The sequence below is a fragment of the Lacisediminihabitans sp. genome (assembly GCF_043726815.1).
GTDB lineage: Bacteria > Actinomycetota > Actinomycetes > Actinomycetales > Microbacteriaceae > Lacisediminihabitans.
The window spans coordinates 1-115343 of sequence record NZ_JAYSJZ010000074.1 but is presented as its reverse complement, the minus strand read 5'-3'; the positions used below and the strand labels follow the sequence as shown (position 1 = coordinate 115343).

Genomic DNA, 115343 nt, shown 5'->3' with positions numbered 1-115343 from the left:
GGAGTGGCCGTCAACAAGGGCGACAAGCTCGGCAAGGCGCTGCAGAAGGCGTTCCAGTCGATAGTCGACGACGGCACGTACAAGAAGATCCTCGATAAGTGGGGTGTCGCCGATGGCGGCATCGACACGATCACGATCAATGCGGCCGCAAACGGCTGACCTCGCACACGGCTGACGACATGAGCACAGACACCCGAAGTGGGTCTGTGGCGGGGTCCGCCCCGCCACCGACCGACAACGACGGCACCGCGATCAAGGCGGTGAAGCTGCGGCATCCGATCCGCAACATCTTCGCCGTCATCATCCTGTTGTTCGCCGCGGCCTTCGTCTACGACGCGGCGCTGCGGCCGGCCTACAACTGGCCGGCCGTGGCCAAGTACATCTTCGACCGGCGCATCTCGGAGGCGGCGGTCATCACCCTCGAGCTGACCGTGTATTCGATGCTCATCGGTGTGGCACTCGGCGTCGTGCTCGCCGTGATGCGGCTCTCGCCGAATCCCGTGTTCAAGAGCCTGTCCTGGTTCTACCTCTGGGTGTTCCGCGGAACCCCGGTGTACGTGCAGCTCACCTTCTGGGGGCTGCTGTCGGTCATCTACCCCACGATCGACATCGGGCTCCCGTTCCTCGATCCGCTCATCAGCCTGCCGACGGGCGATGTGCTCAACGTGTTCCAGCTCGCCGTGATCGGACTCGCCCTCAACGAGGCGGCCTACATCGCCGAGATCGTGCGGGCCGGCATCCTCTCGGTGGACCACGGCCAGGAGGAGGCGGCGACGGCGCTCGGCATGAGCTGGTTCCAGACCATGTCGCGGGTGATCATCCCGCAGTCGATGCGCGTGATCATCCCGCCGGTGGGCAACGAGGTGATCTCGATGCTCAAGACGACCTCGCTCGTGACCGCCGTGCCGTTCAGCTTCGAGCTCTTCACGCGCTCGCGGGACATCTCCGCCGAGACCTTCACCCCCATCCCGCTCTTCCTCGTGGCGTCGATCTGGTATCTCGCGTTCACCTCGATCCTCATGATCGGGCAGTACTTCCTCGAGAAGCGCTTCGCCCGGGGAATCGGCGTCGCGCAACCGGAGAAGAAGATCACGGTGGCCACCGGGGCCGTGCCGGTGGTCGGCGATGAGGGCGACGACAAGAAGTCCGGCGGCAGTCGGCCCGGGGGCACGACATGAACGACACGCTGATGGTGGAGGCGGACCGCGTCTCGAAGAGCTTCGGCTCCAACAAGGTGCTCAAGAGCATCTCCCTCACGGTGAAGCGGGGCGAGGTGATGTGCCTCGTGGGCCCGAGCGGCTCCGGCAAGTCGACGTTCCTGCGCTGCATCAACCACCTGGAGAGCGTGGATGCCGGTCGCCTCCGGGTGGACGGCGAACTCGTCGGCTATCGCGAGAAGGGCCACATCCTGCACGAGCTGAAGCCGCGCGAGGCGGCGCTCCAGCGACGTGACATCGGCATGGTGTTCCAGCGGTTCAACCTCTTCCCGCACATGACGGCGCTCGAGAACATCATCGAGGCGCCGCTGCGGGTGAAGCGCATGCCGAAGGCGAAGGCCATCGAGCGCGGCATGGACCTGCTCGCCCAGGTCGGCCTCGCCGACAAGGCGGATTCGTACCCCGCGCACCTCAGTGGCGGCCAGCAGCAGCGGGTGGCGATCGCGCGGGCGCTCGCCATGGACCCCAAGCTCATGCTCTTCGACGAGCCGACGTCAGCCCTCGACCCCGAGCTCGTGGGGGAGGTGCTCGACGTGATGAAGCAGCTCGCCAAGGAGGGTATGACCATGATCGTGGTGACGCACGAGATGGGCTTCGCGCGCGAGGTTGCCGACTCTCTCGTCTTCATGGATGGCGGGGTCGTCGTGGAGTCCGGTGACCCGCGCGAGGTGCTCGCCAACCCGAAGCACGAGCGCACGAAGTCGTTCCTCTCGAAGGTGCTGTAGCGGCCGAGGATTGTGCCGCCGCACAAGCGGGCGGAGAGTTGGTGGGGCGGGCGACTGCGGGTTTGCTGTGTCGGCGCCGGGCGGGTTGACCCCTGCTGGGCCGTGGCGTAGCGTCTCGAATATCATCGCCGTTGGGCGATCAACCAGTCAATGGTGACAGGAGAATCATGACCCACCCGAGCTACTCCACCATCTCCGTCGCGGCGATCCTCAAGGAGTCCGCCGAGCGGCACCCGGACAACGTCGCGGTGGTCGTCGGCGGCACGGAATACACCTACGCCCAGCTCTGGCGGGAGACCCGTGGTTATGCCGGCGCCCTCAAGGCGCTCGGCGTGGGCGTCGGCGACCCGGTGGCCATCCTCATCCCGAACGTCGCCGACTTTCCGCGGGCCTACTACGGCATCCTGAGCCTCGGCGGCATCGTCGTGCCGATCCACGCCCTGCTCAAGGCCGACGAGATCGAGTACGTGCTGCGGGACTCCGGCGCCACCCTGCTCGTCTGCGCGGCCCCGCTGCTCGGCGAGGGGGCCAAGGGCGCGTCGCAGGCCGGCATCCCGGTGATCTCGGTGCTCGCGCCGGAGCCGGTGGGCGACATCCCGCAGCTCGAGGGGCTCGCCGCCGAGGCCGAGCCCATCGACACCTACGTGCCTCGCGAGCCGTCCGACATCGCCACGATCCTCTACACCAGCGGCACCACCGGCAAGCCGAAGGGTGCGGAGGGCAGCCACTTCGCGATCGTCGAACAGGCAAACACCCTGCTGCTCAGCACCTTCGACATGCGGCCGGACGACACCGTGATGGGCTGTCTTCCCCTCTTCCACACCTTCGGGCAGACCTGCACCCTCAACACCGGGTTCCGCATCGGCGCGAAGATCGTGCTGCTGCCGCGCTTCGACGGGGACACCGCGCTGCGCACCCTCATCGACAGCGAGTGCACCATCATGATGGGCGTGCCCACGATGTACATCGCGCTGCTCGAGGCCGCCAAGAAGACGCCGGACCGGCCGAAGCTGCGCTACGCGGTCTCCGGCGGCTCCTCGTTGCCGCTCGCCGTGATCGAACGGTTCAAGGCCGAATTCGGGGTGGAGATCTACGAGGGCTACGGCCTCACCGAGACCTCGCCCGTCGCGAGCTTCAACCACGTTGGCCGGCCGCCGCGCGCCGGAAGCATCGGTCAGGCGATCTGGGGCGTGGACGTGGAGATCGCCCGGGCCGACGTCGACGACTCGATCGAGCTCCTGCCCGTGGACGAGCTCGGCGAGATCGTGATCCGCGGACACAACCTCATGAGCGGCTACCTCAACCTGCCCGAGGAGTCGGCGAAGGCCGTGGTCGACGGCTGGTTCCGCACGGGAGACCTGGGCACGAAGGACGAGTCCGGCTACCTCTGGATCGTCGACCGCAAGAAGGACATGATCCTGCGCAACGGCTACAACGTCTACCCGCGGGAGGTGGAGGAGGTGCTGACAGCGCATCCGGCGGTCTCCACCGCCGCCGTGTTCGGTGTCGCCCACGAGACGCACGGGCAGGAGATCATGGCCGTGGTCGTGCTCACCCCCGGCGAGGAGGTGGACGCCGAGACCCTCGCGGCCCACGCCAAGGAGAAGCTCGCGTCGTACAAGTACCCGCGTCGGGTGGAGATCGTCAAGGCCCTACCGCTCGGTCCGAGCGGAAAGGTGCTCAAGCGCGAGCTCGTGGCCCACTACGAGGCGGAGGAGGCCGAGGCGGTCGCGGTGCGGGCCAAGGGCGTCACGGCGCCGTAGCGGCCGTCACACGAGGCAACACTGCCCCGAACCCGCTGTCGCTCGATTAGCGTCGAGCAGGTGACCAAGCTAAACGTCGTTGCCGTGACCGGCAGCCTGCACGCGCCGTCGAAGACCATCGCCCTCGTCGAGGCGATCCTCGCCGAACTCGGCGCGCAACTGCCGATCGACGCCCACCTGATCAAGCTCAACGAGCTCGGGCCGTCGTTCGCCGGCGTGCTCACCAGGCCGGAGCTGCCGGAGAACGTGGAGCGGGAGCTGCAGCGGATCGAGACCGCGGACCTGCTCGTGGTCGCGTCGCCGGTCTACCGGGCGTCGTTCACCGGGCTGTTCAAGCACCTCTTCGACTTCGTGGACCAGTACGCCCTGGTCGACACCCCGATCCTGCTCGCGGCGACCGGGGGATCGGAGCGGCACGCCCTCATCATCGAGCACCAGTTCCGGCCGCTGTTCTCGTTCTTCCAGGCGCTCACGCTGCCGCTGGGGATCTACGCGCACGACTCGGACTTCACCGACTACACCGTGAGCAGCACGTTCCTTAAGGACCGCATCCGCAAGGTCGTCGAACGCTCGCTGCCGCTGATCAACTCGAACTTCGCCGAGAAGCAGGACATCGCCAAGGTGCTCGACGGCCGGGTGGTGCGCGAACCGGAGGCGGCCCCCGCCCACGTGCCGATCCGCCTGCTCAGCTGAGGCCCTGGGGCCTCAACCGGGCGGTCAGATCCGCTCGATGATCGTCGCGTTCGCCATGCCGGCGCCCTCGCACATCGTCTGCAGGCCGAACCGGCCGCCGGTCTGCTCGAGAGTGTTCACCAGGGTGGTGAGCAGGCGCGTTCCCGAGGCGCCGAGCGGATGCCCGAGCGCGATCGCCCCGCCGCGCTGGTTCACCCGCGCCGGGTCGGCCCCGGTCTCGTACCGCCAGGCGAGCGGCACGCAGGCGAACGCCTCGTTCACCTCGAAGCTGTCGAAGTCGTCGATGGCCATGCCGCTGCGCTCGAGGATGCGCCGGGTCACCGGCATCACCCCGGTGAGCATCTCGATCGGGTCGGAGCCGGTCACGGCGAAGTGACGGAACCGGGCCCTCGGGGTGAGGCCGAGAGACGCGGCCCGCTCCTCGCTCATGATGAGCGCCGCCGAGGCGCCGTCGGTGAGGGGGGAGGAGTTGCCGGGAGTCACCCGCCACTGGATCTCCGGGAAGCGCGCAGCGGTCGCCTCGTCGAAGAAGGCGGGCTTCAGTCCGCCGAGCCCCTCCGCGGTCGTGGATGGTCGGACGGTCTCGTCCACGAGCGGGGTGTCGCCCACCGGCACGATCTCGCGGGAGAAGTCGGCGGCGGCGGCGAGCCGGTGCGAGCGGGCGGAGAACTCGTCGAGCTGCTCGCGCGACAGGTCCCAACGCGCGGCGATGAGCTCGGCGGAGATGCCCTGGCCGACGAGGCCGTCCGGGTACCTGGCGTGCACCATCGGCCCCCACGGGTCCTCGCCGAGGGTGGCGAAGTTGATCGGGTTGCGGCTCATCTGCTCGACTCCGCAGGCGATCACGATGTCGTAGGCGCCCGCGATCACGCCCTGGGCGGCGAAGGCGGCGGCCTGCTGGCTGGAGCCGCACTGCCGGTCCACGGTGGTGCCGGGCACCGATTCGGGGAATCCGGCCGCCAGCACGGCGTTGCGGGTGATGTTCACCGACTGCTGGCCGACCTGGCTGAGGCAGCCGCCGATCACGTCGTCGACCATCCCCGGGTCGAGGTCGTTGCGCTTCACGAGGCTGTACAGCACAGTGGCGAGCAGGTCCACCGGGTGCAGGCCGGAAAGCTGCCCCCCGGGCTTGCCCCGGCCGGAGGCGGAGCGGACAACGTCGACGATGACTGCCTGTGACATGAATCGAGCCTAACCCCGCGGCGCCGGGATGGCGCCTTGGGCGGCTCCGCGGATCGGCCGGCTCTACGGTTCGGCCGGCTATTCGGCGAGAAGCTTGGTGATGCGCTGCAACGACACCGGTTCCGCCGTGGCGATGTGCTGGGCGAAGAGGCTCAGCCGCAGCTCCTCGAGCAGCCAGCGGGCCCGTGTGAGACGCTCGCCGGCCCCGGGCGTGAGCGGGAGGGTGCCGCCGGCCGCGGTGTAGCGCGCGGTCGCGGACTGCACCTCCGACATCCACACCCGGTCCCTGCCGAGGTTCTCGGCCAGCTTGCCGATGCGGTGCACGATCGCCGTGAGGTACACCGGCAGCCGGCGCAGCTGGGCGAGGCCGGTCGCGGACACGAAGCCGGGATAGACGAGCGCCGAGAGCTGCTCGCGGGCGTCGGCGAGCGGGCTCAGCAGGGCGACGCTCGTGGCGGCCTTGATGGCCTTCTCCACCTCGCGTCCCCGGGCGATGATGGTGGAGACGAGCGACACGGTCTGGAACAGGGAGTCCATGATCGTGGCGGACACGGCATCCCTCGCCGCCTCGAACTCGGCCCTGGTCCAGACCTCGCGGCCGCCGAGCACCGCGTCGATGCAGGCCGCCATGCAGTCGGCGAAGAGCTCCCCGGTGGTGCGGTACGGGCTCTGCGCGAGGGTGAGCTTCTCGGCGTGGGTGAGGTGCTCCTGCACGTACGAGACGGGGGAGGGGATGGTCAGCAGCAGCATCCGGCGCACCCCGGCCCGCATGGCGCTCGCCTGGTCCTGCGGGGTGCTCATCAGCCGGATCGCCACCGTCGCGCCCTCATCGACGAGGGCCGGGTAGGCGCGGATTGTGTTGGTGCCCTGCCTGGTGTCGAGGATGCGCGGCAGCTCGTCGAAGTCCCAGCCGGTGAGGCCCGTGCGCTCGATCGCGTTGGTGGGGATGGCGACGGAGGCGCGAGCGACGCTCTCCCGCACCGAGGTGGCCAGTCGCCTCTGCAGCTCGGCCAGGTCCTTGCCGCTCGCGACCGGGCGCGATCGCTCGTCGAGCACCGCGAAGGTCACCCGCAGGTGGGGCGGGACGCGGGCCTCGTCGAAGTCGCCGGCGGTGACCGGAACGTAGGTGAGGCGGGTGATCGCGGCCGCGAGGGTCGCCTTGAGCGATAGTTCGCCCGGTTCGCCCGGGAGCTCGGCGAGGAGCCGGCGGGCCCAGTCGGTCGCGGGAACGACGTTGCGGCGGATCGACTTCGGCAGCGACTTGATCAGCGCGGTCACGAGATCCTCGCGAAGCCCGGGCACCTGCCAGTCGAAGCCGTGCGGGCTCAACCGGGCGAGCAGCGCGATCGGCACCTGCACGGTCACCCCGTCGTCCTCGGCGCCCGGCTCGAACCGATAGGTGAGGGTGAGCCGCTGGTCGCCCTGCTGCCAGAGGCTCGGGTACGCGTCCTCCACCGGCTCGACCTCGGTCGTCTCCGGCTCGTCGACGAGGTTCTCCGCGGTCATGGTGAGCAGCTCGGGGGTCTCGGCCCGAGCCTTCCGCCACCAGGTCTCGAAGGAGCGCTGGGAGGTGATGTCCGCCGGGATGCGGCGCTGGTAGAACTCGAAGACGGCCTCGTCGTCGTAGAGGATGTCTCGTCGCCTGGTGCGCTCCTCGAGCTCGGCGAGCTCCCGGCGCAGGGCGCGGTTGGCACGGTCGAAGGCGCTCATCCGGGCATCGAGCCTGGCCAGGTCCCACTCGCCGTCGACGAGCGCGTGCCTGATGAACAGCTCGCGCGCGTAGCCGGGATCGACCCGGCTGAACTGAACCCGGCGCCGTGCCACGATCGGCACTCCGTAGAGGGTGACCCGCTCGTAGGCGACCGCGGCCCCCTGCTTCTTCTCCCAGTGCGGCTCGCCATAGCTGCGCTTGACCAGGTCCCCGGCGATCGGCTCGGCCCAGGCCAGATCGATCGCCGCATTCGTGCGGGCGAAGAGCCGGCTCGTCTCCACCAGTTCGGCCGACATGATCTCGGCCGGCTGCTTCTTCGCCAGGGCCGAGCCGGGGAAGATGCTGAAGCGCACCTGGCGGGCGCCCACGTAGTCCTTCTTGGCGACATCCCGGATGCCGATCTGGCTCAGCAGGCCGGCGAGAAGCGAGCGGTGGATGCCGTTCGGGTTGACGCTCGCGCCCGTGATCACGAGGCCGAGGGGCTTGGCCTGGCGCTCCAGCTGCCGATAGACGTCCTTCCACTCCCGCACACGCAGGTAGTTGAGGTACTCGCTGCGGCACATCCGACGGAACTGGTTGCCGCTGAGTTCCTTCTCCTGCTGCTCGAGGTAGTTCCAGAGGTTGACCAGGGTGAGGAAGTCGCTCGTCGGGTCGACGAAGCGGGCGTGCGACTGGTCGGCCTGCGGGCGGCGCTCGAGGGGACGCTCGCGGGGGTCCTGGATGCTGAGGCCGGCCACGATCGCCATCACCTCGCGCGTGACCCCGTGTTGCTTCGACTCCACCACCATGCGGGCGAGGCGCGGATCGATCGGCAGCTGGGCGAGCTGCTTGCCCACCCGGGTGATGGTGGGCTCGGCCGTGGTGCCGGCCACGGCGCCGAGCTCGCGGAGCAGGTCGAGGCCGTCCTTGATGCCCCGCGAGTCCGGCGGCTGCAGGAACGGGAAGCTCGCGATGTCGCCCAGTCCCAGCGAGATCATCTGCAGGATCACGGCGGCGAGGTTGGTGCGCAGGATCTCCGGCTCGGTATATTCCGGTCGCGACATGTAGTCGGCCTCGGAGTAGAGCCGGATCGCGATGCCGTCGCTCGTGCGGCCGCTGCGGCCGGAACGCTGGTTGGCGCTCGCCTGGCTGATCGCCTCGATCGGCAGGCGCTGAACCTTCGACCGCACGCTGTAGCGGGAGATGCGGGCCGTGCCGGCGTCGATCACGTACTTGATGCCCGGCACCGTGAGGCTGGTCTCCGCCACGTTGGTGGCGAGCACAACCCGGCGCCGCACGCCCGGCGTGCGGGAGGTGTCGAACACGCGGTGCTGGTCCGCTGCGCTCAACCGCCCGTAGAGGGGCAGAACCTCGGTGAACGGCAGGTTCCGTCCGCGGATGGACTCCTCGGCATCCCGGATCTCGTTCTCGCCGCTGAGGAACACGAGCACGTCGCCGGTGCCCTCGCGGGCGAGTTCGTCGAGGGCGGCGTTGATGCCCTCCATCGGGTCGAGGTCGGCGGCGGTCTCGGCGGCATCCTCGTCGTCGTCGATCGGCACCTCGGCCACGAGCGGGCGGTAGCGCACCTCCACCGGGAAGGTGCGGCCGCTCACCTCGATGATCGGGGCGTCGCCGAAGTGCTTCGAGAAGCTCTGCGGGTCGATCGTCGCGGAGGTGATGACCACCTTGAGGTCGGGGCGCCTGGGCAGCAGCTGCCGCAGGTAGCCGAGCAGGAAGTCGATGGTGAGGCTGCGTTCGTGCGCCTCGTCGATGATGATGGCGTCGTACTTGGTGAGCAGCCGGTCCCGGTGGATCTCGTTGAGCAGGATGCCGTCGGTCATGAGCTTGATGCGGGTGTCTTTGCCGACCCGGTCGGTGAAGCGCACCTGGTAGCCGACGAGAGAGCCGAGCTGGGTGCCGAGCTCGTCGGAGATGCGCTCCGCGATGGTGCGGGCGGCGATGCGGCGCGGCTGGGTGTGCCCGATGCTCTGCTTGCCGAGCTCGAGCAGGATCTTCGGCAGCTGCGTCGTCTTGCCCGAGCCGGTCTCCCCGGCGACGATCACGACCTGGTTGTCGCGGATGGCGGCGGCGATGTCCTCGCGCCGCTGGCTGACCGGGAGGTCTTCCGGGTAGGTGATCACGGGGCCACCCGGCGCCGGTTTCGTGGGGTCCGCGCTCGTCACGACCGCGCTCGCCACGGCTGGCTCGGGGTGGGGGCTGGTATCTGGCATCGGCACTCCATCGTACGGCCGCCGGCTTTCCCCTCCCTCACCGCCCGCCCGCCTCGGGGGCGGCCGCCGGCGCCGAGGTGCCCACTTCTGCCGTGACGAAGGGGCGGGTAGCGGCAGAAGTGGGCACCTCGACGGACCTGTTCTCGGCTGATGTGGACAAGGCGCGCGGAGCTGAGCGGCATCCGCCATTCTCGAGACATGCCCACTCGCCCCAGCCCGCTTCCGCCGGAGATCGCCAGTGGGGCATTCTCCGTGGAGGAGGGGCGTGAGGCCGGGCTGAGCGCCCGACGACTTCGGGCGGGTGACCTTGACCGCAGCTATTGGGGAGTGAGATCCGCCGGACCGGCGGCCGGCGTTCGCGAACGCTGTCTGCTGCTGCAGCGGCGAATGCCGGACCACGCGTTCTTCAGCCATACGACCGCGGCCCTGCTCGTGGGTATCCCCGTGCCACTCGCCTGGGAGGCGGATTCCGTTCTGCACGTGGCCGTCAAGGATCCGGTGCGTGCGCCCCACGCTCGCGGGCTCGTCGGCCATCGGCTTCGCATCGAACACGGCGAGATATCTCGGCGAGGTGGAATCCGTCTCACGACGGCGGCTCGAACCTGGTGCGATCTCGCCGACATGCTCACACTGCCGGACCTGGTGGCCGCCGGGGACCACATCATCCACTGGCGGCAGCCGCTTGCCACCCGGGAGCAGCTCGAACTCGCCGTCACGTCGCGTATCGGGCGCCGCGGGCTGAAGGTGCTTCGGCGAGCTCTTCAGATGCTCAGTGATCGCGCGGAGTCGCCGCCGGAATCGCACCTCCGGGTGATACTGCTGCTTGCGGGGTTTCCCGAGCCTCGGGTCAATCACACTGTTACTGATCGCTTCGGCGAGTTCGTGGGTCGCACGGACCTGATCCTCGACGCCGAGAAGATCATTCTGGAATACCAGGGCGACTATCACCGCCCCGGGAAGCGACAGTGGCGGGCCGACATGACGCGCCGGTCGCGTCTTGAGGCGCTGGGCTGGCGTGTGATGGAGCTGAACGCCGACGATCTGAAGGATCCGGTCGAGCTTGTGGCCCGCATCCGTGCCGTTGCCGCCCTGCCTCGTGCCATCTGAAGAATAGGGGCGAAGGCGCGATGACGCGCGAAGTTGCGTGCATCCGTCGGCGTGCGGCGCCGTGTGTCGCGGCGTTGGCGGTGAGGTGCCCAGTTTTGCCGCCACGCCGGCTGTGACGCGACAATTCCGGGCACCTCAGAGGCGAGCGCGGGGTACGGGCGGACACGGGCGGGCGCGTGGAGCGGGCGGGTGCGGACACGGACGAGGAGCGCGGCGCGAGGCGGTCGTGCCGAGCGCGCGCGGCTTCCGCGGTCGGGGCAGCGACCCCGACGACCCCTGGCGGGGACGGTGAGACTCAGCCGCGAGCCACCGAATCCACGATCACCTGGATCGCCTGGGTGTCCTCGATGGTGGGCGGGATCACGTAGTCCTCGCCATCCACGATCTGCCGCATGGTCTTGCGCAGGATCTTGCCGGACCGCGTCTTCGGCAGCGCGCTCACCACCACCACGTCGCGGAAGGCGGCGACGGCACCGATCTGGTCGCGCACCATCGCGACGAGCTCCGCCTCAAGCTCGCTCTCGACCGGGGTCGAGCCGCTCTTGAGCACGACGTAGCCGACGGGTTTCTGCCCCTTCAGCGGGTCGGCCACGCCGATCACCGCGCACTCGGCGACGGCCGGATGCTGGGCGAGGACCTGCTCCATCGAGCCGGTCGAGAGGCGGTGCCCGGCCACGTTGATGATGTCGTCGGTGCGCCCCATCACATAGAGGTAGCCCTCGCGGTCGAAGTAGCCGCTGTCGCCGGTGAGGTAGAAGCCGGGGAAGGCGGAGAGGTAGGAGTGGATGTAGCGGTCGTCGCCCTTCCACAGGGTGCTGAGGGTGCCGGGCGGGAGCGGGAGCCTGATCACGATGTTGCCCTCGGCGAGCGGATGCTGTTCGTGGCCGTGCTCGTCCACGATCTCCACCTGGAACCCCGGGACCGGAAAGGATGGGGAACCCGCCCGCAGCGGCAGGTCCTCGATGCCGCGCGGGCTCGCGCAGATCGCCCAGCCGGTCTCGGTCTGCCACCAGTGGTCCACGACGGGCTTCTCGAGCAGCGCGGTGGCCCACGTCCAGGTCTCCGGGTCGAGACGCTCACCGGCGAGGAAGAGGGCGTCGAGCGAGCCGAGGTCGTACTGGTCGGCGAGGGCGGCGTGCGGGTCGACCTTGCGGATGGCGCGCAGCGCGGTGGGGGCCGTGAAGAGCACCTTGACCCTGTAGTCGCTCACGACGCGCCAGAAGGCCCCGGCATCCGGCGTGCCGACCGGCTTGCCCTCGTAGAGCACCGTCGTCGCGCCCGCGATGAGCGGCCCGTAGACGATGTAGGAGTGGCCGACGACCCAGCCGACGTCGCTCGCGGTCCACATGACGTCGCCCGGATGCACGTCGTAGATGTTGCGCATCGACCACGCCATTGCCACGGCGTGGCCGCCGTTGTCGCGAACGACCCCCTTCGGTGCGCCCGTCGTGCCGGAGGTGTAGAGGATGTAGAGCGGGTCGGTGGCCCTGACGGGCACGGGATCGTGGGGCGTCGCGACGCCGGCCGCCTCGTCCCAGTCCCACCACTCCACGCCTGCCGCGCCCTCGAGCTCCCGGGCGGAGCCGGGAACCTCCGGCCGGTCCTTGACGATCACGGTGCGCACCGTGCCACGGCTCAACTCGAGCGCGGTGACGATCGTCGGCAGGTATTCGACGACCCGGCTCGGCTCGATGCCGCCCGACGCGGTCACGATCACCGTCGGTTCGGCGTCGTCGAGGCGGGCGGCGAGTTCCTTCGCCGCGAAGCCGCCGAAGACCACGGAGTGCACGGCTCCGAGCCGCGCGCAGGCGAGCATGGCCACGACGGCCTGCGGCATCATCGGCATGTAGATCACCACGCGATCGCCGGCCGACACTCCGGCCTCGGCGAGCACCCCGGCGAACCGGGCGACCTTCTCGAGCAGCGCCGAGTAGGTGTAGCTCTTCTTCGCGCCCACCACGGGGGAGTCGTAGATGAGGGCGGTGGCCTCGCCGCGGCCGGCGAGCACGTGCCGGTCGAGCGCGTTGTAGCAGGTGTTGAGCATGCCGTCGGCGAACCAGCGGTAGAGGGGCGCGTGCGAGTCGTCGATGGCCGCGGTCGGTGCCACGTGCCAGTCGATCGCCTCGGCCGCCTCGAGCCAGAATCCCTCTGGGTCGCGGATGCTGCGCTCGGTCGTGGAGCGATAGTCCATGAAAACCTCCCCATTGACGTTTGTCTGTATACACAAAGATGCTCTAGTATGGCATATCGACCCCGAATCGGGTCACTATTGTCTATTTTGTATACACAGCCTAGACTGCACGACACGTCCGCCGACGAGGGAGATGGGGCCATGGCCGTTGCACTGCGCGCGAGCGATCGGGCCTATCTCGTGCTTCGCGAGGAGATCATCGACTGGGAGCTTCCGCCGGGCAGCGTGCTCGGCGAGGTCGACCAGGCCGCAAGGCTCGGAGTCTCCCGCACGCCGCTGCGCGAGGCCCTCGCCCGCCTCACCGCCGACGGCCTCGTGCTCGCCCAGGCCGGCCGCGGACTCGTCGTGAGCGACATCTCGGTGGAGAACATCCGCGAGATCTTCGAAGTGCGTCAGTCCCTGGAGGCGCAGGCCGCCCGTCTCGCGGCGATCAGGCACGAGGGCGACGTGTTCCATGATCTGAGCCGGGAGTTCCGGGCCGTGCCGCAACTTCTCGAACACGACGATCCGGCCAGGCACGCCTACTACGGCCTCGTCGAGCGATTCGACCAGGCCGTGGACGACGCGGCGAGAAACCCCTACCTCGTCGCCGCGCTCAACAGCCTGCGCACCCATCTCGTGCGCGTGCGCCGCCTTGCGAAGGACAACCCGGTGCGCCTCTCCGCCGCCGCGGGGGAACACCTGCTGATCGTGCAGGCGATCGCCGCCCGCGACGCGGACCTCGCCGCCCACGCCACGCACGTACACCTGCACAATGCGCTGCAAAGCGCCCTCGAATCCACTCGACACGCCCCGACCACGTAAGGAAGCACCGTGAAACTCCACTCCGTTCGCACCCACCCGAGCTCCGAGAACCTGCCGCGCGAGCACCAGCTCGCCTGGAAGATCGCCGAGGTCGCCACCGACCAGGTGGCGGTGACGGATGAGGTGGCCGAGATGATCGTCAACCGCGTGATCGACAACGCGGCGGTCGCCACCGCGTCGCTCACCCGGGCTCCCGTCGTGGCCGCGCGGGCCCAGGCGCAGGATCACCCGTACACGCCAGGCTCCACGGTGTTCGGCGTCGGCGGCCGGTACAGCCCGGAGTGGGCGGCCTGGGCGAACGGGGTCGCCGTGCGCGAGCTCGACTACCACGACACCTTCCTCGCCGCCGAGTACTCGCACCCGGGGGACAACATCCCGCCGATCCTCGCCGTGGCCCAGCACGCCGGCAAGTCGGGCGCCGACCTCATCCGCGGGATCGCCACCGGCTACGAGATCCAGGTCGACCTGGTGAAGGCGATCAGCCTGCACGCGCACAAGATCGACCACGTCGCGCACCTCGGCCCGTCCGCGGCCGCCGGCATCGGCACCCTGCTCGGGCTCGACACCGCCACGATCTTCCAGGCAATCGGGCAGGCGCTGCACACCACCACGGCCACCCGGCAGTCCCGCAAGGGCGAGATCTCCACCTGGAAGGCGTACGCCCCGGCCTTCGCCGGCAAGATGGCGGTCGAGGCCGTGGACCGGGCGATGCGCGGCCAGACCAGCCCCACCCCGATCTACGAGGGCGAGGACGGCGTGATCGCCTGGCTGCTCGACGGACCGGATGCAAACTACGAGGTGCCGCTGCCCGAGGCCGGCGAGGCCAAGCGCGGCATCCTCGACACGTACACGAAGGAGCACTCGGCGGAGTACCAGGCGCAGGCCTGGATCGACCTGGCCAGGAAGCTGCATCGCGAGTATCCCGCCCTCGGCGACGCCGGCACCATCGAGCGGGTCATCATCCGCACCTCCCACCACACGCACTTCGTGATCGGATCGGGTGCCAACGACCCGCAGAAGTACGACCCGAAGGCGAGTCGCGAGACCCTCGACCACTCGATCCCGTACATCTTCACCGTGGCCCTGCAGGACGGCGAGTGGAACCACGAGCGCTCGTACGCCCCGGAGCGGGCCGCCCGCCCGGACACCGTGGCGCTCTGGAACCGCGTGGTCACCGAGGAAGACCCGGAGTGGACGCGCCGCTACCACTCCACCGACCCGGCAGAGAAGGCCTTCGGCGGGAGCGTCGCGATCACCCTCACCGACGGCTCGACGATCGTCGACGAGATCGCCGTGGCCGACGCTCATCCCCTCGGGGCGAGGCCGTTCGCCCGGGAGCAGTACGTGGCCAAGTTCCGCACCCTCGCGGACGGCGTGCTCGAACCGACGGAGATCGAGCGCTTCCTCGACCTCGCCCAGCGGCTGCCCTCCCTCGGCGCCGACGACCTGTCCGGCCTCACCGTCACCGCCCGGCCGGGCCTCCTGGCCGGCTTCCCCGGCCCGAAAGGACTCTTCTGATGCTGTACGCCCCCACCACCCCCGCCGAGAAGCGCGCCAACCTGCGGGCCGCGCTCGCCACCGGTGAGCTGCTGCGCCTGCCTGGCGCCTTCAACCCGCTGAGCGCCAGGCTCATCCAGGACAAGGGCTTCGACGGCGTCTACATCTCCGGCGCCGTGATCTCCGCCGACCTCGGGCTGCCGGACATCGGGATGACGACCCTCACCGAGGTCGCGGGCCGCGCCCAGCAGATCAGCCGGATGACGGACCTGCCGTCGCTCGTCGACGCGGACACCGGATTCGGCGAGCCGATGAACGTGGCCCGCACGGTGCAGACCCTCGAGGATGCCGGGGTCGCCGGCCTGCACATCGAGGACCAGGTCAACCCCAAGCGCTGCGGCCACCTCGACGGCAAGGCGGTGGTCGACTCGGACACGGCGATCAAGCGCATCCGCGCGGCCGTCTCGGCCCGTCGCGACCCGAACCTGCTCATCATGGCGCGCACCGACATCCGGGCCCTGGACGGCATCGGCGCGGCGATCGACCGGGCCAAGCAGCTCGTGGATGCCGGCGCCGACGCGATCTTCCCCGAGGCGATGGCCGACCTCTCCGAATTCGAGGCGGTGCGCCGGGCCATCGACGTGCCGGTGCTCGCCAACATGACCGAGTTCGGCAAGAGCGAGCTGTTCACCACCCGGCAGCTCGCCGACGTCGGAATCAACATCGTCATCTACCCGGTGAGCCTTCTTCGGCTGGCGATGGGGGCCGCGGAGCGCGGCCTCGATACCATCAATGCGGAGGGTTCGCTCGCTTCTCGCGTTCCCGACATGCAAACCCGGGCGAGACTGTATGAGCTGCTCGACTACGAGTCGTACAACGCGTTCGATAGTTCGGTATTCAACTTCACCGTCTGACGGCGGCCGGGCCACGGAAAAATCACAAGGAGCACCATGACCGATCCAGCCATCCACAAGGGCCTCGCCGGTGTCGTCGTCGACTTCACGGCGGTCTCGAAGGTGAACCCAGACACCAATTCCCTGCTCTACCGCGGCTACCCGGTGCAGGAACTCGCCGCGAAGTGCTACTTCGAGGAGGTCGCCTACCTGCTCTGGCACGGCGAGCTGCCCGACGAGCGCCAGCTCGCCGAATTCGAGACCCTCGAGCGTTCGCTGCGGGCCCTGGACGACAACGTCAAGCGCGTGATCGACGACCTTCCGCTGACCGCCCACCCGATGGATGTCGTGCGCACCGCGGTGAGCGTCATCGGCGCCAACGATCCGGATGCCGCGGACTCGAGCCCCGAATCCAACCTGGCCAAGTCGGTGTCGCTGCTGGCCAAGCTTCCCGCGATCGTCGCCTACGACCAGCGCCGCCGTCGCGACCAGCACCTGGTGGAGCCGCGCGACGACCTGGGCTACAGCGCCAACTTCCTGCACATGACGTTCGGCGACGTGCCGGACCTCGTCGTGGTCAACGCCTTCGACGTGTCGATGATCCTCTACGCCGAGCACTCGTTCAACGCGTCGACGTTCACCGCGCGGGTGATCACCTCGACCCTCGCCGACCTGTACAGCGCCGTCGTCGGGGGGATCGGCGCCCTCAAGGGCGCGCTGCACGGCGGGGCCAACGAGGCCGTGATGCACACCTTCGACGAGATCGGCAGCGCGGACAAGGCCGCGGCCTGGCTCGATGCCGCGCTCGCCGAGAAGCGCAAGATCATGGGATTCGGCCACCGGGTCTACAAGAACGGCGACTCCCGGGTGCCCACCATGAAGGCGGCGCTCGACACCCTCATCGCCGAGTACGACGCGCAGGATCTCGGCGACCTCTACGACGCCCTCGAGACCGCCATGGCCGAGCGCAAGAACATCAAGCCGAACCTCGACTATCCGTCGGGTCCCGCCTACCGCCTTATCGGCTTCGACACCGAGATGTTCACGCCGCTGTTCGTCGCCAGCCGGATCACCGGCTGGACCGCGCACATCATGGAGCAACTCGGCTCGAACGCGCTCATCCGACCCCTGAGCCTGTACAACGGTCCGGACGAGCGACACATCGACTGACCAGCAGCACGACAACCGGCACCGAAGGGCGGCGCCCCAGGCTCCGCCCTCCAGTGGTCCGGATGTATCGTGCGCGGGCTAGACGGGCTGGGCGGCCTCGACTACCTCTGCGAGGTCGAGGATGTCGAGACCGGTCTGCACGAGCCGCGCGAGCAGCGCATCCGACGCGGGCTCGCGCATCACGAACTCGGAGAGGAACAGCGGACCCACGATCTGCAGGTACTGGTCCAGAGTGACCGGGCCCACGGTGTCGGTGAAGGCATCGATGGGCCAGGCCCCGAGCGCGGCGAGCGGCTCCGAGGCCGCGCCGTCCTGGGCGGCCTGATGGATCAGGGTCGCCAGGGCGACATTGGTCACCGGGTCGTGCAGGCGTTCACGGATCGTGGCCAGGTAGATCTCGAGGCGCTCGCGCGGCGAGAGTCCTTCCGGGCTGAGCCCGTCGCTGTTCTCACGGAGCGTCACGGCGTCGCTGATGACGCGATCGATCGTGCCCCAGTGGGTGTACAGCGTGCGCCGCGAGACTTGCGCTCTCGTGGCGAGGCTGGTTAGCGTCAACGGCTCTCCAGAGCGCTCGCCGAGCATCTGGCGGGCGGTATTGAGCACGTGGAGCCGGGTTCTCTGCACTCTAGGATCAGACATCTGCTCATGTTAGGCCCGGGGCGCGGACATACCTAGGACTTTCGACCCCCTCTGTTCCGAGTCATACGCCCCAGTTTATTTCCACCCGTTCGCCCCGCGGCGTGGCGACCAGGAGGCCGGTATCACCGAACGCCTCCTCGAGGTTCGCGCGGGTCTCGGAGAAGTGCGCCCAGTCCTCGGTGTGCACGCCGACCACCCGTTTCGCGCCCAGCAGGCGGGCCGCGGCCACGGCATCCGAGGAGGTCAGTGTGAGCGGAGCGTCGACGGCCGGCACCCGCGCGGCGCCCGCGTTGAGCACGGCGATGTCGATGGGAGCGAAGCGGTCCGCGATCTGCCCGACGAGGGGAAGGGAGGCGTTGTCACCGCTCACGTAGACGGTCGGCTCGCCCGGCGCCTGAAGCACGAATCCGATCACCGGACCCGACCGGCGTTCGGATCCTGGCGGACCGTGCAGGGCGGGCACGGCCGTGATCGTGACCGCGCCGATGTCGAAGGTCTCCCAGCCGTCGAGGCCGATCACGCTTCCGCCGAAGAGATCGTTCGCCGCCATCACGGTGCTGAGCGTGGGAACGCCCTGCGCGATCAGTTCGAGACCCTCGTAGTCGAGGTTGTCCTTGTGGCCGTGGTGCGACAGCAGCACGAGATCGACGGGCCCGAGCTCGCCTCGCGGGATGCCGGGGCCGTGTGTCTTCACGAGGGTGGTCGACCCCGGTTCGGCATAGGTCTGAGGCGCATCGAACGTGGGATCAGTCACGATGCGGAGGTTCGCGTAGTCGAGAAGGACCGTTGGTCCACCGATGTAGGTGATGGCTGTCGTAGACACCCTCTGAGCCTACGCTGGAGAGATGCCGAACCACCTGATGGATGCTGTGAGCCCCTATCTGCGGTCCCACGCCGACAACCCGGTCGACTGGTTTCCGTGGGGCGAGGCCGCCTTCGCGGAGGCGGAGCGCCGGGATGTGCCCCTGCTCGTCTCGATCGGCTATTCAACCTGCCACTGGTGCCACGTCATGGCGAGGGAGAGTTTCAGCGATCCGGACACCGCCGCGGTGATCAACGCCGGTTTCGTCGCCGTGAAGGTGGACCGGGAGGAGCATCCCGACGTCGACGCGAGCTACCTCGCGGCGGCGGGCGCGTTCACCGAGAACCTCGGCTGGCCGCTCAACGTGTTCGTGACCCCGCGGGGTCGCACCTTCTACGCCGGAACCTACTGGCCCCCGACGCCGATGGGCGGGCATCCGGCCTTTCGGCAGGTTCTCGAATCGGTGCTCGAGGCGTGGCGGGACCGGCGCGCCGAGGTGGAGGAGAGTGCCGCGGTCGTCGCGGAGGCGATCGCCGACCAGGGCGTGCCGGCGGCCGGAGCCCTGCCCGGTGACGCGGAGCTCGCGCTGGCGGTGCGGCACGTGCTCGAGGGCGAGGACACCGAGTTCGGCGGATTCGGTCGGGCGCCCAAGTTTCCGGTCGCTCCCGTGCTGCTCTTCCTGCTCGAACGGGGCGCCTCGGGGGATGCCGAGGCCGGCGCGCTGGCGACGCGCACCCTGCGCACGATGGCCGGCTCCGGGTTGCGCGACCCCATCGAGGGCGGCTTCTTCCGCTACGCGACGGCGCGCGACTGGACGGAACCGCACTACGAACGGATGCTCTACGACAACGCCCTGCTTCTGCAGGCCTACGCGCGACTCGAGCAGCTCGAGCCGGGCGCCGGCCGGGCCACCGCCGAGGGAGTCGTCTCCTTCCTCGATGCCGTGCTCTCCCAGCCGGGCGGCGGCTTCGCCTCGGCCCAGGACAGCGAGAGCACGGTCGACGGTGTGCGGGTGGAGGGCGGCTACTACGCTCTCGATGCCGCGGGCCGGGCGGCGCAACGACCCCCGGCGGTGGACGCCAAGGTGCTCACCGGCTGGAATGGTCTGGCGATCGAGGCCCTCGCCACGGCCGGATTTGCGCTCTCCCGTCCCGATTGGGTGGCGGCCGCGGGCGCGACGGCCGACGACATCCTGGCCCGGCATCTCGCGGCGGACGGCACCCTGCTTCGCGCGTCGATCGGCGAGCGAGTGTCGAGCGCCAGGGCCACCCTCGAGGACTACGGCATGCTCGCCGCCGGCCTCGTCACGCTCGCCGCGGCGAGCGGGGAGGTGCGGTACGCGATCGCCGCGCGCCGCCTCGTGGATGCCTCACTGGCGGCCGCCGCCGCGACCCCGTTCGGAGTGCCGGGCGGGGCGGATCCCGCGCTCGCCGTCCGCGGTCTGGCCCTCGAGGTCGACCCGTCCGAGGGCGCGTACCCGTCCGGGCTGAGCGCGATGGCCGCCGCCTCGCTGCGGCTTTACCTGCTCACCGGCCATGCCCCGTATCGGCAGGCGAGCGAACAAGCCATGGAGCTGCTCGCGCCCCTCGCGGTGCCGCGGCCGGTGTCGTTCGGCGGCGCGCTCGCCGTGATGTCCGCGCTCGCGGCCCCGGTCGCCCAGCTCGTGGTCGTGAGCGACGACCCCGACTCGGCCCTGGCCGCCGTCGCGCGCGGCTGGTTTCGAAGCGGGGCGGTCAGCACGGTGGTCACCCGCGCGCAGGCCGAGGCGTTCGCGGCCGCCGGGTTCGAGCTCTTCGAGGGCCGGGACCGGGAGGCCGCCTACCTCTGCGAGTCGTTCGTCTGCAGGCTGCCGCTCACCGATGCGGCCGAGCTCGAGCGCGCCCTGCTGTCCTGAGGCCGTTGCGGCCCTGTCGCGCAGCCGCCTCGTCTTCCCGTTTCCCCGGGACTCTGGTTGTGCAGGACGCTTGGCGCTCCCGGTCTCGTGGCCATGCTCTGGAGACTCTGGTTCTGCAGGACGCCCGGCGCCGGCAAACATCGGGTGTGACAGACTCGGTGTCCTGCACAACGGGAGTCTGCCAGGGAGAGTCTGCCCGTGGGTGCCGGGCGGAGGGGCGGGTGTCCTGCACAACGGGAGTCTCCAAGGAGCCACGGGGAGCCCGGCGGAGGGCGCAACGGGAGTGGCCAGAGGGCCTCAGCAAGCGACGGGCTAGGCGTCCTGCACAACGGGAGTGCTACCCGGAGCGCGGGTCGCGGAGCGAGCGGCGAGGAGCAACGCCACCCAGCCGACGGCAAGGAAGAGCTGCCCGAGCACGCCCACCGGAAAGTAGATGTGGTCTCGCAGGAACAGCACGGAGCCCACGACGACGAGCAACGCGCCCGGGATGGCCGGCCGGCCGGTCGAGGCGATCGCGACGACTCCGGCGATCGTCGCGGCGAGCACGAGGGCGACGCTGCCGACGAGTCCGAGGTCGCGGCCCAGGCCGAAAACCGTTCCGGTGGCCCGCCCCATGTCGTCGAGCCGCAGGCCGCCGGCCCCGATACCGGCGAGCACGTCGAGCGCCGTGTAGAAGGCGGCGTAGAGGAATCCGAGAGTGCCGACCAGCCAGCTCAACACGGCGCCGCGTCCGCGCAGGATCAGCCACGGCGCGAAGCCGAGGAGCGGGAACACCGCGAGGATGCCGATGTGCAGGTTCCGCCAGTATTCGGCGGTCGACGCGGTGAGGTGCATCGGGTGCGTGACCCCGACCGCCGCGAGGACGAGCGGCGGCAGGCCGACGGTGAGGTACGGAACGGCCGCGCGAGGTCTCATCGCGTCAGGCTCCAAGGCGCACGGGTGCTCAGCGGACAGTCTTGCGGGAGGTGATCACTCCCGTGTCGAATCCGAGCAGGTGCAGGCCGCCGTGGAATCGGGCGTGCTCGATCTTGATGCACCGGTCCATCACCACCGTGAGCCCCTTGCTCTCGCCGTAGATCGCGGCCTCCTGGTTCCAGATGCCGAGCTGCACCCAGACCACGGGGGACCCGATCGCGACGACATCGTCGATCACGGAGGGGATGTCGCTCGCCTTGCGGAACACATCCACGATGTCCGGCACCTCGGGCAGCGACGCGAGATCCGGGTACGCCTTCTGCCCGAGGATGGTGTCGGCATTCGGGTTGACGAAGTACACCCGGTAGTCGCTCGACTGCAGGAGGTAGGTGCCGACGAAGTAGCTCGACCGGGCCGCATTCGGCGACGCCCCGACGATCGCGATGGACTTCGCCTTGCGCAGGATCGCGAGCCGCTCCTTGGCGCTCGGACCCACCCAGGTGCGCTGCGACTTGAGCAGCTTGGCCAGCGGAGAGTCCGCCGGAAGCGCACAACTCAGGCCGTTCGGCAGGACCGTCACATCGGTCGGTGCTGTGCTCATCGGTTGCCCTTCGTCGCGGCCGTCAAAGCCTGGTCGAGGTCGTAAACAATGTCGTCCGGGTCTTCTATTCCTACACTGATGCGCACCAGTCCGGGAAGCACGCCGGCATCGGCGAGCTGCTGCTCGTTCAACTGCGCGTGCGTGGTCGACGCGGGATGAATGACGAGCGTCTTCGCGTCGCCGATATTCGCCAGATGGCTGGCCAGGTTCACCGACTCGATGAACGTCCGCCCCACCTCCCGGCCGCCCCGCACACCGAAGCTGAACACGGCTCCCGGCCCCTTGGGCAGGTATTTCTTCGCGCGGTCGAAGTGCGGGTGGCCGGGCAGCCCGGCCCAGTTCACGAACTCGATGCGCGGGTCGGCCTCGAGCCACTCGGCCACGATGCGCGCGTTGTCCACGTGCGCCTGGAGTCGGAACGGGAGGGTCTCGACGCCCTGGGCGAGCAGCCAGGCCGAGTGCGGGGACAGCGCGGGCCCGATGTCGCGCAGGTGCTCGGCGCGCAGCCGGGTGAGGAATGCGTACTCGCCGAAGTTGCCGTGCCAGTTGAGCCCGCCGTACGACGGCACCGGCTGGTCGAAGAGCGGGAAGTGCTCGTTGGCCCAGTGGAACCGGCCGGACTCCACCACCACGCCGCCGAGGGTCGTGCCGTGTCCGCCGAGGAACTTCGTGGCGGAGTGCACCACGACATCCGCCCCCCACTCGATCGGCCGGGTGAGGTAGGGGGTGGCGATCGTCGAGTCGATGATGAGCGGGATGTGGTGGGCATGGGCGACATCGGCGAGCCCCTCGAGGTCGGCGATCTCGCCGGAAGGGTTCGCCACGATCTCCGCGAAGATGAGCTTGGTCTTGTCGGTGATCGCCGCGGCGTAGTCCTCGGGGTTGGAGCCCTGCACGAACGTCGTGTCCACGCCGAACCGGCGCAGGGTCACGTCGAGCTGCGTGATCGACCCTCCGTACAGGCTCGCCGAGGCGACGATGTGGTCGCCGGCACCCGCGAGCGACGCGAAGGTGATGAACTGCGCGCTCAGCCCGCTCGCCGTCGCGACGGCGCCGAGCCCGCCCTCGAGCGAGGCGACGCGCTCCTCGAAGGAGGCGACGGTGGGGTTGGCCAGGCGGCTGTAGATGTTGCCGTACTTCTGCAGGGCGAAGCGGGCCGCGGCATCCGCGGTGTCGTCGAAGACGAAGGCGGTGGTCTGGTAGATCGGCAGGGCCCGCGCCCCGGTGACGGCATCGGGGATGTTCCCGGCGTGGATTGCGCGGGTGCGGAAGCCCCACTCTCGGTCTGTGTTGTCGCGTTCGGCCATGCGAGAACGCTACCCCAGCGTGGTCGGCCGGGCCGCGCGTGCACGCCACGAGGCGTAACACGCCCCGGCTAGCGCCAGCCGGGAAGCCAGTAGTGGGCCTGGGAGAACCAGGTGGGGATCTGCAGGCCGATCCAGACCGGGTAGAAGAAGGCGCTCACGAACACGGCGAGCACCAGGAACACCGCCACGATCCGGATGCCGCGCAACCGTCGCCAGGGCGGATCCGTGCGCGACCCGAGGATCAGGCCGATCACGAAGACAAGGCCGAGGAACATGTACGGCTCGAAGACGATCGCGTAGAACTGGAACACGGTGCGCTGGGTGTAGAGCAGCCAGGGCAGGTAGCCGGCGACCATGCCCATGAGGATCAGTCCCACCCGCCACTCGTGGTAGCGGATGAGGCGGTAGACGAGGTAGAAGATGGCCGCGGTGGCCGCGTACCAGATGAGCGGATTCGCGATCGAGGTGATGTACTGCGCGCATCCACCGGCGAACGTGCAGCCGCCCTGGCCCTGCGCCTGTCCCTCGTAGAAGAAGGCCGTCGGCCGCTGAAGGAAGAGCCAGCCGAGCGGGTTCGCCGCGTACGAGTGCACCGAGTGCTCGTTCACGTTGAAGTCGTAGACGCTCTGCTGATAGTGCCAGAAGCTCTGGATCGAGTGCGGTACCCACGAGAACACGCCGGTCGCCGCGTTGTCGGGGGCGTCCGCGAAGCCGCGGTAGTAGCCGCCGTAGGTGCGGAACCAGCCGAACCAGCTCGCGAGATAGGCCGCCACGGCGATGGGGACGGTGAGCAGGAAGGTGACCGGCGCCTGGCGGAACACGACGCCGCTCGCCCAGAACACGATCCCGGCCCGGCGACGCGCGACGGCGTCCACCACGAGGGAGTAGATCGCGAACGCGGCAAGAAAGTACAGGCCGCTCCACTTCGTGGCGCTCGCGAGTCCGAAGGCGAGTCCGGCGGCGACGAGCCAGGGACGGAACCATAGGGCCGGCCCCCAGTCCGTGCTTCGGCCGGCATCCGTCCTGGCCGCCATCCACGCGGAGAGCCTCGACGCGCTCTGGGAGCGGTCGAGCAGAATGGCCCAGAAGCCCGCGAGGGTGAGGATCATCACGAAGTTGTCGAGCAGCGACGTGCGGGACATCACGATGGCGTGGCCGTCGATCGCCATCAGGCCGCCGGCGATCGTCGCGAGAACCGTCGACTTGAGGAGGGCGCGGGCGATCATCGCGAGCATGAACACCGCGAGGATGCCGACAACGGCGGTGCTGATGCGCCAGCCGACGCTGCTCTCCGCACCGAGCGCCCGCAGCCCGAGCGAGATGAGCCACTTTCCGAGCGGCGGATGTGCAACGTACGACCCGGCGGACGTGTAGATGTTCACGTTGCCGGCGTTGAAGCTCTTGTCGGCCTCGGCCGGCCACGACCCCTCGTAGCCGAGGTTCATGAGCGTGTATGCATCCTTCACGTAGAAGGTCTCGTCGAAGACGAGGGAGTGCGGGTCGCCGAGCCGCCAGAGCCGCAGCACGGCGGCGAGCAGGGTGACGGCGATCGGGCCGCCCCAGTACCAGAGGCGCTGCCGCAGCGGGGTGCCGAGCATCCGCCCCCACCAGGCGTCGATTCGGGTCAGCGGATGTTCCCCGCCGGTCGCGTCGTCTCTCCCCTGCTCGGGCGCGCTCCCGGCCGCGGGGGCGACGAGCGCGTCGAAGCCGGCGTCTGGTCTGGTCACAGGAGCAATGGTAGGGGAGCGGACCGGGGAGAACCGGATGGGAGGATGGGGCCATGATCATCCTCGCCGCGACTCCGATCGGCAATCTCGGTGACGCCTCCCGGCGCCTCGTGGAGGCCCTCGGCAATGCCGAGGTCATCGCCTCGGAGGACACCAGGGTCACCATCCACCTCATGCGCGCCCTGGGCATCGAGAACCGGCCCCGGCTGATCGCCCTGCACGAGCATAACGAGGTGGCCAAGGCGGCCGAGATCGTGGAGCTCGCCCGGGGCATCGACGTGCTCGTGCTCACCGACGCCGGAATGCCGGCCATCAGCGACCCCGGCTTCTCGATCGTGACGGCGGCGGCGGCGGCCGGGGTGACGGTCACCGCCCTGCCCGGCCCCTCCGCGGTCATCACCGCGCTCGCCGTGTCCGGCCTGCCGACCGACAGGTTCACGTTCGAGGGGTTCCTGCCCCGCAAGGGCCGTCTCGCCTTTCTGCGCACGCTCGCGCGGGAACCGCGAACCATGGTCTTCTTCGAGTCGCCCAATCGGCTGGCCGGGGCCCTCGGCGACATCGCCACGGCCCTCGGCGACGATCGTCGCGTCGCCGTCTGCCGGGAGCTCACGAAACTCTACGAGGAGGTGCGCCGAGGAACCGCCGCCGAGCTCGTCGAGTGGGCCACCGCCGGGGTGAAGGGCGAGATCTGCATCGTCGTGGAGGGCGGGGCGGCCCAGCAGGTGGACCTCGCGACCGGCATCGGTCAGGTCCTGGCGCTGGTGGAGTCCGGTTCCCGGCTCAAGGAGGCCGCGGCCGAGGTGGCCGAGGCCACCGGTCTGGGCAAGCGCGACCTCTACGAGGGGGCGCTCAGCTCGCGCGGGGTCAGCTCGCGCTGAGCCTCTCGATGTCGCTCGTGCGCAGCACGAGATCGGCGGCCAAGGCGGAGTCGGCGATGCTCTCCGGGCGGCTCGCGCCGGGGATCGGGATTACGCAATGGCCGAGCGCGAGCTCCCAGGCGAGGGTGACCCGCTGCGGGCTCACCCCGAGCTCCTCCGCGATCTCGGCGAACGCCGGATGGTCGGCGAAGACCTCGCCGCCCCGCCTCGCGCCGCCGAGGGGGCTCCAGGGCAGGAAGGCGATCTCCCGCTCGACGCAGTAGTCGAGCTCACCCTCGCTCGAGCGGTAGGCCGGCGAGAACTGGTTCTGCACCGACACGAGCCGGCCGCCGAGCACATGGTCGGCGAGGGCGATCTGCCTGACGTTGGCGTTGGAGATGCCGGCCATCCGGATCACGCCCTCGTCCATGAGCTCGCGGATGGCGCCCATCGACGTCTCGTAAGAGACTCCCGGGTCCGGGCGATGAAACTGGTAGAGGCCGATCGTGTCCACGCCCAGTCGGCGTCGCGACTCCCTGGCCGCCTGCTTGAGGTGGGCGGGGGAGCCGTCCCTGTCCCACGGTCCGCCGTCGCGGTGCACGAGCCCGCCCTTGGTCGCGACGAGCACTCCCGAGGTGTCGCCGGGCCAGGAGGCGAGGGCCTCGGCGACGAGGGTCTCGTTGTGGCCCTGCCCGTCGGCGTCCGTCGTGTAGGCGTCGGCCGTGTCGATGAGAGTGATGCCGGCGTCGAGGGCGGCATGGATGGTGCGGATCGCCTGGGGGCGCTCTGGCCGACCCTCGATCGACAGGGGCATCGCGCCGAGCCCGATCGCGCTCACCTTCGTGTCGCCGATCCTGCGATATCTCATGCCGCAAGCCTAGGGCGGCCCCGACCGGTGCGCGGCTGATGTCGACTCGTGACAGGTAGACCGATTTTTCTGCCCCCTCTTGTGGTTACTTTTGCTCACGATTAGGGTCGCGTTTGTGCGGTTTCGCGCGTCATGCCTTGTGCTCAGGAAGGATTATGAATGACCATTTTCGCGCGCCCGGGGGCGTCCTCACGAAGGATCGTCGCCATAGTGGCCACGGCGGCGGCCGTCGTCGCCCTGTCGTTCACGGGAGTCTCGGCGGCCACCGCCGCGGATCGAGTCCCGTTCTCCGGCTCCGTGCCGTCGTGGGCGAAGACCGCCAACGACGCCGGGGCACCGGCCGCCGACACCACGGTGGAGGGTGAGATCTACCTGCCCCTGCGCAATGCGGCGGCGGCCGAGACCCTCGCGGTCGCGGTGTCCACTCCCGGTGCGCGCGGCTACCGCCAGGCGCTCACCCCCCAGCAGTGGATCCAGCGCTTCTCCCCGACCCAGGCCGACCTGGACGAGGTGGTGAACTACCTCACGTCGCAGGGCCTCACGATCAGTGCGGTGCCGGCCAGCCGGCAGTTCGTCGTGTTCCGGGGCACGGCCGCCCAGCTCAACGCGGGCTTCGCCACCGACCTCCACAAATACTCCTACGCCGGCCAGACCCTCGTCGCGCCGGCTGCAGCCCCCTCCGTGCCCGCCGCTCTCGGCGCCAAGGTCTCGGGTGTCAGCCTCGACCAGGCCCGCTTCCTCACCAGGCCGGACTCGATCAAACAGGGCGATCTCGGCGGGGCAGACGACGTGAAGGCGTTCGGTCGCCAGGCGGCCGTCACCCCCACGATTCCGGCCCCCTGCTCGACCTACATCGGCCAGAACACGGTCACGGTGCCGCCGGCCTACGGCAAGACCCAGTTCAGCACCAACATCTGCGGGTACACCCCGGCCCAGCTGCGCTCGGCCTACGGGCTCGACTCGCTCGCCAAGTCGGGCGTCAACGGAGCCGGCCAGACCGTGGCGATCATCGACGCCTACGCCTCTCCGTCGATCGTGAGCGACGTCAACACCTACTCGACTGCTCTCGGTGAGCCGGGCCTCACCTCGGCGACGTACCGGCAGATCGTGCCAGCGCCGAGCGAGTTCAAGGACCAGGAGGCCTGCGGATTCCCCAGTGGCTGGCAGGGTGAGCAGACCCTCGACGTCGAGTCGGTGCACGGGATCGCCCCCGGGGCCACCATCCTCTACGTCGGCGGCTTCAACTGCGGCGGCGGGCTCGATGTCGCACTGGCGAACGTGCTCGACAACAAGCTCGCCACCATCGTGAGCAACAGCTATGGCAACGTCGGGGAGGCCATCCCCTTCGACGCCCTCAAGGGCGCGGAGAACCTGCACATCCAGGCCGCGGGCACGGGAATCGGGCTCTACTTCTCGAGCGGTGACAACGGTGACGAGGTCGCCAACCTCGGCTTCGTGTCTCCCGACTTCCCGGCATCCTCGCCATACGTCACGGCGGTCGGCGGCACGAGCCTCGGCATCGACAAGGGCGGCAAGATCGCCCTCGAGACCGGATGGGGCGACACCGCCGACGTGATCACGTCGACCGCCGGAGTTCTGGCATACACCGAGACGCCTCCCGGAACCCTGTTCCTCGGCGGAGCGGGCGGCGGCACAAGCGGCGTCTTCAAGGCGCCCGCCTACCAGCGCGGAGTCGTGCCGGCGTCGCAGGCGAAGGGCTTCAGGGTGTCCCCGGACATCGCGGCGCTCGCCGACCCGTACACCGGCTTCTCGATCGGCATCAGCCCGATCGTGGATGACACGACCCTCGAGACCGGCGCCTTCGAGCGGGACACCTACGGTGGTACGTCGCTCGCGTCGCCGATCGTGGCCGCGCAGATCGCGATCGTTCAGCAGGCGACCCGCACCTCGATCGGGTTTGCGAACCCGACCCTGTACGGGCTCGACCGCATCCTGCCGTCGTCGTTCCGTGACGTGGTGCCGCAGGATCCGCGTCAGGCTCTCGTCTACACCAGCGCCAGGAGCGGGCGCAGCTTCCTGATCAGCCTCGACACCGACACCTCGCTCACCACGGCGAAGCGGTACGACAACGTGACGGGCATCGGCGGGGTGACCTTCGGGTTGCTGTCGCTGCTCGCCCAGGGCAGGCACTAACCGCGACACCGTGATCCGGCGGTCGAGCGGGCGCACCAGCTGCGACGCTCGATCGCCGGATCTCGCCACGGGCGAACGCCGACGCACATAACACTCCCCGGTCGGCGAATAGACTGGACCCCATGGCCGCCGGTGATTCCTTCTATATTGCGACGCCCATCTTCTATGTGAACGATGTGCCGCACATCGGTCACGCGTACACCGAGGTGGCGGCCGACGTTCTGGCGCGCTGGCACCGCCAGGGCGGCGACGACACCTGGCTGCTCACCGGCACCGACGAACACGGCCAGAAGATCCTGCGTACGGCCGTCGCCAACGACACCACGCCCAAGGCCTGGGCCGACAAGCTCGTCGCGGATGCCTGGCTGCCGCTGCTCAAGACGATCAACATCGCCAACGACGACTTCATCCGCACCACCGACGCGCGCCACGAGAGCGCCGTCACGATCTTCCTGCAGAAGCTCTACGACGACGGGTTCATCTACTCGGGTGAGTACGAGGGCTACTATTGCGTGGGCTGCGAAGAGTACAAGCAGATCGATGACCTGATGGAGCTGCCGAGCGGCGACTACGCCGGCAAGCTGCTCTGCAAGATCCACTCGATCCCCGTCGAGGTGCTCAAGGAGAAGAACTACTTCTTCCGCATGAGCGACTTCGAGCAGAAGCTGCTCGACCTGTACGAGTCGCAGCCGGACTTCATCCAGCCGGAGAGCGTGCGCAACGAGATCATCCAGTTCGTGAAGTCGGGGCTCGACGACCTCTCCATCTCGAGGTCCAGTTTCGACTGGGGCATCAAAATCCCGTGGGACCACAGCCACGTGCTCTACGTCTGGTTCGACGCGCTGCTCAACTACATCACCGCGATCGGCTACGGCACGGACGAGCAGAACTTCGACCGCCGCTGGCCGGCAGTGCAGCTCGTCGGCAAGGACATCGCCCGGTTTCACGCCGTGATCTGGCCCGCCATGCTCATGGCCGCCGGGCTGCCGACGCCGAAGCGGGTGTTCGGGCACGGCTGGCTCCTCGTCGGCGGCGAGAAGATGTCCAAGTCCAAGCTCACCGGAATCGCGCCGTCGCAGATCACCGACACCTTCGGCGTCGACGCCTTCCGCTACTACTTCATGCGCGCCATCAGCTTCGGCCAGGACGGCTCGTTCAGCTGGGAAGACCTCTCCGCGCGCTACCAGGCCGAGCTCGCCAACGGCTTCGGCAACCTCTCCTCCCGCGTGATCGCCATGCTGACCCGCTACCGGGCGGGCGAGATCCCAAGCGACGTCACCCTGTCCGAGGCGGACGAGGCGATCTTCGCCGCGTCGACGCGAGTGACGGCCGAGGCGGATGCCGCGATCGAGCGACTGGCGATCCACGAGGCGCTCGCCGCCATCTGGACCCTCGTCGACGACCTCAACGGCTACATCACGATTCAGGAGCCGTGGGCCCTCGCCAAGGACCCCGCGAACGCCGACCGGCTCGACGCGGTGCTCTTCACCGCGCTGCGCGGGCTCGGCACGCTGGCCGTTCTGCTGTCGCCGTTCGTTCCGGACGCGGCCGAGAAGCTCTGGTCGGCGATCGGCGGCGTCGGCGCCGTTCAGCGTCAGGATGTTCGCGCCGCCTTCGACTGGGCCGGCGGCCCGATGGTCACGCCGCTGGAAAGCTCGCTCTTCCCGCGCATCGAATCGCCGGAGCCCGCGCCCGCCTCCTAGCGCCCAAGTTGACGAGGGCTCGATCCCGTCGCAGACTGGCACTCGGTGGCAGCGCAGCCGCCGGTGAGCAGTGAGGATGCCCGATGCCCCAGGCCGTCAGATTCTCGAAGTACGGCGGCACCGAGGTGCTCGAACTCGTCGAGATGGATGCCCGCCCGCCCGGCCGCCGCGAGGTGCAGGTCTCCGTGGTGAGCGCCGCCATCAACCCGGGGGAGATCGCGATCCGCGACGGTCGCGCCCGGGAGGTCTTTCCCGCCCATTTCCCGGAGGGCCAGGGCAGCGACTTCGCCGGGATCGTCACCGCTGTCGGCGAGGGAGTGGACTTTCCGCACGTCGGCGAGGAGGTCATCGGCTTCTCGGACGGCAGGAACGCCCAGGCGGGGTACGTGACGATCGATGCCTCCCGCGTCATCCCGAAACCACACGGGGTCGGCTGGAACGAGGCGGCGAGCCTGTTCGTCGCCGGCACCACCGCCCGCGCCTGCATCGCGGCTGTCGACGTGCGCCCCGGGGACACCGTGGTGGTCGCCGGCGCCGCCGGAGGGGTGGGGGTGATCGCCACCCAGCTCGCGGTGCTGGCCGGTGCCGCCGTGGTGGCGACGGCGAGCGAGGAGAACCACGCCTTCCTGCGCAGCGTGGGCGCCATCCCGGTGGCCTACGGCAAGGGCCTGGCCGACCGGATCCGCAAGATGGTGCCGGACGGCGTCGACGCCTTCATCGACGCCCACGGCGAGGGAAACGTGCAGGTGGCGGTGGAGCTCGGCGTGCCGCGGGACCGCATCAACACCATTGCCGACTTCGCGGCGAAGAAGAAGTACGGGGTGAAGGCGGCCGGGATGTCGACCGTGCAGCCCCGGGAGGCGCTCACTGAACTGGTCAGGCTGGTGGCGAACGGCGAGCTGAAGATCCCGGTCTATGCGACCTATCCGCTCGATCGGGTGCGTGCCGCGTACGAGCGCCTCGCGGCCGGACATGGCCTCGGCAAGATCGTGCTCGAGGTGCGGCCCGCCGACTCCGTGTGACCGGGCGGCGGAGGCGCGCCGGGTAAGATTCGGGGATGCCCGCGCTGGAGAACTCCCAAGGCCCGATCCGCCGGCGTGACACCTCGTCGGAGCAGGCCAAGACCCGCGACCTGAGCTACCCGCCCCTGCCGGAGGCCCTCGTGGTCGCGGTCTACGACAACCACACGCACCTCGAAATCGCCGACGGCGAAGACCCGCTCGACTACCGCGAACAGCTCGACCGCGCGTCCAGCGTCGGCGTGCGCGGGGTGGTGCAGGTGGGCGGCGACCTCGAGACGTCCCGCTGGTCGGCCGAGATGGCGGCCAAGGAACCGCGGATGCTCGCGGCAGTGGCCATCCATCCGAACGAGGCTCCGCGGTACGAGGAGGCGGGCACCCTCGACGCCGCCATCGCGGAGATCGACGAGCTCGCCGGGCGACCACGCGTTCGCGCCGTGGGCGAGACCGGGCTCGACTTCTTCCGCACCGGGGAAGACGGCCGCGCGGCCCAGTACCGGTCGTTCGAGGCGCACATCGCCATCGCCAAGAAGCACGACATTGCGATGCAGATCCACGATCGCGATGCCCACTCCGAGGTGATCGCCACCCTGCGTCGGGTGGGCGCCCCGGAACGCACGGTGTTCCACTGTTTCTCCGGCGACGCGGACATGGCGAGGCTCTGCGCGGACAACGGCTGGTACCTGTCCTTCGCCGGCACGGTCACCTTCAAGAACGCGGCGAACCTCAGGGAGGCTCTCGAGGTGATCCCGCGCAGCCAGATCCTGGTGGAGACGGATGCGCCGTTCCTCACCCCGGCGCCGTACCGCGGGCGTCCGAACGCTCCATACCTGATCCCGCACACCCTGCGATTCATGGCCGACCATCTCGGCACGGACGTGTCGATGCTCGCCGCGCAGATCTCGTCCAACACCGAACTCGTCTACGGCAGCTGGGATGCCGAACCGGTAACCCACGAACAGGGTTCGCCATACGACGAGGCCGTCGACTCGTCCGAGCTCGCGTGAACGGGCACCCGATGCCGGAGCCGTCGAAGCTGCTGGGCCCCGCGGAGATCCGCGACCTCGCCGAGTTGCTGGACATCCAGCCCACCAAGAAGCTCGGCCAGAACTTCGTCATCGACGCCAATACGGTGCGGCGCATCGTGAAGGCCGCGGGGGTGAGCGCCGGCGAGACCGTCGTGGAGGTGGGGCCGGGGCTCGGCTCCCTCACCCTCGGCCTGCTCGAGGTCGGGGCGTCGGTGGTGGCCGTGGAGATCGACAGGCGGCTCGCCGCCCAGCTGCCGGTGACGGTCGAGCTGTTCCGGCCGGACGCGCCGCTCACCGTGATCACGGCGGACGCCATGACGATCACCGAGCTGCCGGGGGAGCCGACGTCCCTCGTCGCGAACCTGCCGTACAACATCTCGGTGCCCGTGCTGCTGCACTTTCTCGAGTACTTCCCACGGCTCGCGTCCGGCCTCGTCATGGTGCAGTCCGAGGTGGGTCAGCGGATCGCGGCCACGCCGGGATCCAAGATCTATGGGAGCCCGAGCGTGAAGGCCGCCTGGTATGGCGTCTGGCGCACGGCCGGGCAGGTGAGCCGGCAGGTGTTCTGGCCGGTGCCCAATGTCGACTCGATTCTCGTGCGTTTCGAACGGCGAGAACAGCCGGGAACCGAGTCCGAGCGTCTCGCGACCTTCGCCCTCATCGACGCGGCCTTCCAGCAGCGGCGCAAGATGCTCCGGCAGTCGCTCTCGGTTGTTCTCGGGTCGAGCGCCGAGGCATCCGCCCGTCTGGAGGCGGCCGGGGTCGCCCCGACGGCCCGCGGCGAGGAGCTCACGGTGCTCGATTTTCTGTCCATTGCGCGGTCCGGTGCGTCCGAGGCGGTCGAGCGCGTCGGCTAGGTTGGAGTAATGACCACCGCGGCCGCTCCGAAGGTGGTTCACGCGCGCGCGCCCGGTAAAATCAATGTTTTCCTCAAGGTTGGCGCCCTGCTCCAGGACGGCTACCACGACGTCGCGACCGCCTATCAGGCCGTCTCTCTCAGCGAAGACGTGCGGGCGTCGGCCGCCGACGACTTCTCGGTGACCTTCAGCGGGCCGATCGACTCGTCGAAACTCGCCACCGGCGGAACGAACCTGGCCATCAAGGCGGCGAGGCTGCTCGCCCGCAAGGCCGGCTACCGCGGGGGTGTGCACCTCGAGATCGAGAAGCACGTGCCGATCGCCGGGGGAATGGGCGGCGGATCCGCGGATGCCGCGGCGACTCTCCTCGCCTGCGATGCGCTCTGGGGCACCGAGCTCTCGCGCGAGGACCTCCTCGATCTCGCCAAGCAGCTCGGGTCGGACGTTCCGTTCGCGTTCACCGGAGGCACCGCCATCGGCACCGGTCGCGGCGACCAGCTGAGCCCGGCGCTCGCGAAGGGCCAGTTCCAGTGGGTGCTCGCCTTCGCCGACTTCGGTCTGAGCACGCCCCTCGTCTACAGCGAACTCGACCGGCATCGCGACCGGCATTCCCAGGACATCTTTCCGGCGGCCGTGCAGCCGCAGGTGGACGCCAATGTGCTTCAGGCGCTGCGCGCCGGCGACCCCCACATGCTCGCCGAGGTTCTGCACAACGACCTGCAGGCCCCGGCGCTGCACCTTGAGCCCGAACTCGCCAGGGTGATCGAACTCGGCGAGGAGAACGGCGCGCTCGCCGGCATGATCTCGGGCTCCGGCCCCACCGTCGCCTTCCTCGCGGCGAACCTGGACGGCGCCCTCGAGCTGCAGATCGCCCTGAGCGCGGCCCGGCTCACGGTCGTGCGCGCGACGGGCCCGGTGCACGGCGCCCGCATCCTCAGCGCCTGAGCCGTCCGCCCCGAGTCGGGGCGCGCCGCGCACCTCTCGCGTTTGGTCGGGTCCGCTCGGTTCGTTTCTCCTCTTTTCACCACTGCATCCCGCACATCAGCTCCGCCACAGCGCGGCGAGCGGGCGCGCGGGGCGCGCCGCGCGTGGGGGATCGCCTCAGCGTCGGTGACGGATCACGTTGACGCCCGTGAACGCCCACTCGGAGTCGACCCGGTAGCCGAGCCGCTCCAGCTTGACCGTCACGCTCGACCGCCAGTCCTGATTGGTGCTGGTACCAGCCAGACGACGGCGGTGTCGTCGAGTCGCGCGGTGACCGCGTCGAGCGGATACCTGGTCTCCCAGAGACGGCCGGTCTCGGCGGCCGGTGTCTTGAGCTTCACGTCGATGAGTCCGTCGAAGGCGTCGGGGTATGAGACCGCGATCACGCGCGTCGTGGCGGAGGCGTGCCGACGCACCGGGCCGTAGATGACAGCCTGCGGAGTGCTCATCGGTTCGTTCGCTCGCTCGGCCGAGACGAGCGCGGCGACATCGCTCCACGACGACTCCTGTTTGGCCTCCGGTGCCCGCTGCGCCAGGTAGTGCGGCAGGGCGAGGGCAAGGCATGCCGCGATGACGACCGCGATGAGCCGGCGGCGGCGAAGCGCGGCCACGGCCACCGCCATGAGCGCCGCGGCGGCGGGCGTGACGAAGGTGAGGTAGCGCGGCGAGTACAGGGGCGAGACGAGCATCGACGCGACGAGGAGACCCATCGTGGGCACGACGATCCAGGGCAGCGTGATCGCCAGCAACGATGGGCCGGGCGACCACCGCTCCGGCGGGGTCGTCCGTGCGCGCGACCGTCGCGTCGACCGCAGCGCGAGCAGCACAGCGCCGAGGGCGACGAGCAGCCAGCCCACGGCCGCGAAGAGCGGGTTCTTGTAGAACAGCTGGGTGACGAAAATGCCGCGCAGCGTGGTCGGGCCGATCGGATCGATCCAGCTCACCTGCCCGGATTGGGCGACGACGACCGCGGCGAAGGGGAGCAGGAGAACGGCGGCGGACGCGGACGCGATGGCCCAGCGGCCGAGGGAGCGCGAGGAATGCCCGGGGCGCGTCGCGTTGCCGCGTCTTTCGGCCAGCCAGGTGAGGGCGGCGGTGACCCCGTGCGCCGCCACGATGAGCGCGAGGTAGGCGAAGAAGACCGTGCCGAGCGCCGCAAAGAGACCGTAGGACACCCACCAGCGGGTTCGGCCCGACCGCCAGGCGGAGACGAAGACGGTGGTCAGCGCGACGGCGAACAGGGCGGTCGCTGCGTAGGAGCGGCCCTCGGCGCCGGCCCAGGTGATCCTGGGCAGCAGCACGAGCAGCAGGCCGGCCAGCACGGCGACGCGGCCGCTCGAGAGTCGGCGAACGAGCAGCACGGTGGCGGCGGCGGCCGCCCCGGTCGCGAGGGCGCTCGGCAGGCGGAGGGTGAACGGCGTGTAGCCGACGAGGTCGAACCAGAGGTGCATGACGCCGTAGTAGAGGCCGTGCACGGCGTCCACGGTGCCGAGCATGCTCCAGAGCTGGGGCCAGCTGCGGGTCGTTGCCGAGATGGTGGCCGCCTCGTCGTACCAGATCGAGGGCTGCCAGGAGAGAAGCGCGGTGATCACCACGCCGAGGGCGCCGATGGCGAGCGGGCCGAGCCAGCGCCGGGGCCGAGCGGTGGGGCTCGCGGTGGCGGAGGGAGCCTGGCGTTCGAGAACGCTCATCCGGTCACCGCCTCTCGAGTTCGGTAGTGCTGCTAAAGGGTGCCACAACCACGAAACGAGGGGTCCGAAGCGCTGGGCGCTACGGACCCCTCGGGGTCTCGATCTGACTACTTGGCGATCACGGTGATCTTGGCGATACCGACGAGCAGCTGCGACTTGACGGCATCCGTCTTGAAGGTCTTGTCGAGCAGGTCGGCCGCGTCAGCGGAGATGTGCACCGTCGTGCCCTCGAGGATGGCGTTGTTGCCGTCCATCTGGAGCGGCTTGAGCGTTCCACCGTAGAGGTTGAACAGGTCGACCTGGGTCGCCGCGGAGGTGCCGTTGACCGAGACATCACCGTAGAGGAGCGACTTGCCCGGGTCGATGGTGAAGTTGGTCAGTTCGACCTTGGTCGCACCGGCGGTGAGCGAGAAGCCCGATCCCTCGTGCTTGATGGTGCCCTGGACGTACGGGCGGAGCTTCTTGGCCGGGTCGTAGTAGTCCACGTTTCCACCGGTGATCGGGAAGTGCAGGCTGCCGTCGACGAGCGTCGCTGTTCCGACGGTTCCGGCGGTCAGGCCGAGGCTCTTGAGGGCGGCGGCGAAGTTGGCGTCGAGCAGCACGGCGGTGTCGACACCGGTGAGGCTCGGGATGGACGCCAGCGGCTTCTGCGCGGCGGGAGCCGCGGAGGCCTTGGTGCCGGTTGAGGTGTCGGTGCTCGCGGTGCTGGAGCAAGCCGCGAGGCCCGCAACGAGGAGGCCGGCGGTGATGATCCCGATTGTTGCCTTGTGGAAGTTGCGCATGATGTGATCCTTTGTCTGTGGCTCGCCTTGGTGACAAGCGGTTCTGGTAGTGAGTTCGGCCCCCTGCGCGAATCGGTTTGGAATTGTCCCCGGCTGTTATCGTTCCGTTACCTTCGCGTCGCGCTCGCGGCATCCGCCCCCGGCTCTGACAACGCAGGAGAATCGCGGTAATCCGCCGCGATCCCGGGGTCTTTGCGGTGATTGGACGCGGATCTCCTGCGTCTTCAGACACGCGGGCAGACACGCGCGCAGACACGCCGGTGGATGCGGGGGCGTCTACCGGGGCGCGGCGCGGAGGCGGGATGCCGCCCGCGTCACCGGGCCCCACAGGCGGGCCCGACCATCCGGACCGGTGCGCCAGAGGGCCATCGCCACGATCACCACGATCGCGACCGAGATCGCGACCTGCGAAACCGCGTGAGACGGGATGAGCAGCCGCACGGTGAGCGCGAGGGGCACGGCCGACCACTCCCAGCGTCCGCTCAGCGCGATGAACGGCACGAGCAGCAGCGCGTACCAGGGGTAGCGCGGGCTCACGATGAGCAGCGTCGTGCCGATCATCACCACCTGGCCGAGCCACGGGCGTTCCGGGTCGGTCTTCCACCACACGAGCACCGCCGTGACGGCGAGCAGCACCGCCGCGACGGCGAGGGCGGCGGCCTTCGGCACGAACAGGGTCAGCAGGGTGAAGCGGCTCCCGCTGTTGTAGCCCTCCTCGGAGAGGTAGCCGGGCAGGTAGCCGAGCACCGCGATTCCGGTGGTCGCCACGTAGGGCACGTACAGCAGCGCGAAGGTGACGATCGCCGCGGTCGCGACCTTCCACGGCTGCCGCCGTAGCAGCGCGGGCGCCGCGATCACCGGGATGAGCTTGGCCGCGATGGCCGCGCCGAGCGCGATGCCGCCGCGAAAGCGCAGTCCGCGGGCCACGGCAAGGGTGGCCACGACCACGAGCAGGGTCCCCAGCACGTCGATGTGCGAGTTCGTCACCGCCTCGGTGGCCACGAGCGGGCTCCACGCCCAGAGCGCGGCCCAGCGCGGGTCGATCCCGCGGCGCCGCATCGCCGCGATCAGCAGCAGCGTGATGCCGACGCTCATCAACAGGCCCGTGAGTTGCAGCGGCCAGTATTCGGCCCCCGGACCCGTGACGAAGCGCACGGCGGCGAAGAACAGCTCGCTCGTCGGCGGATAGATGGTCGGCACCGTCGACCGGTTGAGGGCGGTGCAGAACACCTCGTGCGACGGCCGCGACGACGTGAGGTGGGTGCGTGGCTGGGTGCAGCGCTGGGTGCCGTCGGCGTTCTCGACTGCGGCGGGGAACAGCCAGTCCGGCCGCAGGTCGGCGAGCGCGTCGTCGACGGGCACATAGCGGTAAGGCGAGATCCCGGCGTTCTGCACGATGCCATCCCAGGCGTAGCGGGCGGAGTCCGTGCTCGTGTTGGGCGGGCCGGCCATCGCCGCTCCGCCGAGCAGCACCGAGCCGGCCACGATCAGCGCCACGGCCGCCCGGGCCGGAACCCGCCGCAGCAGAACGACGGCCGCGGCGAAGAGCACCCAGAGGGCGGCGGTCGCGGCGAGGAGGGCGAGCGGCCTGTCGCTGTCGAAGTAGCCGAGCGCCGAGACCGAGACGGCGGTGATCGCCGCCATCGCGGCGAGCAGCACGGAAACGATCGCGACTCTCACCCGCTTATCCTGTCGCACCGGTGGCGGCGTCGACCGGCGGCGGGACGGTGCCGTTCCCGAACCGTAAGATTTGGCACGCCGTGTAGCGGTACTCGGGATGCTCAAATGGGAACATGCGCCGCCTCCTGCTCGATGCCCGACGGATCCTCCGCGCGCCGTCGCGCAATCCGCGTTCGGCGGTGGTGCTCGGCCGCCTGCTCGCCATCGCCTTTCTCGTCTGCTTCGGCACCGGGTTGTACAGCCACTTCCTGCAGCAGCCGCTGCCGTGGATGGTGTTCGCCACCCGGCCGGCCTGGCTCTACCAGCTCAGCCAGGGCATTCACATCACCGCGGGCATCGCCTGCTTCCCGCTCATCCTCGGCAAGCTCTACGCCGTGTTCCCCGAGCTGTTCCAGAGCCCACCGATCCGCGGCTTCGCGCACTTCCTCGAGCGGGCCTCGATCGCGATCTTCGTCGCGGCGTCGCTCGTGCAGATCTCCACAGGGCTGCTCAACACCTACCAGTGGTACCCGTTCCCCTTCCCGTTCAAGCAGGTGCACTTCGCTCTCTCGTTCGTGATCATCGGGTCGCTCGCCATCCACATCGCCGTGAAGCTCCCGGTGATCGCCCGCTACTGGACCCGCAAGAACAGCTTCGACGCGGAGGGCAACCTCGTGCTCGACGCGGAAGAGACTGCCGCACCCGAGACTGCCGCGCCCGAGACTGCCGCGCCCGAGACTGCCGCACCCGAGACTGCCGCACCCGAGACTGCCGCACCCGAGACTGCCGCACCCGAGACTGCCGCGCCGGAGAGGGCCGCGACGGGACTCACCGGCAGGCTGGTGAACTGGATCGACACGGCGCCCCCGCGGGAACCCCGCGTCTCGAGGCGCGGCTTCGTCACCACCATCGGAGTCGCGACCGCGGCGGTGGTGGCCCTCACCGCCGGCCAGTCCTTCCGCGTGCTCGACGGCATCAACGTCTTCGCCCCGCGCAAGCAGGGCACCGGGCCGAACGCGCTGCCGGTGAACCGCACGGCGCGCGCCGCCCAGGTGACGAGCGACGACGTGGCGGGGGGCTGGGCGCTCACGGTCTCCCGGGGCTCCACCGCGAAGAGCTTCAGCCTCGCCGACCTCGCCGCGCTGCCGCAGCACCGGGTTGACCTGCCGATCTCCTGCGTGGAGGGCTGGAGCCAGCTCGCCTCCTGGCGTGGCGTTCGGTTGCGCGACCTGATGGACAGCGTCGGGGCCCACCCCGACGAGGACCTCCGGCTCACCAGCCTGGAGAAGCGGGGCGGCTACCGCGTCACCGAGATGGGGGCGGAGTTCGTGCAGGATGACCTCACCCTCGTCGCCCTCGAACTCAACGGCGAGCCGCTCGACCTCGACCACGGCTACCCCGCCCGCATGATCGCGCCCGGCCGGCCCGGCGTGCTGCAGACCAAGTGGCTGTCGAAACTGGAGGTGATCTGATGAAGGCCTGGCGTTCCGCCCTCGTCATTCTCGGCGTGCTGCTCACCCTGTTCGGGGCATACGTGATGCTCGACACGGTGAAGCCCGTGAAGATCGCCGGCGTGGCGCTGTGGTTTCTCGCCGCGCTCATCCTGCATGACGGCATCATCGCGCCGATCGTGTTCGGCGTCGGATTCGCGCTGCGCAAGGTCGGCCGATCGATTCCGGTCGCCGTGCTGGCGATACTCCAGGCCGGGCTCGTCGTCGCGTCGGTGTTCGCCATCATCGTGCTGCCGGCCGTCTACAAGAAGACCCTGGGCACGAAGAACCCCACCGTGCTGCCGTTCGACTACGGCACTCGCCTCGTGATCGTCTGGGTGGCGGTGGCGGTGCTCACCGCCGCGGCGATCGCGGTCTACCTCGCGATCGCGAAGCGGCAGAACGCTCGGCCGTCGATCTCCCAGGCCTGATCGAGCACCAGGCCGACCCTCGAGGCGCGTGCCACGAGGGCGTCCCGTCCGATCTCGGCCCACGGGAACTCTGCGCTCTGGTGGCCGTGGATGTCGATGATCGTGCCATCGTAGCTGTGGTCGCGGAGCGGGTCACGGTGAACCTCCACGATGACGATGCCCTCGGGGTCGAGGAGCTCGACACAGCGCGCGAGCAGGGCTGACGGGTCGCCGCCGATGCCGATGTTGCCGTCCACGAGGAGCGCAAGCCGCCAGGCGCCCTCCCGCGGCAGGCGCTCGAAGACCGAGCGCTTGAGCACGGTGAGGCCGGACTCGCGGGCGATCTCCACCGCGGTCGGCGAGACGTCGACCCCGAGGGCGGTGAGCCCGAGCATCATGGCGGCGCGCACCATGCGGCCGGGACCGCAGCCGATGTCGAGCACGGCGCCCGTCGCGCCGGCGAGCAGGCTCATGTCGGTGATGTTCGCGTGGTCGTTCCAGCGCGAGATGTCCATGGACGAGGAGGGGGCGAGGGAGTCGGAACTCGCGTCGCGCAGGTAGAGCACCTCGTCGTCACGCCGCAGCGCGCGGGCGTATGGTTCGGCGCCACCGGAGCCGAAGGTGCCGAACGCCGGGGCGCTCATCGCGTGCCCGCCGCGCTGCCTGTACCCGCGCTGCCGAAGCCGGCGAGGGTGGAGGCGAAGCTGCCGTTCGGGGCGATCTCCGCCACGGCGTGGGCGTCAGCGATGGTGTCGACGTCCACGAGTTCGGGGAGCAGGCGCACCCGCAGGCCGGCGTCCGAGAGTCGGGCGAGCTGGAGGGCGCCGGTGTCGTCGCGCGACATGGGAACCCCGCGGATGAGGTCGCCGCGGGGGTCGGCGAGGGCGAGGGTCCAGTACCCGCCATCGTTAGCGAAGCCGAGCCAGGCATCCACGTCGTCCGGCCAGTCTTCGAAGACCGGCTGGAGCATCCGCTGCTCAAGCTGGGGTGTGTCCATGCCGATCAGCACCGTCGGTCCAGAACATTGGTCGAAAATTGCTCCCAGTCGCACGTCCAGCTCCCCGCTCACTTGGTGAATCACTTCGTATGATTCGGAGCCGAGCGGCAAATGGTTGCCCTCGAAGGCCAGAATTCGCCGGGTGGCCGGGAGGCCGGCCACGGCAGCGAGGGTGTCGGCGAGGCTCGCGGCGGCCAGGGTCGCCGCCTGCTCGAGCGTGAGCGGAGGGTGCAGGCGGGTCTTGACCTTGCCCGGGAGGCACTCCTTGGCGATGAGGATGAGGGTGGTCACGCCCCCTCGCCCCTCAGCAGGCGGGACATGTCCTGCACCGCGATGACGGTGCCGCGGATGGTGCCGGTCACCTTCGACCGGCCGACCCGGGGCGCGTACGGGGTGTCGATCTCGGCCACGGTCCAGCCGGCCGAGGCCGCCCGGAGCACCATCTCGAGCGGATAGCCGCTTCGGCGGTCGGCGAGTCCCAGGGAGAGCAGGGCCTCCCGGTCGGCGGCGCGCATCGGCCCGAGATCGTGCAGGCGAATGCCGGTGGCGGTGCGCATCATCCTGGCGAGCGCGAGGTTGGCGATTCTCGCGTGCAGCGGCCACGCGCGGGCGGTGGTGGGACGTCGCCGGCCGAGGGCCAGGTCGGCCGCCCCGCTCGTCACCAGGTCGACGAGCCCGACGAGGTCGGCGGGATCCATCGACGCGTCGGCGTCGCAGAAGGCGACGATCGGCGCGGTCGCGGCGAGCAGTCCGGCGTGCGCGGCCGACCCGAAGCCGCGCCGGGCCTCGTGCACGACGAGCGCGCCGCCCTCCGCCGCGACCTCGGCCGAGCGGTCGGTGGATCCGTTGTCGACGACGATTGCGCGGTAACCCTCCGGCAGTCGTGAGAGCACCCACGGCAGGGCGCGTTCCTCGTTGAGGCACGGGAGCACGACGTCGACCAAAGGGGGCACCCCTCGAGCGTAGGAGAAAGTACGGTACGAACCGTGTTGAAACTATTACGAACCGAGGACCGATTGGCCGGCGGACCCCGGCTCGAGGCATTTCGGTCGGGAGGCGACCTATCCTGATGGAGTGTCCACCTCATCGACGGTCAGCCCCGCGCGGCCGGACCCGCTCAAGGAGCGGCGCATCCTGGTGGTGGATGACGACCCCACCGTCTCCGAGGTCGTCTGCAGCTACCTGAGATCGGCCGGTTTTCTCGTGGACGAGACCGCGGACGGGCTCAGCGCCGTGGAGATCGCCAGGCGCACCCGCCCCGACCTCATCGTGCTCGACCGCATGCTCCCCGGCATCGACGGTCTCGAGGTGTGCCGCCGCATCCGCGCCGACCGGGCGGTTCCGGTGATCATGCTCACCGCCCTGCGCGAGGAGGACGACCGCATCGGCGGCCTCGAGGCCGGGGCCGACGACTATCTGGCCAAGCCGTTCTCGCCCCGCGAACTCGTGCTGCGCGTGCAATCGATCCTGCGTCGCACCCTGGCGGAGTTCACCCCGGAGTCGGCCGTTGACGTGGGCGGATTCCATCTCGACGTGTCGTCGAGGCAGGTGTTCCGCGACGGGGCAGAGCTCACCCTCACGGTGCGCGAGTTCGACCTGCTCGCGTTCCTGATCCGGCACCCGCGCCAGGTGTTCAGCCGCGAGGACCTGTTGCGGGCCGTCTGGGGTTGGGAGTTCGGCGACCTCTCCACCGTCACCGTGCACGTACGCCGGCTGCGCGAGAAGATCGAGCCAGACCCGGCGCATCCGACCATTCTCGCCACCGTCTGGGGCGTGGGCTACCGGTTCGACGCGGGGGAGGCGACGCCGTGATGAGTCTCGCCGACCTCGCGGTCGTCTCGGCGATGGCCCTCGGCTGTGCCGTCGTGGTGGGGCTCGTCTCCCTCGTCGTGCTGCGGTTCATGTCCCGCGCGTCCCTCGTGCTCCAACTCTGCGTGATCGCGCTCGCGGCCGTGCTCTCCATCGCCGGCGGCATGTGGCTTGCCGCGACGGCGATGTTCGTGACGCCGGGGGACCTCACCGTGCTGCTCTCGGTGGCCGTGATCGCCGGAGTGGTGTCGCTCGCGCTGGCCGCGGTGCTCGGGCGTGCGCTCGTGCGCAACAGCCGCCAGCTCATCGCCGACGCCAGGCGGATCGGCACGGCCGAGGAACTCGAGGGCGGCGCCCGGCACAGCAACAACGAGTTCGCGGCCCTCGCCGACGAGCTGTCGGCCACGAGCCGGAGGCTCGCGGAGTCCCGGTCGCGGGAGGAGCGGGTGGAGAACTCCCGGCGCGAGCTCGTCGCCTGGATTTCGCACGATCTGCGCACCCCGCTCGCCGGCATCCGGGCGATGGCCGAGTCGCTCGAGGACGGGATGGCGAGCGAGCCTGCCCGCTACTACGCGCAGATGCGCACCCAGGTCGACCGGATGAGCGGCATGGTCGACGACCTCAACGAGCTCTCCCGCATCCACTCCGGCAGCCTGCGGCTCTCCCTGCAGAGCGTGTCACTCTACGACCTGATCAGCGATGTCGTGGCCGAGCTCGGCCCGTTCGCCCAGTCCCGGTCAATCGGCCTCGTGGGCGATGGCGCGCGCGAGCTGACCATCCTCGCCGACCCGCGCGAGCTCTCCCGGGTGGTGGGCAACCTGGTGATGAACTCCATCCAGCACTCTCCGGCCGGAAGCCCGATCACCGTGTCCGCGCGGGAGACCGACGACGGCAACGCCATGATCTCGGTGATCGATGCCGCCGGCGGTATTCCCGAGAAGGACCTCGGCCGCGTGTTCGAGGCCGGCTGGCGGGCCTCGAACTCCCGAACCCCCGAGACCGCGACGAGCCGCTCCGGCGGCGCCGGCCTCGGCCTCGCCATCGTGCAGGGCATCGTCCACGCCCACAGCGGCCGCGTTGTCGTGCAGAACGTGCCGGGTGGCTGCCGCTTCGACGTGTTCCTGCCGAAGATTCCAGTGACGGCATGACTTCCTCCGGCACGGATGCCCGAAGCGGCATGAGCTCGCGGGCGGCGCAGTGGCTGGCCGCCCTCACCGGCGTCGTCGCTGCGCTCGTCGTGCTCGGCGTCGCGGAGGTCGTCGCGCTGCTCGTCGGACCGGCCGGGAGCCCCCTCTTCGCCGTCGGTTCGCTCGTGATCGACCTCGTGCCGCCCGGGGTGAAGGAACTGGTGATCTCGCTCTTCGGCACCGGGGACAAGGCCGTGCTGCTCACCGTGCTCGGCGCGCTCGTGGTGGTGCTCGCGGGCCTGGCCGGGGCGCTCGAGGCCCGCCGACCGCCCTGGGGCGTCGTGATCTTCGGAGCCGCCGGGCTGCTCGCCGTGATCGCGGTGCTCACCCGCGCCGGGGCCAGCGGTCTCGACGGCGCCCCCACCATCGTGGGCGCCGTCGCCGGAATCGTGGTGCTGCGCATCGGCATCCGGCGTCTCGCACGCTGGCGTCTGGCGGCGCGCCCCCGAAGCGACGCGGCCGGCCCCCAGGTGGAGCGCCGCAGCTTCCTCACCCTCACCATCGTGGCCGGGGCGGCCTCCCTCCTCGTGGGTGCCGGGGCCCGGGCGATGAACGCCGGCGCCACGGCCGTGACCCAGGTGCGCAACCGGCTCGTGCTGCCGAAGGCGGCCACGGCCGCGCCGCCGGTCGCGCCGGGAGCGGAGCTCGACATCCCGGGCCTCACCCCGATCGTCACGCCCAACGCCGACTTCTACCGCATCGACACGGCGCTGCAGGTGCCGTCGATCGACTCGAGCACCTGGAGGCTCAAGGTCACCGGCCTGGTCGAGAACCCGATCGAGATCGACTTCGCCGAGCTGCTGGCCAAGCCGCTCATCGAGCACATGGCCACCCTCACCTGCGTCTCCAACGACGTCGGAGGCAACCTCATCGGCAACGCGCTCTGGCTCGGCTACCCGATCAGGGAGCTCCTCAAGCTCGCCGTGCCCAAGGCGGGCGCCGACATGGTGCTGTCCACGAGCGTCGACGGGTTCACCGCCGGCACGCCCCTCGACGTTCTGCAGGACGACGGCACCGAGGCCCTGCTCGCCGTGGGGATGAACGGCAAGCCGCTGCCGCTCGAACACGGCTTCCCCGTGCGCATGGTCGTTCCCGGCCTCTACGGCTACGTCTCGGCCACCAAGTGGCTGGTGGAGCTGGAGGTCACGAGGTTCGCGGATGCTCAGGGCTACTGGACCCCGCGCGGCTGGTCGGCTCGCGGCCCGATCAAGCTCTCGTCGCGCATCGACACCCCGGCGGAGGGCGCGCGGGTGGACGCCGGACAGGTCGCGATCGCGGGCGTCGCCTGGGCCCAGCACACCGGGGTGCAGCGCGTGGAGGTGCAGATCGACGGCGGGCAGTGGGCGGAGGCGACGCTCGCCGACTCGATCTCCGCCGACACCTGGCGCCAGTGGGTGTACCGCTGGGACGCCACGAGGGGTAGCCACACCGTTCGGGTGCGGGCGACGGACGCGAACGGCGTCACCCAGGGCAAGACCTACGTGCCGCCAGCCCCCGACGGCTCGGAGGGCTGGCACGAGATCTCGTTCTCGGTCTAGCTCCGCACCGCGCGGCGCAACGGCGAGGCCGCGAACTCGCGCATGCCGTCCTCGAACGAGACGGACGGACGCCAGCCGAGCTCCGTCCGGAGCCTCTCGGACGACGCGGTGATGTGCCGCACGTCGCCTAGCCGGTACTCGCCGGTGACGACCGGCGGCAGGCCGCCCGTGTGACGGCTCAGCTGCTCGGCGAGTTCGCCGATGGTGTGGACCTCGCCGCTGCCGACGTTGAAGGCCCGGAACGTGCCGACGCTGCCCGCACCGGTCGCCTCGATCGCGGCCAGGTTCGCACTCGCCACATCGAGGGAATGCACGAAGTCGCGGCGCTGCCGGCCGTCCTCGAAGACGCGCGGTGCCTCGCCGCGGGCGATCGCCGAGCGAAACAGCGAGGCGACGCCGGCGTACGGGGTGTTCTGCGGCATCCCCGGGCCGTACACGTTGTGGTAGCGCAGCGCGATCGCCGTGCCTCCGGTGGCGCGGACCCACGCGCTGGCGAGGTACTCCTGGGTGAGCTTGCTCACCGCGTACACGTTGCGCGGGTCGAGCGGGGCGTCCTCGCGGATGAGCACCGGCTCGAGCAGTTCGCCCTGCTCGTCCACCGGGTCGAAACGGCCGGCGTCGAGATCCTCGACGCGACGCGGTTCTGGCCTCGCCGCGCGCCCGGCCGCGTCGCGGTAGTTGCCCTCGCCGTAGACCACCATGGAGGACGCGACGACCAGCCGGCGAACTCCGGCCTCGGCCATCCCGGCGAGAAGCACGGCCGTTCCGTGGTCGTTGCTGCCGACGTAGTCCGGGGCATCGGAGAAGTCCACGCCAAGGCCGACCTTCGCTGCCTGGTGGCTCACGACATCCACGCCGAACAGGGCGACGGCGAGCGCGTTGGGGTCGCGCACGTCCGCGTGCACGAATTCGACCCGCGGGTCTGGCACGTATCCCGCGCCGTGCACGTCTGGCCGAAGCGAGTCGAGCACGCGCACCCGCCAGCCTCGGGCGAGGGCGGTCTCGACGATCGCGGATCCGATGAAACCGGCGCCGCCGGTGACGAGAAGTCGGGTCATGGTGTGCTCCTGGAGAGGACGGCGGCGACCGCGTCCGGCGCGATGAGTTCGCGCGGCGCGAAGTCGCCGGGGAGGGCTCGGATGATGGTCTCGATGGCGGCGACGATGCGCGGCTGCGCCTCGGCGAGCCTTGCGAGCACGAGTTGGTGGCTCACGGCATCCGGATCCTCCGGGCCGGCGGCCGGCGCGAGACCGGCGTCGCTGTCGGTGACGAAAGAGAGGTTGACCGTGTCGATGTTCAGCTCGGCGGCCAGCGGAACCTCCGGGTACATGGTCATGTTGACGGTGTGCGCGCCGGCCGCCCGGAACCAGAGCGACTCGGCCCTGGTGGAAAAGCGGGGGCCCTGGATGACGACGACGGTGCCGCTGTCCATCAGCTTCTCGTGGGCGAGGGCTCGCTTCGCGATGTCGTGCAGCTCGGGGCTGAACGGGTCGGCGGCGGCGAGGTGCTGCACGGAACCCTCGTCGTAGAAGGTGTCCGCGCGGCCGCTGGTGCGGTCGATGAACTGGTCGGTGAGCACGAGCGTGCCCGGCGGGTACTCGGGGCTGACGCCGCCCACTGCCGAACTGGAGAGGATCACCTTCACGCCGAGGGAGGCCAGCGCCCAGATGTTCGCGCGGTAGTTGATGAGGTGGGGCGGCACGGAATGGTCGCTGCCGTGGCGGGTGATGAACGCCGCCGTGCGTCCGCCGAGTTCGCCGATCGTCACCTCGACGGGGCCGTACGGGGTGGAGACGCGCCTGGACTCCGACAACTCGGGGTCGAACAGGCGGTAGAGGCCGGAGCCCCCGATGATCGCGACGGTTGCTACAGAGCTCATCCCCCCAGTCTCCCAGACGAGTCTGCGCGCCCGCCGCTCGCCCGCCGCGCCGCAGCCGTCGTGGCGGGGGATATCTCGTGCGGCGGGGGATACGTCGTGGCGGCGGGGGCGTGCCTCCCTCCGCGACCACCTTTCCCCGCCGGAGGGCGTTCCTTCCCCCGCCGCCACTGGAATGGGGCCGGGGCGGCGGTCGACATGGCAGAGGAGCGCCGCGATGTCTCCCTCCGCGGGGTCGGGTCTCCCTCCGCGGGAGAGGTCGGTCGCGGAGAACCCCCGCGGGACGAAAGCGCCACCGGCGGGGAGCCCGCGCGGCAGCGAGTAAACTCGCTGGGTGGCACATCTTCTGGGAGCCGAGTCCCTTCATCTCGAATATCCCACCCGCGTCATCTTCGACAAGATCACGATCGGGCTCAATGAGGGCGACCGCATCGGCGTCGTCGGACGCAACGGCGACGGAAAGTCGACCCTCCTCAGCCTGCTCGCCGGCCGCATCGAGCCGGACTCCGGCCGGGTCACCCGCCGCAACGGCGTCACCCTCGGCATGCTCGACCAGGGCGACGAACTCGACGACAGCATCGTCGTGCGCGACGCCATCGTCGGCGACAAGGACGAGCACGAGTGGGCCGGGGATGCCCGCGTGCGCGACGTTATCGACGGACTGCTGCGCGACCTCCCGTGGGAGGCCACCCTCGGCGAACTCTCGGGAGGGCAGCGCCGGCGGGTCGGACTCGCCAAGCTCCTCGTGGGCGACTGGGACGTCATCTTCCTCGACGAGCCCACCAACCACCTCGACATCGAGGGCATCGCCTGGCTCGCCGGGCACCTCAAGAAGCGCTGGTCGCCGAACGCCGGCGGCCTCATCGTCGTGACTCACGATCGGTGGTTCCTCGACGAGGTGTCCACGGACACCTGGGAGGTGCACGACCAGATCATCGAGCCCTTCGAGGGCGGATACGCGGCCTACATCCTGCAGCGGGTCGAGCGCGACACGATGGCGGCGACGATGGAGTCGAAGCGCCAGAACCTGGCCCGCAAGGAGCTCGCCTGGCTGCGCCGCGGTGCCCCGGCGCGCAGCACCAAGCCCAAGTTCCGCATGGATGCCGCCTACGACCTGATCGCAAACGAGCCGCCGCCGCGTGACACCGTCGCCCTCAGCCAGCTCGCCACGGCGCGCCTCGGCAAGGACGTCGTCGACCTCCTCGACGTGGGGGTCACCTACGGCGGCACGAAGGACGCGGACGGGCACGTCACCGGCGGCAAGCAGGTGCTGCGAGACATCGAGTGGAGGGTCGCGCCGGGAGAGCGCACCGGAATTCTCGGCGTCAACGGCGCCGGCAAGTCCACCCTGCTGAGCCTCATCGCGGGCACCCTGCAGCCCACCGTCGGCCGGGTGAAGCGGGGCAAGACCATCCGCGTCGCCATCCTGAGCCAGCAGCTCGGCGAGCTCGCCGACATCCTCGACGACCGGGTGATGGATGTCATCGCCCGCCAGAAGAGCTCGTACGTCACCGGCGGCAAGGAGCTCACCCCCGGGCAGCTGCTCGAGCGGATGGGCTTCATGACCGCCCAGCTCACCACCCAGGTGAAGGACCTCAGCGGTGGCCAGCGCCGCCGGCTGCAGCTGCTGCTGATCCTGCTGGGCGAGCCGAACGTGCTCATCCTCGACGAGCCCACGAACGACCTGGACACCGACATCCTCGCCGCCATCGAGGACCTGCTCGACTCCTGGCCGGGCACCCTGCTCGTGGTGAGCCACGACCGGTACCTGCTCGAGCGCGTCACCGACAACCAGTACGGCATCCTCGACGGCACGATGCGGCACCTGCCGGGCGGCGTCGAGCAGTACCTCAAGCTGCGCGCGGCTCAGGGTCCGGCCGGCGCGACAGTGTCCGAGTCGCACCGCTCGGACGGCAAGGCCACGGTCACCAGCATCAACTCCAAGGGGCACACGAAGCTCCTCGGCGCCGAGCTGCGAAACGCGCAGAAGGAACTCGGATCGGTGAGCCGGCGGCTGGAGAAGGTCACCACCCAGATCTCCGTCGTTCACGATCGCTTCGCCGCGCACGACCAGTCCGACTACCCGGGGCTCGCGAGCCTGCAGGCCGAGCTCAAGAAGCTCGAGGATTCGATGGCCGAGCTCGAGCTGCGCTGGCTCGAGCTCAGCGAGGTGCTCGAGGCCTGATCCCGCCGGCCCGGTCCGCCGTCAGAGGTGGATGCCGACCGCCTCGCCGAACGACTCGACGGTGCGGGCGACCACCTCGGCCGCCGGGGAGTTCCAGATCTCTTGGTTGAAGATCTCCACCTCCACGTCGCCCGTGTAGCCGGCGGCGGTGACCGCCGCGGTGATCGGACCGAAGTCGATGACCCCGTCGCCCGGGTAGTGCCGAGCGAGCAGCACGTCCTCGGGCAGCGGTGTCGCCCAGTCGCAGACCTGGTAGCTCGCAATGCGGCGGCCGGCGCCGGCGCGAAGGATCTGCGGCAGCAGCTCCGGATCCCACCAGAGATGGAAGGTGTCCACCACCACTCCCACGGTGCTCGCCGGGAACTGTTCGGCGATGTCGATGGCCTGGGCGAGGGTCGAGATCACCGCGCGGTCTGAGGCGTACATCGGGTGCAGGGGCTCTATCGCGAGGGTGACCCCCGCGGCGCTCGCGTGGTCGACCAGCTCGCCGACCGCATCCCGCACCCGTTCGCGGGCACCGGCCAGGTCGCGGGAGTGCGCCGGGAGGCCTCCGGCGACGAGCACGAGAGCCGGTGCGCCGATCGCCGCCGCCTCGTCGATCGCGCGCGCATTGGCGTCGATCGCCGCCCGGCGCTCCTCGCCCTCGGCGGCGGTGAAGAACCCGCCCCGGCAGAGGCTCGAGACCCGCAGCCCGGAGTCGTCGAGCAGCCGCCTCGTGAGGGCGAGGCCCGTCTCGGCGATCGGCTCGCGCCAGAGCCCCACGCTCGCGATGCCGGCGTCGACGGCGAGCCTCAGGGCGGTCTCGAGGGACTCGTACTTGATGGTGGCCTGGTTGAGGGAGAGCCGCGGATGTGCAGGGGCCGCCCCGTTCACGCGACGATTCCGTTCACCGCGAGCAGGTCGTTCCAGCGCGACGCCGCGAGCTCCGGCCGCTCGAGCGCGCCGCAGGCGTTGGCGAGGCGCACGATCTCGGAGAGGTGCGGGAGGCTGCGCGCGGCGTGCAGTCCGCCGACCATCGTGAACGAGGACTGGTGCCCGCCGAGCCAGGAGAGGAACGCGACTCCGGTCTTGTAATAGAAGGTGGGGGCCGAGAAGATCTGCCGGGACAGTTCCTCGGTGGGGCCGAGGATGCGCCGGTAGCCGGCCCGATCGCCCTCATCGAGGGCCTGGATGGCCGCCGATGCGTTCGGGGCGACGGCCGCGAACGCACCGAGCAGGGCATCCGAGTGCCGGGGCGTGGGGGAGGTCGGCTCGTCCCCGGCGATGAGTCCGACGTAGTTGAAGTCGTCCCCGGTGAACATGGTGACGGTCTCGGGAAGTCGAGACCGCACGGCGATCTCGGCCGATGCGTCGAGCAGGCTCATCTTGATGCCGGCGACGGCGCCGAGGTTCTCCTCGATGATCTGCAGCACGGTCGCGGAGGCCGCCGCCACGTCGCTCGAGCCGAAGTACCCCTCGAGGGTCGGGTCGAAGGCCGGACCGAGCCAGTGCAGCACGACCGGCGCCCCGGCGGCGGCGAGCACCTCCCGATAGACCCGACGGTAGTCCTCGGTCGAGCGGGCGGCCCGGGCCAGATGACGGCTAGCCATGAGCACGACGCCGACTCCGGCGTCCTCCGCGAAGTGCAGCTGCTCCGTGTAGGCGTCGATCACGGCCTCGAGCGGGATGAACTCGTCGTCGACGTGGTCGGTGTTGACCCCGACGACCAGCCGGCCGCCGACCGAGCGCGCCTCGGCGGCGCTGCGGGTGATCAGTTCGCGGGTGGCCGGCGGGTCGAGTCCCATGTTGCGCTGGGCGGTGTCCATGGCGTCCGCGACCCCGAGTCCCCACGACCAGACGTGGTGGCGGAAGGCGAGGGTGGCCTCCCAGTCGATCTCCGCGGGGGAACCCGGCGTGTTCCGCGCCCAGGCCCGCGGGATCACGTGGGCCGCCGCGTAGGCCACCCGCGAGGCGAGCGGCGCGGCCGGCCTCGTGAACGGGGGAGCGGGGTTGAGCGGTTCGGCGCTCGTGCTGCCGTCGGTCGAGAGCAGCCGCAGGTGCGTCATTGCTGAGCGGCGGGAAGAGACGGAACGGCCAGCGCGGGCAGGCTCACGACGGACAGGTCGATGCGGCGGCCGGTGAGCGAGCTGAGCAGCCCCTGTTCGGCGAGCTGCACGCCCCGCGCCCCCGCGAGGAAGTCGAAACGGTTGGGACCGTCATCCACCACATGGCGGATGAACTCCTCCCACTGGGTCTTGAAGCCGTTCTCGAACACGTCGTTTGTAGGCACCTCGAGCCAGTCGTGCGAGTAGTCGTGACTCTCGGCCAGATCCGGGTTCCAGACCGGCCGGGGCGTGGCGGTGCGCGGCTGGATCTTGCAGCCGAAGAGCCCGACGACGGCGCTGCCCAGGGTGCCGTCGACCTGGAACTCCATGAGCTCCTCGCGGTTCACCCGCACGGTCCAGCTCGAATTCAGTTGCGCGACGATGCCGCCCTCGAGCTCGAAGATGGCGTAGGCCGCGTCATCCGCCGTCGCCTCGAAGGCCACGTCGTTCTCGTCGACGCGCACCGGGATGTGGGTGACGGCCCTCGCGTAGACGGATTCGACTCGGCCGAACAGGTTCTCCAGCACGTAGTTCCAGTGCGGGAACATGTCAACGACGATGCCTCCGCCGTCCTGGCCGCGATAGTTCCAGCTCGGTCGCTGGGACCGCTGCCAGTCTCCCTCGAAGACCCAGTAGCCGAATTCACCGCGCACCGAGAGGATGCGTCCGAAGAAGCCGGAGGCGATGAGACGCTCGAGCTTCTGCAACCCCGGCAGGTACAGCTTGTCGTGAACCACCCCGTTCTTGACCCCGGCGGCCTCGGCCAGCACGGCGAGTTCGAGGGCCTCCTCGAAGCTCTCCGCCGTGGGCTTCTCGGTGTAGATGGCCTTGCCGGCCGCGATGGCCTTGCGGATCGCGGGCACCCGCGCCTTCGTCACGAGAAAGTCGGCGTAGATCTGCCAGCGGTCGTCGGCGAGGGCCGCGTCGAGGTCGGTCGTGTAGTGCTCGATGCCGTGCCGTTGGGCGAGCTCCCGCAGGGTGGCCTCGGTGCGCCCGACGAGGATCGGCTCCACCTGCACGCGGCCGCCGTCGGCCAGAAGCACCCCGCCCTGGTCCCGGATCGCGAGGATCGACCGCACGAGATGCTGGCGGTAGCCCATGCGCCCGGTCGCGCCGTTCATGATGATTCCGATTGTCGACTGTGACACGGGCGCGCTTTCTACGAACGGGACGGTGGGAGCGCCTCGTGCGGGAAAGCGCTTACCAAGGAGTGTATGGCGACGGGCCGGATCGCGCAAGTGACGATGGGGCATCGGTCGCGGCCGCGGCCGGTCGTCGTCGCGGCAGGGGGCGTGGTTGCCTACCCCACAGACTCCAGTTATGCAGGACAGCGTGTGCAGGACGCCTTATTCAGGACAGTTGTGCAGGACGCGACAGGGGTGTCGCGACCCGAACGGTCCCGATCTGCAGGACGCTCCCGTCGGTTCTGCATCTCTCGTCCTCGCTATCCGCCCGAGCCGTCCTACCCACGCTCGCCTGAACCCGTCCTGCAGAACCCGTCCTGCAGAACTGGAGTCTGCGGGGCGGGCACCCGGGACGCCGGAGCCGTCCTGCAGAAACCGACCTGCAGAACTGGAGTCTGCGGGGCAGGCACCCGTCCCATCAGCCGGTTAACCTACGTCCCTGGGCAGTGCAGCTAATCGCGCGCGGGGGTGCTCTCGCGGATCACCACGGTGGTCTCGACGGGAATCTCGGTTCCGCCCACCGTGCGCGGCGCGAGAGCGAGGTCGACCGCGTGGCGTCCGACCGCCATCAGCGGGATCTGCACGGTGGTCAGCGCCGGCGTGATGTCGCGCACGGTGGGGATGTCGTCGAAGCCGGCGACCGCGATCGACTCGCCCGGGATCCGGCCGGCCTCGCGCAGCGCGGACATCGCGCCGACCGCCATCACGTCGTTCACTGCGAAGACGAGGTCCACGTCGTCGATCCCGTGCTCCAGGAGTTCCCGGGCGCCGGCGTATCCGCCGTCGCGGGTGAATTCGGTGTGCACGATGCGGTCGGCCGGCACCGTGAGGTCGTGCTCGGCGAGCCCGTCGAGGAATCCCGCGACGCGGTCGTGGGAGGTGAGCAGGGACGGGACGCCGGCGATCACGCCGAACCGACGATAGCCGAGGCCCACGAGTTGGGCGGCGAGCCGGCGGGCGCCGCCGTAGTTGTCAAGCAGCACCGTGTCGAACGGCAACTCGTGCTGGCTGATGAAGACCACCCGGCCGCCGGTGGATTCGAACGCGGTCAGCTCGTCCACCAGGGCCTGCTGGGATGGCTCGTCCGACGTGCGGGACCCGGCCAGGATGAGCACCCGCGGTCGTTGGCCGCGCAGCGCCCGCACGAGGGCGAGCTCGCGCTCGGTGTCCCTCGCGGTCACGGCCATGGTCACGATGAAGCCGGATTCCTCGGCCGCGCCGATCACGCCGGCGGCGATCGAGGAGAAGTAGGGGTCTGAGATGTCGCCCACGACCAACGCCACCGTCATGGTGGTGCCCTTCGCCACCGCCTGGGCGGACAGGTTGGGCGTGTAGCCCAGCCGCGCGGCGGCGGCCTGCACGCGCTCGCGGTAGGCATCGTTGACCTTGCGCGCACTGCCGTTGAGCGAACGGGAGGCGGTGGCGAGCGAGACGCCGGCCTCGCGGGCCACATCATGCAGGGTGGGCGATCTCACTCCGGAGTTCATTCGGGTCGACATCCCTCGCTGGCCGAGCGGGCGGGCTCTCCGCGCTCTGGATGCCCATTGTTGCACGAGCAAAGCGTGGGCGCCGGGTCATCCGGAACACGCTTACCGCGCGCTCGATCCCGATAGGGGCGACATCGGAAGGCGCTACAGGATACTCACCCCGGTCGTCTATCGCGGGGAGCCGCGGGACCGCGCGCGCCGCTGAGGCCTAGTCGAAGTCGAGGCTGAGCTTGCGCAGCAGCCCGGCCAGGCGCTCCTGGTCGGCGGGGGAGAGCGCGTCGAGCAGCTCGCCCTCCGAATCGAGCAGGCGACTGATGGCCGCATCCACCCGCGTGCGGCCCTGGGGCGTCATGGTCACGAGGATGCCGCGGCCGTCGTTCGGGTCGGTGCGGCGCTCGACGAGCGTGCGCTCCACGAGCCGGTCGATGCGGTTGGTCATGGTGCCGCTCGAGACCAGCGTCTGCTGCAGGAGGGATTTGGGGCTCAACTGGTACGGCTTGCCCGCGCGGCGCAGCGCCGAGAGCACGTCGAACTCCCACGACTCGAGGTCCGAGGCGGTGAAGGCCGCCCGCCGGGCTCGGTCGAGGTGTTTCGCGAGCCGGCCGACGCGCGAGAGCACCTGCAGTGGCGCGAAGTCCAGGTCGGGACGTTCGCGCACCCAGGCATCCACAATGCGGTCGACTTCGTCGTGTGCGGGCATCCGTCCATTATCGCGGTCGGTTCCCGCGCCCGGCCTCCCGATCCGTTGCCCGGCCGCCGCAACTCGCGTTTCTCCGGAGCTTCGGCGCGGAAGGTCGCGCTGCGCGGCGTGTCGGGCCGAATTTCGGATGCCGTGCTCGGAACCTCCGGAGAAACGCGCGCTCGGCGCCGGGCGGGGAGAGCATCTGGCAGAATTGTCGCGGTCGTCCGTTTTCGCGGCGCGGCCGGAATTCCGCCTTAGTGTAACGGCAGCACGACAGCCTTTGGAGCTGTTCGGTCCAGGTTCGAATCCTGGAGGCGGAGCAGAAGAATCGACAACGATTTGTCGATTCTTGTGCTCCGCTGTGCGGAGCACGGCCGGCCGCAGGTCGGCCCCACTCGAGCCGCGCAACGCCCCACTCGAGCCGCGCACACCGGCACCCCGCCCTCACCTGCGAGAGAATGCCTCTATGACCAATCCAGATCTCGCCGTCATCATCCTCGCCGCCGGGCAGGGCACCCGCATGAAGTCGTCGCGCCCGAAGATCCTGCACCAGCTGGCCGGCATCCCGCTCGTCTCGCATGTGCTCGCCACGGCCGACGCGCTCTCCGCCAGCCACATCGTGGCGGTCGTTCGGCACGAGCGCGACGCGGTCGCCGAGGTGATCGTGGAACAGCTGCCCGAGGCGATCATCGTGGACCAGGATGAGGCTCCGGGCACCGGCCGCGCCGTCGAGCTGGGCCTCGCGGCCCTGCCCGGCGAGTTCGCCGGCCACGTGGTCGTGCTCAGCGCCGACGTTCCGCTGCTCGACGCGGCGACGATCCGCGGACTCGTCTCCAGCCACGAGCTCGGCGGCAACAAGCTCACCCTGCTGAGCGCCCACTTCGCCGACCCGACCGGCGCCGGTCGCATCCTGCGCTCCTCCGACGGCTCATTCGAGGCGATCGTGGAGCAGAAGGATGCCACCCCAGACCAGCTGCTCATCACCGAGATCAACTCGGGCGTCTACGTCTTCGACGCTACCGCCCTGCGCGACGCCCTTCTGGCGATCGGCACCGACAACGCACAGAACGAGAAGTACCTCACGGATGCCGCGGCCGGCATCCGAGCGTCCGGCGGCCGCATCGAGGCGGTCTCTGTGTCCGACCCGTGGCTCGTCGCCGGCATCAACGACCGCGCCCAGCTGAGCGCGGCCGGGGTGGAGCTCAACTCGAGGATCGTGCGCGGCTGGCAGCTCGCCGGGGTGACGGTGCACGACCCGGCGACCACCTGGATCGACCTCGCCGTGACGCTCGCCGAGGACGTGGAGATTCTGCCCGGCACCCAGCTGAAGGGAGCGACGGTCGTCGACCGCGGCGCCATCGTCGGCCCCGACAGCACGCTCACCGACTGCGAGGTGGGCGAGAACGCGGTGGTCAAGCGCACTGACGCAACCCTCGCCGTGATCGGCGCGAACGCGACTGTCGGCCCGTTCTCCTACCTCCGCGCGGGCACCTACCTGGGTGAGGGCGGCAAGATCGGCACCTTCGTGGAGACGAAGAACGCCAGGATCGGCCGCGGCAGCAAGGTGCCGCACCTCAGCTACATCGGCGACACCACCATCGGCGAGCACACCAATCTCGGTGCCGGGGCGATCACCGCCAACTACGACGACATCACCAAGCACCACACCGAGATCGGGTCGCACGTGCACTCTGGGTCTCACAACGTGTTCGTCGCGCCGGTTAGGATTGGGGACGGAGCCAAGACGGGAGCGGGAACGGTGGTCCGCAAGGACGTGCCGGCCGGCGCTCTCGCAATCAGCGTGGCTCCGCAGCGGAACATTGTGGGCTGGGTCGAGGAGAAGCGCGCGGGCACGGCGTCGGCGAAAGCCGCCGCAGCGGCCGAGACGCCCGACGCCGAGTAGCCTTTCGGCGGCCACCCCACAGTGCAGTGCAGCGCCGAAGTTGAACAGTGCGTCGGGTGACCGGCAGAGAGCAGGGCACGTGGCCGAGATCACCGCCACCGGACAAAAGCGACTCGTTATCGTGACGGGTCGGGCCCACCCTCAGCTGGCGATCGATGTGGCCTCCGAACTCGGTGCGGATCTCGTGCACACCGACGCGCGCACCTTCGCGAACGGCGAGATCTACGCGCGCTACGACGAGAGCGTGCGGGGCTGCGACGCCTTCGTCATCCAGTCGCACACCTATCCCATCAACGAGTGGCTCATGGAGCAGCTCATCATGGTGGACGCGCTCAAGCGCGCCTCCGCCAAGCGGATCACCGTGGTCGCGCCGTTCTATCCCTACGCGCGTCAGGACAAGAAGGGCCGCGGCCGCGAGCCGATCTCCGCACGCCTCGTCGCCGACCTGTTCAAGGCCGCGGGCGCGGACCGGATCATGAGCGTCGACCTGCACGCCGCCCAGATCCAGGGCTTCTTCGATGGCCCGGTCGACCACCTCTTCGCGATGCCGGTGCTGCTCAAGTACTTCAAGGAACGCCTCGACCCGTCCACCCTCACCGTCGTCTCGCCCGACATGGGCCGGGTGCGGGTCGCCGACATCTGGAGCGACAAGCTCGGGGCTCCGCTCGCGATCATCCACAAACGACGCGACCCGAGGGTGCACAACCAGGTCTCGGTTCACGAGATCGTGGGCGAGGTGCGCGGCCGCACCTGCCTCATCGTCGACGACATGATCGACACGGGCCGCACCATCGTCAAGGCCGCCGAGGCGCTCAAGGCGGCCGGAGCGACGAACGTGGTCGTGGCCGCGACCCACGCCGTCTTCTCCGAGCCGGCATCCACGATTCTGCAGAGCGAGTTCATCGACTCCGTGGTGGTCACCGACACCCTGCCGATCTCGGCGGACAAGCGGTTCCCCACCCTCACGGTGCTGCCGATCGCCCCGCTGCTGGCCAGCGCCATCCACGAGGTGTTCAGCGATGGCTCCGTGACGTCGATGTTCGACGGCGCGGCCTGACCCCCGTCCCTGTCGATTCGACCCTTGCCAGAGGGGTCCGATCGCGCTAACGTACAACCAAATGGTTGTAGAAAGCGCGCTTCTGAGCGACGAACAGGTCGATCGCCTCTTCCACGCCCTGGCGGATGCGACGAGGCGTGACATCGTGACGCGCCTGCTCGAGCGTGAGCAGTCCGTCTCGGCGCTCGCCGCGCACTATTCGATGAGCTTCGCGGCGGTGCAAAAGCACGTCGCGGTGCTCGAACGCGCGTCGCTCGTGGGCAAGATCAGGCGGGGAAGGGAGCAGATCGTGCACGCGGATCCCGCCACGCTGCGTCGGGCGACCCGACTGCTCACCGCGTGGGAAGACGTCTGGGCAGAGCGGATAGCCCGCATGGACGACATCCTCGCCGAGCCCGAGCCCGAGCCCGACTGAACCACTCACCACCAATCACCCCTGGAGAAAGGTCACCACAATGCCGGTCATCAGCAGCGAGAAGAACCCGGAACAGCTGTCCCTCACCCTCGTCACGGAGTTCCCGGTGGAGGTGGGCCGAGTGTGGCGCCTGTGGTCGGACCCGCGCCAGCTCGAACGCTGGTGGGGACCGCCCACCTGGCCGGCCAGCTTCGAGCGCCACGACTTCGTGGTCGGAGGCACCGCCAGTTATCGGATGACCGGACCGGACGGTGACACGGCGCCCGGCTGGTGGCGATTCACCGCGATCGACGAGCCCCGCGGCCTGGAGTTCGAGGACGGCTTCGCCGACCAGTCCGGCGAGCCGGACCCCGCCATGCCGGTGACCAGGGTGGTGGTGACGATCGAGTCCGTGGACGGCGGCACCCGCATGACCACCGTGTCGCACTTCGCGAGCCTCGAACAGCTCGAAGAGCTCGTGGCGATGGGCATGGAAGAGGGGATGCGCGAGGCGGCCGGACAGATCGACGCGCTGCTGGCGGCCTGAGGCAGTTCGTCCCCTTCGCCGGCGCGCGCTCTGGTTAGAGTTAGCGCCATGACGATCACCACGCCACGGCCCTGGCTCGCAAGCTACGCCGAAGGGGTGCCTCACGACATCGAGGTGCCCGAGGGGTCCCTCTACGACCTGGTGGAGGGGTCGGTGGCCGAATTCGGCCAGAACGTGGCCCTCGAGTTCTTCGGGCGCGAGACCACGTACGCCGAACTGGGGGACCAGATCCTCCGCGCCGCCGAGGGTCTCCGCGTGCTCGGGGTGCAGAAGGGCGACACGGTGGCGCTCGTGCTGCCGAACTGCCCGCAGCACGTCGTCGCCTTCTACGCCGTGCTGCGCCTCGGGGCGATCGTGGTCGAGCACAACCCGCTCTACACGCCGCGCGAGCTGCGCCACCAGTTCGAGGACCACGGAGCGAAGTTCGCCATCGTCTGGAACAACGTGGTGGCGACGGTTCAGGCCCTGCCCGAGGATGTCGCGGTCGACACCGTCGTGTCGGTGGACGTCACGAGGGCCATGCCCTTCACCACCCGCGCGCTGCTCCGGCTGCCGATCGAGCGGGCGCGGGCCTCGCGCTCGGCGCTCACGACCGCGGTGCACGGCACCGTCACCTGGGAGAAGCTCCTCGAGAACTCGCCGGTCGACGGGCACATCGTGCGGCCGGGGGCCGAGGACGTCGCCGTGATCCAGTACACCAGCGGCACGACCGGCCTGCCCAAGGGTGCGACGCTCTCCCATCGCAACCTCTCGATGAACGCCGCCCAGTCCCGCGCCTGGGTGCCCACGGTGCGACGCGGAACCTCCGTCGTCTACGCCGTGCTGCCGATGTTCCACGCCTACGGCCTCACGCTCTGCCTCACCTTCGCCATGAGCATGGGCTCGCGGCTCGTGCTCTTCCCCAAGTTCGACCCGGAGCTGGTGCTCGCCGTGGTGAAGAAGCGCCCGGCCACCTTCCTGCCCGCCGTGCCGCCGATCTACGCGCGGCTCATGACGGCCGCGAAGGAGTCCGGGGTCTCCCTCGCCGGAATCGAGATCGCGATCTCCGGGGCCATGCCGCTCGCGGCATCCGTCGTCGAGCCCTGGGAGGCCCAGACGGGAGGCTACCTCGTGGAGGGCTATGGCCTCTCCGAGACGAGCCCGGTGCTCATGGCCAACCCAGCCGGCCCGTCGCGCCGGGCCGGGACCGTCGGGTTGCCGCTGCCGAACACCGAGGTGCGGGTGGTCGACCCGGAAAATCCGGCGGTCGATCGGGCGCCGGGCGAGCCGGGCGAACTCATCGTGCGTGGACCGCAGGTGTTCTCCGGCTACTGGAAAAAGCCGGATGCGTCGGCCGCGGTCTTCGTGCCGGCCGCCGCCGGCGACGACGCCGGTCCGTGGTTCCGCACCGGGGACATCGTGCGGATCGACGCCGACGGCTTCGTGACGATCGTGGATCGCATCAAGGAACTCATCATCGTCGGCGGTTTCAACGTCTCGCCGAGCGAGGTAGAGGACGCGCTGAGGGCGCATCCGGATGTCGCCGAGGTCGCCGTCGTCGGCCTGCCGAGCGCGCACAGCGGCGAGGACGTCGTGGCCGCGGTCGTGCTTGAGCCCGGCCGGGAGCTCGACGAGAAGGGCCTGCGCGACTACGCGCGGGACTGCCTCGCGGCGTACAAGGTGCCGAGGCGCATCGTGGCCTTCGACGAGCTGCCGAAGTCCCTCATCGGCAAGGTGCTGCGTCGCGAGGTGCGCGAGAGGCTTCTCGCCGAGTGACCTAGGAGTTCGTTCCGGGCACCGGCACGGGCGAGAGCCGGGGCGAGACCGGGATGAGGCCGAGCGACGCCACATGCCGGTCGCCGCCGAACGCGCCGACGGTGTAGCACTCCCAGCCGACGCCGCCGGGGCCGAAGACCTCGAAGCGGGCCGAGGCGGCGCGCGCCTCCGGAGCCTCGTAGGCCACCCACGCGACGCAGGCGGTCTGCGCGGTGGAGGCCGCGACCGAGACCGTCGTGAAGACCCCGGGCAGCACGAGGCAGGCGATGCCCACGATCACGACGACGCGCATCACGAGAACGAGGCGCGGGCTGCGCAGCGGGCGGCCGTCGCCGGGCTCGTAGCCGGCCAGCTCGGGGTGCTCGTGGTCTTCGGACATCACTCACCAGTGTGCCACCCGGGGCGTGATCGCGCCCGGCACGAACGGGTCACGATCCGCCGGGCCGAACGGAGGCGTGCGCCCCGCGGACGAGGGCGAGCCACGATTCAGCCGATCATTATGCCTAGATCGTCACTCCAGATGGCGTGATTCGACTCTGGCGTGTCAATAGATCTGATCTATAGACTGGTGGCATCCCTCGAGAGGAATTCCTGACCGTGAGCTACACCCTGCTGCGCACCGGCGCGCGGCCCACCGAGTCCGACCCGGCGACATGACCACCATCACCGGCGTGGAGACGCACGACGTGCGATTTCCCACCTCGCTCAGCATGGATGGCTCGGATGCCATGAACAAGGACGGCGACTACTCGGCCGCCTACGTCGTGATCCGCACCGACGACCCCGAGCTGAGCGGCTTCGGCTTCACCTTCACCATCGGCCGCGGCAACGACCTGTGCGTGGCGGCGGCGGCGCAGCGCGCGCTTCCGCTGGTCGGCCGCAACGTGGAGGAGATCGTGGGCGACCTGGGCGCGATCTACCGCGAGTTGCAGAGCGACTCGCAGCTGCGCTGGCTCGGCCCGGACAAGGGCGTGATCCACCTCGCCCTTGCCGCGGTGATGAACGCCGTCTGGGATCTGGCGGCACGCAAGGCGGGCAAGCCGCTCTGGCGCCTGCTCACCGACATGACTCCGACCGAGCTCGTGGATGCGGCCGACCTGCGCTACCTGTCCGACGCCCTGACCCGGGACGAGGCGATCGCGCTGCTCACCGACCTCGCGCCGACCAGGCGGCAGAGGATCGCCGAGCTCGCCGACACCGGCTACCCCTGCTACACGACGAGCGCGGGCTGGCTCGGCTACTCGGACGAGAAGCTCCGGCGACTCTGCCAGGAGGCCGTCGACGCCGGCTACCAGTACATCAAGCTGAAGGTCGGGGCGAACCGCGAGGATGACTACCGCCGGCTCTCCATCGCCCGGGAGGTGATCGGCTGGGACGTCAACCTCATGATCGACGCCAACCAGGTCTGGGACGTTCCGGAGGCGATCGACTGGGTGCTCTCCCTCGCCGAGTTCAAGCCGCTCTGGATCGAGGAACCGACGAGCCCGGACGACATCCTCGGCCACGCGACGGTGCGCCGCGCCGTCGCCCCGATCGGGGTGGCGACCGGCGAGCACGGCATGAACCGGGTGCTGTTCAAGCAGTTGTTCCAGGCCGAGGCCATCGACTTCTGCCAGCTCGACTCGGCCCGGCTCGGCAGCGTGAACGAGATTCTCGCGGTGTACTTCATGGCGAAGAAGTTCGGCGTGCCGGTGTGTCCGCACGCCGGCGGTGTCGGCCTCTGCGAACTCGTGCAGCACCTGTCGATCTTCGACTACGTCGCGGTGTCCGGATCGCTCGAGGGCCGGGTCACCGAGTTCGTCGATCACCTGCACGAGCACTTCGTGGAGCCCTGCGTCGTCGAGGATGGCGCGTACGTGCTGCCCACCCAGCCCGGTTACAGCGCCGAGATGTTCGCCGACTCGATCGACGAATTCGCCTTTCCGGCCGGCCGGTACTGGAGCAGCGTGGCGGCACAGCGCTAGACGCCCGCACCCAGCAACCACGAGAAGCAACCACGAGAAGAAGGAGACCACCGTGTCGATTCCCCATGCCCCCTGGTTCACCGAGTCGCGATTCGGGATGTTCATCCACTGGGGGCTCTACTCCCTCCCAGCCCGCCACGAGTGGGTGATGACAAACGAGCGCCGACAGACGAGCGACTACGAGCGGTACGCCGAGTTCTTCGACCCCGACCTGTACGACCCGGTGGCCTGGGCGCGGGCGGCGAAGGCGGCCGGCATGAAGTACGTCGTGCTCACCACGAAGCACCACGACGGCTTCTGCCTGTGGGACTCGAAGCTCACCGACTACACGGCCGTGAACACCCCCTACGGTCGTGACCTCGTGCGGCCGTACGTCGACGCCCTGCGCGCCGAGGGGCTCAAGGTGGGCTTCTACCACTCCCTGCTCGACTGGCACCATCCGGACTTCCCGATCGACGGGCATCACCCCCGCCGCGACGATGCGGATGCCGTGGAGCAGAATTCGACCAGGGACATGGCCGTCTACCGCGAGTACCTCCACGGCCAGGTGCGCGAGCTGCTCACCGGCTACGGCAAGATCGACTACCTGTTCTACGACTTCTCCTACGCGAACGACACGCAGCATCCGGTCTGGGGGGCCAAGGGCCGGGACGACTGGGGGTCGGAGGAGCTGCTCGCCCTCACCCGCGAGTTGCAGCCCGGAATCATCGTGAACGACCGGCTCGACATCCCGGGGGACTTCGTCACGCCGGAGCAGTACCAGCCGTCCGGGCCGATGGAGGTGGATGGCGTGCCCGTCACCTGGGAGGCCTGCCAGACGCTCAACGGCAGCTGGGGCTACTTCCGCGACAACCTCACCATCAAGTCCACCGACCTGCTCATCCGCATGCTCGTCGACGGCGTCTCCAAGGACGGCAACCTGCTGCTCAACGTCGGGCCCACGGCTCGGGGCACCCTGGACGGGGCGGCCACAACCGCGCTCGAGGGCATCGGCGAGTGGATGCGGCTGCACGACCGCAGCATCTACGGTGCCGGGGCATCCGAATTCGTTCCGCCGGCCGACGCGCGATACACCCAGCGCGGTTCGAGGCTGTACCTGCACCTGTTCGCCTGGCCGTTCGAGCACGTGCACCTGCCGGGACTCGCCGGCAAGGTGGCGTATGCGCAGCTGCTCAATGACGCATCGGAGGTGCCGATGGCGGAGATCGCGCCGGACACGGTCGCCCTCACCACCGGCGCCGGCGGCCAGCCGGCCGGCACGCTCACGCTGACGCTCCCGGTGCTCAAGCCGGACGTGGCGGTGCCGGTAATCGAGTTGTTCCTGGTCTAGACGGGCCGGGTCACTCGGGCGAGGGCGCGTCGTCTCGACGGGTCGGGCGCGTGCTGGCCTGGGTGCTCGCCGCCGGGTGGCTCGCGATGAAGTCCTCGACCTCGATCAGGTGCACGGACATCGCGAGCCTCGCCCGGTCAGGGTCCCCGGAGGCGACGGCGCGCAGGATGTCGTGGTGTTCCCGATGGGTGTGCTGGATCGCGTCCTGCTCGGTCATCGCGCGCCACATCCGCGTGCGGATGGTGCGGCTCGCGAGGGCCTCGATCAGCGCCTCGAGGGCCGGATTGCCGGAGGCGCGGGCGATCACCCGGTGGAATTCGATGTCCACGTTCATGATCGCGTCGAGGTCGTGGGCCGAGGCGTCTTCGATGACGTCGTCGATCGTGCCGAGGAGCCGGCCGGCCTCGGCGATCTGCTCCTCGGTGATGAGCAGCGAGGCCTTGGCCGCGGCCTCGACCTCGAGCACTCGGCGCACCGAGGAGATGTGCTGGCTGTCGGCCGACGACTGCAGGTCGACGAGGAACCCCATCGGGGCGAGCAGCAGGGACGCGTCGAGCGACGTGACGTAGGTGCCGTCGCCCTGGCGCGTCTCGAGCACCCCCATGATCGCGAGCGCGCGCACCCCCTCGCGCAGGGAGCTGCGCGACACTCCGAGGGAGGCGGCGAGGTCCTTCTCCACGGGCAGGCGCGCCCCGGCCACCAGGGTGCCCCGGATGATCATGTCCTTGATGTCGTGCACCACGACGTCGGTCTGCGAGCGCAGCGGTGCGGTCCGGCCCTCGGACGCCTCGGTCATGGCCTCGGGATCGGCCTCGGGTTCGGGCGGGGGAGTGTCCATTCGGCAACTGTAGCGTTTCGCCTCACGAAGCCGGGCCCATTCATCCGATGTATAGGGTACGCGGCGGGCGCCGGGTTCCCGGCGGTCCGCCGCCCGCCGGGATGCCGGCCGCGGCTAGTGGCTGCTGCCGGCGGACTCGATCTCGGTGCGGTCGCCGCTCCAGAGCGTGTGGAAGGTGCCCTCGGCATCCACTCGCTTGTAGGTGTGCGCACCGAAGAAGTCGCGCTGTCCCTGCACGAGGGCGGCGGGCAGGCGCTTCGAGGCGAGCGAGTCGTAGTAGCTGAGCGCCGAACCGAAGCCGGGAACCGGGATGCCGGAGAGCGCCGCCGTAGAGACGACGCGGCGCCAGGCTGCCTCGCCCTCCTTCACCGCGTTCGCGAAGTACGGATCGACGAGCAGGGTCGGCAGGGTCGGGTCGTTCGCGTAGGCCTCGACGATGCGGTTGAGGAACTGCGCGCGGATGATGCAGCCGCCGCGCCAGATCGTGGCGATCGCGCCCTTGTCGATGTTCCAGTCGTATTTCACGGCTCCGGCGATGATGGCGTCGAAGCCCTGCGCGTATGCGACGACCTTGGAGGCGTAGAGGGCGGCGCGAACGTCGTCCTCGAAGGCGGTCCCCTCGCCGATCACGGCGATCTCCGGGCGGGCGTCGATGCTCTTCTGCACCGCGGCGCGCTGGTCGGGGTGGCTCGACACGGCGCGGGCGAACACGGCCTCGGCGATGCCGCCGACCGGCACTCCGAGGTCGAGCGCGTTCTGGACCGTCCAGACCCCGGTGCCCTTCGACCCGGCCTGGTCGAGAACGATGTCGACGAACGGCTTGCCGGTCTTGGCGTCGACCTGCTTGAGCACCTCCGCGGTGATCTCGATGAGGTAGGACTCGAGGTCGCCGGAGTTCCACTCGGTGAACACCTCGGCGATCGCGGCCGGCGAGTGACCGGACACGTTGCGCAGCAGGTCGTAGGCCTCGGCGATGAGCTGCATGTCGGCGTACTCGATGCCGTTGTGGATCATCTTGACGAAGTGGCCGGCGCCGTCGGTGCCGACATGGGTGACGCAGGGCACGCCGTCGACGACGGCGGCGATGGATTCGAGGATGGGGCCGAGGGTCTCGTACGCCTCGACGGATCCGCCGGGCATGATGCTCGGTCCCTTGAGGGCGCCCTCTTCGCCGCCGGAGATGCCGGCGCCGACGAAGTTGAGGTTCTTCTCGCGGAGCGCCTTCTCGCGGCGGATCGTGTCGGTGAACAGCGCATTGCCGCCGTCGACGATGATGTCTCCCGGCTCGAACACGGCGGCGAGCTGGTCGATCACGGCATCCGTGCCCTTGCCGGCCTGAACCATGATGATGGCCGTGCGGGGCTTGCTGAGCGACGCCGCGAACTCCTCGATCGTGGTCGAGGACACGAAATTGGCCTCCGGATGCTCGGACACGAGCAGGTCGGTGCGCTCGTGCGAGCGGTTGTAGATCGCCACGGTGTTGCCCTCGCGGCTCGCCAGGTTGCGCGCGAGGTTCGATCCCATCACCGCGAGTCCGACGACGCCGATGTTTGCCTGTGCCACGATGAATCTCCTTGGATCGAGTGCGGGGGAACGCCCCATCTAGGCTACCGGCTCGACCGGTTGTGTTACCGGGCCGGGTTCGCCCGGTCGATCAGCCCAGCCGGAAGGTGTCGACCGGGATGTCGGCCACGAGTCGGCGCGCGACCCCGGCCGCGTCATCCTCGGTGAGCTGGTGGGTCGCGACCAGGGAGGCAAGGAACGCCGCATCGCTGCGGCGGGACATGTCGTGGCGCGCCGGGATCGAGCAGAAGGCGCGGGTGTCGTCGATGAAGCCCGAGGTCTTCACGAAGCCGGCGCTGTCGGTGACGGCGGCGCGATAGCGGGCGATGCCGGCCGGGGTGTCGAGGAACCACCACGGGGCGCCCGCGTAGATCGAGGGGTAGAACCCGGCGAGCGGCGCGATCTCCCGCGAGAACGTGGTCTCGTCCACGGTGAAGAGCACCATCCGGAACGAGGGGTTGGTGCCGAAGTCGCGCAGGATCGGCGCGAGCGGCCGGGTGAAGTGGGTGGCGTCCGGCAGGTCGTGCCCGGTGTCCGGGCCGAAGGTGTCGAGGGTCGGCCGGTGGTGGTTGCGCAGCACTCCGGGGTGCAGCTGCATGACGAGGCCGTCCTCGCTCGCCATCGCGGCGAGCTGGTACAGCATGTTGCGCCGGTAGGCGACGGCCTCCGCCTCGGTGATGCTGCCGTCGAGGCCCGCGCGATGGAGGCGCTCGGCGTCCGCGGGCTCGAGCGGCTCGGAGCCCGCGTCGATCACGCCGGTGTCGGTGGAGGTGCCGCCGGCCGCGGCGAAGGCGGCCCGGCGTGAGCGCAGGGCGGCGAGGAGGCCGGCGTAGCTGCCGCAGTCGATTCCGGAGGTCGCCGAGAGGGCGTCGAGTCGTGACCGCCACGTAGATTCCGTCGGAAGCATATAGCGGTCGGCGCGGAAGGTCGGCAGCACCCGGCCGGTGAAGGTCGGATCGTCGGCGAGGGTGCGATGGGCGGCGAGGTCGTCGGCCGGGTCGTCGGTCGTGGCGAGCACGGCGATACGAAAACGCTCGAACAGCGCGCGGGGCCGGAAGGCGTCGCTGGCGAGCTTCTCCACGAGTTCGTCGTAGAGCTCGTCGGCGTTCGCGGCGGACGGATGCTCGGTGAGGCCGAAGACCTCGCTGAGCTCCGACTCGAACCAGTACCGCACCGGCGTGCCGAGGAAGACGTCCCAGTGGGCAGAGAGTTGGCGCCAGATCGACCGGCCGGAGGCAGTGGGTTCCGCTCCGTCGCGGCGAAGACCCAGCTCGTCGAGCGGCACCCCCACCGCGTGCAGGAGTCGCGTCACGTAGTGGTCAGGCGTGATGAGCAGCGACGCCGGGTCGGCGAATGGCTCGTTCGCCACGAGCATCGAGGCCTCGACGTGCCCGTGCGGCGAGTAGATCGGCGCGGTGGCGACCTCCGCGTAGAGCCGCCGCGCGATCTCCCGCACCGCCGGGTCGGCGGGCAACAGTCGGTCGGGATGCGGCGTGAGGCGTGTCATCGGTCTCTCTCTGACTGGGCGGGCCCCGTCGATGCGCGAATGGTGAGGTGGGTCGGCAGCGTCGCCGTCTGGCGGGCGGCGCCGGCGGTCTGGGCATCGAGGCGGGCCAGGAGCATGGACACGGCCACCCGGCCGGCCTGTTCGATCGGCGCGGTGAGCGTGGTGAGCGGCGGGTTGCAGAAGTCCGAGCCGAAGATGTCGTCGCAGCCGACGATGCTGAGGTCGTCCGGCACGCTCACGCCGCGTTCGCGCAGGCGCATGAGCATGCCGATGGCGAGCAGGTCGTTGAAGGCGATGCAGGCGGTGACCCCGCTGTTGAGCACGACATCGGCGGCCGCGGCCCCTGCATCCTTCTTGGGCGAGAACGGTCCGACCCGGCGCACCGCGACCCCGTAGTGCTCGGCGGCTCGGAGGAGCGCCCGCCAGCGCCCCTCGTTCGGCCAGGAGGTGACCGGACCGGAGACGTAGGCGATGTCGCGATGGCCGAGGGAGACCAGGTGGCCGAGCGCCTGCTCGATGCCGCTCGGGGTGTCGATGAAGACGCTCGCCACGCCCCGGGTCTGGCGGTTGATCGCCACGAGCGGCATCTCGGAGGCCAGCGTCGCCAGCCGCCGGTCGGTGAGCCGGGAGGCGGCGAGGATGGCGCCGTCGAACGAGCCGCGGAGCTTGTGCAGCATGCCGTCCTCGAGCTCGTCAGACTCCTCGGTGTCGACGAGCAGCTGCGTATAGCCGGAGGCCTTGAGCTGCTGCTGGGTGCCGCGGATGATGTCGAAGTAGAACGGGTTGGTCACGTCGGAGACGAGCACCGCGATGGTGCGGGTCTTGCCGGAGGTGAGGGCCCTCGCGTGCGAGTTGGCGTGGTAGTTGAGCGCGGCGGCCGCGCGCTCCACCTTCTCCCGCGTGAGGACGTTCACCCGGGTGGGGTTCGAGAGCGCGCGCGACGCGGTGGAGGTGGCGACTCCGCTGGCCGCGGCCACGTCGGCAAGGGTCGCCTGCCGATCCTGCCTCGCATCGCCGAGAGGTTCCATGCGGCTAGCAAAGCACACGATGGCAATTTTTGGCAAACGGTTGCAGTTGCCTTGCGGCCCTGCCTAAAGTTCCAACCACCCGCGGTGCGAAGTGAACGTGGCGAGTCCGGCCCCCTCTCGCATCCCGTCATCACTCAAAGGAGAGTCATCATGAAAGCTCGACACGCGCTCGGCGCGATCGCCGGGATTGCCATCCTCGGCCTGGCCCTTCAGGGCTGTGCGGGGTCGACCACGCCGGCGCCCGCCTCGTCATCGGCCAAGATCGACGGCACGGGCAAGACGCTCGACGTGATGATCGGCGCCAATGCCCTCTACCCGGCAGAGCAGAAGCAGTGGTTCCAGGATGTCTCGGACCGGTTCGAGAAGCAGACCGGCGCCAAGGTCAACTTCGAGACCTTCGCCTCCGCCAACGACGAGCTCACCAAGATCCAGACCTCGGTGCTCTCCGGGCAGGGACCGGACCTCTACAACCTCGGCTCCACCTTCACGCCCACCGCGTACTCCACCGGCGCGTTCGTGCAGCTCACCGACGCGGACTGGAAGAAGATCGGCGGCCGGGACAAGTTCATCCCCGGCACACTCGGCATCTCCGGTCCCGACGCCAAGCACGAGGTGGGCATCCCGTTCGCGAGCCGCCCGTTCGTGATGGCCTACAACAAGGACCTGCTCGCCGCGGCGGGCATCGACAAGCCGGCCACCACCTGGGACGGCCTCACCGCGCAGGCCAAGAAGCTCACGACGGGCGACACCTACGGGATGGCCCTCGCCTACGCCGACAGCTACGACCCGTGGAAGTTCGTCTGGGCGATGTCGCTGCAGGCCGGTAACCCCATCCTCGACGGCAAGAAGGCCCGCTTCGACGACCCGACGACGCTCAAGGCCTACCAGACCTACTTCTCCTGGCTCACCGACGACAAGATCGTCGACCCGAGCTCCATCGGGTGGAAGAATGCCCAGGCCGTGGCCGCCTTCGCCTCGGGCAAGGCCGCGTTCCTGCCGATGACGACGTCGACCTCGATGGTGACGCTCGACAAGTCGGCGGTGGCCGGTAAGTACGCCTACGCGCTCATGCCCACAGTGCCACCGGGTGCCAAGACCACCGCCAAGAACGGCAAGCCCGCGACGAGCATCATCTCGGGCGACAACATGGTCGTGGCCAAGTACTCGAAGAACCAGGATCTCGCGTTCGAACTCGTCAACATGCTCACGAGCGCCTCGAGCCAGACGAGCTACCAGAAGATCTTCGGCGACCTGCCGACCAATGCGGCGGCGGCGAAGAAGCTGGAGGACGGCAACGCCGCACTCGCCCCGGTGATCGACTCGGCGTCCAAGTCGGTCGGCACCCCGTTCAGCGGGGCGTGGGGCGACACCCAGCTGGCCCTGGTGAACGTGGTCGTGCAGTCGATCCCGTCGCTCTCCAACGGCTCCCTCAAGGTCTCCGACCTCAAGGCGAAGCTCGCCACCGCCCAGACCGCGGTGCAGGCCGCGCTCGACAAGGCGAAGTAGGCGCGAGCGACATGTCCACCTCCACTCCGGTCACGGCGCCCGCCGTGACCAGGGCGAGCGGCTCGCCGACGGGAACCCCCGTCGGCGGCCGCCCGGCCCGGCGACCGGGTCGCTCACCGAGCGAACGCAACCGCCCGTTCTGGATGCTCGCCCCCGGCGGCATCCTCATGGCGATCATCATCATCGTGCCGCTCGCGATCGCCTTCGTCATCTCGCTGCTCGACCTCGACCAGTACACGCTGCGCAGCTGGCTGCAGGCCCCGTTCATCGGGCTGCAGAACTACGTGGAGGCGGTGACCAAGTCGAGCCTGCTCCGTTCGATCTGGATCAGCGTCTCCTACGCCGCAATCGCCTCCGCGGTCACCCTCCCGATCGGCGTCGCGGCGGCCCTCGCCACCCAGAACGCCTTCCGCGGTCGCGGGCTGGTGCGCTCCATCTTCCTCATCCCCTACGTGCTCCCGGCCTTCGTCGTCGGCACGGTGTGGCGCACGATGCTGCAGCCCGGAGGAGTCGTCGATGCGGGCCTCACCGGACTGGGCATCCACGCCGGACTGTGGCTCAACGGCCCGCAGAGCTACTGGGCCCTCATCGCGGTGCAGATCTGGAGCTCCTGGCCGTTCTTCTACCTGCTCGTGCTCGCCGGCCTCCAGTCGGTGGACCAGGAGGTGCACGAGGCGGCGGCGATCGACGGCGCGGGCTGGTGGACCAAGCTGCGCTACGTCATCTTCCCGTACCTCAAGGGTCCGGTGTCGCTCGCGCTCATCATCTCGTTCCTGCACAACATCAACGGATTCACCCTGCCGTTCGTGCTCTTCGGGGTTCCGGCCCCCGAGGACGTCAACGTGCTTCCCGTGCTCACCTACATCACGAGCTTCCAGAGCTTCCGATTCGGACTGAGCGCCGCGATGGCCGTCGCCTCGCTCGTGCTCATCGCCATTCCGCTGTTCATCTACCTGAAGGCCGTACGGCTCGACACCGGCGAGGAGGGCAAGCGCCCATGACCGAGATTCTCGTGCGACCGCCCCTGCTGGGCCGCAAGACCACCGGCCGGCTGAACGCCGACGTCACCCGGCTGCTGCCGAAGCCACTGCTCGTGGCCATCGTGGTGATCCTGCTGCTCGCGGTGCTGGTGCCCCTGCTCTACATCGTGCTCGCCTCGGTCAACTCCGACGTGTCCGTGGCGAGCGGCGCCTTCTTCCCCACCGAACTTCACCTCGACAACTACCTCAAGGTGTGGACGACGGTCGACCTGCGCAACGGTCTCATCAACAGCGTGATCGTGAGCGGCTCGGTCGCCATCATCTGTGCCGCGCTCGCCGTCTCGTCGGCCTACGTGCTGGTTCGCTTCGCCTTCCGGGGGCGGCTCACCGTGCTGCGCACCCTCGTCGGCCTGCAGTCAATCCCCGGCACGCTCATGCTGCTGCCCGTCTTCGTGCTCTTCGCGAGCTTCGCGAGCGCGCTCGGCATCCAGATCATCGGCACCCGCTGGGCGCTCTTCATCACCTACATCACCTTCGCCCTGCCGTTCTCGACCTGGGTGATGGTGACCTACCTGCGCGGCCTGCCGCGCGAGCTCGAGGAGGCGGCCCGCATCGACGGGGCGTCGTCGTGGCGCATCCTCACCAGGATCATCGTGCCGCTGAGCTGGCCGGGGATCGTCGTCTCGGCGATCTTCGCCTTCCTGCTCGGCTGGAACGACGTGCTCTTCGCCTCGGTGATGACCGACCGCACGTCGCGCACCGCCGCGGTGGCGCTGCAGGTCTTCGGTGCCACCCAGGAGGGCGGAGCGATCCCGCTCTACGGGCAGATGATGGCGGCCTCGCTCATCTGCGCGCTCCCGGTCGTCGTTCTGTATCTCGTTTTCCAGCGCTACCTCGTCGGTGGCCTGACAGCAGGAGGAGTCAAATGAGTACCACCACCACGAGCTGGGCCCTGAGCGGGTTCGGCGACGAGATCGACGCAGACCCGGTCGTGCAGGTCGCCGTGTTGCAATCGCTCGGGGCGAACCACATCGAGGTGAGGAGCGCCTGGGGCACGAACATCGTCGAGCTCTCCCCGGAGCAACTCGACGCGCTCGCCGCGGTGTTCGCCGAGCGGGAGATGGAGGTCTCGGCCATCGCCTCGCCGATCGGCAAGGTCGACGCCGGCCTGCCCGTCGAGCATGAGGTCGAACGGCTCGGAGCCGCGATCGCCGCGGCGCATCGACTCGACAGCCGCTACATCCGCCTGTTCTCCTTCTATCGCGCGGAGGGCACCGAGCCGGCGAGCATCCGCGACGCGGTGCTCACCAGGCTGCGCGCCCTCGCCGACCTCGCCGAGCGCGAGGGAGTGATCCTGCTGCACGAGAACGAGAAGGACATCTACGGCGACACCCCGGAGCGCGTGCTCGACATCATCGAGTCGGTCGGTTCGGACGCCCTGCGGGTGGCCTGGGACAGCGCCAACTTCGTGCAGGTGGGCGTGCGGCCGTTCACCGAGGGCTACGCGATGCTGCGCCCACACCTCGAATACCTGCAGGTGAAGGATGCCGTGGCCGCCACGGGCGGCGTCGTTCCGGCCGGGGAGGGCGACGGCCAGCTGCTCGAGACCCTCACCGCCCTGCGCGACGACGGCTACGCGGGCTTCGCGTCGCTCGAGCCCCACCTCGCCGACGTCACCTCGATGGGCGCCTTCTCCGGCCCGTTCGCCTTCGGCCGCGCCGCCCGCGGCTTCGCCAGCCTCACCAACCAGTTGGGAATCAGCACCAGATGAGCTCCGCCGTATCACCCACCCGTCCGCTCGCCGTCGCCCTCGTCGGCTGCGGCATCATCGGCGTCAACCACTCGCGAGTGATCGTGCGCCATCCCGACCTGCGGATCGTCGCGCTCGTCGACTCGGTGCCCGAGGCGTCCCACCGCCTCGCCGACCTCATCGCCGACGAGCTCGGCGCGGAGCGACCGGCCGAGTTCTCGTCGCTCGGCGACGCGCTCGCGGCCTCCGAGGTCGACCTCGTCGTGATCTGCACCCCGAGCGGCCTGCACGTGCAGCTCGCCGAGGAGGCCCTGGCCGCCGGCACCCACGTCGTGATCGAGAAGCCGCTCGACGTGACCCTGCCGCGAGCCCGCCGCATCGCCGCCCTCGCGGCGGAGGCCGAGAGCCGCGGAAGCGTCGTCTCGGTGATCAGCCAGCACCGGTTCGACCCGGCATCCGTCGCCGTCGCGCGCGCCGCCCACGACGGCGCGTTCGGCCGCATCACGAGCGGGGTCGCCTCCGTGGCCTGGTGGCGCAGCCAGGAGTACTACGACTCCGGACAGTGGCGAGGCACCTGGGCCCTCGACGGCGGCGGCGCGGTCATGAACCAGGGCGTGCACACCGTCGACCTGCTGGTCTGGTTTCTCGGCCGGCCCGTGGAGATCTTCGCGCACACCGCCCTCCTCGCCCACGAGCGGGTTGAGGTGGAGGATGTCGCGGTCGCGACCGTGAGGTTCGAGTCCGGTGCCCTCGCCGTGCTGCACGCGACGACCGCGGCCTACCCTGGGCTGTCGGTGCGCCTGCAGGTGCACGGGTCGGAGGGCTCGGCCGTGATCGACGACGACCAGCTCGAGTACTTCTACGCCGCGGGCAACGGCGAGCCGCGGAACCAGGCCGCCGAGCAGGTGGGGGCGTCCGACCTCCGCGGTGGGGACAAGGGACCGGACGGCTTCATCGTCGGGCATCTCCGCCAGTACGAGGACATCGTCGACGCCATCCGCACCGGGAGGCGGCCGGGAGTGCGCGTGGAGGATGCCCTCGTCTCGCTCGCGGTCGTGCGCGCCGTGTACCTCTCGGCGACCCTCGGCACGCCGGTCTCGTTCGAGGCCGTGCTCGCCGGTGACCTCGACGACGTCGACGTGACCGCCGGCGCGTTCGCCGACGTTCTCGCGGGAGGCACCAAGTGAAGCTCTCCGTGTTCACCGCCTCCACCCCGGACTGGGAGCCCGAGCAGGCCGCCGGCATCCTCGCCGGCCAGGGCTGGGACGGCGTCGAGTGGCGCATCGTCGACCAGGCCGACGCCACCCCGCCCGGGTTCTGGGCCGGAAACCGGTCGACCTGGCCGCTTACCGGCCTCGAGGACCGACTCGACGACATCGCCCGCATCACCCGCGACGCCGGCCTCGAGTTCTCGGGACTGGGCGGCTACGCGAACTGCCGCGACCACGACAACGTGGAGCGCATGCTCGCCGCGACCGCGAGGCTCGGTGCGCGCCAGGTGCGCGTGACCATGCCGGGAGTGCGCGCCGGCGACTACCGCGAGACCTTCGCCACCACCCGCTCCGACCTCGAATGGATCGAGGGCCGGGCGGCCGAACACGGCGTTCGCGCGCTCGTCGAGCTGCACCACGGCACGATCACCTCGTCCGCCTCCGCCGCCATCCGGCTCGTCGACGGGCTCGACCCCGAGCGGGTCGGCGTGATCCACGACCTCGGCAACCTGCTGATCGAGGGGCACGAGGACTTCCTCGCCACCTTCCAGATGCTCGGGCCGTACCTCGCCCACGTGCACGTGAAGAACGCCCTCTGGCGTGCCACCGACGAGCCGGGCTTCGACGGCTCGGTCATCTGGCGCAACGAATGGGCGCCGCTGCGGTCGGGGCAGGCCGACGTGGAGGCCTACTTCGAGGCCCTGCACGAACACGGCTACGACGGCTGGGTCACCGTGGAGGACTTCTCCACCGAGCTGCCCCTCGAGGAGCGCACGGCCGACAATCTGGCCTACCTGCGGGCGATCCACGAGCGGGTGACCACGCGCCATGAACGCTGAGTTCGCCGGCCGACGCTCGGTGCGCCACCCCGTGCGCATCGTGCATCTCGGCCTGGGCGCCTTCCATCGGGCACACCAGGCCTGGTACACCGAGCGCGCCAACGCCGAAGCCGCCGCCGGAGACGGCTGGGGCATCCACGCCTTCACCGGCCGGAGCGCCGCCGCCGCCGAGGTGCTCAGCGCCCAGGACGACCTCTACGTGCTCATCGAGCGCGGCGATGTGGACACCGAGTCGATCATCCAGAGCATCAGCGCCGCCACCGACGGCGCGGACGCCCCGGCCTGGCGCGCGGCGGTCGCCGACCCGGCGGTCGCGATCGTGACGGTGACGGTGACCGAACGCGGCTACCGCCTCTCGACCGAGGGAACCCTCGACCTGCTGGATGCGGATGTCCGGGCCGACATCGCCCTGCTGCGAGGCGGGCGGGCGGCCACCGGCGTCGTCACGGCCGGCGCCGTCACAGCCCCCGGGCGACTCGTCGACGGGCTCCGCGCGCGGATGCTCGCCGGCGGACCCGGCATCGCCGTGGTGAGCTGCGACAACCTGGCCGACAACGGCCGAGCCACGCGTGAGTCCGTGCTCGCCCTCGCCTCCGCGGTCGACCAGTCGCTCGCCGACTGGATCGGGCGCACCGTGTCGTTCGTGTCCACGATGGTCGACCGCATCACCCCGGCCGCCACCGACGCCGACCGCGCCATCGCGCTCGCCGCGACCGGGCTGCCGGATCAGGCCCCCGTCGTGACCGAGCCCTTCAGCGAGTGGGTGCTGAGCGGCGACTTCCCCTCCGGTCGCCCGGCGTGGGAGGTGGCCGGGGCGAGGTTCGTCGACGACATCGCGCCGTACGAGCGCCGCAAGCTTTGGCTGCTCAACGCCGCGCACTCCCTGCTCGCCTACCGTGGGCTCGCCGCCGGTCACGGCAAGATCGCCGACGCCATGCTCGACGACGATTGCCGTGACGCCGTCGAGAGGCTGTGGGACGAGGCGGCGGAGGTGCTGCCGTTCGACGCCCCAGAGATGACCGCGGCCGAGATCGACTCGGCGCTGTCCGCGCTCCGCTCGCGGTTCGCCAACGCCCGCATCGAGCACCGCCTGTCGCAGATCGCCACCGACGGCTCGCACAAGCTCGGTCCGCGCATCATCGACCCGATGCGCCGTCGCCGCGAGGCCGGTCTCGCCGTCGGCATCGCCGAGGCCGGGGTGCTCGCCGCCTGGGCGACCCACCTGGCCGACGACCACTTCGCCGATCCGAGCGCCGAGGCGCTCGCCGGCGAGCTCCGCGGGCTCGACGCCGCGGATCGGGCCGGCGCCGTCATCCGTTTCCTCGCCCCGGACCTCGCCGACGACGCCTCCGTCGTCTCCGCCGTGGCCGCCCAGATCGATTCCCAACGCACGACCCTAGGAGCACGCCGACCATGAAGATCGCCTCAGCCGAAGTACTCGTCTCGAGCCCGGGACGCAACTTCGTCACCCTGCGCATCACCACCGACGACGGGTTCGTCGGACTCGGCGACGCGACCCTCAACGGCCGCGAGCTCGCGGTGGCGAGCTACCTGCGCGACCACATCGCCGCCCTGCTGATCGGGCGGGACGCGCACCAGATCGAGGACACCTGGCAGTACCTGTACCGCGGGGCCTACTGGCGTCGCGGCCCGGTGACGATGGCGTCGATCGCCGCCGTCGACACGGCCCTCTGGGACATCAAGGCCAAGGTCGCCGGCCTACCGCTCTACCAGCTTCTCGGCGGCAAGAGCCGGGTCGGCTGCCTCACCTACGGTCACGCCAGCGGGGTCGACCTGCCGGAGCTGTTCGACTCGATCCGCGAGCACCTCGACCAGGGCTACCGGGCGATCCGCGTGCAGACCGGCATCCCGGGGCTGGACTCCGTCTACGGCGTCGCCTCGAGCAAGAACGCCGGGGCGGGGGATTCCGGGGTGAGCGCGCGCTACGACCACGAGCCGGCCCGGCGCAGCGCCGTTCCGGTGGAGGAGAGCTGGGACACCCGCGCCTACCTCCGGCACGCGCCGACCGTGTTCGAGGCCGTGCGCAACGAGTTCGGGCCGGAGCTGCCGCTGCTGCACGACTCGCACCACCGACTCACCCCGATCCAGGCGGCGAAGCTCGGCAAGTCGCTCGAGCCGTACGACCTGTTTTGGCTCGAGGATGTGACGCCGGCCGAGAACCAGGCCGCGCTGCGCCGGGTGCGCGAGCACACCACGACTCCCCTCGCCATCGGCGAGGTCTTCAACACCATCTGGGACTACCGCGAGCTGTTCGAGGAGCAACTCATCGACTACGTGCGCTCCCCGGTGACGCACGCGGGCGGCATCACCGCGCTCCGCCGCATCTTCGACTACGCGGCGGTCTACCAGATCAAGTCGGGCGTTCACGGCCCCACCGACATCTCGCCGGTCGGCCTCGCCGCCGCCCTGCACCTGGGCATCGCCATCCCGAACTTCGGCATCCAGGAGTACATGAAGCACAGCGCGGCGACGGATGAGCTCTTCCGCCCCACCTATTTCTTCGATGGCGGCTACCTCGTGCCCGGGGACGGCCCGGGGCTCGGCGTGGACTACGACGACCTCGTGGCCGACGCGCATCCCTACGAGGGCGCCTACCTGCCGGTGAACCGCCTGCTGGACGGCTCGATGCACGACTGGTGATGCGCGGCGCCGCGCCCGCTCCCGTCCGAGACGCGTTTCTCCGGAGGTTCCGGCCGTCGAGCCGGTTTAAGGGCCGAAAACGGCCGGATGCGGGCCCGCCCGCGCGAAACCTCCGGAGAAACGTGAGTTGGCCGCGATCGGCGGTGGGGTTGCGCGCGGGACGCGGGTGCCCGAGTGTGGTGGGAACGGGAGGGCCGGATGGAGACCGAGATGGGCATCGAGTCGTTGCTGGCGCCCGGGGCCACCCTGCGGCGACTCGCGACCGGGGCGGTCTGGGCGGAGGGTCCCGTGTGGATCCCTGCCCTCGGCGTGGTGCGCTGGAGCGACATCCCCGGCAACCGCATCCTCCAGGTGCACGTCGCGAGTGGCGAGACCTCGGTCTACCGGGATGACGTGGAGTTCACCAACGGACGCACCCTCGACGCCGCGGGGGCGGTGATCCAGTGCTCGCACGGTCGTCGGGCGGTCGAGCGGGACGTCGACGGCGTGGTGACGACCCTCGTGGACCGCTGGAATGGCGTGCGATTCAACTCGCCGAACGATGTCGTGGTGAAGAGCGACGGAACGATCTGGTTCACCGACCCGCCCTACGGCATCACCTTCGCCCGGGAGGGGCATCTCGGGGAGACGGAGTACGGCGCGAACTACGCGTTCCGGTTCGACCCGGCGAGCGGATCGGTCGCCCCGGTGATCACCGACATGGAGGAGCCGAACGGCCTGGCCTTCTCCCCGGACGAGTCGATCCTCCACGTCTCGGACACCTCGGTCGCGTTGCGCCCAGGTGGCAACCACCACATTCGCGCCTACACCGTGATCGACGGGGCCTCCTGCGCCGACGGCCGGGTCTTCGCGGTCGTCGAGCCGGGGGTGTCCGACGGGTTCCGGGTCGACGAGCACGGCAACCTCTGGACCTCGAGCGGGGACTCCGTGCAGGTGTTCTCGCCGGCCGGCGCACGGCTCGGCGCGATCGCCGTGCCGGAGGTCGTGGCCAACGTGTGCTTCGGCGGCGAGGGCGGCGGCACCCTCTTCATCGCCGCCTCGACGAGCCTGTACGCGATCGAGACTCGCACGCGGGATACGGTGCGTCCGCGCCTCGGTAGCGTTGACCCCATGCCTGTGACCGCCCGGAAGCCGCTCGTCGTCGTCATGGGAGTCTCCGGCTCCGGCAAGTCCACGGTGGGGAGCGCGCTCGCCGACGAGCTCGGGGTGCCGTTCGTGGATGCCGACGACCTGCACCCGGCGGCCAACGTCGCGAAGATGGCGGCCGGGCATCCGCTCACCGACGACGACCGCTGGCCCTGGCTCGCCCGCGTCGCGTCGACGCTGTCCGCCGCGGAGGCCGGCGGCATGGTGATCGCCTGCTCGGCCCTCAAGCGTGTCTACCGCGAGGCGATCCTGGCCGCGGAACCGGCCACCCGGTTCGTCTTCCTGAGCGGGTCGCGCGAGCTCCTGGCCGAGCGGATGTCGCACCGGCCCGGCCACTTCATGCCGGCCTCCCTGCTCGACTCGCAGCTCGCCACCCTCGAGCCGCTCGCCGCAGACGAGCCGGGCGTCACGGTGTCCCTCGACTCCGGCGCGGCGCCGGTGGAGCTCGCGCACCTCGCCGCCGCCTCCCTCGCCCGCTAGCCGCCCGCTCGCGTAACCCGCAGCGTCCCGACCGAACACGCGTTTCTCCGGAGGTATCGCTCGCGGCGGGTCGTATTTGCCCGTAACGGCCCGATTTCGGCCCGTCGAGCGGCAAACCTCCGGAGAAGCGCGAGTCGACGCGCGAGTCGAAGCGCGAGTCGAAGCGCGAGTCGACGCGCGAGTCGAAGCGCCAGTCGAAGCGCCAGTCGAGCTGCTCGGAGCGCCCGGGCCGCATCCCGTGTAAACTCTCCCACTGGGTCTTGCCCGACCGGTTCTCCGGCGGCGGGACTGCGAACTTCGGCGAGGGATCGTCGGCCGCACCAACCGGTGCGGTGGACATCCGTGATCGACGCGGTGGAGCGGGGCACACGGGCTGCAGAGCCCAGGTCTTTTTCCTCACGCTGATGCGTTCGAGTTGAAACCAATGACACGCGGGCCCCGGCTCGCAGAGGAGTAAAACCATGGCGGAGAAGAAGGCTCACAAGGAGCTCACCAACAAGATCACGGCCGAGCCGCGCAACACGTTCGGCAAGGGCGTCGCCCGCAAGCTTCGTGCAGCGGGCAAGGTCCCGGCCGTCGTCTACGGCCACGGCACCGAGCCGCGTCACCTGAGCCTCCCGGCCCACGACGTGTCGCTCCTGCTGCGCAAGGCGAACGCCATCCTCGACCTGCAGATCGAGGGGGAGAGCCAGCTCGCCCTCGTCAAGGACGTGCAGAAGGACCCGCTGCGCCAGATCATCGAGCACATCGACCTCATCGTCGTGCGCAAGGGCGAGCGCGTCGAGGTCGACGTGGCCGTGCACCTCGAGGGCGAGCCGGTCGCCGGCACCGTCGCGGAGCAGGACGCCAAGTCCCTGCTCGTCGAGACGCTCGCCATCAGCATCCCCGAGAACATCGTCGAGAGCGTGGAGGGCCTCGAGGCCGGCACGCACATCTACGCGAAGGACATCACGCTGCCCGCGGGCGCGGTGCTCATCACCGACCCCGAGACGCTCGTCATCGCGATCAGCATCCCGGCCGAGCAGGACCTCGGTGAGGTGCCCGAGGTCGAGGCCCCCGCCGAGGAGACCGAGGCGGCCGCCGAGTAGCGAGCCGTTCCCCAGGGAAAGACAGACCCGCTGGACACCAATCAGTGGCTCGTAGTCGGGCTCGGCAACCCCGGGCCCGACTACGCGAGCAATCGACACAACGTCGGCCAGATGGTGCTGGCCGAACTCGCCGACCGCGCGAGGGCCCCCTTCAAGAGTCATAAGACCAATTCGATGGTCGCCGAGGGGCGCACCGGGCTCGAGGGCCCGAGGCTGATCCTCGCGAAGCCGAACTCGTTCATGAATCTGTCCGGTGGTCCGGTGGCCGCCCTCCTGCGCTTCTACAAGATCGACCCGGAGCGTCTCATCGTCGTGCACGATGAGCTCGACATCCCGTTCGATCGCCTCAAGATCAAAAAGGGCGGCGGGGCCGGCGGCCACAACGGGGTGCGGGACATCATCTCGGCCATGGGAACCGGCGACTTCGTGCGGGTGCGGGTGGGTATCGGCCGACCCCCCGGCCGCCAGGCATCCGCCGATTTCGTCTTGCGCGACTTCGGTTCGGCCGAGCGCGCCGTGCTGCCCAACATCCTCACGGATGCCGCGGATGCCGTTGAGTCGATCGCGCGCGACGGCCTCACCGCGGCCCAGCTGCGCTTCCACACCCTCGCGGAGTAGCGCCACCCCGGCCGACGCGACCGACCGGGCTCGGCGGCATCATCCGATGAATACGCCGAAAGCGCTTTCCAATCCGTCCCATCACCCCTAGGCTTAACGGGAGCGTGAGCCCCGCACACGTCAAGGGGGATCATCATCGTCGTCAGTCACGATCCGGGCGCCGAGCCCTCCTGGGCCGCCGCGGTCGAGTGGACCCGCCGCCAGGTCGAGAACGGACCGTTGCCGGCGGGGGTGCTGGGCATCGGAACGTCCCGGGGCATCGAGGCGATCGAGGCGTTCGGTGCCTCCGGCGAGAGGGTTGCGCGCTCCGACGACCACTTCGCCCTCTTCTCCGTGACCAAGCCTCTCGTGGGGCTCGCCGCCCTGCGCGCGGTGCGGGCCGGGTCGCTCGCCCTCGGCGACGCCCTGGACGAGTCCGCCCTGCCCGGCGTGACGCTCGAACACCTGCTCAGCCATCGCTCCGGTCTGGTCGACGTGCCGCTCGACAGCCCGGTGCCGCTCGGTGACCAGCTCGCGTCGGCGACGGCGGACTACGCGCCCGGCGCGGCGTTCCGCTACACGAACCTCGCCTTCGCGGGCGTCGGGGCCATGCTCGAGAGGTCGACGGGGCGGACCGTCTACGACCACATCGACCACTACCTGGGGCCGGGCGCGGGGGTCGGTTTCGATCCGGGCGTCGACCCCCATGACGTGTACGGAACCGACGGCGTCGACCTCGACCTCTCCCGAATGTACGGCCACCGGCATCCGGCCGCCGGCGCCTTCGGAACGGCGGCGGGACTCCTGGGCCTCGGCGGCCGGGTGCTGCGCACGCTTCGGGACGGCGCGGGCGAACTTCTCGACCCGGCGCTCCTGCGCGGCGCGCTCGTCTCGAGAACGACGGGCCTCGGCGAGCCCGACCCGGCGGCGACCCGCTCCTCGGAGTACGGGCTGAGCGGGAACCTGCGCGAGCACTCTCCCGAGCTGGCCAACCGCCGGGTGTTCGGGCACGCCGGCTGGTCGGGCAGCCAGTGGTGGATCTATCCGGAGCAGGACGTCGTGCTCGTGCTCCTGACCAACCACCTGCAGGCGGGCGACCTGGGGGTCGACTTCAGCGAACTCAACAATGCGCTCTTCCCGGCCTCGGTCGCCTGATTTCGCGCCGCGAACTCACAATGATGTGCTCACCAATGAAAGGCCGGTCCCATGACCACCGCTGACGACACCCTGCTCTACGACAGCCCGGCCAGCGACTGGCTGTCGGCCCTGCCCCTCGGCAACGGGATGCTCGGCTCGATGGTCTACGGAGGCAGCGCCCTGCAGCGGTTCCAGATCAACGACGGGCTGGCCTGGTCAGGGTCGCCGTCGAGCGAGGCGATCGACCCGGTCGACCGGGAGGCGTTCGCGGCGACCCTCGCCGAGGTGCGGGCCCAGCTGCTGCGCGGCGAGTACGTCGAGGCCGAGAAGACCGCCACCGGCCTGCAACACCGGCACAGCCAGTCGTTCCTGCCGTTCGGCGAGCTGGCCATCGCCGTCGCGCCGCACGGCGACGTCTCGTCGTACTCGCGCTCCCTCGAGCTGGCGACGGGCCTCCATCGCGAGACCTATAGCGTCGCGGAGTTCGGCGTGACGTGGACCTCGTTCGTCTCAGTGACCCCGGGCGTGCTCGTGATCCGGATGGCCACCGACCTCCCGGCCGGCCTCGATCTCGCCCTCTCGCTCTCGACGCCCCTGCGGGTGCTGGCCACGGACTACGGCCCGTCGGGAGCGACCCTGCGCCTCAAGGCTCCGTCGGATGTCTTCCCCCCGCACGATGCGGGAGGGGTGGCCTACTCCGACGACCCGGTCGCCTCCGCCCAGGGGGCCCTCGCCGTTCGGTGGGAGCACGACGGGAGCGACGTGACGGAGCACGGAGTGCTCGGCGCGCGGGGAGTTCACGCGCTCACGATCTACGTCTCCACCCAGACGACCCTCGCCGCGTTCGGCGCCACGCCGACCGGTGACGCGGAGTCGGCCCTCGGGGTGGCGCTTGATCGGCTGGCGGTCGCGGCGGCGGAGCCCTATGCCCGGCTTCTCGACCGTCACCTGCAGAGCCACGGCGAGCTCTTCGGTCGGGTTCGGCTGCGGCTCGGCGACCGGTCGGTGCCGACGCCCGGCGCCGTGCCCGTGCCGACCGATCGGCGACTGGCCGAGGCCAACGAGCATCCGCACGGCGCGATCGCCGCCGACCCGGGCCTCGCCGAGCTTCTCTTCAACTACGGCCGGTACCTGTTGATCGGCTCCTCTCGTCCCGGCGGGGCCCCGGCCAACCTGCAGGGCATCTGGAACGCAGAGCTGCCGGCGCCCTGGAGCTCCAACTACACCATCAACATCAACCTCCAGATGAACTACTGGGCGGCGGAGGCGGTCGGGCTCGCCGAGTGCCTCGAGCCGCTGTTCGACCTGATCGACCTGCTGAGGACCACCGGCACCCGAACCGCGCGCGAACTCTACGGAGCGGGCGGCTGGGCCGCCCACCACAACGCCGACGTCTGGGGCTACAGTCACCCGGTCGGCCACGGACGGGCGAAGCCACGCTGGTCGCTCTGGCCGATGGCGAGCCTGTGGCTGGTGCAGCACCTCTGGGACCACCTCGAGTTCGCGGCACCCGGCGACCCGGCGGGCGACGCGTTCCTCCGGGATCGCGCGTGGCCGGCCATCCGGGGCGCCGCCGAGTTCGGACTCGATTGGCTCGTCGAGCTGCCGGACGGCACCCTCGGCACCGTGCCGTCCACGTCGCCGGAGAACGCGTTCCTCGGCAGCGGCGAGACGGCGGAGGTGGGGATCTCCTCCACCATGGACCTGACGATGCTGCGGGAGGTCTTCGGCCACGTCGCGGTGCTCAGCGAGCGGCTCGGGCTGCAGGGTGACCCGGTCGTGGCGCGCGCCGCCGCCGCGCTCCCGCGGATTCCCGGCCCGTCGGTCGGCCGCGGCGGCCAGATTCGCGAATGGCTCGCCGACGACCCGCAGGTGGAGCCGAACCACCGGCACATGTCCCACCTCTGGTTCCTGCACCCCGGCGCGACGCAGGACACCCCCGAGCTGCGGCGCGGCGCGTCCGCGTCCCTGGATGCGCGGGGGCGCGAGTCGACCGGCTGGTCGCTCTCCTGGAAGATCGCGCTGCGCGCCCGGCTCGGCCAGGGCGATGAGATCGACGAGCTGCTGCGCCTCGTCTTCCGGGACATGACCGTGGACCGCGGCGGCCAGAGCGGGGGGCTCTATCCCAACCTCCTGGCGGCGCATCCGCCGTACCAGATCGACGGCAACTTCGGCTACGTGGCCGGCCTGGTGGAGGCCCTGCAGCAAAGCCACGCCGGGGAACTCGTGCTGCTGCCCGCGCTCCCGTCGTCGCTTCCGAACGGCGAGGTCGTGGGCCTTCGCGGTCGCGGCGGGGTCAGCACCTCCCTGCGCTGGCGCGACGGCCTGCTCGTGAGCGCCGAGGTGACCTCGGGCTGCGAGCAGACCGTGCGCGTGCGCTACGGCGAGCGGGTCTGGAGCCTCGAGCTGACGCCCGGCCAACCGCAGCCGGTGCCGCTCGAGGCCTGACCGCTACTTCTTCGACTGGTCGTACGCCTTCTGCTGGATCTGCAGGTAGCGGGTGAGGCCGACGCCGTCCAGGCCCTTCTTGTAGTCGTCCCAGCCGGTGTCGATGTTCTTCGAGCCGGTGATGAACTGCAGCGAGCTCTGTTGAACGTAGTTCTCGATGTTCGTCTGCAGTGTCGCCACCTCACCGCCGAGCGACGGGTCGATCCAGACCGCCCAGTACGGGTAGACCTGCGCCTTGTCCTCGTGGCCGTCGTACAGCTTCGTGGCCTCGTAGAGGCGGCGCTCGTACCCGGCGCTCGAGTACAGGTCGGTCGGGGTGGCCTGGGCGCTGCGGAACGCGGAGGTGTTGTTGTACTGCGCCATCGAGCTCCACGAGGTGTTCGTCGGCTTGGCGCCGACGGGGGCCTGGATCACCTTGAGGATCGGCTTGAGTGTGGTGTCGAGGGAGATGTCGGACGGGCCCGGCTTCTCCCAGCCGATGCCCTCGCTGCCGAAGTTGCCCTCGATCTGGCCCTGCGTGCTGTAGATGTAGTTCATCATCTTGATCGACTGCACCTGCTGAGCCGGCGACGCCTTGCTAGTGAGGGCGAAGGTCGCGCCCGGCGTCGACGGGATGTTGTACGCGGTGAAGTTGGCGCCATCCGGCCCGGTGAGCGGAGCCACGGCGTCATAGTTCTTGTCGCGCCCATCGGCCTGGCCGAGCGTGACGAAGATCGCCGGGTGAAGCACCGTGCTCGAGCCGACGAGCGCCGCGTCCGCGCTGTCGCCCTGGGCCTTCAAGGCATCGCCGTTCTGGGTGAACGCACCCTGGTCGATGAGCCCCTGGTCGTAGAGCGACTTGATGAACTTGAGCCCGGCGCGCCAGCCGTCCTTGTTGGCCTGCGTGTCGACGCGCTTGCCCTTGAGCACGAGGGTGGAGTTGTTGTTTCCGCTCGTTCCCTGCGGGTCGTAGATGAACGCGTTCATGAGATACGGGATCACGTTGTCCCGGGTGTCCCCGGTCAGGGGGATCTCGTCCGCCTTGCCGTTGCCGTTGGGGTCCTGGGTCTTGAAGGCCTTGAGCACCTTCACCAGGTCCTTCGTGGTCTTGGGCTGTTCGAGCCCCAGCTTCTTCAGCCAGGCCGAGTTCATCCAGAGCTTGTCCTGGTACGAGCAGTGATAGCAGTCGTTCCACTGCGGCAGCCCGTAGATGTTGCCGTCGGGCGCGGTCGCCATCGCCCGGTACTCGGGAATGGTGTCCAGCGCCTTCTGGATGTTCGGCGCGTACTTCTTGATCAGGCCCTGGAGCGGCCGGAGCACTCCCTGCTTGCCGAGCTTCAGCAGCTCGGGCGGGCTGAACTGGTCGACCCACGGAACGAGCAGGTACGCGTCCGGGTAGTCGCCGCTGGCCAGCGAGATCTGTCGCTTCTCCTTGGCCGGCCCGCCGTCGAGCGTCGTGGTCTGCCACTTGAAGGTGATGTTGAACTTCTTCGACAGCTCCTTGCTGAAGGCGTTCGTGGCGAGGTTCGTGCCCGGAAACTGGGCGGCGAACACGCTGAGGGTCACCGCCGGGTTTCCGGAGATGTCGGGCACCGCCCCGTCGGCCGTCTTCGTCGAATCGCTCGGTGCGCAGGCCGCGAGCCCGAGCACGAGAGCGCCGATCGCGACGAAGGCGGTGACCGCGCGTCTGTTGCGGCGGAGTAACTTCATTGTCGACTCATTTCTGTGGGGGAATGCCCGACGCGGCTGCGCCGGAGATGGAGTGCGTTAGCCCTTCACGGCGCCGATCATGATTCCCTTGGTGAAGTGGCGGGCGACGAAGGGGTAGATCAGCAGCACCGGCACGCTCGAGACCACGATGAGCGAATACTTCAGCAGGTCGGCGAGTTGTTGGCGCTCCATGGCGACACTGGCGTCGATCGCCCCGCCGGTCGTCGTGTTGAGGATCAGGATGTTCCGCAGCACCAGCTGCAGCGGATACAGGTCGTCGCTCTTGAGGTAGATCAGCGCGTCCAGGTAGGAGTTCCACTGTGCGATCGCGTACATCAGGGCCACCACCGCGATGAGCGGCTTGGCCAGCGGCAGTACGACCGACCAGAGGAACCGCAGGTCGGAGCTGCCATCCAGCTGGGCCGCCTCGTAGAGTTCGTCGGGGATGGCCGAGCGGAAGTAGGTGCGCGCGATGATCACCTGCCAGACGCCGATTGCCTGCGGCAGCAGCAGCGCCCAGCGGGTGTCGAGCATGCCAAGCGATTGCACCACCAGGTAGGTCGGGATCAGCCCGCCGCTGAAGAGCAACGTGAAGAGGATGATCGTCATGATCGTGTTGCGCCCCCACAGGTTTCTGCGGGAGAGAGGGTAGGCGATCGCGATCGTCAGCGTCACGCTGATGAAGGTGCCGACGACCGTGTAGAACAGCGAGTTGCCATAGCCCCGCAGGATCGTCGGGTCGCTCAGCGCGACCTCGTAGCCCCGGAGGCTGAAGTCCACCGGCCACAGCGTCACCCGGCCGCCCGAGACCGCCGCGGCGCTCGAGAACGAGCTGGCCAGGATGTAGAGCAGCGGCAGCAGCACGATCAGCAGGAAGACCACGAGCAGGAGGTAGATCACCACCAGGAACATCCGGTCCGGCAGCGTGTCTCTGATCTTTCTGGCCGGGGGCTTGTGGGGCGAGGTCGTGCGCGGTTCGGTGTTCTGCGCCGCACGGCGCAGCGTGGTGGTGCTCATGACCACAGCCCCCCGCCGGTGAGGCGCTTCGCGACGAAGTTGACCACGAGCAGGAGGCCCAGGTTGATCACCGAGTTGAACAGCCCGATCGCGGTCGCCTGGCTGAAGTCGGCGTTGAGCAGCCCGACCTTGTACACGTAGGTGGAGATGATCTCCGACGACCCGAGGTTGAGCGGGTTCTGCAGCAGGAACGCCTTCTCGAATCCGATCGCCATGATGTTTCCCACCGCGAGAATGAGGATGATCGTGGCCGTGGGCATGATCCCCGGAATGTCGATGTGGATGATCTTCTGCAACCGGGACGCCCCGTCGACCTTGGCCGCCTCGTAGAGCGACGTGTCGATCGAGGCCAGCGCCGCGAGATAGATCACCGCGGAGTAGCCGGCCGTCTGCCAGACATCGGTCCAGACGAAGATGCTGCGGAAGAAGTCCGGATTGCCCAGGAAGTCCACCTTGGAGAGGCCGAAGGCCCCCAGCGCCCGGTTCATTATCCCGAGTTGCGGGGCGAGGATCAGGATGGTCATCGAGACCACGACGACCGTGGAGATGAAGTACGGCGCGTAGGTGATGAGCTGCACGCTCTTCCTGAACGCGCCGAGCCGAATCTCGTTGAGGGCCAGCGCCAGGATGATGGGAACGGGAAAGCTCGCGATCACGACGTAGCCGGAGAGGAGCAGGGTGTTGCCGACGAGGGTCCAGAACACCGGGTTGCTGAAGAACGCCTCGAAATTGCGCAGGCCGACCCAGTCGCTGCCCCAGATCCCCTTGATCACGTTGTAGTCCTTGAACGCGATCACCGCGTTCGTGAGCGGGATGTACTTGAAGATCACGAAGTACGCGAGGGGCACGATCACGAGCAGGTAGAGCTGCCAATGGTGCCGCAGGCTCTTGCGGGCCGGCCCGGGGCGTCTGGGCGGGGTGACGACGCGTTCGAGCGGCTCGGAGTCGACGGTGCCGGTGAGTCTGGCGTCCGTCGACGCCGCATTCGACGTCATTGCGTCAGCGGCCGAGCATCCGTTTCATCTGACCAATCTGGCCAATCGGCGAGCTGGTGGCGAGAGAAGGACAGCGGAATAAGGTACCGAGACATCGTTGACTCCGTAATTTGCGCTCGCTCTATTGGACCGAAGCCGGATGTCGACGCATCTTCTCGAGTCGAGCACCGCTGATGACCCAATCTAACGGAAAGCGCTATCAAAAGAAAGATCAGATCAATTTTCCGAAGATGGCCGTTCTCGCCGTGTCGCTTGGCGTGCCGCCGCCACCCGCGCAGACTGGGTGGGTGAAGGTTCTCGTTGCCGGAGCTACCGGGGTTATCGGCCGCCCCCTCGTGCGCGAGCTCATTCGCGCGGGGCACGCCGTCGCGGGGCTCAGTCGCACCCAGGCCGGGGCCGACCAGATCGTCTCCCAGGGTGCTCGGGTGATCCGGGCCGACATCCTCGACCTGGGCGCGCTCCTCGAGGCCACGGCCGGCCTCGCCGCGGACGCCGTCATCCACGAGGTCACGGCGCTCGCCCGGCCGCCGGCTCGCTACACCGACATGGAACCGACAAACCGCGTGCGCACGGAGGGTTCCGCGAACCTGCTCGCCCTCGCGAAGCAGGCCGGGGCGACCCGGTTCGTGACCCAGTCCTTAGTCTTCGGCTACGGCTATGGTGACCACGGCGCCGTGCCCCTCACCGAGGATGCCCCATTCGGAGCGCCGGCGGGGCTCGGCAGCGACGCGGCGATCGCGGCCATGGCCGAGGCGGAGCGGCAGGCGTTCGAGGCGACGGGCATCGACGGCATCGCCGTGCGTTACGGGCTGCTGTATGGGGGAGACCCGGAGTTCGTTCCTCGGCTGCGGACGCGGTCGCTTCCCGTCGCGTCCGGCAAGAGGGGAACCGTCGCGCTCGTGCATGTGGAGGATGCCGCCCTCGGCACCGTCGCGGCCCTGGAGCGCGGAGTGGACGGCGCGGCCTACAACATCGTCGACGACACCCCGGCGACCTGGCGGGAGTTCATCGAGCAGTCCGCGCGCACCGCGGGAGCTCCGCCGCCGCCGGTGCTGCCCGGGTGGGCACTGCGCCTCGTGGCGCCGTACGCGGCGGAGCTTCTCACGCGGGTGAACCTGCGCGTCTCCAATGAGATGGCCCGCGAGCGGCTCGGCTGGGCGCCGCGCTATCCGTCCTTCCGCGACGGCCTGGCGGTGCAGCTCGCCTGACTGACGGACTGGCCGGCCGACCGGCTAGTCTCGGCGCGCGTCTGCGCCGGTTCGCCGCCGGCTCCAGAGCGGGTCGAGCGCGGCCACCTCCTCCTCGCTCGCCGAGCCGAACGCGCCGGCGGCCGACGCGACGACCGACCGACGCCCCTGACCCTTCGTCCTGCGAAGGCTCGCGATCACCGCCACCGCGATGATCGCCGACACCACCGCGAGCGACACCGTCGTGGGAATGTAGACCAGGTCGAGCAGGAGCATCTTCACCCCCACCCACACCATCACGACGGCGAGTCCCACCTTCAGGTAGACGAATCGATGCATGAGGTCCGCGAGCAGAAAGTACATGGCCCGCAGGCCCAGGATGGCGAAGGCGTTCGCGGTGAACACGAGAAACGCCTCGTCCGTCACGGCGAACACCGCGGGGATCGAGTCCACCGCGAAGATGATGTCCGTCACCTCCACGAGCACCAGCACCGCGAGAAGCGGGGTCGCGAGCAGGGCACCGGCCCGCCGCACCACGAAGCGCTGGCCGTAGTAGACATCCGTCGTCGGCACCAGACGGCGGAACACCCGCAGCACCCGCGAGTTCTCGGGATGGATGTGCTCGCTGCGCTGCCGGATCATGCGGTACCCCGTGTAGATGAGGAACGCCGCGAAGACATAGAGCACCCAGGAGTAGCGGTCGATGATGGCGGCGCCCGCCGCGATGAAGGCGCCGCGGAAGGCGAGCGCCCCGAGCACTCCGAAGAACAGCACCCGATGCTGGTAGGCGCGCGGCACGGCGAACGCCGCGAAGATGATCGCCCAGACGAACACATTGTCCACGGCCAGGGACTTCTCGATCAGGTAGCCCGCGAAGTACTGCTGCCCGAACTCCGCGCCGTACAGGTTCCACACGACGACGCCGAATGCGACGCCGCAGAGCACCCAGACGGCCGACCACGCAGCGGCCTCGCGAACCCCGATCACGTGCGCCTTGCGGTGGGCGACGAGATCGATCGCGAGCATCGCCATGATCACGCCGAGAACGGCGAGCCAGCCAGCGAGGGGAACATCCATGAGTCTTCTCCAGTCGATCGTGCCAACTGGAGGTCTCATCCGGCCCCGTGAGGACCCGTGACGCCGGGACTCGATCGCGAGCCCGGATTGACGACGTCACGTCGGGGATTACTCCCCTCCACCTCCAGTGGACCATGCCTCCCGCCGCGTCGCAATCGGCTTTTTCCCAGACACGGCCACCTCCACCAGCTTCGGTGATCGGCGCTTGCCTCCCCGGGAAGCGGGAGTGTCCGAGGCGGCGCGTAGACTCTTGCGGTGATCCTTCAGGGCTTAAACCGTGCGCTCGCGCGCGCCCGCACGTTCGAAAACGCCCTCTCCTACGCGGCCAGAAGCGCGGACTTCTCCCTCGTCGACGGCCTTCGTGCGCCGCTGCTCGCCGGGTTGCTCGACGCGCGGAAGGGGCCGCAGTCGCTGCTCGCGATCGTCGCGACCGGCCGTGATTCCGAGTCGCTTCGTGGCGCGCTCGCCTGTGTGGCCCCCGACGCCGAGGTGATCGAGTTCCCGGCCTGGGAGACCCTGCCGCACGAGCGGCTGAGTCCGAGCGCCGAGACCGTGGGCAAGCGCATCCGGGCCCTGCGCCACCTCCAGCGCTGGGAGGCGGCAGTGAAGGCCGGCGAGCCGGTGGGCGACCTCATCGTGGTGGCGAGCGTGCGCGCCGCCCTGCAGCCGCTCTCCGACAATCTCACGAGCCTCGAGCCGCTCGAACTGGTGGCCGGCCGCCGAGGCTACAACCTCGCCGACCTGTCGACCCAGCTCGTGGATCTCGCGTACTCCCGCGTCGACATGGTCACCCGTCGAGGCGAGTTCGCGGTGCGCGGCGGAATCCTCGACGTGTTCGCCCCCGTCGCGGAGCATCCGTGGCGGGTGGAGTTCTTCGGTGACGAGGTGGAGCAGATCCGCGAGTTCTCGGTGGCCGACCAGCGCTCGCTGCCGGCGGCAGTGGGCGTCGTGGAGCTTCCGGCGAGCCGCGAGATGCTCCTGAGCCCCCAGGTGCGCCAGCGGGCCAGGGAGATGCAGCACGAGTTCCCGAGCCTCTCGACGATGCTCGCCAAGATCTCGGAGGGGATCCCGGTGGACGGCATGGAGTCGCTCGCCCCCGCCCTCGTCGACCGCCTCGTGCCCCTCACCCACTACCTGCCGGCCGGCGCGGCGATCGCCGTGCTCGCGCCCGAGCGGGTCGCCTCCCGGGCCGTGAGCCTCGTGGAGACCAACCGCGAGTTCCTCGGCGCGGCCTGGAACGCCGCGACCGCGGGTGCCGAGGCGCCGATCGACCTCGACTCCGGCGACTTCCTCAGCATCAACGCCCTCCGCGAGTCGGCCGGCGACCGCGCGTGGTGGACGCTGAGCAGCTTCGACTCCGGCGCGGTGGATGTCGCGGCGACGTCCGAACTCCGCGACGGCGACCACTACATCCGCATCGACGCCACGACTGTGCCGAGCTTCCAGGGCCGGGCCGATGGCGCGATCGAGTACGTGGGCGAGAGGCTCAGGCACGGCTGGACGGTGGCGATCGTCGCCGCCGGGCACGGCCTCGTCGAACGCGCGGCCGAGGCCCTCGGCGAGCACGGCTTCGCCGCCCGGGTGGTTGACGAGTTCCCCGCGGCGCCCGAGACCGGCATCGCCTACCTGCTCAAGGCATCCGTCGAGAACGGCTTCGAACTTCCCGAGATCACGTTCGCCCTGCTGAGCGAGAGCGAGTTCTACGGACGCGCCGCCGGCTACGACGCCCGGCAGGTGAAGAAACTCGGCGTGCGGCGCAAGAACGTCGTCGACCCGTTGCAGCTCAAGTCCGGCGACTACGTCGTGCACGAGACCCACGGCATCGGCAGGTTCGTCGAGCTGGTGCAGCGCGAGGTCTCGACCGGCGGACGAAACCCGGTCAAGAACTCCCGCGAGTACCTGCTCGTGGAGTACGCGCCGTCCAAGCGCGGCTACCCGCCGGACAAGCTCTACGTGCCCACCGACCAGCTCGACCTGCTCACCCGCTACGTCGGCGGCGAGGCGCCGGCACTCAGCAAGATGGGCGGCGGCGAGTGGGCGGCGGCGAAGGGCAGGGCCCGCAAGGCCGTGCGCGACATCGCCGTGGAACTGGTGAAGCTCTACTCGGCGCGAATGGCCAGCCGGGGCCACGCGTTCCCGCCGGACACCCCCTGGCAGCACGAGCTCGAGGACGCGTTCCCGTTCGCGGAGACTCCGGACCAGCTCACCACCATCGACGAGGTGAAGGCCGACATGGAGCGGCCCATCCCGATGGACCGCCTCATCTCGGGCGACGTCGGCTATGGCAAGACCGAGATCGCGGTGCGCGCGGCGTTCAAGGCGGTGCAGGACGGCAAGCAGGTGGTGATGCTCGTGCCGACGACGCTGCTCGTGAAGCAGCACATGGAGACCTTCGCCGAGCGGTTCGCCGGCTTCCCCGTGCACCTGCGCGCCCTCAGCCGTTTCCAGACCGACAAGGAGTCGAAGGAGACCATCGAGGGGATGGCGGATGGCACGGTGGACATCGTGATCGGCACGCACCGCCTGCTCAGCCCCAGCATCCACTTCAAGGATCTCGGGCTCGTCATCATCGACGAGGAGCAGCGCTTCGGGGTGGAGCACAAGGATGCCCTGAAGAAGCTCAAAACCAACGTCGACATCCTCGCGATGAGCGCCACCCCCATCCCGCGCACCCTCGAGATGGCGGTGACCGGCATCCGCGAGATGTCGACTCTCGCCACGCCGCCGGAGGACCGGCACCCGATTCTCACCTTCGTCGGGCCGTACAACGACAAGCAGGTGGGGGCCGCGATCCGTCGCGAGCTGCTGCGCGAGGGGCAGATCTTCTTCGTGCACAATCGCGTGTCGTCGATCAACCGGGTCGCCGCCCAGCTCGCCGAACTCGTGCCGGAGGCACGCGTCGCCGTGGCGCACGGCCAGCTTCCCGAGGCGGTGCTCGAGCAGGTGATGGTGGACTTCTGGGAGCGCAAGTTCGATGTGCTGGTCTCCACCACGATCATCGAGACCGGCCTCGACATCGCCAACGCGAACACCCTCATCATCGACCGCGCGGACAAGTACGGGCTCTCGCAGCTGCACCAGTTGCGCGGCCGGGTCGGTCGCGGGCGCGAGCGTGCGTACGCCTACTTCCTCTACGACGCCGACAAGCCGCTCGGCGAGGTCGCCCACGACCGGCTGGCCACGATCGCGGCCAACAACGAGCTCGGCGCCGGCATGCAGGTGGCACTCAAGGACCTCGAGATCCGTGGGGCGGGCAACCTGCTCGGCGGAGAGCAGTCCGGCCACATCGCCGGGGTCGGCTTCGACCTCTACCTGCGGATGATCGGCGAGGCCGTCTCCACCTTCCGCGGTGACGTGGCGGAGGGCCAGACCGAGCTGCGCCTCGAGCTTCCGGTGGATGCGCACATCCCCGAGGAGTATGTGGAGAGCGAGCGGCTTCGGCTGGAGGCGTACCAGAAGCTCTCCACGGCATCCTCCCCGGCGGCCTCCGCCGAGGCGATCGACCACGTGCTCGAGGAGCTCACCGACCGCTACGGCGAACCCCCGGTGCAGGTGCAGAACCTGATCGCGGTGTCGCGGCTGCGGCGGATGGCGCAGAAGGCCGGGCTCAGCGAGGTCGTGACCGCGGGCGGCAACCTCCGGGTCGCGTCGATGGAGCTCGCCGACTCGATCCAGATCAGGCTGCAGCGCATGTTCCCGGGAGCGCGGTACTTCGCCCAGACCCACTCGGTCTCGGTGCCGCTCCCGGTGCGGCAGGGCATTCCGCTCGCCGACGCCGACCTCATCGAGTGGACCGGCCAGCTGTTGGTCGCCATCTTCGGCGCCGAGCTGAAGGTGGAGCCGGCCCAGGTGTGACGTCGCCGGGTGTCGTGCCCCCGGACGGTTATCCACAGATTGCCGGGCGCACCTCCCGGTGCCCGTCGGCATGCCGACACTGGGACGCATGACATTCGTCCTCAAGGTCAGCGGGCCGGCCGATCTGCTCGCGATGGTTCCCGAACTCGTGGGGTTCACCCCACGAAACAGCGTCGTGCTCCTCGCCTTCCGCGGCACGCGCACCTGCGGTGCCCTGCGTTTCGACCTGCCGGCCGGGCAGTCGAAGACCACCCACAAGCGGGTGGCCACCTTCATCGTCGGCATGCTGTGCAAGCTCCCGGACATCGATGCGGTCATTCCGGTCATCTGCACCGACGACGGCTTCGCCGGTGGCGCCGTCGTGCCGCGCCGTGCGTTCGCGGAGCTCCTGGCCCGTCGCCTCGAGTTCTCCGGCTTCGACCTGCGCGACTCGCTGTGCCTCGCGGCGGACGGCTGGGCCTCGTACCTGTCGGCTCCTCCGCCCGGCGGTCACCCGCTATCCGAGATCGCGGATTCGCCGGCGGCCGCGGCGCTCCCCGACGGGCTGCGGGCCCCGGCGACGCCTCACGGGCGCATTCCGGATGCCGATCCCGCCGACGCGAGGCGGCTGCAGAAGCGGCTGGCCGGGTATCGACGCCTGTACGAGCGGATGACCACCGAAGACCCGGCGACCTTCCCGGACCCGGTCGAGCTCGCTCCGCTCTCGGACATCCCGCTGTTTGCCGAGGAGGCGCTGTCCTGGGACGAGGACGCGCTCGATGCCCACGGTGCGCTGCTCCTCTTCGCGCTTCAGGGGCCGCCCGTTCGCGATCACGTGATGCTGCAGTGGGCCACGAGTCTCGCCGTGGGGGACCGGATGTGGCGGGACATCGTCGAGGACCGCGCGAGCGATTCCGCGGCCGACGCCGAACTCTCGAACCTCATGTTCGGCGTGGGTCCGCGTCCGGACCCGGAGCGAGTCGAGCGCGGCATCCGCGTGCTCCTGACGCTCGCGTCCCGGGTCACCGGGGCCGACAGGCTCGCGCCGCTGTGCATGCTCGCCTGGCTGAACTGGGCTCTCGGCCGCGGCAGCGCCGCTGGGCACTACATCGACGAGGCCCGCGCGATCCAGTCCGACTACGGCATGGCGGTGGTTCTCGACACCATGTTCAGCAACGGGCTGCTGCCCGAGTGGGCGTTCCGGCCGTGAACGACCGCCCGTAAGCGGAGCTCAGGCGCGCAGGGCCAGCGCGAAGGGCAGCACGCCGGGCGCCCCGGCCTGGCGCAGCAGCCGGGCGGCCACCGTGAGGGTCCAGCGGCTGTCGGCAAGGTCGTCCACGAGCAGCACCGGCCCGGTCAGGGTGCCGAGCGCGGCGGCCACCGCCGGGCTCACCGCGAATCCGTTCCACACCCCGCCCAGGCGGTAGGCGCTGTTGCCGCCCGGTCCGCCGGTCGGGCCGCCGTCGGCGAGCTCGAGCGAGCCGAGATAGGGCAGCCGACCGGCGTCTGCCAGCCCGGTGGCCACCGAGGAGACGAGCAGCGGGCGGGAGCGCGAGGGCACGGAGACGACCGCGCTCGGGCGCTCCTCCCACGGCCACTCGCCCAGCACGCGCACGCACGCCGCGAGGAGCGCCGGGCTGGCCGGGCCGTCCACGGCGTTCGGCGCGAAGATGGCGCGCAGCGTGCCGCCCCAGCCCAGGTCGGTGAGGCGGGCGAGGGCGCGACCTTCGAGCATCCGATCGCCCACGGCGATCTTGCCCTTCGCCGGCACTCCCACCCGGTCGGCTCCGGTCGGCCACTGTGCGCGGGGCTCGAGCGGCACCCCCACCCGGTCGAGCGATGAGCTCGCGGTCGCGGCGGCGGCATCCAACACGTCGGCCGGATACCAGGCGCCCGCGCAGTTGTCGCAGCGGCCGCAGGGCGCGGCCGTGTCGTCGTCGAGGGACGTCTGCAGGTACTCCATGCGACATCCGTCTGTGCGTTCGTACTCGATCATGTGCTGCTGTTCGGCCACCCGCTCCGCGGCGATGCGCTCGTAGCGGTCGCTGTCGTAGACCCACGGGCGGCCGGTGGCGACCCAGCCGCCCTGCACGCGGCGCACCACGCCGTCCACGTCGAGCACCTTGAGCAGAAGTTCGAGGGGCGTGCGCCGGATGTCCACCCGCGACTCCAGGGCCGGTGTCGACAGCGGTCCCTCGTGCGCGTCGAGAGCGTCGAGCACGGCCGTCGCCCGGGCCTCGCTCGGCATGGAGGCGGTGGCGAAGTAGGTCCAGATCGCCTCGTCCTCCACGCCCGGAAGCAGCAGCACGTCGGCGTTGGCGGTGGCGGGGCCGGCGCGGCCCACCTGCTGGTAGTAGGCAACGGGGGAGGAGGGAGCGCCAAGGTGCAGCACGAAGCCGAGGTCGGGCTTGTCGAATCCCATGCCCAGGGCGCTCGTGGCCACGAGTGCCTTCACCTCGTTGGCCTTGAGCATCCGCTCGGACTCCTCGCGCTCGCCCGTGTCGGTCTGGCCCGTGTATGCGTGCACGTTGTGGCCGGCGTCCCGCAGCAGTCGGGCGGTGTCCTCCGCGCCCGCCACCGTGAGGGAGTAGATGATTCCGCTGCCCGGCAGCTCGGTGAGGTGGCTCAGCAGCCAGCCGAGGCGGGTGCGCGCATCCGGCAGCCGCAGCACCCCCAGGCGCAGGGATGCCCGGGCCAGCGGGCCGCGGATCGTGAGTACTTCTCCCGCCGCGCCGAGTTGCTCGGCGACATCCTGGACCACCCGCGAGTTCGCCGTCGCCGTCGTCGCCAGCACCGGGACTCCGGCCGGCATCTCGGCGATGAGGTCGCGCAGGCGTCGGTAGTCCGGCCGAAAGTCGTGGCCCCAGTCGGAGATGCAGTGGGCCTCGTCCACCACGAGCATGCCGACCCGGCGCATGAGCTCGGGCAGCTGGGTCTCGCGGAACGACGGGTTGTTGAGCCTCTCCGGCGACACCAGCAGCACATCCACCTCGTCGTTCGCCAGCTGCTGCCGCACGTCGTCCCACTCGTGGGCGTTCGTGGAGTTGATGGCCACCGCCCGCACTCCGGCCCGTTCCGCGGCGGCGATCTGGTCGCGCATCAGGGCCAGCAGCGGCGACACGAGGATCGTCGGGCCCGCCCCCTGTCGTCGCAGCAGCAGCGTCGCCACGAAGTACACCGCGGACTTGCCCCACCCCGTGCGCTGCACTACGAGCGCGCGTCGCCGGTCGTCCACGAGCGCGCTGATCGCCTCGAACTGGCCCTCATGAAAGTCGGCGTCGTCGCGACCCACAAGGGTGCGCAGAATCTGGGCGGCGGATGCGCGGGTGTCGGTGTCGGTCACGCCCTCAGCTTGTCAGGCGCGGGTGACGGTGGGGTGTTAGGCGTTAGGCGTTGAACTCGGCAAATCGCAATGCAAGTGCATCCCGAGACGGTCTGTCGATGACTCGCGTCGGAATGTGCAGATTGCGACCATGCATGTCTTGCAGTCCGTGCCGGAGCATTGGGCCATCGATTTCGTCAAGTAGGTTTTGGTCGATTCTGACCTCATAGTCGGGAGTGATTCCCAGGAGGTTCCTGTCGAAGGCAGCGTGATGAATCTTGCAAAGAGCCATCCCGTTCGTGGTGGTTGCGAAACCGCCCATGTCGAAGTCCGGAATGATGTGTGCGGCATCGAGGAGGTCTGCATGTTTCAGTGTGCATACTGCGCATGTCGTTGAGTAAGCGTTCATAACACGTGCACGAAACAATGGTTGGTGAAGTCGTGCGCGCACCGTTCGCTCGGCATATCGTCGCTCGTCGATTGTCATGTGCAGCGGATCGCCGAAGAAGCGCATGGACTCATCCATGGCGATCACAAATTGACCCGCATCGAGATCATTCTTGACCGCGTAGACCGGGTAGTAGGCGACAAAGACACCCGGACGAATTCCCTGGAAGTAAACGAGTGGATCGCCATTTTCGAGGGCAAGAGCGAGCTTTCTATTGTCCGCTTCGTCATTCGCGCGATAGTTGTATCGCACGAAGACGCCGGTGTCGAGCTCGTCCAAATACGGATTCTTGTAGCTTGTCATGATGGTCAGCGTGGAGCTGAAGTCAGCGGGATTTCGAATACCTCGCCCGCGATCCAGCAACGGGATCCGCGTTGACCCGTAATGGTAGTCAACGAGCTCGTTTCGTGTGAATTCGAACTGACCTGTCGCCAACTTGTTGTCGAGCCAACGAAAGATGTCGTGTCGGATGGCGGCTTGTTCCGCTGGCGAGTACATAAGTCGGTCTTACCAGGACCCTTCGCGTTCTTGAGGATTCACAGTTGCCGAGCGTAATCGAATATTACTCGTGCTGTCGGGGACATCCGCCGCAAGCAGGCCCTGCCGACCGCTGAAATACCCCGGTTCATCGCTGCGCCCAGGCTCGGTGTGCAGGAGTTCGCTCGAAGAACCTCTTATGAAACTGGAGTCGCTTCGCGCGTTTGATCGTTCTCTGATTAGTCGCGTCAGAAGGTTCTCAGCGGCGCTCGAGCAGCAGCTACCGCAACCCACACCCAAGACGAATGGAGCGGTCTTTGTCCACTCCTCCACAGGCGAGACCGGGCGAAGTTATCCCCACTCTAAATCACTAAAAACCCTGATCAGGGCCGTTATTTAACTAGCCTTTTGTCGCTCAAAGTGGGAGAATATAGCCATGACATTGATCCTCGAAACCCCCCGGGAAGCGGCCATGGCCGCGACCGATGTGTGGACCGTTCCGGGGCAGCAGAACGGGCCCAACCACGGGTTCGGCAGCGGGGATGCGCGGGAGTCCCGCCTTCTCGACGACCTCGAGAACGCCTTCGCCGAGCGGCGCCTCATCGATGCGAAGATCGCCAGACTCTCGGTGGATGCCGGCGAGATGATGAAGGCCACGCGAGCCGTCGAGGCGCCTCACGTGGAGCAGTCGAGTCGCAGCGTGGCCGAACTGCTCGTGGACGTCGGCCGCATTCCCCGAGCGGAGGCCCATCGCTACTACCGCGTCGGGCTCGCGACCGAACAGCGCTGGACGCTTGTCGGGCAGCCGCTCCCCGTGGAATACGGCCTGGTGCGCGGCGCGCTGGACGACGGCAGCATTCCGCTGGACTCAGCCAACTACATCGTCTCGGCACTCGCCCAGGCCGCCCCTCGGGCCGACGCCGACGACCTTCTTGCCGCGGAGGACGCCCTCGTCGCCTTCGCCCGCGAGTGCCCGGCAGACCTGGTGCGCAGGGTGGCGAACTCGTGGCGCGAAGCACTCGACGTCGACGGCATCGAGCCTCGGGAGGATGCCCTCGCCGCGCTGATCTCGTTGCGCCGCACCATCCGCCCGAACGGCATGAAGCGGTACATCATCGACGCAGACCCCATCGGTGCCGCCTATCTGGATGCCGCCATCGACTCGCATGTCGGGGCCAACATCCGCCGCCCCAGCTTCGCCAGTCCCGAGGCAGACAGTCCCGAGGCAGACAGCGCCGACGCAGAGAACAGCGACAGCGACGCGGATGACGCCCTCCTCGCCCAGCGCAGCATTGCCCAGCTGGGCGCCGAGGCCATCTTCGAGCTCGCCAGGCACGGCATTTCCTGCACCAACACCGAGATCCCGATTCGGGCGGCCACGATCGTGGTGCGCATGACGCTCGAATCCCTGCTCAGCGGGCTCGGCGAAGCGAACATCGACGGCATCGAGCAGCCGATCTCGGCGGCAACCGCCCGCCGGATGGCCGCCGAAGCCAACATCATCCCCATGGTCCTCGGCGCAGACCCGACAGCCAGGTGCTCGACCTCGGCACCACGCAGCGGCTGTTCAGCCCGGCACAGAAGATCGCGATGGGCGACCTGTTCGGCGGATGCGCGTGGCGCAACTGTCAACTACCGCCCAGCCATACCGAGGCCCACCATGTGGTGTGGTGGCGAAACTCCGGTCGATCGGATCTCGATAACGGGATACTGCTCTGCTCGAAACACCATCACGAGGTCCATCGCAACAACTGGCTGATCGAGGTGCGAGACGGCGTTCCGTGGTTCACCCCGCCCTCGACGATCGACCCCCGGCGCACACCTCGCCGCGGCGGGAAGGCACCGCGGCCAGCACTGTAGGGCGGCCAGAGCTGTAGGCGGCCAGCGCCGAAAGGCGGCCAACCACGCCGCCGACCAGGCCGCCGACCCGCCGACCAGGCCAGCGACCACGCCACCGACCACGCCACCGACCAAGCCGCCGACCACGCCACCGACCAAGCCGCCGACCCGCCGACCACGACAGGAGCGGCGGTCCGGCAGGCCGCGCTGAAGGCAACTCGGGACTAGCCAGACAGACCCGCCCCGACGAGCCCCGCTACTGCGCCACGTACCCGCCATCCACCAGGTGATAGCTGCCCGAGATGAATGACGCGGCATCCGAGGCGAGGAAGCAGACGAGTGCCGAGACCTCCTCCGGGGTGCCGAGGCGACCGAGCGCGTGCTTGCCGGCCAGGAACTGTTGAGTGGCGTCATCCAGAGCACTGTCCACCAGGGGAGTGTGGATGAACCCAGGACCCACCGCGTTGGTGCGCACCTTCTTGGCGCCGTACTCGAGGGCCGCGTTCTGGGTGAGTCCCAGCAGACCGTGCTTGGCGGTGACGTAGGCGGAGGAGGAGGCGAAGCCCACGGTCCCGAGAATCGACGCCATGTTGATGATGGATCCGCCACCGTTCTCGGCCATGGAGGGCAGCTGCTCCTTGAGGCCGTAGAAGACGGCGTTGAGGTTGACCTCGATCACCCGGCGCCAGCCGTCCAGCGAGTAGTCGCCGATGAGGGCCTGTTCTCCGCCGATGCCCGCGTTGTTGACCGCGATGCGAAGCGGTGCGAGCGCGTTCGCGTCGGCCACACAGGCCACGGCGAAGTCGGGGTCGCTCACGTCGCCCACGATCTTCTCGGCGGTTCCGCCGGCCGCACGAATCTCGTCCACCACGGACTGGGCAAGCTCGGCATTCATCTCCGCCACGATCACGGATGCGCCGTTCGCCGCGAGTTCGAGGGCTATCGCGCGTCCGATGCCGGAGCCCGCCCCGGTCACGATCGCCGAGCGGTGTGCCACGTCGTAGGTTGCCATCTGATGCTCCCGTTCTGGTTGTTGGGACTCCAGCCTGTCCCCGGCCGGGCCGGCGCCGATTGAGGCTTTCGGCCCTTTCTTGGTGGGCCGTCGCTCGGGATCGGGGAATGGATCCCGGCTCCCGCGGCTTTGACGTGGGGTACCGCAATGATGGTGGTACCGCACCGACCAGCAAGGGGACCACGAGTGAGCTCGACCGTGACACGCGCCGACATCGGCTTCCGCTCCGAACGCGGACCGATCCTCATCGCCCTCATGGTCACGACCGGCCTCGTCGCAATCGACTCGACAATCCTCGCCACCGCCGTCCCCTCGATCGTCAAAGACCTCGGTGGCTTCTCCGAGTTCCCCTGGCTGTTCTCCATCTATCTCCTCGCCCAGGCCGTGTCGGTGCCGGTCTACGCCAAGCTGTCGGATGTCGTGGGCCGCAAGCCCATCATCTTCATCGGCATAGGCCTCTTTCTTGTCGGCTCGATCCTGTGCGGCTTCGCGTGGAGCATGCCGGCCCTCATCGCGTTCCGCGTGGTGCAGGGACTCGGGGCGGGCGCCGTGCAGCCGATGGCCATCACGATCGCCGGCGACATCTACACGGTGGCCGAACGCGCGAAGACACAGGGCTATCTCGCCAGCGTGTGGGCGATCTCCTCGGTGGTGGGCCCGACCCTCGGCGGCGTGTTCTCGCAGTACCTCACCTGGCGCTGGATCTTCTTCGTCAACGTGCCCCTGTGCATCCTGGCCGTCTGGCTGCTGCTCAGGTCGTTCCACGAGAAGATCGAGCACCGTAAGCACAAGGTCGACTACCTCGGCGCGACCCTGCTCACGGTGTCGCTGAGCCTCCTGATTCTGGGCGTGCTCGAGGGCGGACGGGCCTGGGCCTGGAACTCGCCCCAGAGCATCGGCGCCTTCGTGGTCGGCGGCCTGCTGCTCGTGGCGTTCGTCTTCGCCGAGAAGCACGCGGCGGAGCCGGTGCTTCCGCTCTGGGTGTTCTCCCGACGCCTGCTGCTCACCACGGCGCTCGTCTCGGTGGGCGTGGGTGCGATCCTCATCGGCCTCACCTCCTACGTGCCCACCTATCTTGAGCTCGCCCTCGGCACGACACCGATCGTCGCCGGCCTCGCCCTGGCGGCGCTCACCATCGGCTGGCCGATCTCGGCGTCACTGTCCGGACGCCTCTACCTGCGGATCGGGTTCCGCAGCACCGTGCTCATCGGAATGACGCTGGTGGTCGCCGGCGCCGCCGTGCTCGCGGCATTCTCGAGCACCCCGATGCTCGCCGTGGTGGCCGGCAGCTGCTTCCTCATCGGCCTGGGACTCGGGCTCGTGGCCACGCCGAGTCTCATCGCCGCCCAGGCCAGCGTGCCGTGGAACGAACGCGGCGTCGTCACCGGCACCAACCTGTTCTCCCGCTCGATCGGCAGTGCCGTGGGCGTGGCGATCTTCGGCGCCGTGGCGAACGCGATCTTCGCCGCCTCCGGGGGCAGCGAGAAGAATCCGGCAACCGTGATCGCCACGTCCTCGAGTGTGTTCATCTCGGTGGGGATCGTCACCCTCGCCACGGTCGTCGCCGCACTCACCATGCCGCGAAAGACCGTGGAGCTGGCGGAGCCGCAGCAACCCTAGTCGCGAGTGTGCACCCGGTAGACGAGCACCGGGATGAGCACGAGCGACCGCAGGTCGATGAGAGCGTGCGCCACGATGGCGGCGAGAATGCTGCCGGTGGCCAGGTAGAGCAGCATGAGCGCCCCGCCGATCACGATGGACCCGACGATGCCCGCCCAACCCTGGTACACGTGCAGGGCGCCGAAGAGCAGCACGCTGCCCACCACGGCGAGCACGGCATTGCCGAACACACCGAAGATGAGGGCGGGCATGGCGAGTCGAAAGAGCAGTTCCTCCACGACGCCGGCGTTGACCGAGAGCGCGAAGCCGTAGCGAAGTTCCCTGCGATCGCGGGGCAGCAGGGCGCTGATGTCGCCGATCGTCGGCACGTCCACGGACTTGCGCGCCAGGTAGACGGCCAGGATTGTTCCGCCCACGAGCGCCACAGCCAGCCCGATGGCAAGACCGGGCACCAGCCCGTTCGACCCCTCGACAACAGCCGAGAACCAGGCGGAGACCGGCCACCGCCGAACCTCGGCGAGGAGTCTCGGCGGGTACTGCCAGACGAGCGCGAGAATCACGATCGAGGCCCCACCGAACATCACGAGCGAGTCGATGAGCCACTTGCGGAACATCCGCCGACGGCTCTGGGAGCTCCGGTAACGCTTGAAGCGCGAGTATTCGCGGCGATCCTTGCGCACGGCCCGCACGATGAGCAGGGCGAGCACCGCCCAGAGCACGCCCCCGAGGATCAGCGAACTGGTCGGGGAATCGGGGGAGAGCACGCCCCATTGTCTCCCGGGCGGCCCGACGTCTTCCGAGCACGCCTGACCGCGGCGCGCTGGTGCAGGATGGGAGGCATGACCGATCAGCCGACCAGCCCGCCGCATCCGAAGCTCGACGAACTGATCGCGGTGCTCGCCAGACTTCGCGCGCCCGGCGGATGCGCGTGGGACGCCGAACAGACCCACGAGTCGCTCGTGCAGTACCTCATCGAGGAGACCTACGAGCTCGTCGACGCGATCGAGGGCGGCAGCCGCGAGGAACTCATCGAGGAGCTCGGCGACCTGCTCTACCAGGTGATCTTCCACTCCGACATCGCCTCGGCGAGCGAGGGCGAACGGTTCGACATCGAGGACGTCGCCGCCCACATGACCGCGAAGATGATCGCGCGCCACCCGCACGTGTTCGGCGACACGGTGGCGGAGACCGCCGAAGACGTGATCGCCGTCTGGGATGACGTGAAGGCGGTCGAGAAGTCGCACCGCACGAGCGTGCTCGACGGCATCCCGCTGGGCATGCCGTCGCTGGCACTCGCCGACAAGCTCATCGGCCGCGCCCAGAAGATCGGCGTGATCGAGGCCGACGCCCCCGCCGTGATCGGTGTCACGGACGAGGAGGAGCTCGGCGGACTGCTGCTCGCGATCGTCGCCTCGGCGAAGGCGAATGGATTGGATGCCGAACGCGCCTTGCGGGTGACCCTGCGCGGCCTGCAAGACGAGATCCGCGAGGCGGAGTCCGACCCCTTCGACGCGGGAATCATCGGCACAGCCGGCTGACAGACAGCGGGGAGCGACGAGGAGCGAGGGGTGGTGCCCCCCTCAACCCGAATGAGAGGGGCACCCAGCCCGGGAACCGTTTTCGCTGGGAATTCCGCAGTGAAATGGTTGCACCGGACTCAGGCCCGTGGATTACCCGATCCACAGACCTGGTCATACATCCTGGTCATGATCGACCCGAACGTGAATGTCGGCTGCGCGGTTCAGCACCGGATGGGTATCGACGATGTAGCTTCGCGTGCGCCAAAGCCGAGTGTAGCGGCCTCCACAGCAATAGACAAACGTGCGTTATGTTAATCGCGTGGCGCGCAAACCCGACCCGGAACGCAAGCCCGCCCTGCTTGCCCAGATCGTGGATTTTCTGCTCGATAAGCCACTCTCCGCCCTCACCTTTCGCACGCTCGCGAGCGGACTCGGGGTGAGCACGTACACGCTCGTGTATCAGTTCGGCACGCGCGCGGACCTCGTGCGGGAGATCGTTCTCGCCGTCTCCGAGCGACAGGATCTCGTGGTGGCCGCCGTGCGCAGCGAGTCGGGCGGCCTCGAGGAGCACCTCGCCAACCTCCGACGGTCCTGGGAGCTCTCACTCACCGAACGGAGCCAGCAGCTTCGACGACTCGAGTTCGAGGCCGCCACCAGCGAATCCCGCCAGCACGGGCTCGGCCAGATCACCCGCGGACTGTTCGACCGCTGGTTCTCCACCGGTGTCGACGCGCTGGTCCGGATGGGCGTGCGCGAGGAGGAGGCGACCCTCGAGGCCCGAACCATGGTGGACACGATCTACGGACTCCACTACGACCTCATGGTCACGCGTGACGCCGAGCGGGTGTCTGCGGTGTTCGAGCGAGTGCTGGGCGGCTACGAGGCCCGGATCGCGAGGCTCGTCGCCGAGGGCGCCGCACCGACCCCGTAGCCGTTCGCCGGCGGTGCCCGAGCCGGGGCGTCGCCTGTGAAACAATCGACACATGGCCAGCCCAGTGAACCCTCCTCGCGGCATGCGCGACTTTCTGCCGCACGAGAAGGCGCGCCGCGAGCACGTGCTCTCGGTGATCCGCAGTGTGTTCTCGGCCCACGGGTTCGACGAGATCGAAACCCCGGTGATGGAGGACTCGGCCCGCCTGCACGCGGGTCTCGGCGGTGACAACGAGAAGCTCGCCTTCGGAGTGCTCAAGCGCGGACTCACCACCGAAGACATCCAGGCCGCGAAGGATGCCCTCGACCTCGCCGATCTCGGCCTGCGCTTCGACCTCACGGTGCCGCTGGCCCGGTTCTACGCCACCCACCGGGCCGAACTGCCGACGGTGTTCCGGGCCATCCAGATCGCGCCGGTCTGGCGAGCCGAGCGTCCCCAGAAGGGGCGATACCGCCAGTTCGTGCAGTGCGACATCGACATCATCGGCGAGGCCGGACCTCTCGCCGAGATCGAACTGCTCACCGCCACCGCCGCGACCATGACCGCCCTGGGACTCGCCGACTGGACAATCCGGGTCAACGACCGGCGACTGCTCATCGGCATGCTCGACACCTTCGGCTTCGACGCGGCCGACCACGACTCGGTGCTCGTCACGATCGACAAGCTCGACAAGGTGGGGCCGGATGGCGTCGTCGCCGAGTTGCGCGCCAAGGGAGTGGGCGCCGCGGCGGTCGACGCGCTCGACGCCTTCTTCCGCCGCCCCCAGACCCTCGAGTACCTGTCGTTCGGTGAACGCGCAATCGCCAAGGCTCTCCCGCCGGGCGCGGACCCGGCCGTGATCGCCGAGCTCGCCGCCATCGGCCACGCCGTCAACGCCGGCCTCGGTGTCGGTGCCCCCGACGGCCTCGGCTCGGTGGTGGAGTTCGACCCGTTCCTCGTGCGCGGCATGGGCTACTACACCGGCACCATCTTCGAGATCGCGCACCCGTCGTCCTCCAGTTCGCTCGGCGGCGGTGGCCGGTACGACGGCATGATCGGCCGGTTCCTCGGCTCCGACGTGCCGGCGGCGGGCTTCTCGATCGGCTTCGAACGCATCGTGGACCTCGTGGAGCTGCCCGAGGACACCGGCATCGGCGGTGTCGCGCTCCTGTACGACACCGACGTGGCGGCCACCACCCTCATGCAGCTCAAGTCGGAGCTCATCGCGAGCGGCCGCCGGGTGCGGCTGGAGCGAGCCCCGCGCAACATCAAGCCGCTTCTCGAACAGCTCGTGGCATCCGGGTTCACCGAGATGGCGACGGTGCCGAGCGGCGCCGTCACCGTGGCCGAACTGAAGTTGCGCAAACTCGGCGCCGAGTAGGATAGCGAACGCAAATCCCCCAACGTTAAGGAGTCCCGTCGTGGCTTTGATCGAAGCAGTAGGCGCCCGCGAAATCCTCGATTCCCGAGGCAACCCGACCGTCGAGGTCGAGGTGCTGCTCGAAGACGGAATCGTCGCTCGCGCCGCCGTTCCCTCCGGCGCCTCCACCGGCGCATTCGAGGCCTACGAGCTTCGCGACGGAGACAAGAAGCGCTACGGCGGCAAGGGCGTGCAGAAGGCCGTCTCCGCCGTCATCGACCAGATCGGTCCGGTGATCGAGGGATTCGACGCCACCGACCAGCGCCTCATCGATGCCGCTCTCATCCAGCTCGACGGCACCGAGAACAAGAAGAAGCTCGGCGCCAACGCGATCCTGGGCGTGTCCCTCGCCGTGGCGAAGGCCGCAGCGGACTCGGCCGACCTCCCGCTGTTCCGCTACCTCGGCGGACCGAACGCGCACACCCTCCCGGTGCCGTTGCTCAACATCATCAACGGAGGCTCGCACGCCGACAACGACATCGACGTGCAGGAGTTCATGATCGTTCCCCTGGGCGCCGAGACGTTCAGCGAGGCCCTCCGCTGGGGCGTCGAGACCTACCACTCCCTCAAGTCGCTGCTCCACTCCAAGGGCCTGTCCACCGGCCTCGGCGACGAGGGCGGATTCGCCCCGAACCTGTCGAGCAACCGCGAAGCGCTCGACCTCATCGCCACCGCGATCGAGCAGGCCGGCTTCACCCTCGGCACCGACATCGCGCTCGCGACCGACGTGGCCGCGACCGAGTTCTACAGGGACGGCTCGTACCACTTCGAGGGCAAGCAGCTCTCGGCGCTCGACCTCACCGCCTACTTCGCGGACCTCGCGGCCAACTATCCGCTCGTGTCCATCGAGGACCCGCTGCAGGAGGACGACTGGGAGGGCTACCAGCACTTCACCGCCGAACTCGGCAACAAGGTGCAGATCGTGGGCGACGACCTCTTCGTCACCAACCCGATCCGCCTGCAGAAGGGGCTCGACCTCTCGGCGGCCAACTCCATCCTCGTCAAGGTGAACCAGATCGGTACCCTCACCGAGACGCTGGATGCCGTGTCCCTCGCCCAGCGCGCCGGCTACACCGCGATCCTGTCGCACCGCTCCGGCGAGACCGAGGACACGACCATCGCGGACCTCGCGGTCGCGACCGACTCCGGCCAGATCAAGACCGGCGCCCCCGCCCGCAGCGAGCGCGTGGCCAAGTACAACCAGCTGCTGCGCATCGAGGAGGAGCTCGGCGACGCCGCGGTGTACGCGGGACGCAAGGCGTTCCCGCGCTTTCAGGGCTAATTCCCCCAGAGCTCGCACGGCACCCGGGCATGCCTGAACGGGTTTCCCGGCGGGCACGTTTAGGCTCGACAGTATGACGAAGCAGGCTCGAGGCACGCGCGTGCCCACCACGCGCGTGCCCGTGAGCATGCCGGAGGAGAACGCCTCCGGGCAGTGGCTCCGCAGCATCCGTCTGTCCGGGTTCGCCATCACCGCGCTCAGCCTCATCGTGCTCTTCGTGGTCGTGCTCGCCCCGTCGCTGCGCATCTTCATCGACCAACGCCAGCAGATCGCGGCCCTCGAGGCGCAGAACGCGGCGGCGAAGGCCGCGGTCGGCACCCTCAAGGAGCAGAAGGCACGCTGGGACGACCCCACCTATGTGGAGTCCCTCGCCAGGCAGCGGCTCAACTACGTGATCCCCGGCGAATTCAGCTACCTCGTGATCGATGACGGCAAGACGGCCACCGCGCAGAGCGGACAGCCGATCAGCGACAAGATCCAGACCACCCAGGTGGACTGGCTCGGCTCCCTGCTGTCGTCGGTCTTCACCGCCGGACTCACGGATGCCCCGGCGAACAAGATCGTCGCACCGGTGATCACCGGCAGCCAGTAGAGAGCCCCATGACCACACCCCCCTTCGAGCCGCCGAGCGCGGCCGACATCGCCACCGTGTCGCACCAGCTCGGCCGCCCGGCCCGCAACGTGATCGGGATCGCCGCGCGCTGCGTCTGCGGCGCGCCCACCGTGGTGTCGACCAGGCCGCGCCTCGACGACGGCACCCCGTTCCCCACGCTCTACTACCTGAGCCACCCGGCCGCGACCGCGGCGGTCTCGACCCTCGAGGCGAACGGCGTGATGACCGAGCTCGCGGCACTCCTCGCCGACGAGACCGTCGCCGCCGCGTACCTCGCGGCGCACGAGGCCTACCTCGCCGACCGCAACGGCATCGAGTTCGTCGCCGAGATCGACGGCATCTCCGCCGGCGGAATGCCGCAGCGGGTGAAGTGCCTGCACGCCCTCGTCGGGCACTCCCTCGCCGCCGGCCCGGGAGTCAACCCGATCGGGGATCTCGCGCTCGAGCGGGCGGACTGGTCGCCGACGGAGTGCGAGTGCGTACCGCAGCAGTGAGGCCGGGCCGCACCGTGGGTCGGGCCGTGGCCGCCGCCGCCCTGCTCGCGCTGGCGGCATCCGTCGTGCCGGCCGGCACGGCATCCGCGGACTCCATCCGGGACCGCGAATACTGGCTCTCCAGCTACGGCATCACGGCGGCCTGGTCGACGACCAGGGGTGCTGGCGTCACCGTAGCGGTGATCGACACCGGGGTCGACGGCAGCCACCAGGACCTCACGGGCACCGTCGTCGGTGGCACGGATGTCTCGGGCGTCGGCTCGCCGGACGGCCAGAAGCCGATCGGCGAGGATCCGCAGCACGGCACCATGGTCGCCTCGCTGCTCGCCGGCCACGGGCACGGCGTTGACGCCGGCGTGATCGGGGTCGCGCCCGAGGCGAAGATCCTTGCCGTGTCGGTCGGATTCGGGGTGGGCTCCACCGACTCCGACGACCAGATCGCGAAGGCCGTGCGCTGGTCGGTCGACCACGGCGCATCCATCATCAACATGTCGCTCACCCGCAACACCCTCGACTGGCCCACCAGCTGGGACGACGCCTTCCTCTACGCGATGAGGCACGACGTGATCGTGGTCGCTGCCGCCGGCAACCGGGGGAGCGGCACCACCGAGGTGGGCGCCCCGGCGACGATGCCCGGCGTGGTCGTGGTGGCGGGGGTCGACCGCAACGGCAAGGCGAGCTTCGACGCGTCATCGCAGGGGATCACCCTCACCGTGTCCGCACCGAGCGAGAACCTCGTCGGCGCCGGCCCCGGCGGCGGCTACTTCCAGTGGGCGGGCACGAGCGGGGCGACACCGCTCGTGTCCGGGCTGCTCGCCCTCATCCGGGCGTCGCATCCGGGACTCGATGCCGGCAACGTGATCAACCGGCTCACGGCCACCGCCACGAAGGCCGGGGATTCGATCGTCTACGGCAGTGGGCTCATCAACGCGCAGGCCGCCGTGACCGCGACGGTCCCGGCCGTGAAGGCCAACCCGGCCAACGACCTCTCCGAATGGATAAGGCTCAACCGGCGGGCGGCGGCGACGGCGACCCCGGTACCGACCCCCACTCCTACCCCCTCCGCCACCCCGACTCCCGTGGTGTCCGCCCAGAGTCCGTTTGGCAAAGTCTTGCCATCGGTTGCCGATCTGAGAGACCTCGGGGTGCCCCTTCTGGTGTACGGAATCTTCGCGATCCTGCTCGTTATAGTGGTTCGCGGGGCCCGGCGCGAGTTCGAGCGCAGCCGACGCAAGTAGTAGATTGTAGGTCGTGCCCAAAATCTTGATCGTTGGCGGCGGATACGCCGGTTTCTACACGGCCCTCAAACTCGAACGCGCTCTGCGCCCCGGCGAGGCGGAGGTCACCATGGTGGACCCCCTGCCGTACATGACCTACCAGCCCTTCCTTCCCGAGGTTGCCGCCGGCTCGATCGAGCCCCGCCACGCGGTGGTTTCGCACCGCCGCCACCTCGTCAAGACGAACGTGGTCACGGCGAAGGTCACCAACATCAGCCACGCCACCAAGACGGCGACCATCACGCCGGCCATCGGCGAGCCGTGGGACATCGAGTACGACATCATCGTCGTGACCGCCGGTTCGGTCTCGCGCACCTTCCCGATCCCCGGTGTCGCCGACGAGGCGATCGGCCTCAAGAACATCGAGGAGGCCGTGGAGATCCGCGACCGCATCCTCGGCAACTTCGACAAGGCGGCCAACCTCCCGGCCGGCCCCGAGCGCGACCGACTGCTCACCTTCACCGTCGTCGGCGGCGGCTTCGCCGGCATCGAGGTCTTCGGCGAGATGCGCAGCCTCGCGAGCTCGCTGCTGCGGTACTACCCCACCCTCACCTTCGACGACACGCACTTCCACCTCATCGAAGCCATGGGTCGCATCATGCCCGAGGTGTCGCTCAAGACCAGCCTCTGGGTGATCAAGAACCTCGCCCAGCGCGGCGCGGAGATCCACCTCGAGACGCAGCTCACCTCCGCCGTCGGCGGCAAGATCGAGATGTCGAACGGTCAGACCTTCGAGACCGACCTCATCGTCTGGACCGCCGGTGTCATGGCCAACCCCGTGCTGCGCAACACCGACCTCCCCATCGAGGAACGCGGACGCCTGCGCGTCGCGGCCGACCTGCGCGTGATCAACGACGACGGTGTGGTGCCGGATGCCTGGGGCGCCGGCGACGTCTGCGCCGTCCCCGACCTCACCGGTGCCGGTGTCGGCGGATTCACCGTGCCGAACGCCCAGCACGCGGTTCGCCAGGGCAAGCAGCTCGCCAAGAACATCATCGGCCAGCTCCGCGGCGACGAGCCCAAGGAGTACTACCACAAGGGCCTCGGCGCCGTCGCGGGCCTCGGTCTCGGCGTCGGCGCGTTCCAGTCCGGCCGCTTCGCGGTCACCGGCCTGCTCGCGTGGTTCATGCACCGCGGCTACCACGGTCTCGCGGTTCCCATGTGGGAGCGCAAGATCCGCGTCTTCGGCAACTGGATCCTCAACTTCTTCTTACGACGCGACATCGTGTCGATCGAGGCGCGCACGACTCCGCGCGAGGCCTTCGAGAAGTACGCGTCCCGGCCCAAGGTTCCCACGGCGTAGGTTTTCCCCTGCCGACGGCCTAGTCTGGCGATGCTTCGCCCCCATAGCCCAATCGGCAGAGGCAGACGACTTAAAATCGTCCCAGTCAGGGTTCGAATCCCTGTGGGGGCACCTCGCTGGACCGTCGAAAACCCCGGAATTCCGGGGCTAAATCGGGTATCAGGCGTCGCTGCCGGGGTTCCGTGCCCACATTTTGCCCACATTTGAATTCATCGCGTGGTCATTCAGGGCCACGGCAACGCCATCCAGATCATCGTCGAAAAGGTCGGCGTAGGTGTCCAGGGTCATGCTGGCCGAGGCGTGCCCGAGCATCCGCTGCACCGCTTTCACGTTCGCACCGGCACTGATCGCGAGGCTCGCGGCGGTGTGCCGCAGGTCGTGTGGGGTGACCCGGGGAAAGCCGGGGTCAACAGCCTGGGCGGCGCGCACCGCCGCCACGAACCATCCGTCGTGAGCCGACGGGGTGGCAACGTGCACCGATCCATCACCGAACAGCAACTGCTCGGGCGACTTCCCCTCCGCCGCTTCGGCGAGATGGAAGGTGAGAAGCTCGGGAAAGGGCACCGACCGGGTGGCATGAGTCTTGGGCGTGCCGACGACGATGACACCCCCGACGCGCACCGCGTTCTCGCACACCTCGAGCCGCCGGCGGAGCGTGTTGAGGTCCTTCACCCGTAAGCCGACCGCCTCGCCCCAGCGAAGGCCGGTGTACGCGAGGGTCAGCACCAGCGTGCTGTTGTCACCGGCGTGCTCCGCGAGCAGGCTCACACGGTCGTGCGTGAGGTACACATGCGGCTTCTTCTTCTTGCGGGGGAGAGCGACACCCCGCGCAGGGTTAGAGGAGATGCGACGATCCCGCGTGGCGACATCCAGAATCGCCGCCAGGATGCCGTAGGCACGAATGACGACGGTTGCGCTTCGTGGCCCGGCGCCGTGCGCCGTCGTGGCGTCGCCGGTGCCCAACTGCGACACCCACGTCTGCACCTCGCTGTGCCGGATCTCGCCCACGGGCGTGTCTCCCCACCTGGGCTCCACGAACAGTCGCCAGGCGATGTCGATCGCATCCCGCGAGGATGGCTTGAGGTGGGTCTGCGACCTCAGCCAAGTCGCGCCGAGCTCGCCAACAGTCGCCCTCGCCGCGGCGGCATCGACATACTCGCCGCGGGCCTTGCTGACCTCCACCGACGCGAGGTAAAGCTCCGCGTCGTGCTTGGTTCTAAAGCCGCGCTTGTCGGTCTGCGAGCGATCCGGCTTGCGATAGCGAACTCGGTACCGCTTGCCCGATGACGTGTCGTACGAAGTGATAGATCCCATCGCTGCTCCAAGGCGATCGTTCGGCCGAGGTCAGGGTCGGGTGTCGGCCGGTTCGGATACAAGTTACGGGGAACCACCGACGCCGACCCAGGAGGCGTTGTATAGTTGTGGCTATACAGGAGCGAATCATGGCAACGAGAATTGGACCAGCCGCCGCTGAGCAGAGCACGATCCGGCGAGTCCGCACGGCGAAGGGCATCGGCGTGCGCGAACTCGCGCGTCGCATGAACGTGACACCTGGCGCCGTGTCGCAGTGGGAGCGTTCCGAGGCCAATCGAACCATTCAGGTCGACACGCTGCAGCGCGCCCTGAGGGCACTGGGGGAGGAACTCGTCACCGAGAGCCGCTCGATCGGCAGCGAGGGACTCCCGTACGAACCGGCACCGATGGAACGGCGCGAGGACCGGGTCTCCTTTGAACTCCACCGAGCCATCGCCCGCAAGCTCATCGACACGCCCGACGCCGTGCGGTCTGTGATCCCTGTCGGCGTCGAGAAGATCCGGGGTTACGTCCGCGGACCTCTCGTGAATGCCTGGCTCGATGAATGGCTCGCCCTCTCGACCGGCCCGCTTGGCCCGCTCGTGGACGTACTGCTGGGCACAGATGAGCATGCTGTGGAGATGCGCCAAAACACGCCGTTCCTGGGAGTGCTGACTCAGCAGGAACGGCTCGAAGCGATCAGGAGGGCGACGGCATGAAGCGGTCGGAACTCGAGGTCGCGATCGAGGCCGCGACCGCCATCGTTCGCCAAGACAGCGTGTACATCATCGGCAGCCAGTCCATCCTGGGCACCTACAACGAGGACGAGCTACCCGGGGAGGCGACACTCTCCAACGAAGTCGACATCGCGCCCATCGAGGACGACGCCTCCGAGAGTCTTGCGACGCTGCTCGACGGACAGATCGGCGAGATGTCCCAGTTTCACGCGGACCATGGTTTCTACATCCAGGGCGTGGGCCGACAAACCGCGAACCTGCCCGAGGGATGGCAGAGCCGACTCGTCTCCGTGAAGCCAGCCTGGTTGGCGAAAAGCGTCGGGCTGTGTCTCGAACCGCACGATCTGTGCGCGGCAAAGATCCTCGCAAATCGCGAGAAGGATCTGACCTTCGTGAGTTCGCTCCTCGAAGTGAGGATTGTCGATGCAGAGACTCTTAGGGCGCGCATTGAGCTGCTCGACCCGCATGGAGTATCCGGTGACCGCATCCAAGTCGCGCGCGTTTGGGCGGCTTGGGCGGCAGCCAAGTATCCACCGATTGGATGACCGGCTATTCGTTCGCTTGTACCGTGGCGGCGAATAGGCAAACGAATAGTTGTGGGGTGTTTTGCCCTTGTCCCACCGCCATCCCCGAGCGAGCTCGCTTCCCGACCCCACACCCTCCGCAAGC

Annotated in this window: 97 protein-coding genes and 2 tRNA genes (1 of these 99 running past the window's edge); 62 read left to right on the top strand and 37 right to left on the bottom strand. The window is 69.2% G+C overall.

Annotated features, from left to right (window positions below):
* From ACHZD8_RS11450 to msuE, 5 genes are all read left to right on the top strand, one after another.
* Nucleotides 1–159, top strand: the final stretch of a protein-coding gene (locus ACHZD8_RS11450; protein WP_394770555.1) for an ABC transporter substrate-binding protein. It extends 732 nt beyond the left edge of the window; 159 of the gene's 891 nt are visible here — the last part of the coding sequence; its start codon lies off the left edge, out of view; its stop codon occupies nt 157–159.
* 20 nt (nt 160–179) lie between these two features.
* Nucleotides 180–1178, top strand: a complete 999-nt coding sequence (locus tag ACHZD8_RS11445) for an amino acid ABC transporter permease (RefSeq protein ID WP_394770554.1) — start codon at nt 180–182, stop codon at nt 1176–1178.
* A gap of 11 nt (nt 1179–1189) precedes the next feature.
* Nucleotides 1190–1942 (top strand): amino acid ABC transporter ATP-binding protein, encoded by a 753-nt coding sequence (locus ACHZD8_RS11440; protein WP_187270626.1) that lies wholly within the window; start codon nt 1190–1192, stop codon nt 1940–1942.
* Between the two features lie 167 nt (nt 1943–2109).
* Nucleotides 2110–3705: a long-chain fatty acid--CoA ligase gene (locus ACHZD8_RS11435; RefSeq protein WP_394770553.1), complete on the top strand. Its 1596-nt coding sequence runs from the start codon at nt 2110–2112 to the stop codon at nt 3703–3705.
* Between the two features lie 60 nt (nt 3706–3765).
* Nucleotides 3766–4398, top strand: a complete 633-nt coding sequence (gene msuE / locus ACHZD8_RS11430; RefSeq protein WP_394770552.1) for an FMN reductase — start codon at nt 3766–3768, stop codon at nt 4396–4398.
* Between the two features lie 24 nt (nt 4399–4422).
* Here the strand turns inward: msuE and ACHZD8_RS11425 are convergent, their stop codons facing one another.
* Nucleotides 4423–5580, bottom strand: a complete 1158-nt coding sequence (locus ACHZD8_RS11425) for a thiolase family protein (RefSeq protein ID WP_394770551.1) — start codon at nt 5578–5580, stop codon at nt 4423–4425.
* Between the two features lie 78 nt (nt 5581–5658).
* A complete protein-coding gene (gene hrpA, locus ACHZD8_RS11420) occupies nt 5659–9501 on the bottom strand; it encodes an ATP-dependent RNA helicase HrpA (protein ID WP_394770550.1) in 3843 nt (1280 codons plus the stop codon).
* Nucleotides 9502–9699: 198 nt separating this feature from the next.
* Here hrpA and ACHZD8_RS11415 point away from each other — a divergent pair, with 198 nt between their 5' ends.
* The gene (locus tag ACHZD8_RS11415) at nt 9700–10608 is read left to right on the top strand and encodes a hypothetical protein (protein WP_394770549.1); all 909 of its coding nucleotides are present in this window, start codon (nt 9700–9702) and stop codon (nt 10606–10608) included.
* Between the two features lie 295 nt (nt 10609–10903).
* On the opposite strand, the gene ACHZD8_RS11410 is transcribed toward ACHZD8_RS11415, so the two are convergent.
* Complete coding sequence (locus tag ACHZD8_RS11410) at nt 10904–12799, bottom strand: AMP-binding protein (RefSeq protein ID WP_394770548.1); 1896 nt, start codon at nt 12797–12799, stop codon at nt 10904–10906.
* A 141-nt stretch (nt 12800–12940) separates the two neighbouring features.
* Between ACHZD8_RS11410 and ACHZD8_RS11405 the strand changes: the two genes are divergently transcribed.
* Genes ACHZD8_RS11405 through ACHZD8_RS11390 form a run of 4 tightly spaced genes read left to right on the top strand, consistent with a single transcriptional unit; the run spans nt 12941 to nt 17163 of the window.
* The gene (locus ACHZD8_RS11405) at nt 12941–13603 is read left to right on the top strand and encodes a GntR family transcriptional regulator (protein WP_394770547.1); all 663 of its coding nucleotides are present in this window, start codon (nt 12941–12943) and stop codon (nt 13601–13603) included.
* Nucleotides 13604–13612: 9 nt separating this feature from the next.
* Nucleotides 13613–15121 carry an MmgE/PrpD family protein gene (locus ACHZD8_RS11400; protein ID WP_394770546.1) on the top strand — a complete coding sequence of 503 codons (1509 nt, stop codon included), beginning with the start codon at nt 13613–13615 and terminating at the stop codon, nt 15119–15121.
* Nucleotides 15121–16014 (top strand): methylisocitrate lyase, encoded by an 894-nt coding sequence (prpB, locus tag ACHZD8_RS11395; RefSeq protein ID WP_394770545.1) that lies wholly within the window; start codon nt 15121–15123, stop codon nt 16012–16014. The genes ACHZD8_RS11400 and prpB overlap by 1 nt, the downstream gene beginning before the upstream one ends.
* 36 nt (nt 16015–16050) lie before the next feature.
* Nucleotides 16051–17163 carry a bifunctional 2-methylcitrate synthase/citrate synthase gene (locus ACHZD8_RS11390; protein ID WP_394770544.1) on the top strand — a complete coding sequence of 371 codons (1113 nt, stop codon included), beginning with the start codon at nt 16051–16053 and terminating at the stop codon, nt 17161–17163.
* 78 nt (nt 17164–17241) lie between these two features.
* Here the strand turns inward: ACHZD8_RS11390 and ACHZD8_RS11385 are convergent, their stop codons facing one another.
* A complete protein-coding gene (locus tag ACHZD8_RS11385; protein WP_394770543.1) occupies nt 17242–17802 on the bottom strand; it encodes a TetR/AcrR family transcriptional regulator in 561 nt (186 codons plus the stop codon).
* 61 nt (nt 17803–17863) lie between these two features.
* Nucleotides 17864–18625, bottom strand: coding sequence for an MBL fold metallo-hydrolase (locus ACHZD8_RS11380; RefSeq protein ID WP_394770542.1), 762 nt, complete (start codon nt 18623–18625; stop codon nt 17864–17866).
* 22 nt (nt 18626–18647) lie between these two features.
* Here ACHZD8_RS11380 and ACHZD8_RS11375 point away from each other — a divergent pair, with 22 nt between their 5' ends.
* A complete protein-coding gene (locus ACHZD8_RS11375) occupies nt 18648–20498 on the top strand; it encodes a thioredoxin domain-containing protein (protein WP_394770541.1) in 1851 nt (616 codons plus the stop codon).
* Nucleotides 20499–20810: 312 nt separating this feature from the next.
* On the opposite strand, the gene ACHZD8_RS11370 is transcribed toward ACHZD8_RS11375, so the two are convergent.
* The 4 genes from ACHZD8_RS11370 to ACHZD8_RS11355 form a co-directional block, all read right to left on the bottom strand.
* Nucleotides 20811–21413, bottom strand: a complete 603-nt coding sequence (locus ACHZD8_RS11370) for a hypothetical protein (RefSeq protein WP_394770540.1) — start codon at nt 21411–21413, stop codon at nt 20811–20813.
* 28 nt (nt 21414–21441) lie between these two features.
* Nucleotides 21442–22014: a CoA-binding protein gene (locus tag ACHZD8_RS11365; protein WP_394770539.1), complete on the bottom strand. Its 573-nt coding sequence runs from the start codon at nt 22012–22014 to the stop codon at nt 21442–21444.
* Nucleotides 22011–23321 (bottom strand): O-acetylhomoserine aminocarboxypropyltransferase/cysteine synthase family protein, encoded by a 1311-nt coding sequence (locus ACHZD8_RS11360; protein WP_394770538.1) that lies wholly within the window; start codon nt 23319–23321, stop codon nt 22011–22013. The genes ACHZD8_RS11365 and ACHZD8_RS11360 overlap by 4 nt, the downstream gene beginning before the upstream one ends.
* 68 nt (nt 23322–23389) lie before the next feature.
* Nucleotides 23390–25048 (bottom strand): dolichyl-phosphate-mannose--protein mannosyltransferase, encoded by a 1659-nt coding sequence (locus ACHZD8_RS11355; protein ID WP_394770537.1) that lies wholly within the window; start codon nt 25046–25048, stop codon nt 23390–23392.
* Nucleotides 25049–25101: 53 nt separating this feature from the next.
* Here ACHZD8_RS11355 and rsmI point away from each other — a divergent pair, with 53 nt between their 5' ends.
* Complete coding sequence (gene rsmI / locus ACHZD8_RS11350; protein ID WP_394770536.1) at nt 25102–25926, top strand: 16S rRNA (cytidine(1402)-2'-O)-methyltransferase; 825 nt, start codon at nt 25102–25104, stop codon at nt 25924–25926.
* Here rsmI and ACHZD8_RS11345 read toward each other — a convergent pair.
* Entirely contained in the window at nt 25913–26773 is an 861-nt protein-coding gene (locus tag ACHZD8_RS11345) for an aldo/keto reductase (RefSeq protein WP_394770535.1), read from the bottom strand. The two genes, rsmI and ACHZD8_RS11345, sit on opposite strands and share 14 nt — an antisense overlap.
* Before the next feature lie 159 nt (nt 26774–26932).
* On the opposite strand from ACHZD8_RS11345, the gene ACHZD8_RS11340 reads away from it, so the two are divergent.
* From ACHZD8_RS11340 to ACHZD8_RS11315, 6 genes are all read left to right on the top strand, one after another.
* Nucleotides 26933–28927, top strand: a complete 1995-nt coding sequence (locus ACHZD8_RS11340) for a protease pro-enzyme activation domain-containing protein (protein WP_394770534.1) — start codon at nt 26933–26935, stop codon at nt 28925–28927.
* Nucleotides 28928–29049: 122 nt separating this feature from the next.
* A complete protein-coding gene (metG, locus tag ACHZD8_RS11335; RefSeq protein ID WP_394770533.1) occupies nt 29050–30630 on the top strand; it encodes a methionine--tRNA ligase in 1581 nt (526 codons plus the stop codon).
* 83 nt (nt 30631–30713) lie between these two features.
* Entirely contained in the window at nt 30714–31652 is a 939-nt protein-coding gene (locus ACHZD8_RS11330) for an NADP-dependent oxidoreductase (protein WP_394770532.1), read from the top strand.
* A gap of 35 nt (nt 31653–31687) precedes the next feature.
* On the top strand, nt 31688–32656 hold the full coding sequence (locus tag ACHZD8_RS11325) for a TatD family hydrolase (RefSeq protein WP_394770531.1): 969 nt from the start codon (nt 31688–31690) through the stop codon (nt 32654–32656).
* Between the two features lie 11 nt (nt 32657–32667).
* On the top strand, nt 32668–33534 hold the full coding sequence (gene rsmA / locus ACHZD8_RS11320; protein ID WP_394770530.1) for a 16S rRNA (adenine(1518)-N(6)/adenine(1519)-N(6))-dimethyltransferase RsmA: 867 nt from the start codon (nt 32668–32670) through the stop codon (nt 33532–33534).
* Between the two features lie 9 nt (nt 33535–33543).
* The gene (locus ACHZD8_RS11315; protein WP_394770529.1) at nt 33544–34479 is read left to right on the top strand and encodes a 4-(cytidine 5'-diphospho)-2-C-methyl-D-erythritol kinase; all 936 of its coding nucleotides are present in this window, start codon (nt 33544–33546) and stop codon (nt 34477–34479) included.
* Between the two features lie 239 nt (nt 34480–34718).
* Here ACHZD8_RS11315 and ACHZD8_RS11310 read toward each other — a convergent pair whose 3' ends face one another.
* The 3 genes from ACHZD8_RS11310 to ACHZD8_RS11300 form a co-directional block, all read right to left on the bottom strand.
* Nucleotides 34719–36209: a glycosyltransferase family 39 protein gene (locus ACHZD8_RS11310; protein WP_394770528.1), complete on the bottom strand. Its 1491-nt coding sequence runs from the start codon at nt 36207–36209 to the stop codon at nt 34719–34721.
* Between the two features lie 107 nt (nt 36210–36316).
* On the bottom strand, nt 36317–36991 hold the full coding sequence (locus ACHZD8_RS11305) for a hypothetical protein (protein WP_394770527.1): 675 nt from the start codon (nt 36989–36991) through the stop codon (nt 36317–36319).
* 276 nt (nt 36992–37267) lie between these two features.
* A complete protein-coding gene (locus tag ACHZD8_RS11300; RefSeq protein ID WP_394770526.1) occupies nt 37268–38671 on the bottom strand; it encodes a glycosyltransferase family 87 protein in 1404 nt (467 codons plus the stop codon).
* Between the two features lie 113 nt (nt 38672–38784).
* Between ACHZD8_RS11300 and ACHZD8_RS11295 the strand changes: the two genes are divergently transcribed.
* Both ACHZD8_RS11295 and ACHZD8_RS11290 read left to right on the top strand, forming a co-directional pair.
* Entirely contained in the window at nt 38785–40122 is a 1338-nt protein-coding gene (locus ACHZD8_RS11295; protein WP_394770525.1) for a molybdopterin-dependent oxidoreductase, read from the top strand.
* Nucleotides 40122–40571, top strand: a complete 450-nt coding sequence (locus tag ACHZD8_RS11290; RefSeq protein ID WP_394770524.1) for a hypothetical protein — start codon at nt 40122–40124, stop codon at nt 40569–40571. Before ACHZD8_RS11295 ends, ACHZD8_RS11290 begins: the two co-directional genes overlap by 1 nt.
* Here the strand turns inward: ACHZD8_RS11290 and ACHZD8_RS11285 are convergent.
* The 3 genes from ACHZD8_RS11285 to ACHZD8_RS11275 are packed head-to-tail and all read right to left on the bottom strand — an operon-like array spanning nt 40517 to nt 42500.
* On the bottom strand, nt 40517–41194 hold the full coding sequence (locus tag ACHZD8_RS11285; protein WP_394770523.1) for a class I SAM-dependent methyltransferase: 678 nt from the start codon (nt 41192–41194) through the stop codon (nt 40517–40519). The two genes, ACHZD8_RS11290 and ACHZD8_RS11285, sit on opposite strands and share 55 nt — an antisense overlap.
* Nucleotides 41191–41838 carry a DUF2064 domain-containing protein gene (locus tag ACHZD8_RS11280; RefSeq protein ID WP_394770522.1) on the bottom strand — a complete coding sequence of 216 codons (648 nt, stop codon included), beginning with the start codon at nt 41836–41838 and terminating at the stop codon, nt 41191–41193. Before ACHZD8_RS11280 ends, ACHZD8_RS11285 begins: the two co-directional genes overlap by 4 nt.
* Nucleotides 41835–42500, bottom strand: coding sequence for a glycosyltransferase family 2 protein (locus ACHZD8_RS11275; protein ID WP_394770521.1), 666 nt, complete (start codon nt 42498–42500; stop codon nt 41835–41837). Before ACHZD8_RS11275 ends, ACHZD8_RS11280 begins: the two co-directional genes overlap by 4 nt.
* Before the next feature lie 121 nt (nt 42501–42621).
* On the opposite strand from ACHZD8_RS11275, the gene ACHZD8_RS11270 reads away from it, so the two are divergent.
* From ACHZD8_RS11270 to ACHZD8_RS11260, 3 genes are read left to right on the top strand one after another with little or no spacing between them, the layout of a single operon-like run.
* Nucleotides 42622–43359, top strand: a complete 738-nt coding sequence (locus tag ACHZD8_RS11270; RefSeq protein WP_394770520.1) for a response regulator — start codon at nt 42622–42624, stop codon at nt 43357–43359.
* Nucleotides 43359–44504, top strand: a complete 1146-nt coding sequence (locus tag ACHZD8_RS11265; RefSeq protein WP_394770561.1) for a sensor histidine kinase — start codon at nt 43359–43361, stop codon at nt 44502–44504. Before ACHZD8_RS11270 ends, ACHZD8_RS11265 begins: the two co-directional genes overlap by 1 nt.
* Nucleotides 44501–46081: a molybdopterin-dependent oxidoreductase gene (locus tag ACHZD8_RS11260; protein WP_394770519.1), complete on the top strand. Its 1581-nt coding sequence runs from the start codon at nt 44501–44503 to the stop codon at nt 46079–46081. Before ACHZD8_RS11265 ends, ACHZD8_RS11260 begins: the two co-directional genes overlap by 4 nt.
* Here the strand turns inward: ACHZD8_RS11260 and ACHZD8_RS11255 are convergent.
* Both ACHZD8_RS11255 and ACHZD8_RS11250 read right to left on the bottom strand, forming a co-directional pair.
* Nucleotides 46078–47139 (bottom strand): NAD-dependent epimerase/dehydratase family protein, encoded by a 1062-nt coding sequence (locus ACHZD8_RS11255; RefSeq protein ID WP_394770518.1) that lies wholly within the window; start codon nt 47137–47139, stop codon nt 46078–46080. The two genes, ACHZD8_RS11260 and ACHZD8_RS11255, sit on opposite strands and share 4 nt — an antisense overlap.
* Nucleotides 47136–47960, bottom strand: coding sequence for an MTAP family purine nucleoside phosphorylase (locus ACHZD8_RS11250; RefSeq protein WP_394770517.1), 825 nt, complete (start codon nt 47958–47960; stop codon nt 47136–47138). The genes ACHZD8_RS11255 and ACHZD8_RS11250 overlap by 4 nt, the downstream gene beginning before the upstream one ends.
* Nucleotides 47961–48291: 331 nt before the next feature.
* Here ACHZD8_RS11250 and ACHZD8_RS11245 point away from each other — a divergent pair, with 331 nt between their 5' ends.
* Nucleotides 48292–50142, top strand: a complete 1851-nt coding sequence (locus tag ACHZD8_RS11245) for an ABC-F family ATP-binding cassette domain-containing protein (protein WP_394770516.1) — start codon at nt 48292–48294, stop codon at nt 50140–50142.
* Nucleotides 50143–50163: 21 nt separating this feature from the next.
* Here the strand turns inward: ACHZD8_RS11245 and ACHZD8_RS11240 are convergent, their stop codons facing one another.
* The 5 genes from ACHZD8_RS11240 to ACHZD8_RS11220 all read right to left on the bottom strand — a co-directional run bounded on the left by ACHZD8_RS11240 (nt 50164) and on the right by ACHZD8_RS11220 (nt 55597).
* Entirely contained in the window at nt 50164–51015 is an 852-nt protein-coding gene (locus tag ACHZD8_RS11240) for a sugar phosphate isomerase/epimerase family protein (protein WP_394770515.1), read from the bottom strand.
* Nucleotides 51012–52187, bottom strand: coding sequence for a dihydrodipicolinate synthase family protein (locus tag ACHZD8_RS11235; RefSeq protein ID WP_394770514.1), 1176 nt, complete (start codon nt 52185–52187; stop codon nt 51012–51014). Before ACHZD8_RS11235 ends, ACHZD8_RS11240 begins: the two co-directional genes overlap by 4 nt.
* Nucleotides 52184–53347: a Gfo/Idh/MocA family protein gene (locus ACHZD8_RS11230; protein WP_394770560.1), complete on the bottom strand. Its 1164-nt coding sequence runs from the start codon at nt 53345–53347 to the stop codon at nt 52184–52186. Before ACHZD8_RS11230 ends, ACHZD8_RS11235 begins: the two co-directional genes overlap by 4 nt.
* A gap of 515 nt (nt 53348–53862) precedes the next feature.
* Nucleotides 53863–54885, bottom strand: a complete 1023-nt coding sequence (locus ACHZD8_RS11225; RefSeq protein ID WP_394770513.1) for a LacI family DNA-binding transcriptional regulator — start codon at nt 54883–54885, stop codon at nt 53863–53865.
* Between the two features lie 220 nt (nt 54886–55105).
* Nucleotides 55106–55597 (bottom strand): MarR family winged helix-turn-helix transcriptional regulator, encoded by a 492-nt coding sequence (locus ACHZD8_RS11220; RefSeq protein ID WP_394770512.1) that lies wholly within the window; start codon nt 55595–55597, stop codon nt 55106–55108.
* Nucleotides 55598–55827: 230 nt separating this feature from the next.
* On the opposite strand from ACHZD8_RS11220, the gene ACHZD8_RS11215 reads away from it, so the two are divergent.
* The 6 genes from ACHZD8_RS11215 (at nt 55828) to ACHZD8_RS11190 (ending at nt 61235) form a co-directional block, all read left to right on the top strand.
* Nucleotides 55828–55899, top strand: a tRNA-Gln gene (locus tag ACHZD8_RS11215).
* 146 nt (nt 55900–56045) lie between these two features.
* The gene (gene glmU, locus ACHZD8_RS11210) at nt 56046–57482 is read left to right on the top strand and encodes a bifunctional UDP-N-acetylglucosamine diphosphorylase/glucosamine-1-phosphate N-acetyltransferase GlmU (RefSeq protein ID WP_394770511.1); all 1437 of its coding nucleotides are present in this window, start codon (nt 56046–56048) and stop codon (nt 57480–57482) included.
* A 79-nt stretch (nt 57483–57561) separates the two neighbouring features.
* Entirely contained in the window at nt 57562–58539 is a 978-nt protein-coding gene (locus ACHZD8_RS11205; RefSeq protein ID WP_394770510.1) for a ribose-phosphate diphosphokinase, read from the top strand.
* A 61-nt stretch (nt 58540–58600) separates the two neighbouring features.
* Entirely contained in the window at nt 58601–58954 is a 354-nt protein-coding gene (locus tag ACHZD8_RS11200) for an ArsR/SmtB family transcription factor (protein ID WP_394770509.1), read from the top strand.
* A gap of 40 nt (nt 58955–58994) precedes the next feature.
* On the top strand, nt 58995–59480 hold the full coding sequence (locus ACHZD8_RS11195) for an SRPBCC domain-containing protein (protein ID WP_394770508.1): 486 nt from the start codon (nt 58995–58997) through the stop codon (nt 59478–59480).
* A gap of 48 nt (nt 59481–59528) precedes the next feature.
* Nucleotides 59529–61235, top strand: a complete 1707-nt coding sequence (locus ACHZD8_RS11190) for a long-chain-fatty-acid--CoA ligase (RefSeq protein ID WP_394770507.1) — start codon at nt 59529–59531, stop codon at nt 61233–61235.
* A 1-nt stretch (nt 61236) separates the two neighbouring features.
* Here the strand turns inward: ACHZD8_RS11190 and ACHZD8_RS11185 are convergent, their stop codons facing one another.
* Nucleotides 61237–61614 carry a hypothetical protein gene (locus tag ACHZD8_RS11185; RefSeq protein ID WP_394770506.1) on the bottom strand — a complete coding sequence of 126 codons (378 nt, stop codon included), beginning with the start codon at nt 61612–61614 and terminating at the stop codon, nt 61237–61239.
* Nucleotides 61615–61888: 274 nt separating this feature from the next.
* On the opposite strand from ACHZD8_RS11185, the gene ACHZD8_RS11180 reads away from it, so the two are divergent.
* The gene (locus ACHZD8_RS11180) at nt 61889–63199 is read left to right on the top strand and encodes an L-fuconate dehydratase (RefSeq protein ID WP_394770505.1); all 1311 of its coding nucleotides are present in this window, start codon (nt 61889–61891) and stop codon (nt 63197–63199) included.
* Nucleotides 63081–64529 carry an alpha-L-fucosidase gene (locus ACHZD8_RS11175; RefSeq protein ID WP_394770504.1) on the top strand — a complete coding sequence of 483 codons (1449 nt, stop codon included), beginning with the start codon at nt 63081–63083 and terminating at the stop codon, nt 64527–64529. Before ACHZD8_RS11180 ends, ACHZD8_RS11175 begins: the two co-directional genes overlap by 119 nt.
* 10 nt (nt 64530–64539) lie before the next feature.
* Here ACHZD8_RS11175 and ACHZD8_RS11170 read toward each other — a convergent pair whose 3' ends face one another.
* The 4 genes from ACHZD8_RS11170 to ACHZD8_RS11155 all read right to left on the bottom strand — a co-directional run bounded on the left by ACHZD8_RS11170 (nt 64540) and on the right by ACHZD8_RS11155 (nt 69465).
* Nucleotides 64540–65367: a FadR/GntR family transcriptional regulator gene (locus ACHZD8_RS11170; RefSeq protein WP_394770503.1), complete on the bottom strand. Its 828-nt coding sequence runs from the start codon at nt 65365–65367 to the stop codon at nt 64540–64542.
* A 114-nt stretch (nt 65368–65481) separates the two neighbouring features.
* Nucleotides 65482–66930 carry an NADP-dependent phosphogluconate dehydrogenase gene (gene gndA, locus ACHZD8_RS11165; protein WP_394770502.1) on the bottom strand — a complete coding sequence of 483 codons (1449 nt, stop codon included), beginning with the start codon at nt 66928–66930 and terminating at the stop codon, nt 65482–65484.
* A 91-nt stretch (nt 66931–67021) separates the two neighbouring features.
* Nucleotides 67022–68437 carry a glucuronate isomerase gene (gene uxaC / locus ACHZD8_RS11160; RefSeq protein WP_394770501.1) on the bottom strand — a complete coding sequence of 472 codons (1416 nt, stop codon included), beginning with the start codon at nt 68435–68437 and terminating at the stop codon, nt 67022–67024.
* On the bottom strand, nt 68434–69465 hold the full coding sequence (locus ACHZD8_RS11155; RefSeq protein WP_394770500.1) for a LacI family DNA-binding transcriptional regulator: 1032 nt from the start codon (nt 69463–69465) through the stop codon (nt 68434–68436). The genes uxaC and ACHZD8_RS11155 overlap by 4 nt, the downstream gene beginning before the upstream one ends.
* A 150-nt stretch (nt 69466–69615) precedes the next feature.
* On the opposite strand from ACHZD8_RS11155, the gene ACHZD8_RS11150 reads away from it, so the two are divergent.
* The 13 genes from ACHZD8_RS11150 to ACHZD8_RS11090 all read left to right on the top strand — a co-directional run bounded on the left by ACHZD8_RS11150 (nt 69616) and on the right by ACHZD8_RS11090 (nt 85308).
* Nucleotides 69616–70971: an ABC transporter substrate-binding protein gene (locus tag ACHZD8_RS11150; protein ID WP_394770499.1), complete on the top strand. Its 1356-nt coding sequence runs from the start codon at nt 69616–69618 to the stop codon at nt 70969–70971.
* 11 nt (nt 70972–70982) lie between these two features.
* Nucleotides 70983–71972, top strand: coding sequence for a carbohydrate ABC transporter permease (locus ACHZD8_RS11145; RefSeq protein WP_394770498.1), 990 nt, complete (start codon nt 70983–70985; stop codon nt 71970–71972).
* Complete coding sequence (locus ACHZD8_RS11140) at nt 71969–72880, top strand: carbohydrate ABC transporter permease (protein ID WP_394770497.1); 912 nt, start codon at nt 71969–71971, stop codon at nt 72878–72880. Before ACHZD8_RS11145 ends, ACHZD8_RS11140 begins: the two co-directional genes overlap by 4 nt.
* A complete protein-coding gene (locus ACHZD8_RS11135) occupies nt 72877–73722 on the top strand; it encodes a sugar phosphate isomerase/epimerase family protein (protein ID WP_394770496.1) in 846 nt (281 codons plus the stop codon). Before ACHZD8_RS11140 ends, ACHZD8_RS11135 begins: the two co-directional genes overlap by 4 nt.
* Nucleotides 73719–74888 carry a Gfo/Idh/MocA family protein gene (locus tag ACHZD8_RS11130; protein WP_394770495.1) on the top strand — a complete coding sequence of 390 codons (1170 nt, stop codon included), beginning with the start codon at nt 73719–73721 and terminating at the stop codon, nt 74886–74888. The genes ACHZD8_RS11135 and ACHZD8_RS11130 overlap by 4 nt, the downstream gene beginning before the upstream one ends.
* Nucleotides 74885–75751: a sugar phosphate isomerase/epimerase family protein gene (locus ACHZD8_RS11125; protein WP_394770494.1), complete on the top strand. Its 867-nt coding sequence runs from the start codon at nt 74885–74887 to the stop codon at nt 75749–75751. Before ACHZD8_RS11130 ends, ACHZD8_RS11125 begins: the two co-directional genes overlap by 4 nt.
* Nucleotides 75741–77168 carry a mannitol dehydrogenase family protein gene (locus ACHZD8_RS11120; RefSeq protein ID WP_394770493.1) on the top strand — a complete coding sequence of 476 codons (1428 nt, stop codon included), beginning with the start codon at nt 75741–75743 and terminating at the stop codon, nt 77166–77168. Before ACHZD8_RS11125 ends, ACHZD8_RS11120 begins: the two co-directional genes overlap by 11 nt.
* Entirely contained in the window at nt 77165–78412 is a 1248-nt protein-coding gene (gene manD, locus ACHZD8_RS11115; protein WP_394770492.1) for a D-mannonate dehydratase ManD, read from the top strand. Before ACHZD8_RS11120 ends, manD begins: the two co-directional genes overlap by 4 nt.
* Before the next feature lie 198 nt (nt 78413–78610).
* Nucleotides 78611–80038, top strand: a complete 1428-nt coding sequence (locus ACHZD8_RS11110; protein WP_394770491.1) for a gluconokinase, GntK/IdnK-type — start codon at nt 78611–78613, stop codon at nt 80036–80038.
* Between the two features lie 461 nt (nt 80039–80499).
* Nucleotides 80500–81126, top strand: a complete 627-nt coding sequence (locus ACHZD8_RS11105; RefSeq protein ID WP_394770490.1) for a 50S ribosomal protein L25/general stress protein Ctc — start codon at nt 80500–80502, stop codon at nt 81124–81126.
* Nucleotides 81127–81156: 30 nt separating this feature from the next.
* Entirely contained in the window at nt 81157–81744 is a 588-nt protein-coding gene (gene pth, locus ACHZD8_RS11100) for an aminoacyl-tRNA hydrolase (RefSeq protein ID WP_394770559.1), read from the top strand.
* 231 nt (nt 81745–81975) lie between these two features.
* Nucleotides 81976–82878 (top strand): serine hydrolase domain-containing protein, encoded by a 903-nt coding sequence (locus ACHZD8_RS11095; protein WP_394770489.1) that lies wholly within the window; start codon nt 81976–81978, stop codon nt 82876–82878.
* Nucleotides 82879–82929: 51 nt separating this feature from the next.
* Nucleotides 82930–85308, top strand: coding sequence for a glycosyl hydrolase family 95 catalytic domain-containing protein (locus ACHZD8_RS11090; protein WP_394770488.1), 2379 nt, complete (start codon nt 82930–82932; stop codon nt 85306–85308).
* 3 nt (nt 85309–85311) lie between these two features.
* On the opposite strand, the gene ACHZD8_RS11085 is transcribed toward ACHZD8_RS11090, so the two are convergent.
* The 3 genes from ACHZD8_RS11085 to ACHZD8_RS11075 are packed head-to-tail and all read right to left on the bottom strand — an operon-like array spanning nt 85312 to nt 89009.
* The gene (locus ACHZD8_RS11085) at nt 85312–86997 is read right to left on the bottom strand and encodes an ABC transporter substrate-binding protein (RefSeq protein ID WP_394770487.1); all 1686 of its coding nucleotides are present in this window, start codon (nt 86995–86997) and stop codon (nt 85312–85314) included.
* Between the two features lie 57 nt (nt 86998–87054).
* Nucleotides 87055–88014, bottom strand: a complete 960-nt coding sequence (locus ACHZD8_RS11080) for a carbohydrate ABC transporter permease (protein ID WP_394770486.1) — start codon at nt 88012–88014, stop codon at nt 87055–87057.
* A complete protein-coding gene (locus tag ACHZD8_RS11075; RefSeq protein WP_394770485.1) occupies nt 88011–89009 on the bottom strand; it encodes an ABC transporter permease in 999 nt (332 codons plus the stop codon). Before ACHZD8_RS11075 ends, ACHZD8_RS11080 begins: the two co-directional genes overlap by 4 nt.
* Nucleotides 89010–89296: 287 nt before the next feature.
* On the opposite strand from ACHZD8_RS11075, the gene ACHZD8_RS11070 reads away from it, so the two are divergent.
* Nucleotides 89297–90217, top strand: coding sequence for an NAD-dependent epimerase/dehydratase family protein (locus tag ACHZD8_RS11070; protein WP_394770484.1), 921 nt, complete (start codon nt 89297–89299; stop codon nt 90215–90217).
* Between the two features lie 24 nt (nt 90218–90241).
* Here the strand turns inward: ACHZD8_RS11070 and ACHZD8_RS11065 are convergent, their stop codons facing one another.
* Entirely contained in the window at nt 90242–91273 is a 1032-nt protein-coding gene (locus ACHZD8_RS11065) for a TerC family protein (protein WP_394770483.1), read from the bottom strand.
* Nucleotides 91274–91528: 255 nt separating this feature from the next.
* Here ACHZD8_RS11065 and mfd point away from each other — a divergent pair, with 255 nt between their 5' ends.
* Nucleotides 91529–95128 carry a transcription-repair coupling factor gene (mfd, locus tag ACHZD8_RS11060; protein WP_394770482.1) on the top strand — a complete coding sequence of 1200 codons (3600 nt, stop codon included), beginning with the start codon at nt 91529–91531 and terminating at the stop codon, nt 95126–95128.
* Nucleotides 95129–95216: 88 nt separating this feature from the next.
* The gene (locus tag ACHZD8_RS11055; RefSeq protein ID WP_394770481.1) at nt 95217–96317 is read left to right on the top strand and encodes a DUF4192 domain-containing protein; all 1101 of its coding nucleotides are present in this window, start codon (nt 95217–95219) and stop codon (nt 96315–96317) included.
* Nucleotides 96318–96338: 21 nt separating this feature from the next.
* Here ACHZD8_RS11055 and ACHZD8_RS11050 read toward each other — a convergent pair whose 3' ends face one another.
* A complete protein-coding gene (locus ACHZD8_RS11050) occupies nt 96339–98450 on the bottom strand; it encodes a RecQ family ATP-dependent DNA helicase (RefSeq protein WP_394770480.1) in 2112 nt (703 codons plus the stop codon).
* Between the two features lie 43 nt (nt 98451–98493).
* Nucleotides 98494–99180, bottom strand: a complete 687-nt coding sequence (locus tag ACHZD8_RS11045) for an HNH endonuclease (protein ID WP_394770479.1) — start codon at nt 99178–99180, stop codon at nt 98494–98496.
* 610 nt (nt 99181–99790) lie between these two features.
* On the opposite strand from ACHZD8_RS11045, the gene ACHZD8_RS11040 reads away from it, so the two are divergent.
* Complete coding sequence (locus ACHZD8_RS11040; RefSeq protein WP_394770478.1) at nt 99791–101113, top strand: DUF222 domain-containing protein; 1323 nt, start codon at nt 99791–99793, stop codon at nt 101111–101113.
* Nucleotides 101020–101214 (top strand): hypothetical protein, encoded by a 195-nt coding sequence (locus ACHZD8_RS11035; protein WP_394770558.1) that lies wholly within the window; start codon nt 101020–101022, stop codon nt 101212–101214. Before ACHZD8_RS11040 ends, ACHZD8_RS11035 begins: the two co-directional genes overlap by 94 nt.
* A gap of 235 nt (nt 101215–101449) precedes the next feature.
* On the opposite strand, the gene ACHZD8_RS11030 is transcribed toward ACHZD8_RS11035, so the two are convergent.
* A complete protein-coding gene (locus ACHZD8_RS11030; RefSeq protein WP_394770477.1) occupies nt 101450–102205 on the bottom strand; it encodes an SDR family NAD(P)-dependent oxidoreductase in 756 nt (251 codons plus the stop codon).
* Between the two features lie 255 nt (nt 102206–102460).
* Here ACHZD8_RS11030 and ACHZD8_RS11025 point away from each other — a divergent pair, with 255 nt between their 5' ends.
* Nucleotides 102461–103825 carry an MDR family MFS transporter gene (locus tag ACHZD8_RS11025; RefSeq protein WP_394770557.1) on the top strand — a complete coding sequence of 455 codons (1365 nt, stop codon included), beginning with the start codon at nt 102461–102463 and terminating at the stop codon, nt 103823–103825.
* On the opposite strand, the gene ACHZD8_RS11020 is transcribed toward ACHZD8_RS11025, so the two are convergent.
* Entirely contained in the window at nt 103822–104589 is a 768-nt protein-coding gene (locus tag ACHZD8_RS11020) for a CPBP family intramembrane glutamic endopeptidase (RefSeq protein WP_394770476.1), read from the bottom strand. The two genes, ACHZD8_RS11025 and ACHZD8_RS11020, sit on opposite strands and share 4 nt — an antisense overlap.
* A gap of 75 nt (nt 104590–104664) precedes the next feature.
* On the opposite strand from ACHZD8_RS11020, the gene ACHZD8_RS11015 reads away from it, so the two are divergent.
* The 9 genes from ACHZD8_RS11015 to ACHZD8_RS10975 all read left to right on the top strand — a co-directional run bounded on the left by ACHZD8_RS11015 (nt 104665) and on the right by ACHZD8_RS10975 (nt 112755).
* Nucleotides 104665–105363, top strand: a complete 699-nt coding sequence (locus ACHZD8_RS11015) for a MazG family protein (protein ID WP_394770475.1) — start codon at nt 104665–104667, stop codon at nt 105361–105363.
* Between the two features lie 301 nt (nt 105364–105664).
* Nucleotides 105665–106276, top strand: a complete 612-nt coding sequence (locus tag ACHZD8_RS11010) for a TetR/AcrR family transcriptional regulator (protein ID WP_394770474.1) — start codon at nt 105665–105667, stop codon at nt 106274–106276.
* Nucleotides 106277–106328: 52 nt separating this feature from the next.
* On the top strand, nt 106329–107636 hold the full coding sequence (hisS, locus tag ACHZD8_RS11005) for a histidine--tRNA ligase (RefSeq protein WP_394770473.1): 1308 nt from the start codon (nt 106329–106331) through the stop codon (nt 107634–107636).
* A gap of 40 nt (nt 107637–107676) precedes the next feature.
* Nucleotides 107677–108957, top strand: coding sequence for a phosphopyruvate hydratase (gene eno, locus ACHZD8_RS11000; protein WP_394770472.1), 1281 nt, complete (start codon nt 107677–107679; stop codon nt 108955–108957).
* Between the two features lie 73 nt (nt 108958–109030).
* A complete protein-coding gene (locus ACHZD8_RS10995; RefSeq protein WP_147782694.1) occupies nt 109031–109549 on the top strand; it encodes a septum formation initiator family protein in 519 nt (172 codons plus the stop codon).
* Between the two features lie 8 nt (nt 109550–109557).
* Nucleotides 109558–110064: a DUF501 domain-containing protein gene (locus ACHZD8_RS10990; protein WP_394770471.1), complete on the top strand. Its 507-nt coding sequence runs from the start codon at nt 109558–109560 to the stop codon at nt 110062–110064.
* Nucleotides 110046–111302, top strand: coding sequence for a S8 family peptidase (locus tag ACHZD8_RS10985; protein WP_394770470.1), 1257 nt, complete (start codon nt 110046–110048; stop codon nt 111300–111302). Before ACHZD8_RS10990 ends, ACHZD8_RS10985 begins: the two co-directional genes overlap by 19 nt.
* A gap of 13 nt (nt 111303–111315) precedes the next feature.
* Entirely contained in the window at nt 111316–112644 is a 1329-nt protein-coding gene (locus ACHZD8_RS10980; protein WP_394770469.1) for an NAD(P)/FAD-dependent oxidoreductase, read from the top strand.
* A gap of 37 nt (nt 112645–112681) precedes the next feature.
* Nucleotides 112682–112755: transfer RNA gene (locus ACHZD8_RS10975), tRNA-Leu, on the top strand.
* Nucleotides 112756–112803: 48 nt separating this feature from the next.
* On the opposite strand, the gene ACHZD8_RS10970 is transcribed toward ACHZD8_RS10975, so the two are convergent.
* Nucleotides 112804–113958: a tyrosine-type recombinase/integrase gene (locus ACHZD8_RS10970; RefSeq protein ID WP_394770468.1), complete on the bottom strand. Its 1155-nt coding sequence runs from the start codon at nt 113956–113958 to the stop codon at nt 112804–112806.
* A 128-nt stretch (nt 113959–114086) separates the two neighbouring features.
* Here ACHZD8_RS10970 and ACHZD8_RS10965 point away from each other — a divergent pair, with 128 nt between their 5' ends.
* Together ACHZD8_RS10965 and ACHZD8_RS10960 are read left to right on the top strand one after the other, a co-directional pair.
* Nucleotides 114087–114656 carry a helix-turn-helix domain-containing protein gene (locus tag ACHZD8_RS10965; RefSeq protein ID WP_394770467.1) on the top strand — a complete coding sequence of 190 codons (570 nt, stop codon included), beginning with the start codon at nt 114087–114089 and terminating at the stop codon, nt 114654–114656.
* Entirely contained in the window at nt 114653–115219 is a 567-nt protein-coding gene (locus tag ACHZD8_RS10960; RefSeq protein WP_394770466.1) for a DUF6036 family nucleotidyltransferase, read from the top strand. Before ACHZD8_RS10965 ends, ACHZD8_RS10960 begins: the two co-directional genes overlap by 4 nt.
* Nucleotides 115220–115343 lie beyond the last annotated feature (124 nt).

Bases quoted from the DNA above. Each gene is read 5' to 3' on its own strand.
- ACHZD8_RS11445 (WP_394770554.1), top strand. From the start codon at position 180: ATGAGCACAGACACCCGAAGTGGGTCTGTGGCGGGGTCCGCCCCGCCA.
- ACHZD8_RS11440 (WP_187270626.1), top strand. From the start codon at position 1,190: ATGGTGGAGGCGGACCGCGTCTCGAAGAGCTTCGGCTCCAACAAGGTG.
- ACHZD8_RS11435 (WP_394770553.1), top strand. From the start codon at position 2,110: ATGACCCACCCGAGCTACTCCACCATCTCCGTCGCGGCGATCCTCAAG.
- ACHZD8_RS11425 (WP_394770551.1), bottom strand. From the start codon at position 5,580: ATGTCACAGGCAGTCATCGTCGACGTTGTCCGCTCCGCCTCCGGCCGG.
- hrpA (WP_394770550.1), bottom strand. From the start codon at position 9,501: ATGCCAGATACCAGCCCCCACCCCGAGCCAGCCGTGGCGAGCGCGGTC.
- ACHZD8_RS11415 (WP_394770549.1), top strand. From the start codon at position 9,700: ATGCCCACTCGCCCCAGCCCGCTTCCGCCGGAGATCGCCAGTGGGGCA.
- ACHZD8_RS11410 (WP_394770548.1), bottom strand. From the start codon at position 12,799: ATGGACTATCGCTCCACGACCGAGCGCAGCATCCGCGACCCAGAGGGA.
- ACHZD8_RS11405 (WP_394770547.1), top strand. From the start codon at position 12,941: ATGGCCGTTGCACTGCGCGCGAGCGATCGGGCCTATCTCGTGCTTCGC.
- prpB (WP_394770545.1), top strand. From the start codon at position 15,121: ATGCTGTACGCCCCCACCACCCCCGCCGAGAAGCGCGCCAACCTGCGG.
- ACHZD8_RS11390 (WP_394770544.1), top strand. From the start codon at position 16,051: ATGACCGATCCAGCCATCCACAAGGGCCTCGCCGGTGTCGTCGTCGAC.
- ACHZD8_RS11385 (WP_394770543.1), bottom strand. From the start codon at position 17,802: ATGTCTGATCCTAGAGTGCAGAGAACCCGGCTCCACGTGCTCAATACC.
- ACHZD8_RS11375 (WP_394770541.1), top strand. From the start codon at position 18,648: ATGCCGAACCACCTGATGGATGCTGTGAGCCCCTATCTGCGGTCCCAC.
- ACHZD8_RS11370 (WP_394770540.1), bottom strand. From the start codon at position 21,413: ATGAGACCTCGCGCGGCCGTTCCGTACCTCACCGTCGGCCTGCCGCCG.
- ACHZD8_RS11365 (WP_394770539.1), bottom strand. From the start codon at position 22,014: ATGAGCACAGCACCGACCGATGTGACGGTCCTGCCGAACGGCCTGAGT.
- ACHZD8_RS11360 (WP_394770538.1), bottom strand. From the start codon at position 23,321: ATGGCCGAACGCGACAACACAGACCGAGAGTGGGGCTTCCGCACCCGC.
- rsmI (WP_394770536.1), top strand. From the start codon at position 25,102: ATGATCATCCTCGCCGCGACTCCGATCGGCAATCTCGGTGACGCCTCC.
- ACHZD8_RS11345 (WP_394770535.1), bottom strand. From the start codon at position 26,773: ATGAGATATCGCAGGATCGGCGACACGAAGGTGAGCGCGATCGGGCTC.
- ACHZD8_RS11340 (WP_394770534.1), top strand. From the start codon at position 26,933: ATGACCATTTTCGCGCGCCCGGGGGCGTCCTCACGAAGGATCGTCGCC.
- metG (WP_394770533.1), top strand. From the start codon at position 29,050: ATGGCCGCCGGTGATTCCTTCTATATTGCGACGCCCATCTTCTATGTG.
- ACHZD8_RS11330 (WP_394770532.1), top strand. From the start codon at position 30,714: ATGCCCCAGGCCGTCAGATTCTCGAAGTACGGCGGCACCGAGGTGCTC.
- ACHZD8_RS11325 (WP_394770531.1), top strand. From the start codon at position 31,688: ATGCCCGCGCTGGAGAACTCCCAAGGCCCGATCCGCCGGCGTGACACC.
- rsmA (WP_394770530.1), top strand. From the start codon at position 32,668: ATGCCGGAGCCGTCGAAGCTGCTGGGCCCCGCGGAGATCCGCGACCTC.
- ACHZD8_RS11315 (WP_394770529.1), top strand. From the start codon at position 33,544: ATGACCACCGCGGCCGCTCCGAAGGTGGTTCACGCGCGCGCGCCCGGT.
- ACHZD8_RS11310 (WP_394770528.1), bottom strand. From the start codon at position 36,209: ATGAGCGTTCTCGAACGCCAGGCTCCCTCCGCCACCGCGAGCCCCACC.
- ACHZD8_RS11305 (WP_394770527.1), bottom strand. From the start codon at position 36,991: ATGCGCAACTTCCACAAGGCAACAATCGGGATCATCACCGCCGGCCTC.
- ACHZD8_RS11295 (WP_394770525.1), top strand. From the start codon at position 38,785: ATGCGCCGCCTCCTGCTCGATGCCCGACGGATCCTCCGCGCGCCGTCG.
- ACHZD8_RS11290 (WP_394770524.1), top strand. From the start codon at position 40,122: ATGAAGGCCTGGCGTTCCGCCCTCGTCATTCTCGGCGTGCTGCTCACC.
- ACHZD8_RS11285 (WP_394770523.1), bottom strand. From the start codon at position 41,194: ATGAGCGCCCCGGCGTTCGGCACCTTCGGCTCCGGTGGCGCCGAACCA.
- ACHZD8_RS11265 (WP_394770561.1), top strand. From the start codon at position 43,359: ATGAGTCTCGCCGACCTCGCGGTCGTCTCGGCGATGGCCCTCGGCTGT.
- ACHZD8_RS11260 (WP_394770519.1), top strand. From the start codon at position 44,501: ATGACTTCCTCCGGCACGGATGCCCGAAGCGGCATGAGCTCGCGGGCG.
- ACHZD8_RS11255 (WP_394770518.1), bottom strand. From the start codon at position 47,139: ATGACCCGACTTCTCGTCACCGGCGGCGCCGGTTTCATCGGATCCGCG.
- ACHZD8_RS11250 (WP_394770517.1), bottom strand. From the start codon at position 47,960: ATGAGCTCTGTAGCAACCGTCGCGATCATCGGGGGCTCCGGCCTCTAC.
- ACHZD8_RS11235 (WP_394770514.1), bottom strand. From the start codon at position 52,187: ATGACGCACCTGCGGCTGCTCTCGACCGACGGCAGCACGAGCGCCGAA.
- ACHZD8_RS11230 (WP_394770560.1), bottom strand. From the start codon at position 53,347: ATGAACGGCGCGACCGGGCGCATGGGCTACCGCCAGCATCTCGTGCGG.
- ACHZD8_RS11220 (WP_394770512.1), bottom strand. From the start codon at position 55,597: ATGCCCGCACACGACGAAGTCGACCGCATTGTGGATGCCTGGGTGCGC.
- glmU (WP_394770511.1), top strand. From the start codon at position 56,046: ATGACCAATCCAGATCTCGCCGTCATCATCCTCGCCGCCGGGCAGGGC.
- ACHZD8_RS11200 (WP_394770509.1), top strand. From the start codon at position 58,601: ATGGTTGTAGAAAGCGCGCTTCTGAGCGACGAACAGGTCGATCGCCTC.
- ACHZD8_RS11195 (WP_394770508.1), top strand. From the start codon at position 58,995: ATGCCGGTCATCAGCAGCGAGAAGAACCCGGAACAGCTGTCCCTCACC.
- ACHZD8_RS11190 (WP_394770507.1), top strand. From the start codon at position 59,529: ATGACGATCACCACGCCACGGCCCTGGCTCGCAAGCTACGCCGAAGGG.
- ACHZD8_RS11185 (WP_394770506.1), bottom strand. From the start codon at position 61,614: ATGTCCGAAGACCACGAGCACCCCGAGCTGGCCGGCTACGAGCCCGGC.
- ACHZD8_RS11180 (WP_394770505.1), top strand. From the start codon at position 61,889: ATGACCACCATCACCGGCGTGGAGACGCACGACGTGCGATTTCCCACC.
- ACHZD8_RS11175 (WP_394770504.1), top strand. From the start codon at position 63,081: ATGGCGCGTACGTGCTGCCCACCCAGCCCGGTTACAGCGCCGAGATGT.
- ACHZD8_RS11170 (WP_394770503.1), bottom strand. From the start codon at position 65,367: ATGGACACTCCCCCGCCCGAACCCGAGGCCGATCCCGAGGCCATGACC.
- uxaC (WP_394770501.1), bottom strand. From the start codon at position 68,437: ATGACACGCCTCACGCCGCATCCCGACCGACTGTTGCCCGCCGACCCG.
- ACHZD8_RS11155 (WP_394770500.1), bottom strand. From the start codon at position 69,465: ATGGAACCTCTCGGCGATGCGAGGCAGGATCGGCAGGCGACCCTTGCC.
- ACHZD8_RS11150 (WP_394770499.1), top strand. From the start codon at position 69,616: ATGAAAGCTCGACACGCGCTCGGCGCGATCGCCGGGATTGCCATCCTC.
- ACHZD8_RS11145 (WP_394770498.1), top strand. From the start codon at position 70,983: ATGTCCACCTCCACTCCGGTCACGGCGCCCGCCGTGACCAGGGCGAGC.
- ACHZD8_RS11140 (WP_394770497.1), top strand. From the start codon at position 71,969: ATGACCGAGATTCTCGTGCGACCGCCCCTGCTGGGCCGCAAGACCACC.
- ACHZD8_RS11135 (WP_394770496.1), top strand. From the start codon at position 72,877: ATGAGTACCACCACCACGAGCTGGGCCCTGAGCGGGTTCGGCGACGAG.
- ACHZD8_RS11130 (WP_394770495.1), top strand. From the start codon at position 73,719: ATGAGCTCCGCCGTATCACCCACCCGTCCGCTCGCCGTCGCCCTCGTC.
- ACHZD8_RS11120 (WP_394770493.1), top strand. From the start codon at position 75,741: ATGAACGCTGAGTTCGCCGGCCGACGCTCGGTGCGCCACCCCGTGCGC.
- manD (WP_394770492.1), top strand. From the start codon at position 77,165: ATGAAGATCGCCTCAGCCGAAGTACTCGTCTCGAGCCCGGGACGCAAC.
- ACHZD8_RS11110 (WP_394770491.1), top strand. From the start codon at position 78,611: ATGGAGACCGAGATGGGCATCGAGTCGTTGCTGGCGCCCGGGGCCACC.
- ACHZD8_RS11105 (WP_394770490.1), top strand. From the start codon at position 80,500: ATGGCGGAGAAGAAGGCTCACAAGGAGCTCACCAACAAGATCACGGCC.
- ACHZD8_RS11090 (WP_394770488.1), top strand. From the start codon at position 82,930: ATGACCACCGCTGACGACACCCTGCTCTACGACAGCCCGGCCAGCGAC.
- ACHZD8_RS11085 (WP_394770487.1), bottom strand. From the start codon at position 86,997: ATGAAGTTACTCCGCCGCAACAGACGCGCGGTCACCGCCTTCGTCGCG.
- ACHZD8_RS11080 (WP_394770486.1), bottom strand. From the start codon at position 88,014: ATGAGCACCACCACGCTGCGCCGTGCGGCGCAGAACACCGAACCGCGC.
- ACHZD8_RS11075 (WP_394770485.1), bottom strand. From the start codon at position 89,009: ATGACGTCGAATGCGGCGTCGACGGACGCCAGACTCACCGGCACCGTC.
- ACHZD8_RS11065 (WP_394770483.1), bottom strand. From the start codon at position 91,273: ATGGATGTTCCCCTCGCTGGCTGGCTCGCCGTTCTCGGCGTGATCATG.
- ACHZD8_RS11055 (WP_394770481.1), top strand. From the start codon at position 95,217: ATGACATTCGTCCTCAAGGTCAGCGGGCCGGCCGATCTGCTCGCGATG.
- ACHZD8_RS11045 (WP_394770479.1), bottom strand. From the start codon at position 99,180: ATGACAAGCTACAAGAATCCGTATTTGGACGAGCTCGACACCGGCGTC.
- ACHZD8_RS11040 (WP_394770478.1), top strand. From the start codon at position 99,791: ATGACATTGATCCTCGAAACCCCCCGGGAAGCGGCCATGGCCGCGACC.
- ACHZD8_RS11030 (WP_394770477.1), bottom strand. From the start codon at position 102,205: ATGGCAACCTACGACGTGGCACACCGCTCGGCGATCGTGACCGGGGCG.
- ACHZD8_RS11025 (WP_394770557.1), top strand. From the start codon at position 102,461: ATGGTCACGACCGGCCTCGTCGCAATCGACTCGACAATCCTCGCCACC.
- ACHZD8_RS11015 (WP_394770475.1), top strand. From the start codon at position 104,665: ATGACCGATCAGCCGACCAGCCCGCCGCATCCGAAGCTCGACGAACTG.
- hisS (WP_394770473.1), top strand. From the start codon at position 106,329: ATGGCCAGCCCAGTGAACCCTCCTCGCGGCATGCGCGACTTTCTGCCG.
- ACHZD8_RS10995 (WP_147782694.1), top strand. From the start codon at position 109,031: ATGACGAAGCAGGCTCGAGGCACGCGCGTGCCCACCACGCGCGTGCCC.
- ACHZD8_RS10990 (WP_394770471.1), top strand. From the start codon at position 109,558: ATGACCACACCCCCCTTCGAGCCGCCGAGCGCGGCCGACATCGCCACC.
- ACHZD8_RS10970 (WP_394770468.1), bottom strand. From the start codon at position 113,958: ATGGGATCTATCACTTCGTACGACACGTCATCGGGCAAGCGGTACCGA.
- ACHZD8_RS10965 (WP_394770467.1), top strand. From the start codon at position 114,087: ATGGCAACGAGAATTGGACCAGCCGCCGCTGAGCAGAGCACGATCCGG.
- ACHZD8_RS10960 (WP_394770466.1), top strand. From the start codon at position 114,653: ATGAAGCGGTCGGAACTCGAGGTCGCGATCGAGGCCGCGACCGCCATC.